Raw genomic sequence first — 112,514 nt, 5'->3', positions numbered from 1 at the left:
TGCCGCGCGCGCGCACGACGATGCGTGGGGCTACAGCACGCGTGCGCGACAGCGCTACCAGGTCAATTTCACCCAGCGGCTTGGCGCGCGCAGCTCGGTGTACCTCAGCGGCGGCCATGTGGCCTACTGGGACAGCACGCAGCGGCAGAACGACTTTCAGCTCGGCTTCCAGAGTACGTTGGGCCGCGCCAACTACAGCCTGTCAGCAATGCGTTATCGCCTCGGTGACGGTCGCCAGGACACCCGCTACACCTTCACCTTCGGCGTGCCATTGGGGCGAAGCCCGAGTGCGCCACGCGCGACCACCCAGGTGGGCCATTCCGGCCAGGGTGGCAAGCTTCAGCTGGGGGTCGCAGGTGCGCTGGGCGAATCCCGCGCACTGACCTACAGCGCCACGGCCAGCCGGTCGGCCGCCGAGTCGGGCAGCGTTGATACCTATGTTGCTTACCAGGGGGGCACCGTTGCGTTGAACGCGGGCTACAGCCAGGCCCAACGCTACCGCAGCCTCAACCTGGGGGCGGCTGGCAGCGTGGCGCTGCACGCGGGTGGCATCAACTTCGGTCCCGCGGTGGGCGAGGGCTTCGTGCTGGTCCAGGCCGAGGGCGCCGAAGGGGCGAAAGTGGGCTATGGCGACCCGATCCGTGTGGCCGGCAATGGCTACGCGTTGTTGCCGCATGTCAGCCCCTATCGCTGGAACCAGATCGACCTGGACCCGTCCGGCCTGCCGCTGGAAGTGGAGCTGCTGCAGACCTCCCAGCGCGTGGCGCCCACCGCGGGCAGCATCGTGCGGGTGGCGTTCACCGCCACGCGCGAGCGCACGCTGTTCATCGACGCCACCGATGCGCTCGGCCAGCCGTTGCCGTTCGCTGCGCGGGTCGTGGATGACAACGGCCAGCCGATGGGCGCGGTGGGCCAGGGCGGCGTGATCCAGCTGCGCGGCGCGAACGACAGCGGCGCGTTGATCGTGGACCCGGACGGCCCGCACCGCTGCCGCCTGGAATACACCACGCCTGCCGCCGCCGACGCGTACGGCCTGTCCTGGACCCAGGCGGTGTGCACGCCGTACCCCGCGTTATCGCCCGGCCTGCAGGCGGTCCTGCAGGCTGCCACCACCGACGCACCTTGAACCCTTTTCCGTCGTTCCATCACGAGGTCATCCCATGCACGCTTCCACTGCTTTCCCCACCCGTATCGCCATCGCTTTCCTGCTGGCCTGTATCGCCCCGGCCGCTTTCGCGGCCACGCTGACCATTACCGGTCGCGTACTGCCCGGCACCTGCACCTTGGCGGACGCGCAGATATCCCTGGACCCGGTCAAGGCCAACGAAATGACCGTCGGCGACAACGCGCTCAAGGCCGGTGCACTGAACTTCACTGGCTGCATCGGCGTTACCAAGGCCACCCTCACCTTCGACGGCACCGCCGCCGATGGCGACGCGCTGCGTTGGAAGAACACTGCGGCCGCCGATGCCGCCACCGGGGTAAGCGTTGCGCTGCTGGCAGCGGCCACCGGCACCACCTATCTGACGAAGGGCGACAGTGTGGATCTGGTGGTGAGTGGCGCCACGGCCACCTATCCGTTGCGTGCCGGCTACTACCTGCCGTCCACCAGTGGCATCAACGCCGGCGTGGTGCGGACCGAGGTGGTGGTGACGGCGGACTATCTGTGAGCGGGTGGCTGTTGCGGCACGCGCGACCTCGTGGTGCCGGTCACCGGTGCGACCGCCAGCTATGCGCTGCGCGCAGGCTACTACCTGCCGGTGCTGGGGGGGCTGACCGCCGGCGCGGTGCAGACCGAGATCACGGTGACGGCGGCCTACGACTGATGAGCGCTGCCAGTGTCCGTCAGCCGACAGCTTGTGCCAAGCGGCGCGTCCGCAACGGCGCCGCGCTGGTGGTGGCGCTGTTGTCACTCTCCCCGCTAGCCTCTGCCGGCTGCATCCGGCTTGCTCCCGGCGACCAGGACCTCACCGTCAGCCTCACGATGCCGAACCTGGATCTGCCGGACAGGCGATTGACGGTGGTCAGCAGCGGCGTTGTGAAGGGGGGGTATCAGTGCGACAGTGGGCAGAACGCGTTTCTCACTGAGCTGCCGTTCAGCGGATTGACGTACGAGCGAGAGATTACGGACGCCGGGAGGACCTACAGCGTGTATAGCCTTGGGCCGCGCTCGCCGCTGATCGGCTTCGTGCATTTGGTGGACGCAGTTGACCTTAGCGGTGGCCGCAGCCAAGACTCGGTGCCCGTGGGCAGGCGTCATCGCAATCCCGGCTTCGTGTCGCCCGCAACTGAAGGGGTCTCGGTCAACCTCGCCGTCGTGCTGTTCTTCCGCGGTGGGGCCATGGAGAGCATTCCGTTGACATCGCTGGGCACGGCGACCTCGTGGGACGAGAACGATCCTTCGCAGAGCATCCAGCACCACGTGAGCCTCGAGGTGAACGTGCCCACGCTGACCTGTACGCTGGCCGACAGTTCGCAATCGCTGGATCCGGTGTCGGCCGATCTTCTGGCGGCTGCGGGCAGTACGGCAGGGGAAAAGGCGGTGGCAGTGGCCATGACCTGCCCGAGTGCAAACGTGGATGTGGAGATGGTGCTGACCGATGCCAACGACGCCGGCAATGCTGGCAGCCTGCTGACGCCTGCGGGCGGGTCCGACGCAGGTGGCGTGCGGCTGGAGATGCTGCGCGCAGGCAACCCGGTGCAGTTCGGACAGCGTTGGCAGCACGGCTGGTCCAGCAAGGGCAGCCAGGACGTTCCCTTCACCGCGCGCTACAGGCGCACGGCCGATGCCCTGCAACCCGGGACGATCATTGGCGAGGCGGTGCTGACAGCGACCTACCGATGAAGGCGCGCCGCCGCGACATGGTGCTGCCATAGCGGGTAGGTGCGGGAGCCGCGCTGCGGTCGGCCGTGCAGGTTCACACCGGCGGCAGCACCTTGCCCGGGTTGAGGATGCCATCGGGGTCCAGCGCGTGCTTGATCGCCCGCATCGCTTCCAGCGTGGCCGGTGAAAAGGCCTGCGCCATGAAATCGCGCTTGGCCAACCCGATGCCGTGTTCGCCGGACAACGTGCCGCCGAGCGCCAAGGTCAGTTCAAAAATCTTCGGCAGCGCGGCATGCGCGCGTGCGTTTTCATCGGCGTCGTCGGGGTGGTACAGAATGTTGACGTGCAGGTTGCCGTTGCCGGCATGGCCGAAGGTGACGATGGTCAGTGTGTAGTCGCGCGCCAACGCCTGCACGCCGGCCACCAGGTCGGGAATGCGCGACACCGGCACCACCACGTCTTCATTGATCTTGCCCGGGGCGATGCTGCGCAGCGCAGGCGACAGCGCCTTGCGCGCGGCCCACAGTTTCTCGCGCGCGGCCCCTTCCATCGCCACATCCAGCGCGATCATGCCGTCACCCTCCGCGGCGGTGGCCAATGCCTGCAGCAGGTAGGGCAGGGTGTCGTGGTCGCCGTCGGCTTCCACCAGCAGCATCGCGCCCGCCTCGGGTACGTCGGCGCTGTTGAGCCGCAGCAGCTCCAGGCTGCGCGCGTCCATGAACTCCAATCGCGTGGGTACCACCGGCTGCGACATCAGCCGCGACACGGCAGCGGCGGCGGCATCTGCGTCGCGGTACAGCACGCGTAGGCCGGCCTGGCTGACCGGCAGCGGGGTCAGTTTCAGCGTGGCTTCCACGATCAGCGCCAGCGTGCCTTCGCTGCCCACCAACAGGTGGGTCAGGTCGTAGCCGGTAGCGTCCTTGGTGTAGGCGCCGCCGCAGCGGATCACCTCGCCGGTACCGGTCACCGCCACCAGGCCCAGCACGTTGTCGCGGCTGGTGCCGTACTTCACCGCGCGCGGACCGCCGGCATTGCAGGCCAGGTTGCCGCCGATGCTGCAGATCTCGGCGCTGGACGGGTCCGGTGCCCAGAACAGGCCGTGCGGTGCCAGTGCCTGCTGCAGCGTTCCGTTGAGCACGCCCGGCTGCACCACGGCGCAGCGGTCACCGGCGCGGATCTCGAGGATGCGGTCCATGCGGGTGAACGACAGCACGATGCTGCCGGGCACTGGCACGGCGGCGCCGGTGGTGCCGGTGCCCGCACCGCGTGCGACCAAGGCCACGCCATGCGCGCGGCAGGCACGCACCAGCGCCTGCACCTGTTCGATATCTGCCGGCAGTGCCACCGCAGCCGGGCGCTGGTGGCGCCACGAGTTGTCCTGCGCGTTCGCCTCCAGTGCGCCGTCATCCATGCGCCAGCCGTCGCTGCCCAGCAGGGCGGACAGTTCGGCAACCAATGCGGAGGGCAGGGCAGTACTCATGACAGATCTCGTGGGGCAGCGGGGGCGGGGTGAATCAGTTTCCAGGCAACAACGGCACCGGCCAGCGGCAGCCAGACCCAACGCAGTTCCGACAGCAAGGTGGCCACGCCGCGCGCGCTGAAGAACTGCGGGGCAAACGGTGAAACGCGGATCGGGCGCCAGGGCGCGAAGAAGCGGTGTTCGCTCCAGGGCCAGGCCAGGGCAACGCCAAGGCCGCCGGAGGTCAACGCATCCAGCAATGGATGGCTGGCGGCGCAGACGAACACGAACGCCGCCGCTTGTACGGTAGATGCCAAGGTTGGCTTTGCCGTGGTAGGTGCCAACCTTGGTTGGCACAGCACCGCCAACCAAGGTTGGCGACTACCGGAGCTGAGCGGCGCCGACCCAGGTCGGCGGCTACCAAAGAACGCCAACACCGCCGCCAACACGGCGAGCACCAGGGCGAACAGCAACGAGTGGCTGGCTCCGCGATGGCCGAACGCATCGGCGTAGGGAATGTGCAGGGCAAACGCGAGTACATCGGCGTCGGGCAGCATCGCCGCGATCACGCCGGCGCCCAGCAGGCGCGGTGGAATGCGGCCGCGATCAGCGGCGCACCACAACGCCAGTGGCACCGCCGCGTGGGTGATGATCGAGGGCATCAGGCATCGGCTCTGGTAGTGCCGTCCGCTGGCCGGCATAGGGTAGCCATCAGCAGTCGTCCAGCCGGAACGCATCACGCAGCCAATGCAGCTGCGGTGGTTCACCCGTGGCTTCAACCACATCGAAGCGGCAGGGCGCATTGGCCATGGCGGGATGGTCCTGGAGGTACAGCTGCGCAGCGTGGATCAGGCGGCGGCATTTGTGCGGATCGACCGAGGCCGCGCCGCCACCGAAGTCCTGTCGCGCGCGGTAGCGCACTTCCACGAACACCACGGTGCCGGCGTCATCCATCACCAGGTCCAGTTCACCGCCGCGATAACGCACGTTGCGCGCACGCGGCTGCAACCCGGCCTGCTGCAGATGCTGCTCGGCGGCGGCTTCCACCGCCGAGCCACGTTGCAGGTGCTCAGCGACCACCGGCGATCGGCATCGGCCGGCCACCGCTGAAGGTGGACCATGCCGGCTGGCGCAGGATGTTGCCGTTGCTGTCCAGGTACAGCGTGCCGGTGGCGCCGTCCAGGCCGCCTTCGGTGGCCAGCTTGTCCAGGTAGGCACTGATCTTCCACGCATCGGCACCGAAGGCGAACAGGCGGCTGGCGGCGCCGCGCGCGCTGGGCAGGGTCTGCGTGACCTGGGCAGCGGACGGCACGCCGGACACGCTGCGCACGTTCCAGGCTTCGTTCGGGTAGATGATGCCGTCCAGTGCCACGTCTTCTTCAACCTTGCCGCTGCCGGTGGTCAGCTGCGAGGTACCCACGCGGGTGGCACCACCGGCACCGGCCAGCGCCAGCTGCGGCGCCAGCAGGCGGGCCTGCGGTGCACGTACGGCCAGGAACACCGCATCGACCGCGCCGGCGTTGCGTACCTGCGCGCTGACATCACCCACCGTTTCGCTGACAGCGATGGTGGCGGCGACGCTACCACCGCGCTGGGCAAAGCGCTGGGCGAAGGCGGCTGCGGCGCGGCGGCCGGTGTCGTCGCTGCTGTTGATCACCAGCGCCTTGCTCCGCTCGCGGCCACGCATGTATTCGGCGGCGACGATGCCGTCGTCCTCCGGTGCCAGCGAGAACCCGGCGCTGCCGGCGGGCGGTGCATCCTTGCCGCGGTTCAGGCCGAGCACCGGCACCGGCAGCTGCTGCCGGCCGTACACGGCGTCCACTTCGTCGCGGCCGAGCGGGCCGACCACGAAGTCGGCACCGGACGCTACGGCCTTGTCATACGCGGCCAGCGCACCGGCCGGGGTACCGGCGGTATCGAAGAAATTAACCTCCGGACGACGGCGGGTTTCGCCGTAGTAAGCGCTGAGCAGGCCATCGCGCACCGGCTGCGCGGCGGTGGCCAGGCGGCCGCTGAGCGGCAGCAGCACCGCCAGCTTGGCCGGCGGGCGGTAGCCATCGCTCATCGCCGGCGGGCGCTTGTTGGTGTCGAACTGGGCGGCGCCATCGCGATCGAATGGGCGCGGCAGCGGCAGGCCACGGGCGATCAGCGCGCGGCCAGCGAAGTTGTACAGCGGGTCATTGGCCGGCAGCGCGGCGGCACGGCTGCGCAGGGTGGCATCGTCGAGGGTGCCGAGCAGGCCGGAGATGGCAGCCTGGTTCTCGTTGCGCGCAGCACCGGCCAGACCGGCGTGCGCACGGGCGCGTTCGGTGGCGGCGCCGAAGGCATCGCCGGTGGCCTGCAGGGCATTGGCGCGGGCCAGCGACCAGCGCGTGCGCAGGCTCGGGTGCACGCTGTCGCCATGATCCTTCAGCAGGGCCAGCGCCTGCGCCGGCTGTTTGTCGGCCAGCGCCAGCTCGGCACTGGCCAGCTGGTAGCGCTGCAGGCTGGCACCGTTCACCTGGCGGGCGGTCACCTGGCCCAGCAGGCTGCGCGCGCGTGCGCTGTCGCCGGCCAGATGCCAGGCCCAGGCCGCATCGGCCAGGGCGTTGCTACGGGCACCACCACGCAGGGTGGCGGCCAACGCTTCCAGTTGCAGGGCGGCGTCGCGCGGCTTGCCTTGTTCGATCAGCGCCAGCGCCTGGCTCTGGGCCGGCGATTCGGGCGCGCTGACGAGGCTGGTGGTGGCACAACCGGCCAGCAGCATCAACGACAGCGACAGGGCAGAGATGCGTGCGGCGGGCTTGTTCATGATCGGGTCCATGCGATGAGGGCAGCGGCCTTGGCCAGGTACACGCTAGGATTCTACCCTTGCCCCGTGAGTACCGCTGAAATGAGTGTCCCAACCCTGTATGTCGTCGCCACGCCGATCGGCAACCTGGCCGATCTGAGCCCGCGCGCGCAGGACGTGCTGCGTTCGGTGGCGGCCATCTGCGCCGAGGACACCCGCCGCAGCGGCCAGCTGCTGTCCCATTTCGGCATCCAACAGCCGCTGGTGGCGCTGCACGAGCACAACGAAGAGGCGCTGGCCCAGCGCCTGGTGGCCCGCCTGCAGGCAGGCGAATCGCTGGCGTTGGTCAGCGATGCCGGCACCCCGCTGGTCAGCGACCCCGGCTTCCGGCTGGTGCGTGCGGCGCGCGCGGCCGGCATCAAGGTCAGCCCGATTCCCGGCGCCTGCGCCGCCATCGCCGCGCTGAGCGTGGCCGGCTTGCCCAGCGACCGCTTTACGTTCGAGGGCTTCCTGCCGGCCAAGGCCAGCGGCCGCCGCGATCGCCTGCAGGCGCTGGCCGGCGAAGTGCGCACGATGGTGTTCTACGAATCCTCGCACCGCATTACCGAATCCCTGGCCGACATGGCGGCGATCTTTGGCGGCGAGCGCCCGGCCGTGCTGGCGCGCGAGCTGACCAAGCTGTTCGAGACCGTGCTGGACGGCGACCTGGCCGGGCTGCTGGCGCAGGTGGAAGCGGACGACAACCAGCGCAAGGGCGAGTTCGTGGTGATGGTGCAGGGCGCTGGCGATGATGCCGAGGCGCAGCTGGCCCATGGCCGTCAGGTCTACGCCAAGCTGAGCGAGCACCTGCCGCCGTCGACCGCCGCCAAGCTGGCGGCCGAATTGACCGGCGCACCGCGCAAGGCGTTGTACGGCAGTTGATGCGCGGGGTCGGACCCCTGCAGGGGCTCCGACCTCAGACACCCGAGGGTCGTTACGTGTGCAGCGTGCGGATGAAGGTGCTGATTTCACCTATCACTACGTCCAAGGGTGGGGCCAACAGGCGATTTCTGCGCAGGAAGGCTCTCCACTGCGCCTGTTTCTGCGCATCGTCGGCAAATGCCTTCGACAAGCCGAACGGCAGCGCTTGCGGCCAATGTGTACCGCGGCGTTCGAACGTCGCGCGAATCGCCTCGCTCAGTGAGGAGGTTGCCATTTCACCTTCGCGCGCCAGCGCCAGCAGATCGAAGTAGTCCTTCATCCTGCTGTTGGCGATGCCCAGTACTGTGACGGCTTCCCGCGGGTAGACCCGCAATCGGGGTGACGGGAACTCATCGAGCAGTACCGGGTAGTTGCATTCAGGCGGCGGCTGATGGACGGCATCGCCGAACCCGACATCCCATTGGACGTGGCAGCGGGCATTGCCCAACTGAGCGCACAGTCGCATGCGCAGTCCCTGGTAGTGGGAGCCTTCGCGTATCGATTCGATGGCAGCCGAGGCCGCATCGAACTGCAATCCATCGTCCAGTTCAATCGCGCACAGGTCATGCACGATGCGCATCAGCTGCTGGGGATCAGACGATCCGTGCCCCAGGAAGTCGGCATCACGGGTGGGCCTATGAGGAACGTCGAACCATATCGCGAAAAGCATCGCGCCCTTCAGCAGGAACTGCTGCCGGTAAGGGGACATCGACAGCCGGTACAGCATCCGCTCTACCGCGAAGCGATCCAGTACGAACTGGAAGTCTTCGTCGCGCTCCCGTGCGCGGTCACGCAGCCGCTGCCGTATGGAGCGGATGCGGTCTGAGGAGGGCGTGGAGGTCATGCCAGCGCTTCAAGATAGGGGCGCATCAGTCTGGCAACGCGGCAGAGGCGTGCATACCTCCAAAGCTCATCCACGGTGGTCGCGCCCTCGCGCAGCGCGTCCCGCAGCGCTTCGATGGCAACGTCCATACCCACCAGATTCCGGTACTTGAAGCAGTCGGCAACGGTTTTGGCCACGCAGGTCGTGCGCACGTGCCGGCGTCCGACCTGCAGTGGTTCCAGCCCCGCCTCCAGTGTCTTTTCCGACATGCGGACAACCCGCAGAGGCGGCCAGTCGATACGGGGCGCACGATCCTTGTTGCCAATGGCAATCCAGACTTCGAAGGGTGTCTGGGTGGTCAGGCCGTGCTGGCGCAGGGCGCTCAGCAGGCACAGTCGCGGCGAAGCAGTGCGCTCGGCGACAACCTGCAGTCCCTCCTGTCCTTCCGCCGAAGCCAGGCCGGGCAGCATGTACACGCCCCGGGACAGCCGTTGCAAGTTGCCAGCGGCGACAAGTCGCGACAGCTGCGCGCGGGCTACGCCGGCGCGGACCAGATCGCGCGAGCGTGCCGCGCCCGTGCGCTGGATCAAGGCCTTGGCAATGGCGAGTGGGTCGGTCATTGGGCGATTGTTCCATAGTGTCGGTATAAATGAAGTAAATACCGACAATTTGGAACAAGGGTTGAGATGTTAGTTTTGGGGCGTCGGGGGAAGTCCCGTAGTTCTTCATGGAGGAAAAAGATGCTGGCAAACGGACTGTCATTGCTGCTTGCCCTGGTTGGCGCGCCCGCCCCGGTCACCGCGGGCGACGACATCGAGGCCATGACCGAGGCCGATCTGGGCCGGGATTACATCGGCTACGCGCTGTTCGACCCCGGTCTGGTGAGCATCAAGCAGCTGGATCCGGCCCGGAACTACAGTCGCTACGTGATGTACCGCATGGCGCGCGATGTTCTGGAGTCGTACGACGCTTGCCTGCAGGTGGACGCCGACAACCGCGCAACGATCGAGGCGGCGTACCAGCAGGTAGTAAGTACCCAGCAGCGGTACGTCAGCGCGACGCAGTGGCGCGACCTGCAACTGGCGCTGCGCGCTGGTCGCATGCAGCTGCCCGAACGCGCGCAGTGGCAGTGCGGGGCCTTCGTGGATAACGCGCCCTATTTCGACGCAGCGTTGGACGACGCCTTGCTGGGCGCGGCCGAGCTTGCGCGCGACCGGGCCGGTGAGGGTGATCTGCGCAATGATGCGCTGCGCCCGGTGCTGGGGATTCAGATGAGTGGCCCTGCCGTGGTTGAAGCCGAGCCCGACGACGGTCCCGCGCGCCGGGCCGGCGTGCGCATGGGGGATGAAGTGCTGGCGGTGGATGGCACCCGGGTGAAGACGGTCTTCGGTATTGGGCAGGCGTTGAAATCCCGCAATCCAGGTGACCGGGTGGAGGTGAGGCTGCGCCGGGTTGAATGGGACGGCATGAAGCCGCAGTCGCGCGAATTGACGGTGACGGTGGAGCTGGAGTCGCGGGCGGCCTTGATGGGGCGTGCGAAGCCTCGGTAGATCCACGCCATGCGTGGATGGATGAATCGCGCGCCGCGATCAACCCGGCAGGGCAGGCCCGCGTGCGGTAGAATGCGCACGGCGGAGTCGGCCAGACAGTCGCGTCATCCCTTCGGGGGTGCCGAGGAAAGTCCGGGCTCCATAGGGCAAGGTGCCAGGTAACGCCTGGGCGGCGCAAGCCGACGGAAAGTGCAACAGAAAGATACCGCCTACGTCTTCTTCGGAAGGCCGGTAAGGGTGAAATGGTGCGGTAAGAGCGCACCGCGAGTCTGGCAACAGACCGGTACGGCAAACCCCACCTGGAGCAAGACCAAATAGGGATCCATTGGCGCGGCCCGCGTTGGATCCGGGTAGGTTGCTTGAGCGTTGCGGCGACGTAACGCCTAGAGGAATGACTGTCCACGACAGAACCCGGCTTATCGGCCGGCTCCGCCCCTTCATTCCATCCACGTGCATCCACGCATGGCGTGGATCCGGTAGTGCCGGCCGCTGGCCGGCAACCTCCGGATCTTCGGGCAGTTCACGCGGCTGCCGGCCAGCGGCCGGCACTACCCGGATGATGTCCAGCCTCAGCCCGGCTTCCGGTACTGCCCGGCTGAAATGAACTGCGAGAAGCGCTCGCACCACACCACGACGGTGGTGAATTCGTCCACGTCCACATCGGCCGGCACATCCACCAGGAAGCGGTTGAAGGTCTTGACCTCGCCGATACGCTTGGCCTTGGCCTTGATCTTCAGGAAGTCGGCCTTGTTGTCGACGAAGTCGTGGACCAGGTAGACCTTGTAGTCCGGGCCCGGGCCCATCTTGCCGTCGAAGGCGACCTGGCGGGCGCTGACGCTGACCTTGCCTTCGGCCCAATGCACCGCGTCACTGCCTTTGAGGTCGCGACGGAAGGTGGTGCGATAGGTGGCGTCGGCCATCGCGGTCTGTACCTGCTCGACCGGCGGATCGTCGGGCGCGATCAGGATGGGCAGGAAATACACGCCCAGACCGAAGCCGAGGCCGAGGGTGAGTACGTGGGTGGCGAGCAGGATGAGGATGCGGCGCATGGGGCCTCCTTGTGAGTGTGGATCGCGCGGCATGGCACCGGGCAGGACCACCTTGAGAGGCTGAGGGCGACATTTATAGACACAGTGCCGAAGGCGAAAAGGGCACAGTAGGGTGACTGCAGCGGCGCAGGCCCTGTGGCGCGGGCGGAAAGGCGCTGCGTCGGAAAGCTGAATGACCCCGTTGGCGGCCTTGTGTCGCGGCAACGCGGTGCGGGTAGTGCCGGCCGCTGGCCGGCAGCCGCGTGACCTGCCCGAAGATCCGGAGGTTGCCGGCCAGCGGCCGGCACTACCCCGCTGGCAAGGGGGTTCGGCCAACGTCGGGCATCACCAGGTCAGAAAATGACGTGACTCTGTCCACCGGGTACACCCTGCGGCCCAAATCGCCGCTCGTGGATTTCGCCCTGGCCGTTCGCGTCAATCAGCAGCACCGTGCTGGCGCGGGTGCCGTAATCGTCGCCCCGGATGAAGGCGGGGCTGAGCCAGCGTTCGCGCTCCAGGCCGATGCCGGTATCGGGCAGGTCGCTGTCGGCCGGGCGGTGTTCGTCGGCCAGGGCATCCCAGAGTGGGGTCAGGTCTGGGGTCAGCGCCCTTTCCCGTCGGGAGAGGGATCCGACCCCGTCTTGTTCCAGCCACGCCGACAGCGCATCCATCAGCCGCCGGGTCTTCGGCCAGGGCGCATCAAGCGCGCCGTTGGACATGCCATGCACGCCCGGGCCAAGCGTCTGCCGCTCGGCCGGGTGGTTGCCCAGATACTCCAGGCTGTGGCCATCGGCCAGCAGCAGGTTGAACGGGGCATAGGCAGCGGAGATCCCGGCCAGGCGTTCTATATGTATACCCGCCGGATCGCGGCCACGCAGGTAGTCGGCCACCAGGGCGCCACGTGACGGCCCGGTCTGGGACGCCTGCGGATCGCGGACATTGGTCACCACCGCCATGCGGCCGCCGGCACCGACGCCGGCCCAACCGCCGCCGGAGCGCAGGTCGCGTCCGCCGATGACGGACGTCTCATCCTGCCAGGGGGCCAGGGCCGCGGTGGGGCGGGCGTGGAACTCATCACGATTGCCAGCCATCACCAATCGCCAGCGCGGGTGGTGCAACCAGCCAAGAGCAAGCAGGCACATGGGGCCATTGTGCCCGGTTTGCGCAGAACGGCGTCGCTTTCGGCCCGTTCCGGATGAATGCGCAGCCCATGTTTCACGCGCCCTCCACACCCCTGAACTTCCGTTCAATCTCAAAAATTGAGACGGATCAGCAACTTGTGGATAAACCTTGAACAACTCTCTAAACATCGGCGCAAACCATTGATGCGGCTGGCGATTTCCCTGCTGAAAAGTTGTTGACAACCCTTGGGCCGCTGCTAAGGTGGGCATCAGAGGGAAATCCGGGTGTTTTGTGGATTTTCGTGGTTCAATGTTTCACCGGGCGAAGGATAAGGTGCAGGCGTCGTGTTCCAGGGCGAGACGGCCATCACAGTTGACGACAAAGGACGCATGGCGGTTCCCACCGCTCACCGCGACCTCGTTGCGCGCGTCAGCAACAACCGTCTCGTGTTGACCTACAACCCCTTCGAATCGGGCTGCCTGTGGCTGTATGCCGAGTCGGAATGGGAGCGGGTGCGCGACGACGTCATGTCCAAACCCAACACACAGCGCGTCGTACGTCTGCTGCAGCAGAAGCTGGTCGGTTCAGCCGCCCACCTGGAGCTGGACGGCAACGGTCGCATCAGCATTCCCGCCAGCCACCGCGGTGCGGTGGGCATTGAGAAGAAGGCGGTATTGCTCGGTATGGGCGACAAATTCGAATTGTGGAGCGAGCAGGCGCATCGGGCCCTGATCCAGCAGACGTTGTCTGATGAGGATCTGGGTGATGGGTTGCTCGACCTGAAGTTGTGAGCCGGGGTGCCCGGATGCGCCCAGAAGCGCAGACCGGTCACCTTCCGGTGTCGCAGTCGCCGGCGGTGCATCTGCCGGTCCTGTACACCCAGGTCCTGGAAGGCCTGAGGGTGATCGAAAACGGACGTTATCTGGATGGCACGTTCGGTCGTGGCGGTCATGCACGTGGCGTGCTCACCCAGCTCGGTCCCGAGGGACGCCTGCTGGTCATGGACAAGGATCCGGAAGCCATTGCCGTTGCCGAGCGCGATTTCGCGCCGGACCCGCGCGTGTCGATCTTCCGTGGCAGCTTCGCCCAGCTGCTGCAGTGGAACGAGACCGCCGAAGGCCTGGACGGCGTGCTGTTCGACCTTGGTGTGTCCTCGCCGCAGCTGGACGTGGCCGAGCGTGGTTTCAGCTTCGGCAAGGACGGCCCGCTGGACATGCGCATGGACCCGGACAGTGGCGAAAGTGCTGCGCAGTGGATCAACCGCGTGGAAGATCGTGAGATCGCCGACGTGCTGTGGACCTACGGCGAAGAGCGGCAGAGCCGGCGCATCGCCCGCGCCATCGTGGCCCGCCGCGAAAAGCAGCCGTTCACCCGTACCGCCGAACTGGCCGAGCTGATCGCCTCGGTGATGCCGCGCGGCAAGGACAAGATCCATCCGGCCACGCGCAGCTTCCAGGCCATCCGCATCCACATCAACCGCGAACTGGCCGATCTCGAAGCCGGGCTCGATGCGGCCGTGCAGCGGCTCAAGCCCGGTGGCCGGCTGGCGGTCATCAGCTTCCACTCGCTGGAAGACCGCATCGTCAAGCAGTACATGAACCGCCTGGCCAAGGCGCCGCCGGCCAACCGCCGGCTGCCCGAGGCGCAGGTGTTCGTGCCGACGCTGGACCTGATCGGTGGCGCCATCAAGGCCACCGACGAAGAGCTGGCGATGAACCCGCGCGCCCGCAGCGCGGTGCTGCGTGTCGCCCAGAAGCGGGAGGCCGATGCATGAGCCGGCTGCTGCTGATCATCCTGTTGGCCTGCACCGTGGCCTCGGCGATCGGCGTCGTGTTCGTGCGTCACCGTCACCGGCAGACGTTCATCGAGCTGTCGCGCGCCGAGCGTGCGCGTGATGACCTGAACATCGAATTCGGCCGCCTGCAGCTGGAGCAGGCGACCCTGGCCGAAGCCAACCGCGTGGACAGCATCGCCCGCGAAAAGCTCGGCATGAAGTTCCCCGAAGCCGCCGACGTGGTGGTGGTGCGCCCATGAGCAAGACCGGCCGCAACCGTCCCCGCAACGCCTTCAACCTGCGCCAGCGCCTGCGCTGGGTGGCCTTGGCACTCGGCCTGTGCTCGGTGTCGCTGGTCGGTCGTGCCGCCTACGTGCAGATCATCAACAGCGACTTCTACCAGCGCCAGGGTGAAGCACGTTACCTGCGCGAACTGCCGATCAAGACTTCGCGCGGCATGATCACCGACCGCAACGGCGAGCCGTTGGCGGTGTCCACGCCGGTCGCTTCGATCTGGGTGAACCCGCAGGACCTGCTGCGTTCGCCCGAGCGCATCCCCGAGCTGGCACAGGCGGTGGGCATGTCGGTGGACGAGCTGAGCAGCCGCCTGTCGCAGAAGTCGGACAAGGAATTCATGTACCTGCGTCGCCGGATCAATCCGGACGAGGCAGAGCGCGTGGTCGCACTGAAGATTCCGGGCGTGGCGGCACAGCGCGAGTTCCGCCGTTTCTACCCGCAGGGTGAAGCGATGGCGCACGTGCTCGGCTTCACCAACATCGATGACCGCGGCCAGGAAGGCCTGGAGCTGGCCTTCGACGAATGGCTGCGTGGCAAGCCCGGCGGCAAGCGGGTGATCCGCAACCGCAAGGGCGAAACGGTTGAAAGTGATCTGCTGCGCGCCGCCGAGCCGGGCAAGGACCTGACCCTCAGCATCGACCGCCGCATCCAGTACCTGGCCTTCAAGGAACTGCGCAACGCGCTGGTGGCCAACAAGGCGGCCGGCGGCTCGATGGTGATCATGGACGTGACCACCGGCGAGATCCTGGCCATGGTCAACCTGCCGACCTACAACCCCAATTCGCTGACCAACGCACAGCCGGACACGCGCCGCAACCGCGCGGTGACCGATCTGGTCGAGCCGGGCTCGACGATGAAGCCGCTGACCATCGCCACCGCGCTGCAGGCCGGTGCGGTGACCAAGGACACCGTCATCGATACCAACCCGGGTTACATGACCCTGGGGCGTTTCACCATCCGCGATGTGCCGCGCAACAACGGCGTGCTGAACGTCACCGGCGTGATCACCCGCAGCTCGAACGTGGGTGCGGCCAAGGTTGCGGCGAAGATGCCCGACCAGGTGTTCTACGACGGTGTGCGCCGTTTCGGCTACGGCTCGGTCCCGCACAGCGGTTTCCCGGGTGAGTCCGGTGGCGTGGTGCTGCGTCCGGCCCGCTGGTCGGGCACCACCAAGACGACCATGTCCTACGGCTATGGCCTGAATGTCACGCCGCTGCAGATCGCCACCGCGTACTCGGCGCTGGCCAACGGCGGCAAGCTGATCGCGCCGACGTTCGTGAAGGGCCAGCGCAACGAAGGCCAGCAGATCATCGACGAGAACGTCGCCAAGCAGGTGGTGGCGATGATGGAAACGGTGGTTACCCAGGGTGGCGCCAAGCAGGCGGCGGTACTGGGCTATCGCGTGGCCGGCAAGACCGGTACCGCGCGCAAGACCGGCCCCGGTGGTTACGAGCGCGGCCACTACAACGCGCTGTTCGCCGGCGTGGTGCCGGCCACCAATCCGCGTTTTGCCACCGTCATCGTCATCAACGATCCGCAGGGCGGCAAGTTCTACGGCGGCCTGGTGTCGGCGCCGGTCTATCACAACGTGATGGAAGGCACCCTGCGCCTGATGGACGTGCCGCTGGATGACCTGCAGTCGTGGCTGGCTGCCCAGCAGTCCGGAAAGATCGGGCATTCGGCCTCGGTGCTGCCGGTACCGCCGGCCGAAGCCGCACTGCCGGTGGATGCCGCCGCTGAATTCGATGCCGCGCTGCCCAGCGCGCAATCCCATGTGCCGCCCGCGACGGGAGGCACGCAATGAGCCCTTCGATGTTGCTTTCGCAGTTGCTTCCGGACGTGGCCCTGGCGGGCCATGATCCCGTTCTGACCGGCCTGGTGCTGGACAGCCGTGCCGTGCGCCCCGGTAATGCCTTCGTCGCCATCGCCGGTTTCGGCGCGCATGGCCTGGGCTTTGTCGAGCAGGCGCGCGCAGCCGGTGCCGGCGCGATCCTGTTTGAAGCGCCGGCGCCCGCTGAACTGCCTGCGCCGGCCGATGCCATCGCCGTGCCGGACCTGCGTGCGCGTCTGGGGGCGATGGCCGACCAGTTCCATGGCGCGCCTTCGCGGGCGATGACCATGGTTGGCGTGACCGGCACCAACGGCAAGACCTCCACCGTGCAGCTGCTGGCCCAGGCCTGGCACCTGCTCGGTACGCCCAGTGGCAGTATCGGCACGTTGGGCGCCGGACTTTATGGTGCGGTCGAGCCGACCGGTTTCACCACCCCGCTGGTGCTGCAGATGCATGCACTGCTGGCGCAGCTGCGCGACGATGGCGCGCGCGCGGTGGCGATGGAAGTCAGCTCGCATGCGCTGGACCAGGGCCGCGTGGATGCCGTGCACTACGACGTGGCGGTGTTCACCAATCTCACCCGCGATCACCTTGACTACCACGGCGACATGGCCAGCTACGGCGCGGCCAAGGCGCGGCTGTTCCATCGCCCGGGCCTGAAGGCGGCGGTCATCAATCTTGACGATGCGTTCGGTCGCCAGCTGTTCGCCGGCCTGCCGGCGGGCGTGCAGGCCATTGGCCTGAGCTCGCGTGGTGCCGACGGTGCCAGCGTGCGCGCCGAAGCGCTGCAGCTGGATGGCCGCGGCATCGGTTTCGAACTGGTCATCGACGGCCAGCGCGCTGCAGTGCAGTCGCCGCTGCTGGGCCGCTTCAACGTGGACAACCTGTTGGCCGTGGCCGGCAGCCTGCATGCGCTGGGGCATCCGCTGCCGCGCATCGCCGAGGTGCTGTCGGCACTGCAGCCGATCCGTGGCCGCATGAACCGCCTGGGCGGCGAAGATGGCCTGCCGACCGTGGTGGTTGATTACGCACATACGCCCGACGCGCTGGAACAGGCGCTGGACAGCCTGCACGGCCACCTGCAGGGCACGCTGTTCTGCGTGTTCGGCTGCGGTGGCGAGCGCGATACCGGCAAGCGCCCGCAGATGGCTGCCATTGCCGAGCGCCTGGCCAACCAGGTCATCGTCACCGACGACAACCCGCGTGGCGAAGACGGCGACGTGATCGTGGCCGACATCCTGGCCGGTTTCACCGATGCCTCGGCCGTGACCGTGCAGCGCAACCGCGCGCGTGCGATCGGCCTGGCGGTGAAGCGCGCCGGTGCCGGCGACATCATCCTGATCGCCGGCAAGGGCCACGAGCCCTATCAGGAAGTGAATGGCGTGCGGCATGACTTCGACGACACCGAAGTATCGGCCGCCGCGCTGGCTGCGAAGGCCGGTGTGTTGGCCGCTCAGGCCGGGGAGGGCGCCGCATGAAGCGCACCCTGCTTTCGCTGATCGCACACTGGGCCGGTGGCGAGATCCACGGCGACGACGTGGCCATCGACGCCATCAGCAACGATACCCGCAGCCTTGGCCCGGGCAGCCTTTACGTGGCGCTGCGTGGCGAACGCTTCGACGGCCATGACTTCGCCGCTGACGCGCAGGCACGTGGCGCCAGCGCGCTGCTGGTCGAGCGCCTGCTGCCGCTGGACCTGCCGCAGGTGCTGGTGGCCGACAGCGAGCGCGCGCTGGCGAAGATCGCCGCCGGCATGCAGCGCGACCGTACGACCGAACTATTCGCCATCACCGGCAGCAACGGCAAGACCAGCGTCAAGAGCCTGCTGCTGGCGATCCTGCAGCAGGTGGCCCAGCACGCGCACAAGGTGGTCTACGCCAACCCGGGTAACCGCAACAACGAGATCGGCCTGCCGCTGGCGGTGATCGACGCACCGGAAGATGCCGACTACGCCGTCTACGAGATGGGCGCTGGCAAGCCGGGCGACATCGCCTACCTGACCGACATCGCGCGCCCGCGCTATGCCCTGGTCAACAACATCGCCCCGGCCCACCTGGAGCGGATGGGCAGCCTGCTCGGCGTGGCGGTGACCAAGGGCGCTATCTACGCCGCACTGCCGGCCGATGGCGTGGCCGTGATCAACGCCGACGATGCCTACGGGCGCTGGTTCGAACAGCATTTCATCGGTACCCCGGCACGTTGCCGGGTGCTGCGCTATGGCCTGGAACACACCGCCGACGTCACCGCGCGCGACATCCGCGCCGGTGCGCAGGGCAGCCGCTTCACCCTGGTCACGCCGATGGGCGAGGCGGGCGTGGTGCTGGGCCTGCCGGGCCGCCACAACATCAGCAATGCGCTGGCCGCCGCCAGCCTGGCGCTTGCCGCCGGCATCGAGCTGTCACTGGTGGCCACCGGCCTGGCGGAAGCGCAGCCGGTGCCGGGCCGCCAGATCGCCCATCAGCTGCACAACGGCGCGGTGCTGGTGGACGACAGCTACAACGCCAACCCTGGTTCGCTGGCCGCCGCCATCGACGCACTGGCCGCCGCCCCGGAAGAGGGCTGGCTGGTGCTGGGTGACATGCGCGAGCTGGGCGCCGACGCCGAGGCGCTGCATGCACAGGCGGGCATCCGCGCGCGTGCCGCCGGCCTCAAGCGCCTGTATGCGCTGGGCCCGCTCAGCGCCGCTGCCGCCGCTGCGTTTGGCGAGGGCGGACATCATTTCACCACCCATGACGCGCTGTCGCAGGCGCTGAAGGAAGCGCTGCACGCCGGCGTGCGCTGCCTGGTCAAGGGTTCCCGTGGCAGCGCCATGGACACGATTGTCAAAGCGCTGCTGGCGCAAGGAGAGGAATCCCCGCATGTTGTATGAACTGGCTCGATGGTTGCAGCAGTTGGAGAGCCTGTTCGGGCTGTTCAACTACCAGACGTTCCGCGCCATCCTTGCCGCGTTGACGGCGCTGTTCCTGTCGCTGTGGCTCGGCCCGGCGATGATCCGCAAGCTTGCCCAGTTCAAGGGCGGCCAGCCGATCCGGACCGATGGTCCGCAGACCCATTTCTCCAAGGCCGGCACGCCGACCATGGGTGGTTCGCTGATCCTGCTCACCGTCACCCTGTCGGTGCTGATGTGGGCCGACCTGCGCAACCGCTACGTGTGGCTGGTGCTGGCGGTGATGCTGTGCTTCGGCGCCATCGGCTGGTACGACGACTGGATCAAGATCGTCCGTCGCGACCCGAACGGCCTGAAGTCGCGCTGGAAGTATCTGCTGCAGTCGATCTTCGGCCTGGCTGCGGGCATCTTCCTGTTCCAGACCGCCGACGTACCGGCGGCGCTGACCTTCTACATCCCGATGTTCAAGTCGGTGGCGCTGCCGCTGGCCGGCATAGGCTTCGTGGCCATCGCCTATTTCTGGATCGTCGGCTTCTCCAACGCGGTCAACCTGACCGACGGCCTGGACGGGCTGGCGATCATGCCGACGGTGCTGGTGGCCTGCGCGCTGGGCGTGTTCGCCTATGCGTCGGGCAACGCGGTGTTCGCCAACTACCTGCAGATCCCGCAGATTCCGGGCGCCGGTGAGCTGGTCATCATCTGTGCGGCGATCGCCGGCGCGGGGCTGGGCTTCCTGTGGTTCAACACCTATCCGGCCATGGTGTTCATGGGCGATATCGGCGCGCTGTCGCTGGGCGCGGTGCTGGGCACCATCGCGGTGATCACCCGCCAGGAACTGGTGCTGGTGATCATGGGCGGCGTGTTCGTCATCGAAACGCTGTCGGTGATGATCCAGGTCGCCTCGTTCAAGCTGACCGGCAAGCGCGTGTTCCGCATGGCGCCGATCCATCACCACTTCGAACTGAAGGGCTGGCCGGAGCCGCGCGTGATCGTGCGCTTCTGGATCATCTCCGTCGTGCTGGTGCTGATCGGCCTGGCCACGTTGAAGGTACGCTGATGAACGACCTGTCGCACCAGGCAACACGCCTTGAGGCCATCGGTGGCAGCTACGACAAGTGGCTGCTCGGCGCGATGATCGCGCTCACCGGGCTGGGCGTGGTGATGGTGGCGTCCAGCTCGATCGCGTTGATGAGCAGCCCGTTCTATTACCTCAACCGCCACCTGATCTTCCTGGCGGTCGGCATCGTGTTGGCCATCTTCGCCGCGCGTACCGAGCTGAAGACCATCGAGCAGTACAACCAGATGCTGCTGCTGGGCTGCTTCGCGCTGCTGGTGGTGGTGTTCGTGCCCGGTCTGGGCAGCAGCGTCAACGGTGCCCGCCGCTGGATCAACCTGGGCATCTCCAAGTTCCAGACGGTCGAAGCGGTGAAGGTGCTCTACATCGTCTGGCTGTCCAGCTACCTGGTGCGCTTCCGCGACGAGGTCAACGCGACCTGGCCGGCGATGCTCAAGCCGCTGGGCGTGGCCGGTGCGCTGGTGGTGCTGCTGCTGCTGCAGCCCGACTTCGGCTCGTCCACCCTGCTGCTGGCGATCACCGCCGGCATGCTGGTGCTGGGCGGGGTGAACATGCCGCGCATGTCGATGCCGGTGGTGATCGGTCTGGTCGGCATGAGCGCGCTGGCGATCATCGAGCCGTACCGCATGCGCCGCATCACCTCCTTCCTCGACCCGTGGGCCGACCAGCAGGGCGACGGCTACCAGCTGTCCAACGCGCTGATGGCGGTGGGCCGCGGCGAGTGGACCGGCGTTGGCCTGGGCAATTCGGTGCAGAAGCTGTACTACCTGCCCGAGGCGCACACCGACTTCATCTTCTCGGTCACCGCCGAGGAATTCGGTTTCCTGGGCACCTGCGTGATCGTGGCCCTGTACGCGCTGCTGGTCGGCCGAACCTTCTGGCTGGGCATGCGCTGCGTGGAAATGAAGCGCCACTTCTCCGGTTACATCGCCTTCGGCATCGGCCTGTGGATCAGCATGCAGACCTTCGTTTCGATCGGCGTGAACCTGGGCATCCTGCCGACCAAGGGCCTGACCCTGCCGCTGATTTCGTCGGGTGGTTCGTCGGTGCTGATGACCTGCGTTGCGATGGGCCTGCTGCTGCGCGTGTCCTATGAACTGAAGCGCGCCGAGCGCCGCCAGGCCGTGCGCATGGGCGCCGCCGACGATGTTGCCGGCCCTGCCGCCGCCGAGCCTTCTGCTGCACCGGTGGCGAAGAACGTGCCGATGGCTGCCGAACCGGCCGCGGCCGAGCCGGCCGCCGTGCGTGGCACCAGCCGCCTGCAGTCGCGCGTCGAACCCACCTTCGGGAGGCTCGGATGAGCGCGGCCCAGAACAACAACCGGCCGGTGATGATCCTGGCCGGTGGTACCGGCGGGCACATCTTCCCGGGCCTGGCCGTGGCCCGCGTGCTGCGCGCGCGTGGCGTGCCGGTCACCTGGATGGGCGCTGATGGCGCCATGGAAACCCGCCTGGTTCCGCAGCACGACATCCACATTGATACGCTGGCCATCACCGGTCTGCGCGGCAAGGGCAAGCTGGCTCTGCTGGCCGCGCCGTGGCGCCTGATGCGCGCGCTGCGTGCGGCCGGCCTGATCATCCGTGATCGCCAGCCGCGTGCGGTGGTCGCCTTCGGCGGCTTCGCTTCCGGCCCCGGTGGCATGGCCGCGCGCCTGCACGGCCTGCCACTGATCGTGCACGAACAGAACCGCGCGCCGGGCCTGACCAACCGCATCCTGTCGCGCTACGCGCGCCGCCTGCTGACCGGTTTCCCGGGCACCTTCGCTGCACGCGAGGAGTTCGTGGGCAATCCGGTGCGCGCCGAAATCGCCGCCGTCGCGCCGCCGCAGCAGCGGCTGGCCGATCGCAGCGGTCCGCTGCGCCTGCTGGTGCTGGGCGGCAGCCAGGGTGCCCGCGCGCTCAACAGTGGCGTGCCGCAGGCACTGGCCAGCCTGGGTGCGCAGGTGCCGGTGGTGGTGCGTCACCAGAGCGGCGAGAAGCTGCATGCCGAAGCGGTCGAGGCCTATGCCAAGGCCGGCGTGCAGGGCGAGGTCACACCGTTCATCGCCGACATGGCCGAAGCCTTCGCCTGGGCCGACCTGGTGGTATGCCGTTCCGGCGCGTCCACGCTGGCCGAACTCTGCGCGGTCGGCATCGGCAGCGTGCTGGTGCCATTCCCCGCTGCTGTCGACGATCACCAGACCCGCAATGCGGAGTACCTGGTCGAGCGCGATGCGGCCGTATTGCTGAAGCAGGACGAAACGTTGGCAGACGGCATTGCCGCGCTGCTGCGTGATCTGTCCGAAAATCCCGCCCGCCGCATGCAGATGGCGCAAGCCGCGCGTGCCCTGGCCAAGGTCGATGCCGCCGAGCGCATCGCCGATATCATTCTCGAGGAAGCTGTATGAAGAAGGCACGCTCCAGCGCCTGCCCTGCGCGAGGCCGCGCATGATCCGCCGCCTGCATGACACCAACGATCTGGTGCGCGCGTTCCCGCGCGTGCATTTCGTCGGCATCGGCGGCACCGGCATGAGCGGCATCGCCGAAGTGATGCTGACGCTGGGTTATGAAGTGTCCGGTTCGGACAACGCCGACAACGCTGCCACCCGTCGCCTGGCCGGCCTGGGCGCGCGCATCATGCGCGGCCATTCCGCTGCCAACGTGCTGGGCACCGATTGCGTGGTGGTCTCCAGCGCGATCCGCGAAGACAACCCGGAGCTGATGGAAGCGCGCAGCCAGCGCATTCCGATCATGCCGCGCGCGGCGATGCTGGCCGAACTGATGCGCTTCCGCCGCGGCATCGCCGTGGCCGGTACCCATGGCAAGACCACCACCACCAGCCTGACCGCTGCGGTGCTGAGCGAGGGTGGGCTGGACCCGACCTTCGTGATCGGTGGCCAGCTGCTGGCGGCGGGTGCCAACGCCAAGCTCGGCGGTGGCCAGTGGCTGGTGGCCGAGGCCGACGAAAGCGACGGCAGCTTCCTGCGCCTGAATCCGTTGATGTCGATCATCACCAACATCGATTCCGATCATCTGGAGAACTACGGCAACGACTTCGCCCGCGTGCAGGCGGCGTTCGCCGAGTTCCTGCAGCGCCTGCCGTTCTACGGCCTTGCGGTGCTGTGCATCGACGACCCGGAAGTGGCCGCACTGGCCGCCAAGACCCCGCGCCACGTGATGAGCTACGGCATGAGCCCGCAGGCCGACGTGCGCGCCGAGAACGTGGTGCAGGAAGGTTCGCGCATGCGCTTCACCCTGCGCCTGCCGCAGGGCACCAGCCAGGAAGTGGTGCTGGCGCTGCCGGGCAAGCACAACGTGCTCAATGCGCTGGCCGCTGCGGCGGTGGGTTGGCAGCTGGGGGTGTCTCCGGACACGATCGCGCGTGCGCTGGCCAGCTTTGCTGGCGTCGGTCGCCGCTTCAACGATCTGGGCGAAGTGACCACCGCCACTGGTGCAAAGGTCCGCATCATCGACGACTACGGTCACCATCCGAGCGAGCTGGAAGCCGTGTTCGCCGCTGCACGCGGCGGCTGGGCCGACAAGCGCCTGGTGGTGGCCTTCCAGCCGCACCGCTACAGCCGTACCCGCGATCAGTTCGACAAGTTCGCAGCGGTGCTGTCGAGCGTCGATGCGCTGGTGCTGAGCGAGGTCTATCCGGCCGGTGAAGAGCCGATCGCCGGTGCCGATTCGCATGCGCTGGCCCGCGCCATCCGTGCGCGTGGCCGCAGTGAGCCGGTGGTGGTCGGCAAGGCGTCCGAACTCGCCACCGTGCTGCCGGACGTGCTGCAGGACGGTGATCTGCTGCTGATGATGGGGGCCGGCGACATCGGCGCCGTTGCCAGCCACATTGCAGTGGAAGGCTTCAAGGCGGAGGGCGAGGCGTGAGCACGCTGACCTTCCCGCCGCTGCGCAGCACCGATCCGGCCGTGTTCGGCCGCGTCGCCGTGCTGCTCGGTGGCAGCTCCAGCGAACGCGAAGTGTCGCTGGATTCGGGCCGCAACGTACTCGAAGCGCTGCAGTCGCGCGGCGTCGACGCCGTCGCCATCGATGGCATTCCGGCGCTGGCCAAGGCGCTGGCGGCCGGCGGCATCGATCGCGTGTTCAACATCCTGCACGGCCACAATGGTGGTGGTGAGGACGGCATCGTGCAGGGCCTGATGGAGGCCTTCGGCGTGCCGTACACCGGCTCCAACGTACTGGGCTCGGCGTTGAGCATGGACAAGATCCGCACCAAGCAGGTGTGGCTGTCACTGGGCCTGCCGACCCCGCAGTACCGCGAAGTACACGGAGGTACGAGTGCCGCGGGAGGCAGGATGCCGGGAGCGGCCGAAAAGAATGTCCACACGCTGGCGGCCGAGCTCGGCCTGCCGGTGGTGGTCAAGCCGGCCAACGAAGGTTCCAGCGTGGGCATCAGCCGGGTCACCGACGACGCCGGCCTGGACGAAGCCGTGGCCCTGGCCGCGCGTTACGACGGCCAGCTGCTGATGGAACAGATGGTGGTCGGTGACGAACTGACCGTCGCCATCCTGGGCGATGTCGCGCTGCCGTCGATCCGCATCGTGCCCAAGGGCCAGTGGTATGACTACAACGCCAAGTACATCGCCGAAGACACCCAGTACCTGTGCCCGGGCCTGGACGGTGATGACGAAGACGAGATCCGCCGCATCGCGCTGGCTGCCTTCCGCGCGGCCGGTTGCCGTGGCTGGGGTCGCGTCGACGTGATGCGTGACCGCGTCAGCGGCCGCTTCTTCCTGCTGGAAGTGAACACCGCGCCGGGCATGACCAGCCATTCGCTGGTGCCCAAGGCGGCCGGGCAGGCCGGCATCAGCTTCGAGGAGCTGGTGTGGCGCGTGCTGGAACAGACCCTGGAGGCATCGCACGCATGAACGCGGTGCTGCGTATCTTTGTCTGGCTGTTGGCACTGTCGGTGGTTGCACTGCCGGTGGTGGCCGTGGTCAATGGCTGGGTCGGCGCCGAGCGCTGGCCGCTGGCGAAGCTGCGCGTGCACGGTGAGTTCAAGCGGGTGCCGCCGGAGCAGTTGCAGCAGGTGCTGCTGCCGTATGCACATGCCGGTTTCTTCGCGGTGAAGCTGCAGGACGCGCAGGACGCACTGGAAAAGCTGCCGTGGGTGGAAAGCGCGCAGGTGCGCAAGCAGTGGCCGGACGTGCTGGAAGTGACGCTGGTCGAGCACAAGCCGTTCGCGCGCTGGGGCGAAGATCGCCTGCTGTCCGAGCAGGGCAAGCTGTTCCCCACGCCGAAGAAGCTGGCCGACCTGCAGCTGCCCGAGCTGGATGGCCCGGATAGCCAGACCGAAGAAGTGGTCAAGCTCTACAACGATTCGCGCGCGCTGTTCGCGCCGGCTGGCGTCGACGTACGCCGGCTGACCATGGACGCCCGCGGCAGCTGGTCGCTGTTGCTGAGCAACGGCACTGAAGTGGTGGTCGGCCGCGACGACGCGCGTTCGCGCCTGCAGCGCTTCGTGCGCGTGCTGCCGCAGCTGGCCAACCAGGCTGCGCCGATCGAGCGCGCCGACCTCCGATATACCAATGGTTTCACGCTGAGCTGGGGCACTCCGGCCGCCCCGGCCAATGCACCGGGCACCCCGGCAAGAAGGACGCAGGAAAGAACATGAATCGCAAGGGTGACAAATCGCTGATCGTCGGCCTGGATATCGGCACCTCCAAGGTGGTGGCGCTGGTGGGCGAGTATTCGCCGGGCAACCCGATCGAAGTGATCGGCATCGGCTCGCACGAGTCGCGCGGCCTCAAGCGCGGCGTGGTGGTGGATATCGAATCGACCGTGCAATCGATCCAGCGCGCGGTCGAAGAAGCCGAGCTGATGGCCGGCTGCGAGATCCGCTCGGTGTATGCCTCCATCTCCGGCAACCACGTGCAGTGCAAGAACTCGCCCGGCATCGTGCCGATCCGCGACGGCGAAGTGACCTGGGGCGACCTGGATCGCGTGCTCGATGCGGCCAAGGCGGTGGCGATTCCGGCCGACCAGAAGATCCTGCATGCGATCCCGCGCGAGTACGTGCTGGACGACTCGCAGGAAGGTATCCGCAATCCCGTCGGCATGACCGGCGTGCGCCTGGAGGTGCATGCGCACCTGGTGGTGTGCGCGCAGTCGGCCGCCGCCAACATCAGCAAGTGCGTGCAGCGCTGCGGCCTGCAGGTGGACGACCTGGTGCTGTCCTCGCTGGCTTCCAGCGTGGCGGTGCTGACCGCCGACGAGCGCGAGCTGGGCGTGGTGCTGGTCGACATGGGCGCCGGCACCACCGACATCGCGGTGTTCGTGCAGGGTGCGATCTGCCACACCGCCTCGCTGCCGATCGCCGGCGACCACGTGACCAACGACATCGCGCACATGCTGCGCACGCCGACCCCGGAAGCGGAGCAGATCAAGGTGCGCTACGCGTGTGCCCTGGCCCAGCTGGCCACCGCCGAGGAGAGCATCCAGGTGCCGTCGGTCGGTGATCGTCCGCCGCGCCGCATGCCGCGCCACGCGCTGGCGCAGGCAGTGCAGGGCCGCTACGAAGAGATCTTCGAAATGGTGCAGGCCGAACTGCGCCGCTCCGGCTTCGAGGAACTGGTGCGCGCCGGCATGGTGCTGACCGGTGGTGCCTCGAAGATGGAAGGCGTGGTCGAACTGGCCGAGGAAATGCTGCAGATGCCGGTACGCGTGGGCATCCCGCAGCACGTCACCGGGCTGGGCGAAGTGGTGGGCAACCCGGTGCATGCCACCGGCGTGGGCCTGCTGCTGATGGGCAGCCAGATCGAACATCCGCGCCGGCCGTCTCTGCCGACTGGCCGCGCCGGAAGCATGTTCAAGAAGTTGAAGACCTGGTTCCGCGGCGAATTCTGACGCGGAACCTGCACTACCCGGGCTCGCCCGGCAGCAACACCGGCAACACGACGCAACACCGGCAACACATAACCCACACAGCCGCAACGACGGCATGCAGCACGAAGGCAGGACGCCCGAACGCCCATGCAATCGAAAGCGGATACAACGAGGACACGGACATGGCGCATTTTGAACTGATCGAAAAGATGGCACCCAATGCGGTGATCAAGGTGGTTGGCGTGGGTGGCGGCGGCGGCAATGCCGTGGCACACATGGTCAACTCGGCAGTGGATGGCGTGGAATTCATCACCGCCAACACCGACTCGCAGGCCATCAAGAATTGTGGTGCCAAGCTGCAGCTGCAGCTGGGTACCAATGTCACCAAGGGCCTGGGCGCAGGCGCGAATCCGGAAGTCGGCCGCCAGGCCGCGCTGGAAGACCGTGAGCGCATCATGGACGCGCTGCAGGGTGCGGACATGGTGTTCATCACCGCGGGCATGGGCGGTGGCACCGGTACCGGCGCTGCGCCGGTGGTGGCACAGCTGGCCAAGGAAATGGGCATCCTGACCGTGGCCGTGGTCACCAAGCCGTTCCCGTTCGAAGGCCGTCGCCGCATGCAGGTCGCGCTGAAGGGCATCGAAGAGCTGAGCCAGCACTGCGACTCGCTGATCACCATCCCCAACGAGAAGCTGATCACCGTGCTGGGTCGCAACGCGACCATGATCCAGGCCTTCCGTGCCGCCAACGACGTGCTGCAGGGCGCCGTGCAGGGCATCGCCGACCTGATCGTGCGTCCGGGCCTGATCAACGTCGACTTCGCCGACGTGCGCACCGTCATGTCCGAAATGGGCCTGGCGATGATGGGCACCGGTACCGCCCGCGGCGATGATCGCGCGCAGGCCGCAGCCGAGTCGGCCATCCAGAACCCGCTGCTGGACGATGTGAACCTGGCCGGTGCCAACGGCATCCTGGTCAACATCACCGCCGGTGCCGACTTCACCATGGCCGAGTTCGACGAGATCGGCCGCACCATCGACGGCTTCGCTTCGGAAGACGCGACCGTGGTGGTGGGTACCGTGCTCGATCCGGACATGCAGGACGAAGTGCGCGTGACCGTGGTTGCCACGGGTCTGAACCGCGTCTCGGCCAGCAAGACCCAGCGTCCGGGCGAGCGTGCACCGATCAAGCTGGTCCGCAACGCCACCACCGGCCAGCCGGAGTTCGGCGAGTTCGACAACGGCGGCGATGCGGTGTCCAAGGCTGTCGGCGGCATGGGCCTGGGCCTGCGTCGGGCCAGCAGCGACAGCGTTGCAGCTTCCACCCCGTCGGCTCCGGCCTCCTCGGCCCCGGCCGCGGCGGAACTGCCGAACGATTACCTGGACATCCCGGCGTTCCTGCGCCGCCAGGCGGACTGATCGACGCTGCCCGGGGCTTGTCCCCCCCGGGTTGCGCCACCATGTCCTGAAAACGCGGGCGCCGGGCCAGGATGGGCCCGGCCGCCCTGCTTCACGCGCGTCCTACCGGCGCGCCGGTGTGTCCTGCCGGCGTTTCAGCCGGGGTAGGGGACCCTGCGTGTTAATCTAATGTGTCACTTCCGGCCGTCCCCCCATGATCCAGCAACGCACCCTCAAGAACACGATCCGCGCCACCGGCGTAGGCCTGCACAGCGGCGACAAGGTCTACATGACCCTGCGCCCGGCGCCGGTCAACCATGGCATCGTGTTCCGGCGCGTGGACTTGGACCCGGTGGTGGAAGTGCCTGCGAAGGCTGAGCTGGTCACCGAAGTGACGCTGTGCACCGGCTTGACCTGCAACGACGCCAAGATCCAGACCGTCGAACACCTGATGTCGGCCCTGGCCGGCCTGGGTGTGGACAACATCATCGTCGAACTGTCCTCGGCCGAGCTGCCGATCATGGACGGTTCGTCCGGCCCGTTCGTGTTTCTGCTGCAGTCGGCAGGCATCGTGGAACAGGACGCGCCCAAGCGCTTCATCCGCGTACTGAAGACCGTGGAAGTGACCGAGGGCGACAAGATGGCCCGCTTCACGCCCTACGAGGGTTACAAGCTGGGCTTCACCATCCAGTTCGACCACCCGATGATCCCGGCCAAGCAGTCGCGCCAGGAAATCGAGTTCTCGACGATGGCCTACACCAAGGAAATTTCCCGTGCGCGCACCTTCGGGTTCATGCGCGACCTGGAATACATGCGCGAGCGCAACCTCGGCCTGGGTGGTTCGATGGACAACGCCATCGTGCTCGATGAGTTCCGCGTGCTCAACGAAGACGGCCTGCGCTACGCGGACGAATTCGTGCGCCACAAGATCCTCGACGCGATCGGCGACCTTTATCTGGCCGGCGGCCAGGTGTTGGGTGCCTACGAGGGCTTCAAGTCCGGTCACGCGCTCAACAACAAGCTGGTACGGGCATTGATGGCCGATGCTACCGCTTGGGAATGGGTCACTTACGACTCGCCGGCGGTTGCGGACCCCGTGGTGTATGCCACGCCGGCCTATGCTTGATTCCACAGGCTATTGATTTGAAAGACAAAAACGCCGCCTTCCAGGGCGGCGTTTGCGTTTCCGACCTTAGTTAAGGCGCTGGCGCAGTGGGTGACGCGACGGCCGGGCCGAGGTCACGGTTTTGTGAACCTGTTGGATCCGAAGCCTGAATTTAACGTTGTTTTAACAACAATCTAACGACTGGCCCACCGGGGCCAGCTAGGATGCGACCCGGCCCCCGAAATGTTTCACGCTGCGGTGACACGCGCGACGGGGAGTGGAGCAGGACGCTCCGCTGCTTTCAGGTTTCCCGCTTCGGTTTCGAAGGAAGGTCCTGCAGAGCTGCCAAGGCGTCGCGTAGCCCTTTGTGCGTGGCGGCTGAAACTGCGTGGGGTCCATTCCGGTTGTCGAGCGCTGGGGAGCGCGTGGGAGTGGGAGACGCAGTCTTGACGGTCACCTTGGTGGCCTTCAGCCCGATGGACCGGGCCGCGTCGAGCAACTGGGCTTCGGCAAGCCGCAACTTGGCATGCCAGACCGGGGACTCGACGAGAAAAACGAGGTGTTCCCCGTCCACATTGGCCAGCCGGCAACGGCTGCGCAGAGGTGGCGGCAACTGGGGGCGCAACTGACGGTCCAGCGCGTCGAGCCATAGGGCACGCCGCAGCGGGTTCCCGCTTTTGTCCGCCATCACTGCATCCAGGGCCGGTTTCGGTCTGGATGCGGGACGAACGCTGGATTTCGGCTCAGACATGAAAACTCACTGATGGCATTTAAAAAGATCGTAATCAAAACGCGTGAAGGACAGGCCAAATCGGCGCTCACGCGTTTGCGGTTCTATTTCGAGGACCGCCCCCGAGCCCTGCTGGGCAGCGTGCTCGGCGCAGGTTGCATTATCGGCCTTGCCGGCGGCATTGGCGCCAGTGCGCTCAATGATTCGCGCCTGCAGGCCAAGGTCGACCGCCAGGAGGCCGAGCTGGCCAAGGTCCAGCGCGATGCGCAGACCCAGGTCAACGCGCTGGCCGCCCGCCTCGGCGAGCTGCAGGCGCAGGCCACCCGCTTGAACGCCCTGGGTGAGCGACTGACCCAGATGGGCAAGCTGGAAGACGGCGAATTCGACTTCAACGAGACCCCCGGCCTCGGTGACGGCGATGCCGGCGGCCCGACCGCCGACATCCCGGTGAAGGACGTCAACGCCGACTTACAGGTGCTGGAGCAGCGCTTCGCTGCTTCAGGCCGCCAGTTGTCGGTGATGGAATCGCTGATGTTCGACCACCAGCTGCAGCAGAACGCCGTGCCCTCGCGCATGCCGATCCGCAACAGCTACGTCACGTCCGGCTTCGGTACCCGCGCCGACCCGTTCGGTCGCGGTGCCGCCACCCACAAGGGCATGGACTTCCACGCCCGCGTGGGTGACCCGGTGATGTCGGTGGCCGACGGCGTGGTCAGCTTCTCCGGGGTCAAGGGCGGCTACGGCAACGTGGTCGATGTCGACCACGGCAATGGTTACGTCACCCGCTACGCGCACAATTCGCGCCTGGTGGTGAAGGTCGGCGACCTCGTCCGTGCCGGCCAGGAAGTGGCCAAGGCCGGTTCCACCGGTCGTTCGACCGGCGCCCACGTGCACTTCGAGGTGTGGGAGAACGGCAACGTGGTCAACCCGCGCAAGTTCCTCGGCGATGGCGGCAATACCCCGGTCGGGCGCATCACCCGCGGCTGATTCCGCTTTGGGGTGCCGGCCGGCGGCCGGCACTACCGCCCCCGGAGTACGGGGGCAGCGCCGTAGGCGCGGGGGTGTGGAGACCAGGTAAGCGGGGCCCGCGGTTCGCGCAGCGAAGCGTGGGAGCGCCAGCGCGCATGCGCTGACGCGTACCCGGCCAGCGGCCGGCACTACCGGAATGTTCGGATGCCAATGCCGCCACAGGGTTGAAACCCCAGCGGCCCATCCCAAGCTACAATGGGTGTTGCCATCGACAGGGCGCCAAGCGCCCTGATTCGTTTGCGGCGGACGGATCCTTCCCGGAGCCGTGCGGCATTTCCATCCAACCCGGTTCCCTCAATGATCAACAGCCTGCTTACCCGCGTATTTGGCAGTCGTAATGAACGACAGCTGCGCCAGCTCAACCGCATCGTCGCCAAGATCAATGCGCTGGAGCCGGAGATCGAGAAGCTTTCCGACGAGCAGCTGCAGGCCAAGACGCCGGAATTCAAGCAGCGCATCGCCGGTGGTGAAGCCCTGGACAAGGTGTTGCCGGAAGCGTTCGCGGTCTGCCGCGAGGCCGGTCGCCGCGTGCTGGGCATGCGCCACTACGACGTGCAGCTGATCGGCGGCATGGTGCTTCACCTGGGCAAGATCGCAGAAATGCGCACCGGTGAAGGCAAGACCCTGGTGGCGACCCTGCCGGTGTACCTCAACGCGCTGGAAGGCAAGGGCGTGCACGTGGTCACCGTGAACGACTACCTGGCCCGCCGCGATGCCGCGCAGATGGGCAAGCTGTACAACTGGCTGGGCCTGAGCGTGGGCGTGGTCTACCCGGGCATGCCGCACAGCGACAAGCGTGAAGCCTACGGTTCGGACATCACCTACGGCACCAACAACGAATTCGGTTTCGACTACCTGCGCGACAACATGGCGCTGTCCAAGGCTGACCGCTACCAGCGCGGCCTGCACTACGCCATCGTCGACGAAGTCGACTCGATCCTGATCGACGAAGCGCGTACCCCGCTGATCATCTCCGGCCCGGCCGACGATTCCCCGGAGCTGTACATCCGCGTCAACCGCATCGTGCCGAACCTGGTCAAGCAGGAAGCGGAAGACGGCGAAGGCGACTTCTGGGTCGACGAGAAGGGCAAGCAGGTGCACCTGTCCGAAGCGGGCATGGAGCACGCCGAACAGCTGCTGGTGGAAGCGGGCATCCTCGATGCCGAGACCGAAGGCCTGTACGCGGCGCAGAACCTGACCGTGGTCCACCACCTCAACGCCGCCCTGCGCGCGCACGCCATCTACCAGCGTGATGTGGACTACATCGTGCGCGATGGCGAAGTGGTCATCGTCGACGAATTCACCGGCCGTACCCTGGCCGGCCGCCGCTGGTCCGATGGCCTGCACCAGGCGGTGGAAGCGAAGGAAGGCGTGCCGGTCCAGCGCGAGAACCAGACGCTGGCCAGCATCACCTTCCAGAACCTGTTCCGCATGTACAAGAAGCTGTCCGGCATGACCGGTACGGCCGATACCGAAGCGTTCGAGTTCCAGAGCATCTATGGCCTGGAAGTGGTGGTGATCCCGACCAACCGCCCGACCATCCGCAAGGACAGCCCGGACCAGGTGTTCCTCAACCGCAAGGGCAAGTTCAATGCGGTGCTGGCCGACATCGAAGAGTGCGCCAAGCGTGGGCAGCCGGTGCTGGTGGGTACCACCTCGATCGAAACCTCGGAAATGCTGTCCGAGCACCTGCGCAAGGCGGGTGTGAAGCACGAAGTGCTCAACGCCAAGCAGCACGACCGCGAAGCGACCATCGTTGCCAACGCCGGTCGTCCGGCCGCCGTGACCATCGCCACCAACATGGCCGGTCGTGGTACCGACATCGTGCTGGGTGGTTCGCTGGAAGCGGAAATCCACGAGCTGGGCGAAGGCGCGACCGACGAACAGAAGGCCGCGATCAAGGCCGAGTGGCAGAAGCGCCATGACGCGGTCAAGGCGGCCGGCGGCCTGCACATCGTCGGCACCGAACGCCACGAATCGCGTCGTATCGACAACCAGCTGCGTGGCCGTTCGGGCCGCCAGGGTGATCCGGGTTCGTCCCGTTTCTACCTGTCGCTGGAAGACAACCTGATGCGCATCTTCGCCTCCGACTGGGTGCAGAAGGCCATGCGCATGATGGGCATGAAGGAAGACGACGTCATCGAGGACCGCCTTGTCAGCCGCCAGATTGAAAAGGCACAGCGCAAGGTCGAGGCCCACAACTTCGACATCCGAAAGAACCTGCTGGATTTTGACGACGTCAACAACGACCAGCGCAAGGTGATCTACGCCCAGCGCGACGAACTGCTGGACGCCGAGTCGGTGAAGGACAACGTCGAAGGCATCCGCGACGACGTGATCTTCGACATCGTCGCCCGCTTCGTGCCGCCGAACTCGGTGGACGAGCAGTGGGACCTGCGTGGCCTGGAAGCCACCCTGCAGTCGGACTTCGGCGTGGACATGTCGCTGACCGATCTGGTCAAGTCGCACGAGGAACTGGACGCCGAAGGCATCACCGCCAAGGTGCAGGAACGCATCAACCAGCACTTCGCCGAGAAGGAAGCGGGTGTGGGCGAAGAGACCATGCGCGCACTGGAGAAGCACGTGATGCTGACCGTGCTCGACCAGAGCTGGAAGGAACACCTGGCGCGCATGGATTATCTGCGCCAGGGCATCTACCTGCGCGGTTATGCGCAGAAGCAGCCGAAGCAGGAATACAAGAAGGAAGCCTTCGAGCTGTTCTCGGACATGCTGGAGAACGTCAAGCGCGAAGTGGTGACCCTGCTGGCCCGCGTGCGCATCCGCAGCGACGAGGAAGTGCAGGCACTGGAAGCAGCCGAGCGCCAGCAGGTGGAGGCCCGCCTGAGCCAGTCGCAGTTCCAGCACCAGGACGCTGGCGGCTACGGTGCCGACGAAGAGGCGGCGCAGGTGGAGGCCGCCCAGCAGGGCGTGGCGCAGCTGCAGCGTGACGAGCCCAAGATCGGTCGCAACGATCCGTGCCCGTGCGGCAGCGGCAAGAAGTACAAGCACTGCCACGGCCAGCTGAGCTGACCCCCCGGAGAGCCCCGCGAAAGCGGGGCTTTCCTGTTCTGGGCCTTGAAGCGTTCGGCGATTGCGCCGGTGCCCCGGTTTTCGGCATGCTCCCCCCATGCCTTCCCCGAAACGATCGATCCACGTCGTTGCCGCCGTCATCACTGACGCCCGCGGTCGTATCCTGCTCAACCGCCGCACCGAAAGCCGCGACATGGCCGGCCTCTGGGAATTCCCGGGCGGCAAGCGCGAGCCCGGTGAGACCTCCGAACAGGCGCTGGTGCGCGAGCTGCACGAGGAGCTGGGCATCGAGGCCGAGGTGGGCGAGTGGATCATGGACGTGCCGCAGCGCTACCCGGACAAGGACCTGACCCTGGAAGTGCGCCACGTGCGCAGCTGGAAGGGCGCCCCGCGTGGACGCGAGGGCCAGGCCATCACCTGGGTGACGCCGGACAAGCTGGTCCGTTATTCAATGCCGCCGGCTGACCTGCCGGTGGTGGCCGCACTGCGCCAGCCGGACTGCTACCTGATCACCCCTGCGCCGGACATCGATGAGGGCGGCCTGCAGCGTTGGCACGGCCAGCTGCAGCAGGCGGTGGCTTCGGGGCAGCAACGCATCCAGCTGCGCTTGCCCGCCGAGCATCCGCAGCGTCAGGGCGTGATCGAGCAGGCCGTACGCGCACATCGGCGCGGTGTGCAGTGGCTGCTCAACCGCGATATCGAACTGGCGCGTACCCTGGGGGTTGGAGTGCACCTGGGCAGCGAGCAGCTGCAGTCGCTGCAGGAACGCCCGCTGCCGGCCGGGCAGCTGGTGGCGGCCTCCTGCCATGACCTTGAACAGCTGCTGGCCGCACAGCGGCTGGGCTGCGACTTCGCCGTGCTGGGGCCGGTGCAGGCCACTGCGAGCCATCCCGATGCAATGCCGTTGGGGTGGGAGGCCTTCGCCGCGCTACGCGCGCAGGTCTCGCTGCCGATCTATGCGCTCGGCGGCATGACACCGCAGCATGTGGCCGAGGCACGCCGGCATGGCGGGCAGGGTATCGCCGCCATCCGCGGACTATGGCCGGTGTAGCGCGATACACGGGGTCGCAAGCAAGTAGATCCACGCCATGCGTGGATGAGCAGACCCACGTCACGCAGCGACCAGTAGATCCACGCCATGCGTGGATGGCGGTTCAGCAGACCCCGCTCACAACGTAATCCAGAAACACCCATATTGCCGCCGCAGCCCAAGCACCGTCGCCGCTCGCGTCGCGCTGCCCGGCAGGGTCTGCTCCAACCGCAACCCGACCGGGCGCCTTGCAGTCGGTGCAGGTGCCGTATCCGATTCCAATTCCTGCGCGCCAGGGCCCGCGCCCTCGTCGACATCCTGCCGCGGATACACCGGCACCACGTCCACCAGCGGTCGTCGAACCACCGATTCCAGCTGGCCAAGGATGCGCTGCGCGCCGGCATCGGACACCGCGCCCCACAGGTACAGCGAAGAGAGCCGGTTCACATCACCGATGCTGACCGCCGTGTGCAGCGCCTGCACCAGTTCGCTCAGCCGACGTGGGCAGCTGCTGCCGAGGCCGTCGCGTTGCAGGGTATTGCCGGAAGGCGTTGGTGGCGGCCGCCGGGACTGCGCACCCAGGCTGTCGCAGGGGCGGTCGGTATAGACACTTTGTCCCTGCGGATCGGTGCATCGGTTCAAGCGCGTGGACTGCGCCTGCGCAACGGCGCAGACGCCGAGCAGCAACAGAACCAGCAGCAGGGACAGGACGAGCTTCATCGACGCAGCGTAGCGCCGATTGCGATAACACAGCGTACTTTTCAGCCCTGCAGCAGCTTCAGTACCGAGACCGTCGGCTTGGCCAGGTTCAAGGTATAGAAGTGCAGGCCCGGTGCGCCTCCTTCGACCAGGCGCTGGCACAGCTTGGCCACCACTTCGGCGCCGAAGGCGCGCACCGATTCGGCGTCGTCACCGTAGGCCTGCATCTTGCGGCTGATCCAGCGCGGAATTTCCGCACCGCACTGTTCGGAGAAGCGGCGCAGCTGGCTGAAGTTGGAGATCGGCATGATGCCCGGGGTGATCGGCACCTGCACGCCGAGCCGCTGCACTTCGTCGACGAAGTGGAAGTAGGCATCGGGATTGAAGAAGTACTGGGTGATGGCCGCATCGGCACCGGCGTCGATCTTGGCCTTGAAGTGCTTCAGGTCGAGCAGTGCGTCCTGCGCCTGCGGATGCGTTTCCGGATACGCGCCCACTTCGATGCGGAAGGCATCGCCGTGTTCGGCGCGGATGAAGGCGATCAGTTCGGAGGCGTAGCGCATGTCGCCGGGGAAGCCCATGCCCGACGGCAGGTCGCCGCGCAGCGCGACCAGGCGCCGGCAGCCGATGGCACGGTACAGCTTGAGCAGCTCGCGGATCTCCTGGCGGGTGCCACCCACGCAGGACAGATGCGGGGCCGCCTCGAAGCCGTGGTGCTGGTTGAGATGGCGCACGGTCTCGGAGGTGTAGCTGAGGGTCGAGCCGCCAGCGCCGAAGGTACAGGACACGTACTCCGGGGCATACGCCTTCAGCTTGTCCGCGGCACGGTCCAGCTGGCTACGCTGCTCATCGGTCTTGGGCGGATAGAACTCGAAGCTGATGGCGGTCATGGCACGGGCGGTGGCGTCGGGTTCGGATCAGTATATCGCTTCATCAAGATGGATGTGCGGTGAACGTGTAGGGTCAGGCCGTCCCGTGCTGGCGACCGTTCGCCCCGCTGAGGGGCCGTTGCTCCGTAATCGCAACCGGGGCACCGGAAGCCAAGCCAGGCTGGTCCCAATCCCGGCACCACCCACGCGATGAAGGAGCAGACGATGAAGATCTTCCAGGCACTCTGGTACGCGATGAAGGCCTTGGCCAGGCTGGCGATGATCGGCTTGGCGATGGCCGTGCTTGGCTCAGGCCCGGCCCATGCCACCGCCGTCGACAAGGCCGCCGTTCCAGGCACAGTGCAGGTCGAGGTGCTCGGCAAGGGCCGTCCCTTGCTGATGATTCCCGGGCTTAACAGCAGTGCGGAGGTCTGGCGTGAGACCTGCCTGGCCCTGAAGGACGTGCAGTGCCATCTGGTGCAACTGCCGGGTTTTGCCGGTGCGGCGCCTGCCGATCCGCGCCCGGCGGATTTCCTGCCGGCAATGCGCGACGAACTACTGGGCTATCTGCAGGCGCGGCACCTGTCGAAGGTTGCCGTGATCGGCCACAGCCTGGGGGGTGTGCTGGCGATGCAACTGGCACTGAAGGCACCCGATACCATCGGTCCGCTGGTGATCGTTGATTCGCTGCCGTTCTATGCGGCGGTGATGAATCCGCAGGCCACCGCGCAGAACGTGGGGATGATGGCCGGGCAGCTGCGTGAAGGCCTGCTGGCGGCCGATGAGGCCAGCTTCAATGCACGCAACGATGCGACTGCCAAAGCCCTGACCCGCAGCACCCAGCATCTGCCGGAGCTGCAGCGTTGGGGGCGCGACAGTGATCGCACGAGCATGGCCGATGCGATGTACTCCATGCTGGTGCGCGATCTGCGTGATGACATCGCCGGCATCCACACGCCGGTCCTGGTGCTGGGCAGCTGGGCCGCTTATCAGTCGATGGGGGGTACGGAAGCCAGTACCCGTGCGCAGTTCCAGGCGCAGTACGCGAAGCTGCCGGGTGTGCAGATCGAGATGAGCGCACAGGGTTACCACTTCCTGATGTGGGATGATCCGCGTTGGCTGCAGGCGCAGGTGCGCCGCTTCCTCGCCGCACATCCCTGACCGCCGTATGCCCTTTCCTCCACCGCCAAGGCTGCTCATGGACGCTACCACGCCATCCCGCCGCTTCTGGATCCTCAACGCGCTGGCGTGGGCAGGCTATGCGACGTACAGCCTGTGGCTGGGGGTGCGTATCGGCGGCGGTACGCTGTTCAGCGGCGTGGTGTTGATCTCCCTCAGCATTGCCGTTTCCCTGTGGTTGTGCAGCGGCGTGCTGCGTTCGGTCGCACTGCGGCAGCGCTGGTGGGATGGCAGTCTGGGCAGCCTGGTGTTGAAACTGGCAACTGGCGTGGTGGTCGGCGCCAGCATTGCACAGGCGCTGACGGCGGCATTGTTGTTGCCGGCGTTAGCCCTGGGCTGGGTGCAGTTGCCCGGTGGGCGTGCCGACTATCAGCTGTCGTCGGTCGTGCTGTACTGGATGAACACCGCCCTGTTCCTTTTGATGTGGACGGGACTGTGGGCGGGCCTGCATGGCTTGCGCCGCGCGCGCCACAGCGAGCTGGCGCGATTGCGGGTGGAGGCGGAGCGCAGCGCCCTGGAGCGCGATGCGTTGCGTGCGCGGCTGAATCCGCATTTCATGTTCAACGCATTGAACAACCTGCGAGCGCTGATTCTGGAAGACCCCGAGCGTGCCCGCGACATGGTCACCCGCCTGTCGCGCACGCTGCGCCACGCATTGGCCCACAATCGCAGCGAGCAGGTGACCCTGGCCGAGGAACTGGAAGTGGTCGACGACTATCTGGCTATCGAGGCGATCCACTTCGAACAGCGTCTGCAGGTGCGGCGGGAGATAGCCGCAGAGGCTGTGCAGGCACAACTGCCTGCGATGGCATTGCAGCTGTTGGTGGAGAACGCGATAAAACATGGTATTGCCAGCCGCGCGGGCGGCGGCGAGGTACATATCCGCGCGTCGCTGGAAGATGACCTGCTGCGCCTCCAGGTGGACAACCCGCTCTGCACTGGCGGCGAACCTGCGCAAGGGCATGGTGTGGGACTGGCCTACCTGCGCGCGCAGCTTGGCACGCGCGGCCGTTTCGCCCTGCAGCCGATCGGCGACCGCATGCAGGCGCTGCTGGAGATTCCACAATGACGGCCGCGCTGCGTGTGTTGATTGTCGATGATGCACGGCTGGCGCGGCAGGAGCTGCGAACGCTGCTGTCGTCGCTGCCATGGGTGCAGTGCGTGGGCGAGGCCGACGATGTGCCTGCTGCGCGCGAGGCGATCGCCACGCTGGCGCCGGACCTGGTGTTGCTGGATGTGCAGATGCCCTCCGGTACCGGCTTCGATGTACTGGACGGGTTGGAAAGGGTGCCCTCGGTGGTGTTCGTCACTGCCTACGACACCTACGCAGTGCGCGCGTTCCGGGCCAATGCACTGGATTACCTGGTGAAGCCGGTGGAAGCACCGCGACTGCTGGAAGCGCTGGAGCGTGCGCGTCATCATGCGGCGTTGGATACCGAACCTCCCACAGTGCACGGCACGCTGGGTGCGCAGGACCAGGTGTTCGTGCGCGAAGGCGAGCGCTGCTGGTTCGTGTCCATTGCCGAGATCCGTCGGCTGGTGGTGGACGGCAACTACACGCGGCTGTGGTTCCGCGACCAGAACGCATTGCTGGCCCGCAGCCTGAGCGCGTTGGAAGCACGCTTGCCATCGGACCTTTTCTTTCGTGCCAACCGCAACACGCTGGTCAACCTGCGGCGCATTCGCGCGGTCACGCCGAGCATTGGCGATGGTTACGATCTGGCACTGGATGATGGCAGTGAAGTGGAGGTGTCGCGGCGGCAGGCACGGGAGCTGCGCGAGCGGATGGCGCTGTAGCCGCCGATCCTACAGTTCCGCGCTGACCGGGCTGGTCACGAATCCCCACAGCAGCCGCGCCATCACCGCAGGTGAGCGTGCCTGCGCGCGGGAGTAGGCCAGCAGTGCATCCAGCCTTGGACGGTCGTAGAGGTGGCCGGCCAGCAGCACCGCATGCACGCGCCGGCTGTTGCCGATGTCCAGCAGAGGATTGCCGTCCAGCAGCACCAGGTCGGCCGCCTTGCCGACCTCGACACTGCCATGCCGGGCCTGCAGGCGAAGGTGCTGTGCGGCGTGCAACGTGGCTGCGCGCAGCACGTCGGCCTGGCTGAGTCCGGCCTGGTGCAGCAGTTGCAGTTCATCGTGATAGCGGAAGCCGCCAAGCCCGGTGTCGGTGCCCACCAGCACCGGAACACCGGCGCGGTGCGCAGCGCCGGTCAGTGCCAGGCCATGATTGAAATAGGCGTGCAGTGCGCGCTCGCCACGTTGGCCTGGATGGCGGGTGACCGTGGCCTGCAGGTCGTCGCGCCAGGCCCAGCGCGAAAGCGGATCGAGGTACGCCAGTCGCGGATCATCGATGAAGCCCGGATCGCGCGCGCGGGCATCCTCCTCGCGGGTGACATGAGTGGGCACGAAGGCGCTGCCGCTGGCCTGCATCAGCGCGAAGGCGGCCTTGCACCTTGCAGGCGCATAGCTGTCCACCAAGTGCTCGGCCAAGGCTGTCGGGTCTTCACCGTCCAGCGTCCCGCTGCGCCATGCAGCTGCGGAGCCGGAGCAGTGGCGAACGAACAGATGCGCGTGTTCAAAGCTGTGCTGTCCGGCCTGCAGTGCCTCTTCCAGCGCCACCGCCCTGGGCAGGTGGCCCACCAGCGGACGATGCAGTTGCCGCGCCTCGGCAGCCAGCCGTTGGTAGGTATCCGGGCGCAGCCGGTTGTAGACCTTCAGTGCATCCACGCCGCGCTCGGCGTACTCACGCGCGCGACGGACGGCGTCCTGTGGTGCCAGCGCAGGGTCTTCGAAGTAGAAGCTGGCCACCTGCACGAATCGCGGCGCGGTCAACGTGCCAGCGATGGCCTGTGCGCTCCAGCGACGCTTGTCAGCGACGCAGGCGATCAGCGGATCGGTCGGCTGCGGGCAGTCCATCATGTCGCGGGTGCCGGTGATGCCGTTGGCCAGCATCAACGGGAACTGCAGTTGCGGAGACAGCTGCAGTGCGTGGGTATGCATGTCCCAGAAGCCAGGCAGCAGCCAGCGGCCACCGGCGTCGAATACGTGCAAGGTGGCGTCGTGGGGGCCATTGCCGATGGCGATGATGGTGCCGTTGCGCACCGTTACAGTGGTGGGCGCGCTGGCAACGCCGTTCTGCACGTCCACCACCCGCGCATTGATGATCACCCGGCTGTTGCCGACATCGGGTGGCGGCGGCGCTGGCAACGGCCAGATCAGGGCGGCAGCGAACAGCAGGGGCGGAGCGAGAAGCACAGCCGCTACTGCCTTCAGCAGAGGCCGTTGGCGTGATCGAGGGGAAGGGGACAACGCGCGTGCTGCATCCATGAGCCTGCAATCCCTGCGGTAGGTCGAAGGTAGGGTGGGGCAAGTCCGCCGCGGACGCCAGTGACTCTCGGCCTGCTCCCCCTGCACCGCCGGGGGCGGTTACCCTGTGCAGCGGATTCTTCGATCACACCGCGCCATGTCCATCGTCCTCACCGATTTCGCCCGCCCCCGCCTGTTCCCGCGCGTACCGCGCGGCAACACCATCCAGGACTGCAGTGCCGAGCAGTTCCAGGCGCATCTCAACGCGCACCCGCCGCTGAAGGTGCTCGATGGCTATGCACCGTTCTGCAAGCTGTTCGTCTATGAAAACTGGACCAGCACGCGCTGCCTGACCGTGCCGATCACCGACGCCAACCGGCACCAGCTGCGCAGTGGCTACGAGGCGCGCAACCGCGACGAACTGCCGGTGCTGGTGCGCTGGTTCGAGGGCGTGGAATCGCCGCGGGCGAACTTCCTGGTGGTGATCCTGTACAGCGCCGAGCAGTTGGCCAAGGAGGGCTCGCCCATTGATGCGGACTGGGGCATCGTCGGCTGCATCTACACCGCCGAACCGGAAGAAGTACCGATGGCACCGATCACGATGATGCGCAATGCGCTGGGCGTGGAGGAGGGTGGCTCCGGCGTGCCGCTGGACCGTGCGGCGTACCAGCGTGCCGTGGCGTTCTGGGAGAACAACGCCAACTGGCGCCCATGATCGGGACGCTGTGAAACGGCCGCGCAACAACACGCTACGATGGCGGCAGATTGGCGCAGGAGGTGCAGAATGATGATGGGACGCATGAACCCACGGGGCGCTGTGCTGGGGACCGTGCTGCTTGCCGCTGGTGGTTGCTCGGCGGGATACGACGCCGACGCGTCCTGCGGAAGCTTGTCCGAGCCGGCGGCGGTCCGTGATGCCAGTGTCGACCAGTTGCAGGCATCCAGTATCGGAGGGCGCTGTACGTTCCGCGCAACCGGGAGCGATGCAGCAGCGCTGCAACGCCAGCAACGCATGCTGGAGGCGATCTCCCTCATCGCATGTGGCAAACCGGCAAACGCCCAGCCGACGCAGGGAACATCGGGCTTCGAACTGCAGATGCCTTCGCGCTGCGCGCTCTCCGCACGCACGTCGCAGGTTGTCCAGGATGCCGCTGGCTGGCGTCTTGACCGCGCTTCCATGCCGAGCTATCCGGCGGCTGCACGCGCTGACAACCTGCAGGGCAAAGTGAGCATGAGCGTGCTGTTGAATGACCAGGGGCACGCCGAAGCAGTCATCGTTGCGGGGTCCAGCGGTCATCCGCTGCTCGACGAAGCGGCAGTGAAGGCCGCGCTGGGATGGCGATGGAAACGGGAGGGAGGGACCTCCAGCACCCCACGTATGAGCATGGTGCCTGCCACAGCCACGTTTGCGAGCGATTAGCCGGCCGAAGTCCCCGCCATCGGTGTCCACTCCCACCACGGGTAGTGGTACTCGCGATCGATGGCATCCCAGTGCTGGCCGCAGCAGGTGCAGGCCACCCGATGACGGTCGCCCCAGCCGTCCTCGGCTACGCCGAGTTCCAGCAAGCGCACATGACCCTGTTCGATCAGACGGCGTGGGTCGAAGAACAGATAATCCGGATACAGCGCGCACAAGCAGCCGCTGCGTTCACGCCAATAGCGCAGGCGGCGCAGTGCGGCTTTCAGGTGCACATCGTTGCTGACCAGTGCCCCGCCAAGCTGCACGCCCTGGCAGGCCTGCTCGATCCGCTCCGTCTGCGGCGCCAGCGCATCCAGCGTCGTAGCGCTGAACAACCGTGCCACGCGGCTGCTGGCCGCATGGATACGACTGGCATCGCGCGACAGCAGATCCTGCAGCAGCACATCGGCCTGCGGATCGTCCAGCCGCGGTGGCGGCGATGTGGACCAGGGCCAGCGCATCAACGGGGCCTGCCGATCGCGGCGTAGTGGCCGCCGGTCAGGTGCAGCAGGTCGGCCGGGGCCAGTTCCACTTCCAGGCCGCGGCGTCCCGCGCTGACGTGCAGGGTGGGCAGTGCCTGCGCGCTGGCGTCGAGAAAACTGCGCAGGCGCTTCTTCTGCCCAAGCGGGCTGATGCCGCCGACCAGATAGCCGGTTGCGCGCTGCGCGGCATCGACGGCGGCCATCTCGCACTTCTTGCAGCCGGCCGCCTCGGCCAGTGCTTTCAGGTCGAGCTGGCCGGCCACCGGTACGATCGCTACCAGCAGTTCGTGTGTTTCGGTGTTGGCCAGCAGCGTCTTGAATACCTGTGCCGGGTCCAGGCCCAGCTTTTCGACGGCTTCGCCGCCATAGGATTCGGCATGGGCGTCGTGCACGTAGCTGTGCACGGTATGGGCGATCTTCTCGCGCTTGAGCAGGTTGATGGCCGGGGTCATGGGGGAATCGTAGCGCGGGGCGAAGGCGTTGCCTTGACTGAGACTACTGCGTGTGGCCAATGAACAGCATCCACGCGTGGCGTGGATCTACACCACCTTTGTGTCGGATGGATGCAGGGCGGATGACCGAACGCCAACGCAGAACGGGCGCCCGAAGGCGCCCGTCCGTGTGCATCCGTTGCTGGGGTCAGAGCCCTTTCCTGCGGAAAGGGATCCGACCCCGCGCACGGCATCAGTAGCGGTAATGATCCGGCTTGAACGGACCTTCCACCGGCACGCCGATGTAGTCGGCCTGTTCCTGGCTCAGGGTGGTCAACTTCACGCCGATCTTTTCCAGGTGCAGACGGGCCACTTCTTCGTCCAGCTTCTTCGGCAGCAGGTACACCTTGTTCTCGTAGGTGCCCTTGTTGGCCCACAGGTCGATCTGCGCCAGGGTCTGGTTGGCGAACGAGTTGGACATCACGAAGCTCGGGTGGCCGGTGGCGCAGCCCAGGTTGACCAGGCGGCCTTCGGCCAGCAGGAAGATCGCATTGCCGTTGGGGAAGATGTACTTGTCCACCTGCGGCTTGATGTTGACGTGCTTCACGCCCGGGAAGGCGACCAGCGCATCGACCTGGATCTCGTTGTCGAAGTGGCCGATGTTGCAGACGATGGCCTGGTCCTTCATCGCGCTCAGGTGCTCGATGCGGATGATGTCCTTGTTGCCGGTGGTGGTGACGTACAGGTCGGCACGGCCCAGGGTGGATTCGATGGTGTTGACCTCGAAGCCTTCCATCGCCGCCTGCAGGGCGCAGATCGGATCGATCTCGGTGACCACCACGCGCGCGCCGTAGGCACGCAGCGACGCGGCGCAGCCCTTGCCGACGTCACCGTAGCCGCAGACCACGGCGACCTTGCCGGCCAGCATCACGTCCATCGCGCGCTTGAGGCCATCGGCCAGCGACTCGCGGCAGCCGTACAGGTTGTCGAACTTGCTCTTGGTGACCGAGTCGTTGACGTTGATCGCCGGGATCAGCAGGGTGCCGGCCTGGGCCAGCTGGTACAGGCGGTGCACGCCGGTGGTGGTTTCTTCCGAAACGCCCTTCCAGTCCTTGACCACGCGGCCCCAGTAACCCGGGCGCTCCTTGGCCACGCGCTTGAGCAGGTTCTTGATGACCTGCTCTTCGTGCGAAGCAGCCTTTTCGTCGACCCAGGTGCTGCCGTTTTCCAGCTCGTAGCCCTTGTGGATCAGCAGGGTCACGTCACCGCCGTCGTCGACCACCAGCTCCGGGCCGGTCAGGGTGCCGTCGGGCAGGGTGAAGGTCAGCGCGTCCAGGGTGCAGTCCCAGTACTCTTCCAGCGACTCGCCCTTCCAGGCGAACACGGGGGTACCGGTGGCGGCGATCGCCGCAGCGGCGTGGTCCTGGGTCGAGAAGATGTTGCACGAAGCCCAGCGCACGTCGGCGCCGATGTCCTTCAGGGTCTCGATCAGCACCGCGGTCTGGATGGTCATGTGCAGCGAGCCGGTCACGCGCACGCCCTTCAGCGGCAGCTCGGCCTGGTACTTGCGGCGGATGGACATCAGGCCCGGCATTTCGTGCTCGGCGATGTCCAGTTCCTTGCGGCCCCAGTCGGCCAGGGTGATGTCGCGGATCTTGTAATCGCCTTCGGTGGAGAAGGTCTTGGCAACAGCATTCATGCAGTAGCTCCGGTTGTGGGCGAGCGGATGCTCGCATCTGGCCGGGCGCCGTTGTTGCAAAGCCACCTGGCCGAGCCTGGCCGGTCTCAAGGGATCCGGTCGCAGCGCCCCTCGGCAGGGGAGGATGCCCATTATATCGCGCCTCCGCTGTGACACGGCGATGACCCAACCATCGGCAGATGGGCGCAGGTGCATGGCCTGTTAAGGTCGAGGGCTTCACGCAGCGAACAGGTGGAACAATGATGAGCACGCACGCACGCCGCAACCGGCGCTTGACTGGCCTGGTCCTGTCGATGGCACTGCTGGCGGTGGTCCCGCAGGCCTGGGCTGCGGCACCGCAGGCGGCCGCAGCGCAGGCACAGGGCGTGGCCGGTTACGAGCTGCCCTCGGCCGCACTGCAGGCCGTGGTCGACGCGCCGCGGGCGCCGTCGCTGTTCCTGTCGCCGCGCCGGGATGTCGCCGCGCTGATGCAGATGCCGTCGCTGCCGTCGATCCAGGTGGTGGCGCAGCCGGAGCTGAAACTCGCGGGCCTGCGCATCAATCCGAAAACCTTCTCTGACAGCCGCTTCAGCTTCGGCCAGAAGCTGTGGTTGATGAATGTGGCTGACGGCAAGGAGCGGCAGATCAGCGGGTTGCCGGCCTCGCTGTCGATCGCCAGCCTGACGTGGTCGCCGGACCAGAAGTGGCTGGCCTTCAACCAGGTCGATGCCGCTACCGGGGCCAATGAGCTGTGGCTGGTGGACGTGGCTGGCGGCAGCGCCCGTCGCCTGGTCGCCGGCCTGAACACCGTTCTGGGCACTGGCTACCAGTGGTTGCCGGACAGCCGTGGCCTGGTGGTGTTCACCCGCCCGAGCAACCTTGGCGCCGCCCCGGCTGCAGATGGCATCCCGACCGGTCCGGCCGTGCAGCAGACCAGCCAGGGCGGTGGCGTGGTGTCCATCCGCACCTACCAGGACCTGCTGAAGAACGAGGCCGACGCGCGCCAGTTCGATTACTACGCCACCACCCAACCGATGGAAGTGGGCCTGGACGGGCAGAGCCGTGCCATCGGTGCGGCCGGCATCTTCATGGGTTTTGCGGTGTCGCCCGACGGCCGTTTCGTGCTCAGCCAGCCGGTGCAGCGTCCGTACTCCTACGTGGTGCCGCTGAGCAGCTTCCCGCGCCGCATCGAAGTGCTCGACCGCAGCACCGGCAAGCTGGTGCATACCGTGGCCGTACGGCCGCTGGTGGAAGGCCTGCCGACCGGCAACGATGCCGAAGTGACCGGCGTGCGTGACATCAGCTGGCGCGGCGATGCCGATGCCACCCTGGTCTGGGCCGAAGCGCAGGATGGTGGCGACCCGAACAGGGAAGCCAAGGTGCGCGATGCGGTGTTCATGCAGGCCGCACCATTCGACACGCCGCCGGTGACCCTGGCCCAGCTCGGCAGCCGCTATGCCGGCATCAGCTGGGGCCGCGGCGACCTGGCCCTGCTCAACGAATCGTGGTGGAAGACCCGCCGCAGCAAGACCTGGCTGATCGCACCGGACAACGCCAGCGCCGATGCCAGGCTGCTGTGGGATCGCGACGCGCAGGACCGCTACGCCGATCCGGGCCGCCCGCTGATGGCCAGTGATGATCGCGGCCGCTCGCTGCTGCAGACCACCGCTGATGGCGGCAGCCTGTACCTGGCCGGTGCCGGTGCATCGCCGGAAGGCGACCGTCCGTTCGTTGATCGCTTCGACGTGGCCAGCGGCAAGGCAACCCGCCTGTTCCATTCGCAGGCACCGACCTACGCCGCGCCGGTAACGCTGCTGGATGCGCAGGCCAGTTCGCTGCTGATCAGCCGCGAGAGCCCGGACGAGCCGACCAACTTCTACGTGCAGTCGCTGGCCGACACCAACGCCGCACCGCGTGCGCTGACTCATTTCGCCCATCCGCTGCCGCAGCTGAAGGGCGTGCAGAAGGAGCAGATCCGCTACAAGCGCAAGGACGGCGTGGACCTGACCGCGACCCTGCTGCTGCCGCCGGGCTACGACCCCAAGCGCGATGGTCCGCGGCCGCTGCTGATGTGGGCCTACCCGGGTGAGTTCAAGAGCGCGGCGGCCGCCAGCCAGGTGACCGATTCGCCGTACCGCTTCAACGCCATCAGCTACTGGGGCCCGCAGGCGTTCCTGGCCAAGGGCTATGTGGTGCTGGCCAGCCCGTCGATGCCGATCATCGGCGAAGGCGACAAGGAGCCCAACGACACCTACATCGAACAGCTGGTGGCCAATGCGCAGGCAGCGGTGGCCGAGGTGGTGCGGCGTGGCGTGACCGACCGCGAGCACATCGCCATCGGTGGCCACTCCTACGGTGCGTTCATGACCGCCAATCTGCTCGCGCACACCCGCCTGTTCAAGGCCGGTATCGCGCGCAGCGGCGCCTACAACCGCACGCTCACCCCGTTTGGTTTCCAGGCCGAAGAGCGCAACTACTGGCAGGCGCAGGACGTGTACCAGAAGATGGCGCCGTTCAATTACGCCGACAGGATCAAGGATCCGATCCTCTTCATCCACGGCGTGGACGACAACAACTCGGGCACCTTCCCGATGCAGAGCGAACGCATGTGACGGTGAGCAACAGGGACGACAGCAGCAGAACGCGCATGGGCAGGATCCTGGAAGGGAATGTCAGGAGTGTGCCTGAACCGTCTGAATCAGGGATAGCCGGTGAGCCCCCAACGTGAGGTTGCCGGCCAGCGGCCGGCACTACCAGATGAAACCATTTCTGCATCGCAGCATGGCACGCAATCTGGTTTAGGCTTGGGGTCTGGATCCGTTGACCGAGGCCTGTGCGTCGCCGATGAACGAGTACCGCAGCAGTATCGAGTTTGCTTCCCCCGATCTTCCCCTGCGTGACGATGTGCGCCGTCTCGGTGCACTGGTCGGCGACCTGCTGGTCGAGCAGGTGTCGGCCGCCTTCCTCGATGACGTCGAGGACGTGCGTACGCGTGCCATCGCCCGCCGCGAGAACCAGGCACCGCTGTCCGAACTGGCCGAAGGCCTGGCCGGGCGTGCGCCGCAGCAGGCCGAGACCATGGTGCGTGCGTTCAGCACCTACTTCCAGGTGGTCAACATCGCCGAGCGCGTGCATCGCATCCGCCGTCGTCGCGACTACCAGCGCGCCGTTTCCGCCGCACCGCAACCCGACGGTCTGCAGGACGCCCTGCAGCACCTGAAGGCACAGGGCGTCGGCCTGGACGAACTGGCGCAATGGCTGCCACACATCGATATCGAGCCGGTGTTCACCGCGCACCCGACCGAAGCGGTGCGCCGCGCGCTGCTGGAGAAAGAGCAGCTGATGGTGGCGAGCCTGGTCGACAACCTCGACGGTCAACGCACCCCCGGCGAAGCCGCCGCCGATGCCGCGCGCTTCCGCATGGCATTGACCGCCTCGTGGCAGACCACCGATTCCTCGCCGGTGCGCCCGACCGTGGACGACGAACGCGAGCACGTCGGCTTCTATCTGGTGCAGGTGCTGTACCGGGTGATCCCGGTGCTGTACGAATCGCTGCAACAGGCACTGCGCGATACCTATGGCGCGGAACTGCCGCTGCCGCGCCTGCTGCGTTTCGGCACATGGGTGGGCGGCGACATGGACGGCAATCCCAATGTGGATGCGCACACCATCCGCAATACGCTGGATGCACAGCGCGTTGCCGTGCTGGGCCGTTACCAGAAGGAACTGCTGCAGCTGGCCAGCCTGCTCAGCCAATCCACCGAGCGGGTGGGGGTAAGCGATGCACTGCAGGCGCGCGTCGCGCATTACCAGCAGTTGCTGCCGCAGGTGCAGTCGCGGCCACGCCATGCCGACATGCCATATCGGTTGCTCAACGACCGCATGCGCGCACGCCTGCAGGCCACGCTGGATGATGCCGACGGCGCCTATGCCGGCCCGAACGAGCTGATCGATGACCTGCAGCTGATCCTCGACAGCCTGCGCGCGAACCGGGGCGAGCATGCCGGCGGCTTCGCGGTGCAGCGCCTGTTGTGGCGGGTGAAGACCTTCGGCTTCCATCTGGCGCGGCTGGATGTGCGCCAGGAATCGAGCGTGCATGCGCGCGCGCTGGCGGCAGTGCTGGGTGGCGATGCTGCATGGGACGCATTGGATGCAGCGGGTCGCGCACGCCTGCTGGCACCGCATGCCAGTGGCGAGACACCCTTGCCCGTTGGCAATGATGAAGGCAACCAGCGCTTGGATGCGGTGTTCGTTGCATTGGCCGATGCACGTGCGCGGCATGGTGGCGACGCGCTGGGCAGCTACATCATCTCGATGGCGCACGACCGTGGCGATGTGCTGGCGGTGCTGGCGCTGGCGCGTCGTGGCGGCCTGGTCGATGACGCCGGCCACGTGCCACTGGATATCGCGCCGCTGTTCGAAACCGTGGACGACCTCAAGCGCGGCACCGCGACGCTGCGCGATCTGCTGGCCGATCCGGTGTACCGCGCGCATCTGCGTGCACGCGAGGACGTGCAGATGGTGATGCTCGGCTATTCGGACAGCAGCAAGGATGGTGGCATTGCCGCATCACGCTGGGGCCTGCAGCGCGCACAGGTGGAACTGCTGGAGGTGGCCGCCGAAGCGGGCCTGCGCCTGACCTTCTTCCATGGCCGCGGTGGCTCGATCAGCCGCGGTGGTGGCAAGACCACGCACGCGGTCGATGCCTCGCCACGCGGCAGCATCGATGGCCGCCTGCGGGTGACCGAACAGGGCGAGGTGATCCACCGCAAGTACGGCATCCGCGCGCTGGCGTTGCGTTCGCTGGAGCAGGCCACCGGTGCGGTGCTGCGCGCCAGCCTGCGCCCGCGAGCCGCCGAGCCGCGCGAGGACGATTGGCGGCCGGTGATGGACGTGGTCGCCGGTTCCAGCAGCGAGGTCTATCGGGCGTTCGTCGGCCAGCCACGCTTCATGGACTATTTCCGTACTGCCACGCCGATCGATGTGATCGAACGGATGACGCTGGGGTCGCGGCCGTCGCGCCGGCTCGGCCAGGATGCGGCCTTGACCAACCTGCGTGCGATTCCGTGGGTGTTTGCCTGGAGCCAGGCGCGCGCGGTGATTCCGGGCTGGTATGGGGTCGGCAGCGGCCTGCAGGCGGCGGTGGACGCCGGCCATGAAGCCACGCTGCGCGAAATGGCGCGGGACTGGCCGTTCTTCCGCACCTTCCTGGATGACATCGCGATGGTGCTGTCCAAGGGCGATATCACCATCGCCGAACAGTTCTCGCGCCTGTCCGGCGAGCTGCACGATGCGTTCTTCCCGCAGGTCGAGCGCGAACTGGAGCTGACCCGGCACTGGCTGCTGGCGCTGATGGAGCAGCAGACCCTGCTGGACCACGACGCGCGGCTGGCGCTGTCGATCCGCCTGCGCAATCCCTATGTGGACCCGATCAGCGTGCTGCAGGTGGACCTGCTGCAGCGCTGGCGCGAAAGCGGACGCGAGGACGACGACCTGCTGCGTGCGCTGGTGGCCTGCGTGAATGGTGTTTCGCAGGGCGTGCAGAACACGGGGTGATGCGAGAGGAGTAGTGCCGGCCGCCCCCGGCACTCCCATGCATGCCCGATGCACGGCTGCCCCGGCACCTTCCGGTATCCTCCCGCCCCATGAAGCATTCTTGGCGTATCACCAAATACTGGCAGCGGACGCCCGAAGGCTACCTGGGGTCACCGACCGAAGAGTGGACTGACTTCAGCGATGTCGGCAAGCGCGTGAGCATCGAGGATTACCTCGTTGTCGAGGATGCCTATCTGGATGCGATCAGGCGTTTCTGCATCGGCATAGGTGTCGAGTCACTGCGCATCCAGTCGCTTGAACGGCGTGATTCACGCGGCTACCACGAGGGCCAGTCGCTGGATTTGTACGGGATCGAGCGGGTGGTGCGTGACGTTCTGCGCAACGTCATCTGGTGCAAGTTGGTGAGCGATAGCGCCGAAGTGCACTTCGGATACGACTACTACATGTACGTGGTGTCGTCCGTGGATGCAGAGGCTGCACTGGCGGAGGCCGATCCGTTGTTGAACATCGAGCCGTTCCTTTCGCCCTATCTACCTGAGATGGACGAGTAGCGACGAGGAGGTTGCCGGCCAGCGGCCGGCACTACCGGTCTGCCAGGTGCCGAGCCCGGTCGGCCCGCGATCACTCTTCCGGCGACGGCGGATTGGACGCCAGCAGTTCCAGATGCCGTTGTTCCATTTCCTGGCGCAGCTGGCGGCGGATCAGCGCGGCGGCCTGGCGGCGCTTTTCGTCCGAACTGGCCGGCTGCAGCGATGGAACCGGCGTCGGCCGGCCTTCCTCGTCCACGGCCACCATGGTGAAGAAACAGCTGTTGGCGTGGCGCACGCTGCGCTTGAGGATGTCCTCGGCCACCACCTTGACGCCGATTTCCATCGACGAGGTGCCGGTGTAGTTCACCGAGGCCAGGAAGGTGACCAGTTCGCCGACCGCGATCGGCTGGCGGAACACCACCTGGTCCACCGACAGGGTGACCACGTAGCGGCCGGCATAGCGGCTGGCGCAGGCATAGGCGACCTGGTCGAGCAGGCGCAGGATCGCGCCACCGTGGACCTTGCCGGAGAAATTGGCCATTTCCGGCGACATCAGCACGGTCATGGACAGCTGGTGGGATTTGAGTTCGGTCGACATGGGGCGATTGTATCGGCAAGCGCCGGCACTACCATCTGCCGGCCAGCGGCCGGCACCCTCATGATGTGCGCAAACCGATGCATGGTTGCCGGCCAGCGGCCGGCACTACCGAAAGCAGAAGGGCCGCTTGCGCGGCCCTTCGTGTTTCTTATTTCAGCTTCGCATCGGCGCGCAGGGCGGCGGCGCGATCGGTCTTCTCCCAGGAGAAGGCCGTGGCGTTGACGGTCTCGCCTTCGCCGTTGAGGTAGCTGAACTCCTTCGGCTTGCGGCCGAAGTGGCCATAGGCCGCGGTCTGCTGGTACATCGGGTGGATCAGGTCCAGCATCTTGATGATGCCGTACGGGCGCAGGTCGAAGTGCTTGCGGATCAGCTTCTCGATCTTGTCGTCGCTGATCTTGCCGGTGCCGAAGGTGGTGACCGAGATCGAGGTCGGCTCAGCCACGCCGATGGCGTAGGAGACCTGCACTTCGCAACGGTCGGCCAGGCCGGCGGCCACGACGTTCTTGGCGACGTAGCGGGCAGCGTAGGCGGCCGAACGGTCGACCTTGGACGGATCCTTGCCGGAGAACGCGCCACCACCGTGACGGGCCCAGCCGCCGTAGGTGTCGACGATGATCTTGCGGCCGGTCAGGCCGCAGTCGCCCACCGGGCCGCCGATCTCGAACTTGCCGGTCGGGTTGATGTGGAACTTGGTGCCCTTGTGCAGCCACTTGGCCGGCAGCACCGGCTTGATGATTTCTTCGCGGACGGCCTCGATGAGGTCCTTCTGCTTGATGCCCGGGGCGTGCTGGGTCGACAGGACCACCGCGTCGATGGCCGAGACCACGCCGTTTTCATAGCGCAGGGTGACCTGGCTCTTGGCGTCCGGACGCAGCCACGACAGCGGCGAGTTGCGCTTCTTGCGGATCTTGGCCTGCTGCTCGACCAGACGGTGCGACAGGTGGATCGCCGCCGGCATGTAGCTGTCGGTTTCGTTGGTGGCATAGCCGAACATCAGGCCCTGGTCGCCAGCGCCCATTTCTTCCGGCTTCTTGCGGTCAACGCCCTGGGCGATGTGCGGGGACTGCTTGCCGATCAGGTTCAGCACGCCGCAGGTGGCGCCGTCGAAGCCGACTTCGGAGCTGTCATAGCCGATGTCCACGATGACCTTGCGGGTCAGCGCTTCCAGGTCGATCCAGGCGCTGGTGGTGATCTCGCCGGCAACGATGGCAACGCCGGTCTTGACCATGGTCTCGCAGGCCACACGGGCGCGCTGGTCCTGGGTCAGGATCGCGTCCAGCACCGCATCGGAGATCTGGTCGGCAACCTTGTCCGGATGGCCTTCAGAGACCGACTCGGAGGTGAAGAGGTAGCTGGACATCAGGCTTAATATCCTTTGATTCGGATGGAAAGATGGGCGCGAATGATACACGGGGTGCGCCGCCTGTGCATTGTGAACCCGTATGGGTTGCCGGTGGTTAAGGTGTTGTGCCCGGCAGGGCAAGGCCTGGCGGGCATTGCGGGGGCATCGTGCACAGGCAGTGTTCCACTGGCGTGACCATTGCCGCGCCCGCCGGGACCGGATGCGCCAGCGCCTGCGCCGTCATCATTCTGCCGCCAAACCGCCATCTGGCTGCCGCCTGCCGGGCGCAGGCTCTCGGCCAACCCGGCCGCCGGGCAGGAGGGGACACGCCATGCAGGAACTCGAACAGCGTCTGCAACAACGCTATCCCGACTGGTTCCATGGCCGTCGCGGCCAACTGGCCCGGCCCCTGCTGCGCAGCGTCGGGCGCTGGTCACGGCTGGACCGGATCGAGGCGTTCCTGCGCCGCAACGCCAACGTGCGCGGTTTCGACTTCGTCGCCGCCGGGCTGGAGTTCATCGAGGGCCGCTACCACGTGGACCCCGCCGCGCTGGCGCGGATCCCGGCCACCGGCCGCCTGCTGATCGTGGCCAACCACCCCTCCGGCGCGCTGGATGCGCTGGCACTGCTGGATGCGGTCGGCCGCATCCGCCGTGACGTGCGGATCGTGGCCAACGATCTGCTGGGCGCGATCGGTCCGCTGCAGGACCTGCTGCTGCCGGTACGCATCCTCGGTGGCAAGGTCCAGCGCACCAGCCTGCAGGCGGTGGAGCAGGCGCTGGCGGCCGAACAGTGCGTGATCGTGTTCCCGGCCGGCGAGGTCTCGCGGTTGTCGCTGCTTGGCATCCGCGATGGTCGCTGGCAGCGGGGGTTTGTCCGCTTTGCCCGTGCCGCCGCCGCTCCGGTACTACCGGTGCGGGTGGAAGCGCGCAATTCGGCGCTGTTCTACGGCGCCTCGACTCTGTTCAAGCCGGCCGGTACGGCACTGCTGGCGCGCGAGATGTTCGCCCGCCGCGGCCGGCCGCTGCGGCTGCGCATCGGCGAACCGATGCAGCTGGGGCAGGGGGATCCCGGCGCGCAGCTGCTGGCGGTGCGCCGCGCGGTATATGCGCTGGGGCGCGGCACAGCGATTGCCGAAGGCTGCCCGGCAGGGCCCGAGCCGCTGGCCGCGCCGGTGCCGCCTGCACAGGTCGCCGCTGGGATTGCCGCTGCCACCGTGCTGGGGCAGACCGCCGATGGCAAACAGATCCTGCTGGCCAGCTGCGCCGCTGATTCGCCGCTGCTGCACGAGCTGGGGCGGCTGCGCGAACTGACCTTCCGCCAGGTGGGCGAGGGCACGGGTCGCAGTCGCGACCTGGACGACTTCGACCTGCACTACCAGCACATCGTGATCTGGGATGGCACCGCTCAGCGCATCGCCGGTGCCTACCGGATCATGCGTGGCGCGCAGGCGTTGGCGCGCCGGGGCCTGGCCGGGCTCTACAGCGCTTCGCTGTTCCGCTATTCCGACGACGCCATTCCACGCATTGCCGAAGGCCTGGAATTGGGCCGCAGCTTCGTGGTGCCCGATTACTGGGGCAGCCGCAGCCTGGATTACCTGTGGCAGGGCATCGGCGCCTACCTGCAATGCCAGCCTGGCATCCGCTACCTGTTTGGTGCGGTGTCGATCAGCGCAGCACTGCCACGCGATGCGCGCGAGCAGCTGGTGGCCTACTACCAGCGGTATTACGGCGCGGCCGATGGGCGGGTGCAATCAAACCGGCCGTTCCAGTACTTCGCCGCGCCACCTTGCTTTGGTGAGATGGATGCGGCGGCGGCCTTCGACGTGCTCAAGGCCAATCTCGCCGCGCTCGGTACGGGTGTGCCCACCTTGTACCGGCAGTACACAGACCTGTGCGAACCCGGCGGTGCGCGGTTCCTGGCGTTCGGCGTCGACCCGGATTTCAGCGACTCGATCGACGGTCTGATCGAAGTCGACCTGCACGCGATCCGGCCACACAAGCGCAAACGCTATCTGCGCGATGCGGGGATGCCGGCATGAGCACGCTGGCGAACCTGGCACCGCATCGCCGCGCCGTGTTCGTCTCGGATGTGCATCTCGGGTCGCGGCATTGCCACGCCACCGAGCTGGCGCGTTTCCTCGGCACCCTGCGCTGCGAGCGCCTGTATCTGGTCGGCGACATCATCGATTTGTGGTGGATGGCGCACCGACGCGCCAACTGGCGGCAATCGCACAGCGAGGTCATCCTGGCCCTGCACGCGCTGCGCCGCGCCGGTACCGAGATCATCTACATCCCCGGCAACCACGACGCTTCGCTGCGCCAGGTGTGCGGCCTGATGCTGCCGGCGATGCAGGTTCGCCGCCGCGCGATCCACACCACGGCCGATGGCCGCCGGCTGCTGGTGGCGCATGGCGACGACTATGACGGTGTCACCCACTTCGGTGGCCTGCAGGAGCACTTTGGTGACTGGCTGTACTACCGCATCCTCACCGGCAACCACCTGTTGAACGCGGTGCGGCGTCGACTCGGGATGCGCTACTGGTCACTGTCCGAATTCCTGAAACGGCAGAGTGGCGCCGCTGAACGCTACATCGAGCGCTTCGTGCAGGCCGGCCTGGACGATGTTCGCCGGCGAGGCCTCGACGGCATCATCTGTGGGCACATCCACCGCGCCGCGCTGATCGAACGCGATGGTCTGGTCTACGCCAATGACGGCGACTGGGTGGAGAGCCTGACGGCATTGGCCGAGGACCACGACGGCGCCTTGCGGCTGCTGGACCACAACGGGCGGACGTTGGTGGAGCTGCCGGGAGCGCGGTTGTCGCAGGCGGCGTAGCGGGTGGACGCATCCTGGCGCCTTGCGATGCGCTCGACGTACTGGCGCCTGTCGAGCAATGGTGGCGCGGTTCGACGCTACCGAGACGGCGTCGACGCAACCCGCTAGCATCGGCCGATGGACTCATTGACCCAGATCGTTCTCGGCGGCGCCGTCGCTGCCGCCATCGCCCCGCCCGGACACCGCCGTGCCGCCCTGCTGGCCGGTGCTGCGCTCGGTACCCTGCCGGACCTGGATGCCCTGTGGCTGGGCTTTGCCGCCGCCGACCCGGTGGCGAACATGACCGACCATCGCAGCTTCAGTCATTCGCTGCTGGTGCTGCCGTGGGTGGCCGCGCTGATCTGGTGGCTGTTCAAGCGCTTCGGCAACGGCCGGGTGGCGCAATCACCGCTGCGCTGGTTCTGGGCGATCCAGCTGGCGCTGGTCACCCATCCGGTGCTGGATGCGTTCACCGTCTACGGCACGCAGCTGTGGTGGCCGTTGCAGCCACATCCCGCGATGGGCTCGAGTGTCTTCATCATCGATCCCGGCTACACGGTGTGGCTGCTGCTGGGCTGCGTGCTGGCCTGGTTCGGTCGCGCGCGACCGTGGGCGGGCAAGGTGCTCGGCGTTGCGCTGCTGCTCAGCAGTGCGTACCTGGGCTGGGGGGTGATCGCCAAGGCACAGGTCGACCGTGCCGCCCAGCAGAGCCTGGCCGCGATGGGCCTGGGCGACGCTCCGCGGTTCTCGGTGCCGATGCCGTTCAATACCCTGCTGTGGCGGGTCGTGGCGATGACCCCCAATGGCTACGTGGTGGGTGACCGCTCGCTGGTAGCCGACGAGGCGCCGATGCGTTTCGAAGGGCATCCGTCCAACGTGCAGGCATTGCGCGAAGCCGCGGAAATTCCGGCAGTACAGCGTCTGCAGTGGTTCAACCGTGGCTTCATGCGCGCGCAGGTGGTGCAGGGCAAGCTGGTGCTGAGCGACCTGCGCATGGGCCTGGAGCCGGACTACACCTTCAACTTCGCGGTGGCCGAGCAGGTTGACGGCCAGTGGCGCGCGATCGTGCCCGAGCAGCTGCGGGTGGACTACAGCAGCCCGGCCGCGCGTGCCGATGCCGGCCGCCGGTTGTCGGCGATGTGGCAGCGCATCTGGCACGAACCCGAGCAGTAGATCCACGCCATGCGTGGATGGGGTGTGCATCGGCGGCGGCAGCCACGCATGGCGTGGCTCTACTGCATCCGTGCACGCCGATCACATGGATGGCGTATACCGCAGGCCGCTCAATACACCGTTGCGCGGCCCTGCACGAACGAATAGAAGAACACCGCGTTCGGATCGTTCTGTACCAGCCGGAACTCGCGGCGCATGCCCTCCACGGTCTCTTCGTCCACCGTGCCTGCCTGCAGCAGCTGGTCGGCCGCCGACAGCAGCAGCTGTTCCCAGAACGCGATCATCGTCTTGCGGCGTGCCGGTTCGCGATTGTCCAGGTGGATGGTCTTGATCTCGGTGTGCACGTCGCGGAAGCCACCGGCCAGCAGCAGGTTGCCCAGCTTGGCGCCGACGAACGGATCACCGCCATGGTCATACTGGAAATCGTTGAAGGCCATCCAGTAGCGCCAGATGTGCGGCGAATACGGATCAAGCAGGAACGAGGCATTCATCACTTCGGTGATGTACACCGGCGAACCCGGGGCCAACACGCGACGTACTTCACTCAGCACGCGCGCCGGCGACGGCACGTGTTCCAGCACCCAGCACAGGAAGGCCGCATCGAAGGTGCGCGCATCGAAGGGCAGTTCGCCGGCATCGGCCTGCTGCAGGGTGTAACGGTCGCTGCACCACGGGGTGCGCGCCAGGTTCTCGCGTGCGGCTTCCAGCTGGGTCTCGCTCAGGTCCACGCCGGTCACGTGCAGCTCGGGGAAGCGACGCAGCAGGATCTCGGTCTGTGCACCCACGCCGCTGCCGACTTCCAGCAGGCGCTTTGCGCCGCTGTAATCGATCTGGCCGAAGATGCTCGATTCCAGCAGGCGCGCCTGGGTCATCAGGCGCTGCTGCTCGGTGCCGGAGAACCCGTGCAGGTAGGTCGGGGAAGAAATCGGCGGGGTCATGGGGGCGGGCTCAGGCAGCGGAAGACATCGCCGGTTCCCCGGCGATCAGGCGGTCGAAATAGTCGGTGGTCAGCGCGATCTGGCTGGCCGGATCTTCGGCGCGGTTGACCACCGCGCGGAACGCGGCATTCTCCGGCCGGTCCTTGGCGTACCAGCCAAGGTGCTTGCGCGCGATGCGCACGCCCTGCGGTTCGCCATAGAAATCGTGCAGCGCGTGCAGATGGCCGAGCAGGATGTCGCGGACTTCGGCCAGTGACGGCGGCGGCAGTTCTTCGCCGGTGGCCAGGTAATGCGCCACCTCGCGGAAGATCCACGGCCGGCCCTGTGCGGAGCGGCCGATCATCACCGCATCCACGCCGGTCTGCTGCAGTACGAAGGCGGCCTTCTGCGGCGAATCGATGTCGCCGTTGGCGATCACCGGGATGCGCAACGCAGCCTTGATCTCGCCGATCGTGGCGTACTCGGCCTGGCCGGTGTAGTGCTGGTCGCGGGTACGGCCGTGCACGGCCAGTGCGGCGATGCCACTATCTTCGGCAACGCGGGCGATGACTGGGCCATTGCGATGATCGCAGTCCCAGCCGGTGCGGATCTTCAGCGTCACCGGCACGTCCACCGCGTTCACCACTGCTTCCAGGATGCGCGCGACCAGCAGCTCGTCGCGCATCAGCGCCGAGCCCGCCCAGGCGTTGCACACCTTCTTGGCGGGGCAGCCCATGTTGATGTCGATGATCTGCGCGCCATGGTCGACGTTGTAGCGGGCGGCGTCGGCCAGCTGCTGCGGCTCTGTGCCGGCGATCTGCACGCTGATCGGCGCCGGCTCACCGGCATGGTCCATGCGGTGAATCGACTTGCGCGTATTCCAGAAACGCGGGTCGCTGATGGTCATTTCCGAGGCAGCCAGACCTGCGCCCAGCCGTTTGCACAGCAGGCGGAAGGGCTTGTCGGTGACGCCGGCCATGGGCGCGAGCACGACGTTGGGGGCAATGGAGTACGGGCCGATCTGCATGCGCCCATTGTAGGGCGCGGTTGGTGCCCCGGCTGGCTTGCCGGCCTGCCGTTTCAGACCCATCCGGACCGACCTCATGCCGGACGGGCATCAGCAGATGCTTGACGGTTGCTTCCGGCGCCCCCAAGGGCCGGTCATGGTGGGCGGCTCGGCGGGCCGGCAAGGCGCATCCACGCCACGCGTGGATGGGGCCATCGCACCCAGTACCCGGTAGATCCACGCCATGCGTGGATGGGGCCTTGCCCATGAACGTGAAAAGGCCCGGGCATCTGCATGCCCGGGCCCGATCATCATCCCCACGGGGATGTCGCGTTACTTCACTTCGGCATCGGCCGGGGTGAAGCGCGGCATTGCCGCGGCCGCGCCTTCCTTCTCGGTCGAGCGACCGGCGAACTGGTTGGCGAAGCGCACGTGGCGGGCGAACGGAGCGTCCGGCACCTGCGCCATCGAGGCCACCAGCGCACCGTTGAAGGCATCGCCGGCACCGGTAGTGTCGATTGCCTGCACCTGTTCGGCACCCACGCGGTAGTACGGCTGGGCGTCGCCACGCAGGTGCTCGTCGGCATGCGACACGAACACGCCCACCGAACCCAGGGTCACCACCACCGTGCCGTTGCCGACCAGCTTGCGGCACAGCGCGTGCAGGCTGGCGCCGTCCAGCGCGGCGACGTCGTTGGCATCCACGCGCTCGCCGACATGACGGCCGAGCAGGGCGGCGAACTCGGTTTCGTTCGGGGTGATCACATCGGCCAGCTTCAGCAGGCCGATGCTCGACGGGGCATCAGCCGGGGCGGCGTTGAGAACGGTGGTGACACCGGCCTCACGGGCCACGGCCAGGGCCGCTTCGATGGTCTGCACCGGCGATTCCAGCTGCACCAGCACCACTTTGGCGCCGGTCAGCAGGGCCTGCTGTTGCTGTACGAAGTCGGTGCTCAACGCCGCGTTGGCGCCCGGGCCGATGACGATGGTGTTGCGGCCACGGGCATCAACATAGATGCCCGCGGTGCCGGTCGGCTCGCTGCTGGCTTCGGCGATCAGCGCGAAACCATCCTGCGCGGCCAGGTCACGGGCGGTGGCACCACCCGCATCGTCGCCCAGTGCACACAGGAAGCTGGTGTCAGCGCCGGCACGGCAGGCGGCAACGGCCTGGTTGAAGCCCTTGCCACCGGGACCGGTGCTGTAGCGGCCGGCAATGGTCGCACCCGGTGCCGGCAGCGACTCGCACCGCCACACGTGATCGACATTGAAGGAACCGACGACAACGACACTGCTGCTCATAGGGAATCTTTTCTCGAACTAGGGTTCAGCTGAAATGCGTCAGCACGCCGGCGATGGTAGCCGTCATGAAGGTGGCGATGGTACCGCCCAGCACCGCGCGCAGGCCGAACTTGGCCAGATCGTGGCGTCGTTCCGGTGCCAACCCGCCGATACCGCCGATCTGGATCGCGATCGAACTGAAATTGGCGAAGCCGCACAGGGCGTAGGTGGCGATCAGGCGACCTTCTTCCGATAGGCTCATGCCCGGCACCTGGCCGTTCACGATCTTCGACAGTTCGGTGTAGGCGACGAACTCGTTGATCACGACCTTCTGGCCGATCAGCGAACCGACAGTGGTGGCGTCGGCCCACGGGGTGCCGATCACCCAGGCGATCGGCGCCAGCACGTAGCCGAAGATGGTCGACAGGTCGGTCGGCTTGCCGATCGCAGCAGCCAGGCCGGTCACTTCACCGATCCAGGTCAGCGGCGCATTGAGCAGGGCGATCAGGGCGATGAAGGCCAGCAGCATCGCACCGATGTTCAGTGCCAGCTTCAGGCCGTCACCGGCGCCGGCAGCGGCCGCGTCGATGATGTTGCTGGAGGTCTTCTCCACTTCCATCTTGACCGTGCCGCGGGTCAGCGGGGTGCCGGTTTCCGGAATCAGCAGCTTGGCCACGACCAGGGTGGCCGGGGCCGCCATGATGCTGGCCGCCAGCAGGTGCTTGGCGTAGAACGCCTGCTGCACCGGATCGCCACCGCCCAGCATGCCCACGTACGCGGCCAGCACGCCGCCGGCGATATGGGCCATGCCGCCGATCATCATCGTCAGCAGTTCGGACTGGGTCATCTTGGCGATGTACGGACGCACCGTCAGCGGCGCCTCGGTCTGGCCGATGAACACGCTGGCGCAGACGCTGGTGGTTTCCGCACCGGACACGCGCATCACCTTGGTGATCGACCAGGCCATCACCCGCACGATCGCCTGCATGACGTTGAGGTGGTACATGACCCCCATCAGCGCCGAGAAGAAGATGATCGTCGGCAGCACCTGGAAGGCGAAGATGAAACCGTAGTTCTTGACGTCCATCAACGAGCCGAAGATGAACTTCGAACCTTCGTTGACGAAGCTCAGCACCTTCACGAAGCCCTGGCCCAGCGCATCGAACACGTCGCGCCCGCCCGGTACCAGGATCACCAGGGCTGCAAAGGCGATCTGCAGGGTGATGCCGGTGGCGACCAGCTTCCAGTCCACCGCGCGCTTGTTGTTGGAAAACAGCCAGGTGATGCCGATCAGCACCGCCAAACCGAACAGGCCGAAGCCGATCCTGCCCAAACCTTCGACCATCTGAGTGACTCCCCTGGGGCGTCGCGAAAAACGGGAAGCCTAGTGCAGGGCAGGGGCCGGAGCAAGGAAAAGCCGTCTGCGCGCGGCCATCGGCTCCGATCAGGCCAGCAACAGCAAGGGGTTGCGCCTGCCGGGACAGGTAGAATGGTGGCTTGATCCCGGCCCGTATGCGGGCCCGCAGCAGGAGAATCGCATGCTCTACCGTCGCCTTGGCTCCACCGGCCTGCCGATTTCCGCCCTGTCCTTCGGCGCCTGGGTGACCTTCGGCGACCAGGTGCCACGCGATGAGGCGCGCAACCTGGTGGCGGCGGCCTGGGACCATGGCATCAACTTCTTCGACAACGCCGAGGGCTATGCCAACGGCCGCGCAGAGCAGGTGATGGGCGATGTGCTTGTCGACCTGCGCCTGCCGCGCGATGGTTTCTGCGTGTCCAGCAAGGTGTTCTTCGGCAGTGCCAAGGACCCCCGGCCCACCCAGCGCGGCCTGTCGCGCAAGCATGTGACCGACGCCTGCCACGCTGCGCTCAAGCGCCTGCGGGTGGACTACCTGGACCTTTATTACTGTCATCGTCCGGATCCGGACGCGCCGATCGCTGAGACGGTGCATGCCATGGACACCCTGGTCCGGCAGGGCAAGGTGCTGTACTGGGGTACGTCGGAATGGTCGGCCAACCAGATCCAGGAGGCGGTGGACATCGCCGCGCGCCACAACCTGCAGGCGCCGTCGATGGAGCAGCCGCAGTACAACCTGCTGCACCGTCAGCGCGTGGAAGTGGAGTACGCGCCGCTGTATGCCACTGCCGGACTGGGCACCACGATCTTCTCGCCGCTGGCCTCGGGCCTGCTGAGCGGCAAGTACGACGACGGCGTCCCGGCCGATGCGCGCCTGGGCCGCGAAGGCATGGGCTGGCTGCAGGACCTGGTGCTGGGCGACAACGCCGATGAGCGTTTGGCCCGGGTGCGCCGCTTCAGTGCGGTGGCCCGCGAGCTGGGTCACGCCCCGGCCAGCCTGGCCATCGCCTGGTGCCTGCGCAATCCCAACGTCTCCAGCGTGATCCTCGGCGCCAGCCGGGTCAGCCAGCTGTTGCAGAACCTGCAGGCGCTGGACGTGCTGGCGCAGGTGGACGACGCCGGCTGGGCGCAGGTGGAAGCCGTATTCGCCTGAGGAACGGGGACAGGGGGTAGGGCCGAACCCACGCTCGGTCGGCCCTCCCGCGCCCAGTTGCGCCGGTTTCAATAGATGGTGGCTATCGAATATTAGATTTCGATCATTAATTCCATCAATGAAGTTGAGAATGGTTGTTGATTGTCAACTGAGAATCATTATCATTTAACTCGTCCCTCGCACGAGTCCAGATGCTCATGAATGCTCAACCTGTACTGCTGCGCCCCGAAACGCTGACCCTCCGCGACCGCCCCGTTCGTGTCGTGCCGCCGGAAGAGGTCATCGACAGCGAAGCCCTGCTCAAGGGCCGTCGTGAAATCCTGATCCAGCACGGTGACCGCTTCTACCGTCTGCGTCATACCAGCAACGACAAGCTGATCCTGACCAAGTAACGCGGTCTGGTCGCCCGCCTCCCTCCCTCCTGTCGGCAGCGCCGGCAGGGTGGGCGACCCGTCCGCCCCTGCTCTCTCCCCCTCGGTCTACCTTTCATGCCTGTTTGGCGTGGCGGTGGCCGGGGGTTCCCCTGCCTGACCGAACGATGCCGATGACCCGCCCGACTGCCCTTTCCATTGCCCTGTGGATGGCCCTGCCGCTGTCCGCCCACGCTGCTGCCGATGCCGCGCCCGACGCGCGCGAGTTCGATCGCGTGCAGGTCACCGCCACCCGTACCGAACGTGCGGTCAGCGATGTCGCCGCCACCGTCGATGTGATCGACCGCGAGCAGATGGACCGGCAGCTGGTGCAGGACATCAAGGATCTTGTCCGCTACGAGCCGGGCCTGTCGGTCAGCCGCAGTGCCACCCGTTTCGGCCTCGGCAGCATCCGTATCCGTGGCCTGGACGGCAACCGCGTGCGCATCCAGACCGATGGCATCGCCATGCCGACCAGCTTCAACATCGGCTCGTTCTCCAACGCCAACCGCAACTTCACCGACCTGGACACGCTCAAGCGCGTGGAGATCGTGCGCGGGCCGGCCAGTTCGCTGTACGGCTCGGACGCACTTGGCGGCGTGGTTGCCTTCGTCACCAAGGATCCGGCTGATTACCTCAAGGATGGCAAGGACAGCTACGTCGGCCTGAAATTCGGCTACGACGGCGAGTGGAAAGGCCTGCTCGGTGGCGTCACCAGCGCCTTCGGTGGCGAACACTGGAGTGGCATGGTCAACATCAACCACCGCCAGGGCCAGGAAACCGACAACAAGGGCGATGTGCGCAGCAATGACAACACGCGCACCGCGGCCAACCCGCAGGACCGCGATGGTCGCAGCGGCCTGGCCAAGCTGGTCTATGCGCCCAACGAAGACCAGCGTTTCCGCCTGACCGTGGAAGGCAACGAAGACAACACCGATACCGACGTGCTGTCCTCGATCGACCGCACCACCACCACCGGCATGAAGGCGCGCGACAAGCAGAGCCGCACCCGCGTGTCCTTCGCCCACGAGATGGATGCGCTGGACAAGGGCTTTGCCGACAGCCTGCACTGGCAGGTCTACACGCAGGACAGCGAAACCACGCAGCGCACCGATGAGGCGCGCGCCAATGGCAGTCGCCGCCATCGCGAGTTCAGTTTCGATCAGCGCGTGTATGGCCTGCAGGCGGTGTTCAACAAGGCCTTCAGCACCGGCAGCGTCGAACACGCGCTGACCTATGGCTTCGATGGCGCCCGCACCGAGATCCGCCAGAAGCGCGATGGCTACCAGGTCAGCAACCGTGGCGTGGTCAGCACGACGATCCTGCCCGACGCGTTCCCCGTGCGCGATTTCCCCATCAGCAAGGCCACCGAGCTGGGCCTGTACGCGCAGGATGAAATGCGCCTGGCCGACGGCAAGCTGTCGCTGGTGCCGGGCGTGCGCGTGGACCGCTACGAACTGAAGCCGGACGTGGACAGCATCTTCGCCGAGGACAACCCCGGCGTGGCCGTGTCGGAACTGAAGAAGACCAGCGTGTCGCCGAAGTTCGGCCTGGTCTATCGCTTCACCGATGAGTGGTCGCTGTTTGCCGGTTACTCGCGTGGTTTCCGCTCGCCGCCGTACAACGACGTCAACCTCGGCTTCACCAATTTCGCTTTCGGCTACACCGCCATTCCCAATCCGGACCTGAAGCCGGAAACCAGCGACGGCGTCGAACTGGGCCTGCGCTTCCTGTCGCCGGCGGCGTACGTGAGCCTGAGCGGCTATTACAACGACTACAAGGACTTCATCGAGTCGCAGACGCTGGTGGGTACCAATCCGCAGGGCTTGATGGTGTTCCAGTCGCGCAACATCGCCGACGCACGCATCTACGGCGCCGAACTGAAGGCCGGCGTCGACTTCGGCCAGATCAGTCCCGCACTGCAGGGCTGGGCGCTGCGCAGTGCGGTGGCGTGGTCGCGCGGCGACAACAAGACCGAAGACACGCCGCTGGATTCGGTCGATCCGCTGCGCGGCACCGTCGGCCTGATGTACGACACCGATACCTGGGGTGTTGAACTGGCAGGCACCTTCGTCAAGCGCAAGGACCGGCTGGCCAGCACCACCGCCTATCGCCCGGCCGGTTATGGCGTGGCCGACCTGATGGCGCATTGGAACTTCGCCCCGGGCGCCACTTTCAACGTCGGTGTGTTCAACCTGGGTGACAAGCGTTACATCGACTGGTCCAACGTCGGCTCGACCCTGTCGGCCACCAGTACCGTTCTGGACCGCTATACCAGCCCCGGCCGCACTCTGTCGGCCAGCCTTGCCGTGTCCTGGTGATCCCATGAGCCGAGCCCTGTCCGCGCGTCGCCTGCCGTCCTCCCTGTCGCGTTCGTCGCTGCGGGCCTGGCCTGCGCCGGCACAGCTGGCAGCGCTCGGCACCGTGTTGTGCCTGTATCACGCCGATGGCAGCGAGCTGGGCGGTTGGCGCCAGGCGGTATCGGTGCATGCCTGCCAGGGCGTGGACAGCGAGGGCCTGCGCGAAAGCCTGTGCTTCCTCGATGCACGTGGCCGTTGCGTGTGGCGCCTGTACCTGTTGCCGGACAGCGATTTCCTGGCCTGGGACCGGCTGGTGGCGACGCTGCCGCCGGGCCCTTCGCACGATAGCGATGGCAGCGTCGGTGAACGCCTGTGGCGGCGCCTGGCCGGGCACCTGGGCGGACAACGCTGGCGTCTGTGCACGCTGCGCCTGCACGCCGCCGACGAGGGCCGGACCCTGGCCGCCAGCCTGTCCACGCTGTCTTCGCTCGGTGCCGCCACCGCGCGCCGCATCGCACGCATGGAAGGCGCCGAAGGCGAACTGGCGATCGACGACTGCTGCTGCGCCGACGCCGCACGCCGCCCTGCCGCGCGCGCTCCCGGCGACCTGCCGCTGGTCCGCCTGTGACCTGATTGCGATGGATTGCTTGTCGGCCAGGATGGCCTTTCCACGAAACCTGCAACCCCGAAGGAAGACCCGATGAAGTTCCAGACAGCCAGCGTGATGGTGCTGCTCGCCGCCAGTGGCGCCGCCAGCGCGCAGCCCTCCGACATCGCCCGCGACCATGACAGCATCCTTGCCATGCAGGGGGAGTACACGGTGGATTTCGCCTTCGATGAGACCGTGCTGCTGAAGCCGGGCTACGAGCGCGCGCCGGCCATGCGCAGCGGTGGCAACGAAGTGGTGATCGTGGTCGAGGACACGCCGAAGCGCATCGTGCTGCAGCACCTGCTGCTGGACGAGAAGAGCGGCCACGTGACCAAGCACTGGCGGCAGGACTGGGTGTATGAAGCGCCGAACCGCTTCGAGTTCAGCGCCGACCAGACCTGGCAGGTGCGCACGATCGCGGCCGCAACCAACCAGGGCGCCTGGACCCAGTGCGTGTACGAAGTCAGCGATGCACCGCGCTACTGCGGCACTGGCACGTGGACCTACCTCAACAACGTACCGACCTGGACCAGCGACATCAGCTGGCGGCCGCTGCCACGCCGCGAGTACACCAAGCGCAGCGATTACAACGCGCTGGCCGTGGTCAACCGCCACACCCTGACCCCGAACGGCTGGACCCACGAGCAGTTCAACACCAAGGTGCAGCGCAACGCGGATGGCAGCCAGGTGGAAATCGCCCGCGAATTCGGCTTCAACGACTACATCAGGACCACCGAGGTCGACTTCACCCCGGCGCGCGATTACTGGAAGGCCACCGCCGGTTACTGGAGCAAGGTGCGCCAGCGCTGGGACGGTTTCCTGACCCAGGCCCCGGGCGTGCACCTGAAGACCAAGCTCGACGGCATGGCGATGATCATCCCGTTGTTCACCCAGGCCGAGGACGTGCAGGCCGGCAAGAAGGTGAAGGACAAGCAGATCGACGAAGTCTTCGCCAAGTACGTAAAAAAGGCGCCGAAGGAAGGTTGATCGGCGCGCTGCGGTGCCGGCCTTGCCCGGCACCGTATCCACGCATGGCGTGGATCTACCGGGATCATCGGCACTGCATCCACGCATGACGTGGATCTACTGGGACCATCGGCGCTGCATCCACGCATGGCGTGGATCTACTGGGATCATCGGCGCTGCATCCACGCATGGCGTGGATCTACTGGGGCTCGTTAGTAGATCCACGCCATGCGTGGATGCCTTTGCTTTCACAACGGCGTCAGGCCTCGCGCAATGCCAATGCCGGTGGCGTGTGCAGGATCCGACGGGTGCCCAGCCAACCAGCCAGCAGGCTCAGGCCGATGCCGAGCAGGCCACCCAGCAGCAAGCCCGGCCACGGCGGCAGCAGCGGCAGTTCGAACACCTTCTGCGACACCGCCACGCCGATCACCGCTGCCGCGCCCACCGCCAGCAGCGCAGCCAGCGCGCCCAGCGCACCGAACTCGACCAGTACCGCGCCACGCAGCTGGCGCCGCGTCGCACCCAGCGTGCGCAGCACCGCGCTGTCATAGCGGCGCTCGCCAGCCGTCGCCTGCAGTGCCGCCAGCAGCACCAGCACGCCGGCCAGCAGGCTGAACACCATCACCAGCTGCACCGCCTGCGCTACCCGTTCCATCACATCGCGCACCTGCGAGATCACCGCATCCACGTCCAGCAGCGACAGGTTCGGTTGCGCGCGCACAAGGGCCCCGAGACCCGCAGCCTGTCCCGCCGGCAGGTGGAACGCCGACAGCAGATTGTGCGGCGTATCGCCCACCGCGTTCGGATTCAACAACACGAAGAAGTTCGGCCGGAAGGTATTCCAGTCGGCCTTGCGCACGCTGGTAACGCTGAACTCGCGCTGCTGCTCGCCCACCGCAATGGTGATGCGGTCACCCGGGTACACGCCGTAGCGCTTGGCCCAGCCGATCTCCACCGAGGCCTCGGCGGCGGTGCTGTCCGGCTTCCAGAAGGTGCCGTTGACCAGCGTATTGGCCGGCGGGAACGTGCTGCGCCAACTGAAGTTCAGCGGCCGGTTCTCGTCATCGTCGTCGCGCTGGCCTTCGCCCTGCGGTTGAGTGTCCTCGGCCGGCGTGCGGTCGACCCGCAGCGGCGGCTTGCCGTTGATCGCGATCAGGCGGCCGGTGGCCATCGGTTCGATGCTGGCATCGTGCGCACCCAGGCCCTGCAGTGCAGCCAGCACGCTGTCGCGCTGCTCGGGCTGGATGTTGATCAGGAAATAATTGGGCGTGTCCGCAGGCAGGCGCTCGCGCCACTGCTGCAGCAGGCCGGGGCCGATCACCGCCAGCAACAGCAGGGCGCACAGCGACAGTGACAGCCCCACCAGCTGCATCACCGCCAGCATCCGCCGCCGCGTCAGCGCCGCCAGGCCCAACCGCCAGTTGCCGTGCAGGCGGTGCTGCAGGCCGCGCAGCAGCTGCAGCAGCAGGAACCCGACCACGCCGGCGGCCACCGCCAGCCCGGCCAGGCCACCGAGCACCCACAGTGCCAGTTTCAGATCGCCGGTGACCTGCACCGCCAGTACCAGGCTGGCCGCCAGCGCAGCCACATAGGCCAGCAGCGAGGCCGGCGGCAAGGCAGCGAACGAGCGGTTGAGCACGCGCATCGGCGGCACGCCACGCAGGCGCAGCAGCGGCGGCAGTCCGAAGCCGAACAGCAGCAACAGGCCGATCCCCGCGCCGGTCAGCGCGGGCATGGCTTCGGGCAGCGGCAGGCGTTGCGGCACCAGGCTGCCCAGTACCTGCACCAGTCCTTCCTGTGCCGCCATGCCCAGGCCGATGCCGATCGCACACGCCGGCACCGCCAGCATCAGCAACTGCAGCGCCAGACCGGCCAGGATGTCGCGCTGGCGTGCGCCCAGGCAGCGCAGGATCGCCACCTGGTCGATGCGACGCAGCGCGAACCGGTTGGCCGCCAGTGCGGTCGCAACACCGGCCAACAGCACCGCCAGCAGCGCGCTCAGGCCGAGGAAACGACCGGCCAGGTCGAAGGCCTGGCGCACCCCGCGCTGGGTATCGTTCACGCTGAGCAGGCGCATGCCTTTTACCTGCGGCAGCAGCCATTGCCGGAATGATGCGATGTCGGCGGCAGGGCCGGCGAACATCACCCGGTAATTGATGCGGCTGCCGGGGCCGAGCAGGCCGGTGCCTTCCACGTCGGCGCGGTTGACCAGCAGGGTCGGCGACAGCGTCAGGAGGTCGCCACCGGCATCCGGTTCCGATTCGATGATGCCGGCGATGCGCAGCGTGCCCGCACCGAATTCCAGATCGTCGCCGGCCTTCAGGCCCAGTGCCTGCAGCAGGCGTGGGTCGGCATAGGCCTGGCCCTTGGCCGGCATTCCGGCATCGGCGATCAGCGCGCCGCCGGGCGTGGCACGCACGCGCAGCGCGCCGCGCAGGGGGTAGCCCGCTTCCACGGCCTTGATGCTGGCCATCTGGCTGGCATCGCCCTGGAACAGCACGCTGCCGAAGCTGGCCAGCCGCGTATGCGCCAGGCCGCGTCGCTGCGCCTCCTCAACGAACGCGGCGGGCGGGTCATCGCGGCCGGCAACACCGAGGTCGCCGCCGAGCATTTCCGCCGCGCTGCCGGTCAATGCCAGGTTGACCCGGTTCACCAGCGTGCCCACCGCCGTCATCACCGCCACGCCCAGTACCAGGGCGGCGAAGACGGTCAGCAGGTCACCGGCCAGGGCTTCGCGGCGCAGCGCGCGCCACGCATGCCGCAGCAGGTTCATGCGTCCACTCCATGTTCCACCGGCTGCAGGCGGCCGTTGTCGATGCGATGGATGTACTGGCAGCGCTGCGCCAGGCGCAGGTCGTGGGTGACCAGCACCAGGGTGGTACCGCTGCCGGCATTGAGTTCGAACAGCAGATCGCTGATGTGCTGGCCGGTGGCTTGGTCCAGCGAGCCGGTGGGCTCGTCAGCGAACAGGATGCGCGGGCGGCTGACGAAGGCGCGGGCGAGGGCGACCCGCTGCTGCTCGCCGCCGGACAACTGCCGCGGATAGTGGCGCGCGCGGTGCGAAAGCCCGACCGCAGCCAGAACCTCATCCACCCGCGTGCGGTCCTCGCGCCCGGCCAGTTCCAGCGGCAGCGCGATGTTCTCGGCCGCCGTCAGCGCCGGCAGCAGATGGAAGCTCTGGAAGACGAAGCCGACGTCGCGCGCGCGCAGCTGTGCACGCGCTTCTTCGTCCAGTGCCGTCAGATCCTGGCCCGCCAGCGCGATGCGGCCACGGCTGGGCAGGTCCAGCCCGGCCAGCAGGCCGAGCAGGGTGGTCTTGCCGGAACCGGAGGCGCCGACGATGGCCACGCTGGTGCCTTCATGGACGGTCAGGGTGATGTTGTCCAGTATGTGGACTTCACCCTCCGGACCATGCACGGATTTGCCGACCTGGTCGACGGCGATGGCGACGGGCGCGCTGCGGGGGGACAGGCTGTCGATGAGGAGACTCCAATGCACAAGACGGAATGGAGCCGGCAAGCCGGCGCAATGATGATGCTGTTGCTAGGGTTGCTGCTGTTGCCGGCACTGGCGTGTGCCAAAGGTCCGGGCGGCGGTACCGTGCTGGTGCTCGGTGACAGCCTCAGTGCCGCCCACAATATCCCGGCCGATGCCGGCTGGGTCAGCCTGCTCCAGCAGCGGGTCAGGCAGCAGTCGAAAACCCCGCCCCGCATCGTCAATGCCAGCATGAGCGGGGAAACCACCGCTGGCGCGCTGACCCGCCTGCCGGGCCTGCTTGGCCGCGAGAAGCCCACGGTGGTGGTGATCGCCCTCGGTGGCAACGATGCGCTGCGCGGGCTGACCCCGGCACAGGTGCAGGGCAACCTGGAAAAGATGGTGCAGGCCAGCCAGAAGGCCGGTGCCAAGGTGCTGCTGCTGGGCATAGACGTGCCGCCCAACTATGGACCGGGCTACCGCCAGCGCCTGGCTGCGGCGTACCGGGCACTGGCCACGCAGTACAAGGTGCCGTTGCTGCCGTTCCTGCTGGAAGGCGTGGCCCTGCAGCCCGGTTTGATGCAGGCCGACGGCCTGCATCCCACCGCCCAGGCGCAGCCGAAGGTGCTGGACAACGTCTGGCCGCTGCTGAAACCGCTGCTGTGAGCACGCCATCTTCTTTTCATTGACGCAACTTCACATCGCGTGCACCGTCGATCGGGCATGTTTCACAAAGCTGAAGAAAGAGGGATTCTCATGCGTCAGACGAAGGAGACTTCCGGCTTGGTGCTGGTGGTCGAAGACAACCGCAATATCTCCGAGATGATCGGTGAATACCTGGAAGGCCGTGGCTTCGAGGTCGACTATGCGCAGGATGGCCTGGACGGCTACCGTCTGGCTGCCGAGAACAGCTACGACGTCGTCGTGCTGGACCTCATGCTGCCGCGGCTGGATGGCATCGAAGTGTGCCGCCGGCTGCGCAACGATGCGCGCAAGTCGACCCCGGTGCTGATGCTGACCGCGCGCGACACGCTGGATGACAAGCTCACCGGTCTTGGCTTTGGTGCCGACGATTACCTGACCAAGCCGTTCGCGATCCAGGAACTGGAAGCCCGCCTGCGCGCGCTGATCCGCCGCGAACGTCGCCAAGTGGGTTCGGAAGTGCTCAAGGTCGCCGACCTGGTGCTCGATCCGGTCAGCATGCGTGCCACCCGTGCCGGCACCGAGCTGCAGCTGTCGCCGATCGGCCTGCGCCTGCTGACCATCCTGATGCGTGAATCGCCGCGTGTGGTCACCCGCCAGGAAATCGAGCGCGAGATCTGGGGCAACGGCCTGCCTGATTCGGACACGTTGCGCAGCCATCTGTACAACCTGCGCAAGATCATCGACAAGCCGTTTGATCGGCCGCTGCTGCACACCGTGCAGAGCGCGGGCTATCGCATCGCCGATATCGCCCAGCCGATGGCCTGATCGACGTCGTGCCGGTGTTGCAGCAGAACCGGCACGGCCGTGGTCGGCAGGGAAGGGGTGAACGTTCCGGATACCGGGTCGTCATCGTCCATGCACGATCACGGCACAGCGCGCTGCCTATAATCGCAGCGCTCTGACCGGGACACCGCAATGCCGCACGGCCTGCCGCGCAAGATCCGTATCGCTTTCATCCTGCAAGCCGTGCTGGCCAGCCTGGGTATCCTGCTGGGTGCTTGGCTGGTTTCGCTGGTGATCAAGCACAGCCTGGTGGGCGCTGCCCTGCGCGAAGAAGCGGCGTACTACTGGACACTGCACGAGGCCTCGCCCGTGCAGCCGCCGCCCAATACCCAGAACATCCGTGGCTACCTGCTGGAACGTGGGCAGTCCAGCCTGTCACTACCCGCCAACCTGCGCACGTTGGAACCGGGTTTCCACGAACTGCCCGACGACGATCAGCTGGTGCTGGTCGACGCCCGCGAAGAGGGGCGCCTGTACCTGGTGTTCCTGCGCTCGCGCGCGGAGATGCTGGCGTTCTGGTTCGGCATCGTGCCGGTGCTGCTGACCCTGCTGGCGGTATATGGCGCCTCCTGGATCACCTACCGCGCCTCCAAACGCCTGGTATCGCCGGTGAACTGGCTGGCGCGCCGTGTCTCGCGCTGGGATCCAGGCCATCCGGAAGCGGCCGATCTGGAGCCGAACAAGCTGCCGGCGGACATGCAGGGCGAGACCCGGCAACTGGCGGCGGCGCTGCATTCGCTGGCCAACCGGGTCACCGCGCACGTGGCGCGCGAGCGCAACTTCACCCGTGATGCCAGCCATGAACTGCGCACGCCGCTGACGGTGATCCGCGTGGCCAGCGACATGGCGCTGGGCGATGAAAGCCTGGAGCCACGCCTGCGCCGCAGCCTGCAGCGGATCCAGCGTGCCGGGCGGGACATGGAAGCGGTGATCGATGCCTTCCTGATCCTGGCCCGTGAGGCCGACGTCGAGCCGCAGGTGGAACTGTTCGACGTCAACGACATCGTCCGTTACGAAGTGGACAACGCCAACGAGCTGCTGGTGGGACGGCCGCTGGCGGTGCACCTGCACAGCGACGCGGCCGTGCAGCTGCACGCACCGCCGCGGGTGCTGCAGGTGGTGGTCAGCAACCTGGTGCGCAACGCCTGCAGCTATACCGATGAAGGCCGCATCGACGTGCACGTGCACAACGACCGGGTGGTGGTGAGCGATACCGGCATCGGCATGTCCGCCGATGCGCTGTCGCGTGCGTTCGAGCCGTTCTATCGTGCCGATCCCAGCCGACCGCAGGGTACCGGCCTGGGGCTGTCGATCGTGCGTCGCCTGTGTGACCGCTTCGGCTGGAAGGTCAGCCTGGCCAGCGAGCTGGGCAAGGGCACCGAGGCGACGGTGATTTTCCGCTGAGGGCCGGGCGGCGCCCGGCACCCGCGGTAGTGCCGGCCGCTGGCCGGCAACCTCAACAGCAACAGCAACAGCAACAGCGGACATTCCGTGGGATGGCGGGGCGCTGTGGGTGTGCGGGGACGCCCACAGCGCCCCGCCTTCGACAGGTTACCGGCTGCTGATTTCGCCACTCAGTAGATCCACGCCATGCGTGGATGGGCATTTCCGGTAGTGCCGGCCGCTGGCCGGCAACCTCGGGATCAATCAGTTGCAGTTGACCTTCGGCGCCAGCGCCTTGGTCCAGATCGCATAGCCGGCCGGGGTCATGTGCAGCATGTCCTCGCGGAACAACGACGCATCGGGCTGGCCGTCGGCCCCGAGCATCGGGGTGTAGATGTCGGTGTAGCCGGTGTTGGGCAGCTTCGCCAACGCGGCCTTGATCTTCGCGTTGGCGTCGTTGATCGCCGGCAGCAGGTGCGCCCGCGATGGGCTGGGCTTGATCGAGACGTATTCCACCTTCGTCTTCGGCAGGTCGCGATGCACGCGCTGCACGAAGGCCACCACGTCATCGCGTACCTGGGTCGCGCTGCGGCCGCTGTTGAGGTCGTTGTCGCCGGCGTAGAAGAACACCTTGCACGGCGCGTACGGCACGATGGCCTGGCCGGCGTACCAGGTGCTGTCGCGTACTTCCGAACCCCCGAAGCCACGGTTGAACACCGGTTGCCCCGGGAAATCCCGGGCCAGGCTGTCCCACATGCGGAAGGACGAGCTGCCGATGAACTCGATGCCGCCGCGCGGCGGCGGAGTGGTCCGGTCGGCGCTGACGAAGGCAGCGATGTCGGCCTCCCAGGCCACGTTGGAGACCTGCGCAGGGATCTGCGGCGGCGCCGGCGGGCTCAGGGCCTGGGCCAGCGGCGCGGCCAGCAGGCCGAGCAGGATCAGGTAGGTGCGGGGACGGGTCATCAGGCACTCCGGCAGGGCAGGGGGTATCCATCATAGAAGCTGGGCTGGCCCCGCGCTTGGCCGTGCTGGGCCGTTTGCGGGGTCGTTCGCAGGGCCTCGCGGCGGGGCGTGCGGGGTGCCGCTGCCGCCCTTGTGGCAAAATGGGGGCTGTCTGCCTATCCCTGTGCACCCATGATTTCCTGCCGTGCGTCTGAGCGGTCGCTGCGCCGCGCCCCTGTTGCTGGATCCATCACCCGTGGCTGATCAGTTTGGCCACATGCCCCGCGGCCCGCGCCGCATCTTCCAGGCCGCCCGCTGGTCCTGGCAGGGCCTGCGTGCTGCCTGGCTGCACGAGTCCTCGTTCCGGCTGGAGGTCTACCTGCTGGTGCTGCTGACCCCGCTGGCGATCTGGCTGGGCCAGACCCCGGTGGAGCGCGCGCTGATGATCGGCTCGATGCTGCTGGTGCTGGCGATGGAGCTGGCCAACTCGGCCATCGAGGCGGTGATCGAACGCTATGGCGCGGAAATCCATGAACTGGCCGGCCGCGCCAAGGACATGGGCTCGGCGGCGGTGTTCGTGCTGATGATGAACGTGCTGCTGTGCTGGGCCCTGGTGCTGGTGCCGCGGTTGTTCCCGGCCAGCGTCGGCTGATCCTTCTTCCTCCCCCTTGTTGAAGACTTCCCATGTCCCTTGAGCTTCTCGCCGATCCGAACGTCTGGTTGACCCTGTTCACCTTGAGCGCGCTGGAAATCGTGCTCGGCATCGACAATCTGGTGTTCATCTCCATCGCCGTCAGCAAGCTGCCCGAAGAGCGCCGCCCGTTCGCGCGCCGCCTCGGCATCGCGGTGGCCTGCATTACCCGTATCGGCCTGCTGGTCTCGCTGGCGTACCTGGCGCACATGCAGGCAAACCTGTTCACCGTGGCCGGCATGGGCATCTCCATCCGCGACCTGGTGCTGATCGTCGGTGGCCTGTTCCTGATCATCAAGGGCTGGATGGAGATCAAGGAGATGATCACCGGTGGCGAGGACGAGGACCCGACCACCACCAAGACCTCGGCCGTGTTCGGCTACGTGATCGCGCAGATCGCGATCATCGACATCGTGTTCTCGCTGGACTCGGTGATCACCGCTGTCGGCATCGCCGACCACGTGCCGGTGATGGTGGCTGCGATCCTGTTGTCGGTGGCGGTGATGCTGCTGGCGGCCAACCCGCTGGGCCGCTTCATCGATGCCAACCCGACCGTGAAGATGCTGGCCCTGGCCTTCATCCTGCTGATCGGCGCGGTGTTGATCCTGGACGGCCTGGACGTGCACGTTCCCAAGCCCTACATCTACGCCGCGATGGGCTTCTCGGTGCTGGTGGAGTGGCTGAACCTGCTGATGCGCCGCCGCGCACGCGAACACCACGTGCCGGGCGCCGGCGACTGGTAAGCAATTCCCGAACCCCCGGCCAGCGCCGGGGGTTCTGCGTTCCAGGCGCCGCCGCGCTCGCCGGGCATGGCCCGGCGCCACCGAAGCGTGGGCCATGCCTGGCGGGGCTTCTTCCCGCAATGCCGGCTTGCACCTTCCACTTGTGAATCGGGATCAACAGTGTTTTCCCGTGCCGAGGCTTACTCCCGGCCGGCAAAGCGCGCAGGCTACGCGCTCATTTTCCACAGGGCCTGCCCCACGCAGGCAATCCCCATGAATTCCAGAGCCGCATTGCTGGCACTCGCCGTCGGCGCCTTCGCCATTGGCACCACCGAGTTCACCCCGATGGGCCTGCTGCCGGTCATCGCCAGCGGAGTGGGCGTCAGCATCCCCACCGCCGGCATGCTGATCACCGCCTATGCGGTGGGCGTGATGCTGGGCGCACCGGTGATGACCCTGCTGATGGGACGCTTCGGCAAGCGCACCGCGCTGATGCTGCTGATGTCGATCTTCGTGGTCGGCAACCTGCTGTCGGCGCTGGCCCCGAACTACGGCCTGCTGCTGCTGTCACGGTTGGTGACCAGCCTCAATCACGGTGCGTTCTTCGGCATCGGCGCGGTGGTCGCCGCCAGCCTGGTGCCGAAGGAGAAGCAGGCCGCGGCGGTGGCGACGATGTTCATGGGCCTGACCATCGCCAACATCGGCGGCGTGCCGCTGGCGACCTGGGTCGGCCAGCAGCTGGGCTGGCGCCTGGCCTTTGCCGGCACCGCCGTACTCGGTGTGGTTGCGATCACCGCGTTGGCCATGGCACTGCCGCCGTCGGCCGCGGGCGCGCGCCCGGATGTCCGGCGTGAACTGAAATCGATCATGCAGCCGCAGGTGCTGCTGGCGATGGCCACTACGGTGCTGGGTGCAGGTGCGATGTTCACCCTCTACACCTACGTGGCGCCGGTGCTGACTGAACTGACCGGTGCGTCGAATGCCTTCATCGCGTTGTCGCTGGCATTGATCGGCATCGGCTTTACCTTCGGTAACGGTATTGGCGGGCGCCTGGCCGACTGGTCGCTGGACGGCGCCACCCGGATCCTGCTGGCAGTACTTGCGGTGCTGATGTTCGTGCTGCCGCTGGCTTTCATGAGCCACGCGACTGCGGCGCTGGGTGTACTGCTGTTCGGTGCGGCGACCTTCGCCATCGTGCCGCCGTTGCAGATCCGGGTGATGCAGGCGGCCAGCGAGGCGCCGGGTCTGGCGTCGTCGATCAACGTCGGTGCATTCAACCTCGGCAATGCACTGGGCGCGGCGCTGGGTGGTGCGGTGATCAGCCTGGGGCTGGGGTACGCGGCGATTCCGGTGGCCGGTGGGCTGCTGGCAGCGTCGGCGCTGCTGCTGGCGTGGCTGGGGCGGGCACGCGTGCCGGTTGCTGAGGCTTGCTGAGAGGTGTGTTCCGGCAGGGCTGCGCCCTGCACCCGCAGAGGCGGTAGTGCCGGCCGCTGGCCGGCAACCTCAACAGCAACGGCGGGCATTCCGTGGGATGGCGGGGTGAGTCCGGTGGCAGGGGACGGCGCAAGTACGTCCCTGTAGCCTCGGTCGCGCCTTGCTCGTCTGCGCTGTCCTGCGCACACGGCAAGACCCGGGTTGGGCGTCCTGCCCAACCCGCCCGAGGCATGCCTCGGGCCCATCGCGCTCACGCCCCCGCAAACTGACCCACCCCGCCTTCGACAGTCTCCCGCGATCTGTCGGAACCTGCTGCTGATGGTGGGTGCCGACCGTTGGTCGGCACGAATGCCTGGAGCATGGGCTTTCGCTTTTGCTCTTTTTGATCTTTCCCGCGGTGCGCAGGAAACCGTCCGTGGCCGGGAGGGTGGGTTGGCTGGGGGCGTGAGCCGCATGGATGCGGCGACCGAGCTTACATGGACGTACTTGCAGCGTCCCCCAGCCAACCCACCCTCCCGGCCCACCCGAGCTGGCTGGACCACACCGCGGAGGGGGCGGCGCCCGATGGCCGACACTCTCCACACGTCCGTTAACACCGACCATGGCATGCTCGGCGCTCAGTCCACCCGGAGCCTTGGCCATGCGCCTGCTGACCCGCCTCATTCCCCTGTTGCTGCTGGCCTCCCTGCTGTCCGGCTGCGGCTACAACGCCATCCAGCAGAAGGACGAAGCGGTCAAGGCCAGCTGGTCCGAAGTGCTCAACCAGTACAAGCGTCGCGCCGACCTGGTGCCCAACCTGGTGCAGACCGTGAAAGGTTTCGCCAGCCAGGAAGAACGCGTGCTGACCGAAGTCACCAACGCCCGTTCGCGCGTTGGCCAGATCAACGTCAACGCCGACGATGAAGCCTCGCTCAAGCAGTTCCAGCAGGCCCAGGGCGAACTGGGCAGTGCGCTGTCGCGCCTGCTGGTGGTTACCGAGAACTACCCGGTGCTGAAGTCCGACCAGAACTTCCGCGATCTGCAGGCGCAGCTGGAAGGTACCGAGAACCGCATCACCGTCGCCCGGGGCCGCTACATCCAGCAGGTGCAGGACTACAACACCTACATCCGCTCGTTCCCGCAGCTGATCACCGCGAAGATCTTCGGCTACCAGCCCAAACCGAACTTCACCGTGGAAAACGAGGCGCAGATCTCCAACGCGCCGGCGGTTGATTTCGGCAACGCGCCGCAGCAGCCCGCCCCGGCGCCGGGCCACTGACCGATGCGCTTGGCTGCCACACTGCTGGCCCTGCTGTTGTGGCTGCCGCTGGGCGTGCAGGCGCAGACGCTGGCGCCGATCCCGGCGCTGGATTCGCCGGTGGTCGATGCCACCGGCACCCTGGATGCCGCGCAGAAGCAGGCGCTGGTGCAGCAGGCGTTGGACCTGCAGCAACGCAAGGGCAGCCAGATGCAGGTGCTGGTGGTGCCGACCACGCAGCCGGAAGACATCGCCCAGTACACCACCCGCGTGTTCGACCAGTGGCAGATCGGCCGCAAGGGCGTGGATGACGGCGTGCTGCTGGTGGTGGCCAAGGACGATCGGCGGGTGCGCATCGAACCGGGCTATGGCCTGGAGGGCGCGATTCCCGATGCGATCGCCAACCGGGTGATCCAGGAGTACCTGGTGCCACGCTTCCGCGCCAATGACTATGCCGGTGGCATCACCGACGCCACGGCGATGCTGGTGAAGATCATCGACGGCGAGCCGCTGCCGGCGCCGGTCAGCAGCCAGCAGGGACGCGCGCCCGAGGGCGGCGGTGATACCTGGTTCCTGGCGTTGTTCATCGGCGTGTTCGCCGGCAGCATCCTGCGTGGCGTGTTCTCACGCGTACCGCGCCCGCTGCGCGGCCTGCTCGGTGGCGCCGGTGCGGCCGTTGCTGCCTTCCTGTTCACCTCCACACTGCTGGCCAGTGGCCTGGCCGGCGTGGTTGGCCTGGTGGTGGCGATGTTGTCCGGCCATCCGGGGCGTTTCGCCGGCGGTGGCGGTTGGGGCGGAGGCAGTTGGGGTGGTGGCGGCTTCGGCGGTGGGGGTGGATTTGGCGGCGGCGGCGGCTGGGGCGGCGGTGGTGGCCGTTCCGGCGGCGGCGGTGCATCGGGGGGCTGGTGATGATTCAACGTCTCTGCAGGCATCTGTTTTCGCCATCGGTACGCCGGGCGTTTCCGCCGGCCACGCTGCAGGCGATCACCGAGGCGATCGCCGCAGGCGAGCAGCGCCATGGCGGCCAGGTGATGTTCGCAGTCGAGGCCGACCTGCCGCTGCACGCGCTGTGGCACAAGGTGACCCCGCGGCAGGCGGCCGAGCATGCCTTCGCCCGCCTGCGCACCTGGGATACCGCCCACAACAACGGCGTGCTGATCTACCTCTTGCTGGCCGACCATGCCATCGAGATCGTGGCCGACCGCGGCCTGCAGGGGCGGGTCGCGCCCGAGCAATGGCAGCGGGTCTGCACCCACCTGCGCGAGGGCCTGCGCGGTTCGCAGCCGGTGGCGGCGCTGCGTGATGCCATCGATGAGGTTTCCACCCTGCTGGAAGGGCACTTTCCGGCCTCGGCGCGGTCCGATCAGGACGGCCTGCCGGACACGCCGCAGATCCTGGGCTGAAGCCCGGCAATCGCGTGACCGGGGCCGCCGCGAGGCCGCTCCCGGGCGGCGCTAGAATATCGGCATCCCTGCAAGGCGCCCTTCATGATCTATTTCCACGACATCGACCCCATCGCCCTCTCGCTGGGACCGATCAAGGTGCACTGGTACGGCATCATGTACCTGCTCGGCTTCACCGCCGCCTGGCTGTTGGGGCGCAAGCGCATCGCCGACGGGCGCCTGCCGGGCGTCGATGCCAACGGCTTCTCCGACCTGCTGTTCTACGCCATGCTCGGCGTGGTGCTGGGCGGCCGCATCGGCTACATGCTGTTCTACGCGCTGGGCGATTTCCTGCACAACCCGCTGCTGCTGTTCAAGGTGTGGGACGGCGGCATGAGCTTCCACGGCGGCCTGCTGGGCGTGATCGCCGCCTGCTGGTGGTGGTCGCGCAAGCACGCGCTGCACTTCTTCGACACCATGGATTTCATGGCGCCGCTGGTGCCGTTGGGCCTGGGTTTTGGCCGCGTCGGCAACTTCATCGGCGCCGAGCTGTGGGGCAAGTACACAGACGGCAGCTGGGGCGTGGTGTTCCCGTCCGGCCTGCCGGCGCCGCTGAACCAGCTCGACCACGCCACCCTGCAGTCGCAGTTCGCCAGCGGCGCGCTGAATCAGTTCGCCCGTCATCCGTCGCAGTTGTATGAAGCGCTGCTGGAAGGCCTGGTGATGTTCGTGGTGTTGTGGACGGTGTCGGCCAAGCCGCGCCATCGCTATCTCATCGGCGGCCTGTTCGCGCTGCTGTACGGCATCTTCCGCTTCGCCGTGGAGTTCGTGCGCATGCCCGACAACGGCGTCTATGTGGCGTTCGGCTGGCTGACCAAGGGCCAGATCCTGTGCGTGCCGCTGATCGCCTTCGGCCTGGTGTTGCTGGTGATGTCGCGCCGCGCGCCGGTGCTGCAGCCGCAGCCGCTGGTGGTCGCCGAGGGCAAGGCATGAAGGCTTACCTGGACCTGCTCTCGCACGTGCTCGAACATGGCGCGGAGAAGAGCGACCGTACCGGCACCGGCACCCGCAGCGTGTTCGGCTGGCAGATGCGCTTCAACCTCAACGACGGTTTTCCGCTGGTCACCACCAAGAAGCTGCACCTGCGCTCGATCATCCACGAGCTGCTGTGGTTCCTGAAGGGCGATACCAACATCGGTTACCTCAAGGACAACCAGGTGCGGATCTGGGACGAGTGGGCCGACGACAACGGCGACCTCGGCCCGGTGTACGGCAAGCAGTGGCGCAGCTGGGCCACGGCCGACGGCGGCAGCATCGACCAGATGCAGTGGCTGGTGGACGAGATCAAGCGCAATCCGGATTCACGGCGGTTGGTGGTCAGTGCCTGGAACGTGGGCGAGCTCTCGCAGATGGCGCTGATGCCGTGCCACAACCTGTTCCAGTTCTACGTGGTCGACGGCAAGCTCAGCTGCCAGCTGTACCAGCGCAGTGGCGACATCTTCCTCGGTGTGCCATTCAACATCGCCAGCTACGCACTGCTGACGCACATGGTGGCGCAGGCCACCGGCCTGGGCGTCGGCGATTTCGTGCACACGCTGGGCGATGCGCACCTGTATTCGAACCACTTCGAGCAGGCCCGCGAGCAGCTGTCGCGTGCGCCGCGCGCGTTGCCGACGCTGTGGTTGAACCCGGAGGTGACCGATCTGTTCGGCTTCCAGTTCGATGACATCCGCATCGACGGCTACGATCCGCATCCGGCGATCAAGGCGCCGGTGGCGGTGTGAGTGCGCGCCCACGCGTTGCGGCGCTGCTGGCATTGGCTGGCCTGGCGCCGCTGAGCCTGGTCCAGGCGGCGCCTGCAGACACCCTCGCATTGGCCCGGCAGGTCAACGAGCAGATCGTGCACAAGCACATGCGCGGGGAATTGCAGTCCTTCGTCCGGACGCTCGATAGCGGCGCCCTGCTGCCCAGCGACATACCGGCCGGCTGCCAGGCGCAGGTGCGCGAGGCGGTGACCGGCATGTACGCGGCGATGGCCGAGCACCTGAAGGCTGGCATCGAAGAGCCCGCCTACCAGCATGAGCTCGAGCAGCGCCTGGCGGTCGTCTATTCCAGCAAGGATCTGCAGGAATTCCTGGCGCGCAGCGGCGGTACGGACGTTGCCACGCTGTCCAGCGACATCCTGTCGGGACCGGGGCTGAAGGAGATCGAGGACGCGCAGATGCAGAGGATCCTCGAAGGCCTGGACGAGAATTCCACGTCGAACCCCGCGCTGGCTGCGGCGCTGCGCGCGGCCAGTACCGCCAACGAGGCCTGTACACGCCTGCAGATCGACGCCGGCTGAGGAGGCCGCACCATGAAACTTTCGATGATCGTTGCGCTGGACCGCAATCGTGGCATCGGCCAGGGCAATGCCATGCCCTGGCACCTGCCGGACGACTTCAAGCACTTCAAGGCGTTGACCCTGGGCAAACCGATCCTGATGGGGCGCAAGACCGCCGAATCGATCGGCCGCGTGCTGCCGGGTCGGACCAACCTGGTGCTGACCCGCAGCGGCCAGGTGCCGTTCGAGGGGATGCGTGCGGTGGCCGCGCTGGACGAGGCGAAAGCGATTGCAGAAGGTGAGGGCGCCAGTGAGCTGTGCATCATTGGTGGTGGCGAGATCTTCCGCCAGCTGCTGGACCAGGCCAGTGATCTGTACCTGACCTGGGTGGATGCCGAAGTACCGGCCGACACCCACTTCCCCGAGCTGGACCCGGGTGACTGGCAGGAGGTGAGCAGTGAGCCGCATCCCGCTGACGAACGCCATGCCTACGCCTTCCGCTTCATGCACTACGTCCGCCGCTGAGCGCGACGTCCTGTAGAGCCCGGCCTTGCTCGGCTCTACAGGATCGTTTTACGGCATCCGGTAGTGGCCGATGATGGCGTGCTGGAACAGCAGGTTCTCTTCCCGCGTACCACGCGCGATGTTGTGCAGCACCAGCGGCGTGCCGTCGGCCAGGCGCCGGTCGGAGACGATGCCCACGTGCAGCAGGCCGTTGCCGTTGAGCTTCCAGGCCACGATGTCGCCGGCAGCGAAGTCGCTGGGAAGGGCACTGATCGGCTGCTGCCAACCCTGGCGGTCGAACCAGCGCATCAGGTTGGGCACGCGCCGATGGTCGATGTTCCGATCCGGTCGGGACAGGCCCCAAAGGGCCGGATAGGCGCTGAAATCAGCACGCATGTCTTCGTTCACGCGGACCTGCAGGTCCAGCCCTTGCGTACGCAGTGCGCGGACCACTACGTCGGTGCATACGCCGCGATCAGCGGGCACGTCGCCACCGGGGTAGGCGAGCACCTGATAGGCAGGGTCGTAGCGGGTGGTGACGCCGATCTGCGCGCGGGCGGCAGCGACCAGCGGTGGTGAGGGTGCCGTTGCTGAAGCCGGGGCGGCGGCCTTGTTGGCGCCGGAGGTCGCTGGCGACGACGTGGGCTGGCAGCCGCTGGCCAGGGCCAGCGTCAGCAGCAGCACCGTCCATGGTGCGCGGTTGCCTGGCTTCATGCCGAAGGGGGCGTGCCGTTGTTGTTGTTGCCACCCCCACCACGGCGGCGGCGCCGACGCGGACCACGGTTGCCGGGGGCGCCGGCCGTTGCTGCGTTGCCGTTGCCCTGGCTGTTGTCCTTGCCTTGCCCTGCCGCGCGCTCATGTGCAGGCCGTGCAGGCGGCCGCGCGTTGGCGACCGGTGCCGGCACGTCACGTCCCGGAACCTGCACCACACGCAGCTCATCGGTGTCGAGCTGGATTGCGGTGAGCTTGCCGCCCCACACTGCACCGGTGTCGATCGCGTGGATGCCCTGGGTGATGGTCAGGCCCAGCGCGGACCAGTGGCCGCAGACCACCTTCAGGTCGCGCTCGACCCGGCCCGGCACTTCGAACCAGGGATACAGCCCCTGTTCCTGGGTGCCCGGCGTACCCTTGTCCTCGATGCCGATACGGCCGCGCGAGGTGCAGTAACGCATGCGCGTCAGCACGTTGATGATCGCCCGCGAGCGCTCGTAGCCGGTCAGGTTCGGCGCCCAGCTGGGCTTGTCGCCGTACATGTTGCGGAACAGCTTGCGGTAGCCGGCGCCGTGCAGCTGCACTTCCACTTCGGCCGCATGCTTCTCGGCCATCTGCGTGGTCCACTTCGGCGCCAGGCCGGCATGCACCATCATCCAGCCCAGTTCGCGGTCCACGTGCACCAGCTTCTGCAGGCGCAGCCAGTCCAGCAGCACATCACGGTCTTCGGCCTGGACGATGCGCAGCAGGTCCGGGTTGACCTTGCGCTGCTCTTCCTCGGTGCGCGCACCGACGGCCAGCAGGGAAAGGTCGTGGTTGCCGAGCACCACCACGCTGTGTTCGCGCAGCGAATGCACCAGCCGCAGCGTTTCCAGTGACTGTCCACCGCGGTTGACCAGGTCGCCGCAGAACCACAGGGTGTCCTGCGCCGGATCGAACCGGATCTTCTCCAGCAGGCGCTGGGTTACGTCATAGCAGCCTTGCAGGTCGCCGATCGCCCATACACTCATCGTTCGGCCTCCGTGTCAGTGCAGGGTGCGCGGGATGGCCAGCACGAAGGGTGCGACCGGCGCGGCGAATTCGGTGCCATCGTCGGCCACCATGTCGTAATGGCCCTGCATCGTGCCGTGCTCGGTGCCGAGCATGACACCTGAGGTGTAATGGAAGTCTTCACCCGGACGCAGTCGCGGCTGTTCGCCGATCACGCCATCGCCATCGACATGCTCGACGCGGCCATTGGCATCGGTGATGCGCCAATGGCGTGCGACCAGGCGCGCGGCAACGCGGCCCTGGTTGTGGATGCGGATCGTATAGGCGAACGCATAGCGACCGTCTTCCGGTGCGGATTGGTCGTCGAGGAAGCGCGGCGCGACTTCGACGGAGATGGCGTAAACGTCAGCGTCTTCCATACCGGCAGTGTAATCAGGTGGCATTGGCCAAAGCGATGAATTCAGCCACGTCCAGCTGTTCGGCGCGGGCGTCGGGACGCACGCCGGCGGCCACGAACTGCTCGGCGCTGACCACGTTGTTCAGGGCGTTGCGCAGGGTCTTGCGGCGTTGGCCGAAGGCGGCCCTGACCACGTCGGCGAAGCGCTTGTGGTCCTTGATGTTGATGGTGGCCGGGTCGCGCGGTATCAGACGCACCACGGCCGAATCGACCTTCGGCGGCGGCCTGAACGCACCCGGCGGCACCACGAACAGCGAGGTCACCTCGCAGTAGGCCTGCAGCATCACGCTGAGGCGGCCGAACACCTTGCTGCCGGGACCGGCGGCCATGCGATCGACCACTTCCTTCTGCAGCATGAAGTGCATGTCGGAAATCACCGCAGCGTGTTCCAGCGCATGGAACAGGATCGGCGAGGAAATGTTGTAGGGCAGGTTGCCGACCAGGCGGATCGGCTGTCCATCGGCCAGCTCGGTGAAGTCCACCCGCAGCACATCGCGGTTGACGATGGTCAGCTGGCCCAGCGGTTCGGCGGCAGCGGTCAACGGCGCAATCAGGTCACGGTCGAACTCGATCACCGTCATCTTCGGGTGCACGCGCAGCAGCGGCAGGGTGATCGCACCCTGGCCCGGGCCGATCTCGACCAGGCGGTCGCCGTCCCGGGGATTGACCGCCATCACGATCTTGTCGATGTAGTAGCGGTCGGCAAGGAAGTGCTGGCCGAGCTGCTTCTTGGCCGGGGCGGAAAACACCGGGCCGGAGGGGGAATGCGGGGAAGTCATGTGCTCAGTGTACGTTGCCGCGCCAGCCGCGCACACAGCGCTGTGGCGGCCTGCAGGCTGGAAGGATCGGCAATGCCGCGGCCGGCAAGATCCAGCGCGGTGCCATGGTCCACCGCCACGCGCGGATAGGGCAGGCCCAGGGTCAGGTTCACCGCCTGCTCGAAGCCGGAGTACTTCAGTACCGGCAGGCCCTGGTCGTGGTACATCGCCAGCACAGTGTCGAAGCCGGCCAGCTTGGTCGGCAGGAACGCGGTATCGGCCGGCAGCGGACCGATCAGGTCCATGCCCTCGCTGCGCAGGCGCTGCAACAGCGGGATGACCAGATCCAGTTCCTCGCGACCGAGGTGACCGTCTTCGCCGGCATGCGGGTTCAGGCCCAGCACGGCGATGCGCGGTGCGGCCAGCCCGAACTCGCGGCGCAGCGCGGCATGCACGGTGCGCAGGGTGTGTTCCAGGCCGGGGGCGGTGATCGCATCGGCGACCTCACGCAGCGGCAGGTGGGTTGTGGCCAGGGCAACGCGGACGATGTCGTTGGCCAGCATCATCACCACCTTTACCCCGGCCTGGTCGGCCAGCAGTTCGGTGGTGCCGCTGTAGGCGATGCCGCCCTGGTTGATCACCGCCTTGTGCACCGGGCCGGTCACCACGCCGTGCAGTTCACCGGACAGGCAGGCCTGGCCGGCACCCAGCAGGGCAGCGATCACCGCGCCTGCGTTGGCAGGGTCGGTATGGCCGAAACGGCTGGGGGTGCTGTTGGAGACGGCGCGCAGGCACAGGTCGCCGGGGACGCGGGCGTGCGCGTCTTCGGGCAGCAGTTGCAGGGGCAGGTTCAGCGCGGCAGCGGCCGCGCGCAGGGTGTCCGGATCGGCGAACGCCAGCAGCCGGCAATCATCGCGCGGCTGCTGGACCAGTCGGACACACAGTTCCGGGCCGATCCCGGCGGGCTCGCCCGGTACCAGAGCGAGCTCGGGGAGCATGGCTCAGGACTGCGGAGGCGTGGCGGTATTTTCCGCCCGGTCACCGCTGCGGAAGCTGACAAAGGCTTCGCCACGCAGCTCCTGCAGGAAGCGGTTGTACTCGTCTTCCAGCTTGCGGCGACCGATGGTCTCGCGGACCTGGGCGCGCTGGTTGTCACTGCCGACGTCGGTCTGGCGGGTGCCCACGCGCTGCACGATGTGCCAGCCCGCATCGGTGCGGAACGGCTGGCTGACGCCGCCGTCCTGGATGCCTGCCACCTGCTGGCCGAAGGCCGGGCCGAACGCGTCGGCCGGGAACCAGCCCAGATCGCCGCCCTGGCCCTTGCTGTTGGTGTCCTCGGACGATTCCTTGGCCACCTGCTGGAAGTCGGCACCGCCGACAACACGGGCGCGCAGGGTATCGATCTTGGCCTTGGCGGCCGCGTCGGACTGTGCATCGTCCACGCGCACCAGGATGTGGCGGCCGTGGTACTCGGTGACGGTGTGGGTGCCTGCCGCCGCACTGGCGTCGCGCACTTCCACCAGCTTCAGCAGCTGGAAGCCGCTCGGGCCGCGGATCGGGCCGACCACTTCGCCAGCCTTCATCTGCTGCATCGTCTGTGCGAACGCCGCCGGGATTTCATCCAGGGTGCGCCAGCCGAGATCGCCGCCTTCCAGTGCATTGGGGCTGTCGGAATAGCGCACGGCCGCCGCATTGAAGTCCAGTTCGCCCTTGTCCAGCAGCGCCTTCACGCCGTCGGCCTTCTTCTGGCCGGTGGCGATCTGCTCGGCGGTGGCACCGTCGGGCAGGGCGACCAGGATGTGTGCCAGATGGAACTGGTTGCCGGCATCGGCCTGCTGCTTCAGGGCAGCATCGACCTCGCCTTCGCTGACGCTGATGCGGCTCTGCGCGAAGCTCTGGCGCAGGCGCTGCACGGTGATCTCGTCACGCACCGAGGCGCGGAAATCGTTGAAGTCGATGCCGTCATGGGCCAAGCGCTGGCGCAGAGCATCCAGGGTCGAACCGTTCTGCTGCGCGATGGCATTCATCGCCTGGGTCAGCTCCTGGTCGCTGACACGGATACCGCTGCCCTGTGCACGGGCCACCTGCAGCTTGACCAGCACCAGGCGCTCGAGCACCTGACGGCTGAGCACGTCATCGGGCGGCAGCTGGGCCTCGCGGCCGGCGTACTGCGCCTTGATGTTGGCGATCGCACGCTGGAGCTCGCTCTGCAGGATCACGTCCTCATCGACGACAGCAGCGATGCGGTCCAACGGCTGGGCCTCCTGCGCAAGAACCTGCAGGGGGGCGGACACGCTGGACACCGCCAGAAGCGATGCGAGGAGAACGGGGAAGCTCTTGGTCATGGGATCTGATTCGGATCGTAGTCATCGCGGGTCGCTCCGGTGTTGCTGGGCGGCACGAGATAGAGGTCGTCGCGGTTGTAGCCGAGGATAGCACGGCGCAAAGTGCGGTCCGTGTCCTGGCCGAGGGAGCTCAAGCCCTTGAGCACGAACTCGAGCTGGATGGAGTTGTTCATTTCACCTTCGCGGTTGCGCACGTAGCGGCGGGCCACGGCGCGCACGGCCAGGCAGCAGCTGTCCCACTGTACGCCACCGATGATCTCCAGCGGTTCCTTGTCCTGCAGCGAGTAGTAATAACGGCCCACCAGGCTCCAGCGCTCGTTCAGCGGGTACAGGAACGACAGGTCGGCCTGTTCCAGCAGGGTGCGGTCGTGCTTGTTGGCATTGGCCGGGGCACCGGAATTGATGCGGTAGCGGTAGCTCAGGTTGACCACGCCGTCGTTGGACATCAGGTAGCGGGCGCGCACGCTGGCCAGATCCTCGCGCTTGTACTTGGGATCCCACTGATAGGTGGCACCCAGCGTCCAGCGGTCGTTGATCATGTAGTTGCCGTCGGCGATCCAGGCCGACTTGCCCTTTTCCACCGGCGCGCCGCCGGGGGCCACGGTCACCCGCGATTCGTCAAAGTACTGGATCTGGCCGATGGAGGCCGAGAAGCGCTCCTTGCCGGTGGTCTGGTCGATGAAGCGGGTGCTCAGCGCCAGGGTCAGCTGGTTGGCGTCGTTCTGGCGATCGGCGCCGGTATAGCGCGAATCGCGGAACAGCTGGCCCCAGCTGAAGGTGAAGTCGCGGGTATCGAAGATCGGCAGGTCATCCTGGTTGCGATAGGGCGTGCGCAGGTAGAACAGGCGCGGCTCCAGGGTCTGCAGGAACGACTTGCCACCGAGGGTGGTCTCGCGATCGAAGAACAGGCCGGCATCGAGACTGGCGATCGGCAGGCTGCGGCTGGGCGAGGTATTGCCGCGCAGCTGTTCTGGCGTGGCCGTGTTCGGATCGATGCCCTGCGAGACCAGGATGCTCCTGCGGGTGGCATCGGCCAGCCCGCGGTCCAGCTCGTAGCCGGTGTAGCGATAGGCCAGCGTCGGGGTGATGTACCAGGCCGCGCCGCTGATCGGGAACGACACGTAGGGCTTCACATCCAGGCGCGAGCCGCCGTACATGCGCTGGGTCTGGCCGTTGCGCGTGTACTGCAGGTCGGGACCGGCACTGGCGTCGTACTTGAAGTTGATATCGTCGTGGGTGAAGCGCACGGCCTCGGCGTAGACACCGGTCTCCAGCCACGGCAGCAGCGGCTTGTCCCAGTTGACGTACAGGCGCGGCTGGCGGTTGTAGGCCAGCGCGCGCTCGTCGAGGGTGTAGTCGGTCAGCTGCCAGCGGTCGGCCATGATGCCGGCCGTCCAGTTCTTGCCGGTGCCGTACAGGCCGACGGTGCTCTGCAGGTTCGACGCGGTGACGCCCACCAGGCGGTTGGCGAAGTCTTCCACGTAGCGCTCGTCGCTGACCCAGGCCAGGTTGGCGCGCGCCTGCCAATGGTCGTCGAGGTTGTGGTAGCCGCCGAACATCACCCGACCGCGGTCGCGGTCGCGCAGTTTGTCGTTGGGCATGAACGCGGTCAGCAGTTCGCCGCGGCCGCCTTCGTAGAGGTAGCGGAACTCGTTGTCGAGCATCAGACCGCGCCGGCTCATGTAGCGCGGGGTCAACGTGTCGTCGTAGTTCGGCGCCAGATTGAAGTAGATCGGCTGCGCGTAATCGAAACCGTTGCGGCCGGACATGCCCAGCTGCGGGAACAGCAGGCCGGTCTTGCGCCGGTCATCGATCGGGAACTTGAAGTAGGGCGCCCACAGGATCGGCACCTTGCCGATCCGCAGCACCGCGTTGCGGGCGGTACCGAAGCCTTCGTCGTTGTCGACTTCGATTTCCGGCGCCGTCAGCCGCCATACCGGCTGCGACGGGTCGCAGGTGGTGTAGGTGGAGCGGTGCATCTGCCCGACCGCGCCCTGCAGGTCGACCGATTCGGCTTCGCCATTGCCGCGGCGGGACACCAGCTGGTACTGGATGTCGGTGATCTTGTGGGTGTCGCTTTCCTGGTTGCCCTCGGCGCGCTTGGCGACCATCCGGATCGAGGCATCCTGGTAACGGACGTTGCCATCGGCGACGTAGTTGCCGCTTTCGGTATCGAAGCTGAGCTTGTCGGTGCCGACGAACTGGTCACCCCGGCGCAGCGCCACATTGCCCTGGTACTGCGGCACGGTGGTGGTGCCCAGCAGCTGGTCGCCCTCGATGTCGGTGGGCTGCTTTTCGCGCGCAGCGCTGGCGGCAGCCTTGTCCTGGCCGGGAACGGGTGTCGGCGCGTCGGTGAACGCAGGGATCACGTCTGTGGCCGGACAAAGGCCCCAGTTGAGCGGCTTGTCATCGGCCCATGCCGGAAGGCAGACGGCGATGCTCAGGGGCAAGGGAAGCAGGCGGAGGGCTCGGCGCACGCGGTTCGGATTCGGGCGAAAACGGACGGTAGCTTGCCCCATCCCTTGCATAGGGGCAATGAAGGCCTCCCCGGATTGCCGGTTCGGGTTCATCCAGCCCCGTTGCCGGAGGGGGCTGCGATCAGCGCCTGCAGGTGGGCCACGCTGCACTCGGCCAAGGCCTGCAGGTCGTATCCACCCTCCAGCATCGACACCATACGGCCGGCGGCATGGCGGCGTGCCAGCGCGTGCAGTTCGCGGGTGATCCAGGCGAAATCGTCGGTCTCCAGCATCAGGTCGGCCTGCGGATCGCGCAGGTGGGCATCGAAGCCGGCCGAGATCAGCAGCAGCTGAGGGCGGAAGTCGTCGATCGCCGGCAGCATCTCGTCGGCCCAGACATTGCGGAAGCGGAAGCCACCACTGCCCGGCGGCAGCAGGATGTTCATCAGGTTGCCGGCACCGCGGTCACGGCGCAGGCCGGACTCGGGGAACAGGCCGGCCTGGTGGGTGCTGTAGTAGGACACCCGGGCGTCGTGCTGGAAGATGTCCTGGGTGCCGTTGCCATGGTGGACATCGAAGTCGACCACCGCGATCCGCTCCAGACCGTGGCGGTCGCGGGCGTAGGCGGCGGCGATGGCGATGTTGTTGAGCAGGCAGAAGCCCATCGCGGTGCTGCTGGTGGCATGGTGGCCGGGCGGGCGCACCGCGCAGAAGGCCAGCGGATCTTCACCCAGCATCACCGCATCGACGGCGGCGACACCTGCGCCGGCGGCATGTACTGCGGCACTGGCCGAGCCCGGCGAGGTCCAGGTGTCCATGTCCAACTGGCGCAGCGGTGCGGTCTGCGGTTGCAGCACCAGATCCAGCAACGCGCTGTCGTGGACCCGGGTCAGTTCACCGAACTTGGCTGGCGGCGCTTCGCGCCACTCCAGTTGGCCGGGGAAGGCCTCATGCAGCGCGTCGAGCACCACCTGCAGGCGTTGCGGGCATTCAGGATGGCCAGGGCCCGGATCGTGCAGCAGGCAGGCGGGGTGGGTGAAGACCAGCATGGCGACTCAGCGCTGGCGATGCTGTGGCTGCCACAGCGCTTCGCCGTGGCCATCGGCCCGTGCCAGCACCCGGGCCAGCACGAACAGCAGGTCTGACAATCGGTTGAGGTACTGCAGCGCTTCGCTGCGTACCGGCTCCACCCGGGCCAAGGCCACTGTGTCGCGCTCGGCGCGGCGGACCACGGTACGCGCCAGGTGGCAGCGCGCGGCGGCCTCGCCACCGGCCGGCAGGATGAACTCCTTCAGCATCGGCAGGTCGGCGTTGTAGTGGTCCAGCTGCTGTTCGAGGGCGGATACGTCGGCGGCGTGGATCGCTGCATGGCCGGGAACGCACAGTTCGGCACCCAGATCGAACAACTGGTGCTGCAGGTGTACGACCAGCGCGCGGACGTCCTCCGGCAGCGGAACGGCCAGCAACAGGCCGAGCGTGGCATTGGCTTCGTCGACGGTGCCATAGGAGGCAACGCGCAGATCATCCTTGCCGACCCGGCTGCCGTCACCCAGGCCGGTGCTGCCGTCGTCACCGGTGCGGGTGTAGATGCGCGAGAGACGATGACCCATGGCGTGCTTCAGTGGTGGATGTCGCGGCGGGCCTGCAGGAGCTTGAGCACCTGCTCCACGGCAAGCTGCAGTGCGGCGGCCAGGGCCACGTAGATCGCGGTGGTGCGCAGGTACGGGCCGAACCACTGCACGTAGTTCTGTGCCCAGCCGGCCACGGTCGGCTCGGCCACGTTCTGGCTGGTCCAGTAGAAACCACCCTGCGCCAGCAGATGGCACAGCGCCACCGACGCCACCAGCAGCAACGCACCCTTGCCCAGCACCGACCACTGCGCGCTGCGGTAGTTGCGGCCCAGCAGCATGCCGCCGGCCCACATGGCGAAGTACGCCGGCAACAGCAGCCAATAGCCTGGCGACACGCAGTAGTGCTGCCAGAAATCGATACCGCTGCTGCGGATCACGATCCAGTCGACCAGCACCGCGAACACCATCAGCAGCGGGAACGCCCAGCGGGTCCAGCGGGCGAGGTAGAAGCCGCCGATGAAGAACACGGCCCAGGAGGCGTCCGGGATTGCCGCGAAGTGATTGACGCGGGTCGCCGCCAGCAACAGCACGAGCACTGACAGGACGAAGGCGCGGGGAGCGGAGTCGGACATGGCGGTGGGGCCGGAGCGGATTCAGGTTTCATTCTAGCCCGGAGCGGCGCTTGGCGCAGGCGGGGCCATGTCGGGCATGGCGGCGCGGCGAGCGCGTATCATGCGCCCATGAGTGAACGACATGACGTGCTGATCGTCGGTGGCGGTCTGGTGGGGGCCAGCCTGGCCATCGCCCTGGACCGGCTGGGCCGCGACGTGGGCCTGCTCGAAGCCAGCCCGGCCGGCGAACTGCCCGCGGTGTTCGACCAGCGCAACCTCAGTTTTGCTGCGGCCACCATCAATGCGCTGACCGCGCTGGGGGTCATGCAGAAGCTGTCGATGGCGCCTGGCCCGATCCGCCGCATCCATGTCAGCCGCGCCGGTGATTTCGGCCGCGTGCAGCTCGATGCAGCGGATTACGACCGGCCGTGGTTCGGCCAGGTGGTGGTCGCGCGCGATTTCGGCCAAGCGCTGGAAAGCCGGCTGCAGGAACTGCCACGCCTGCACCGCTACCGGCCGATGCGTTTCCTGGGTCTGGGCGAAGTGATTGACGGTTACCGCCAGGTGCGGGTGGCCGATGACAGCGGCGAGCGCGTGCTGTTGGCGCGGTTGGTGGTTGGTGCCGACGGCACCAGCAGCGGCGTGCGCGATGCGTTGGGCATCGAAGTCGATCGCCACGATTTCCAGCAGACGCTGTTCGTGGCCCGCGTGCGCAGCCAGCGCGCGCCCGACGGCACCGCCTGGGAGCGCTTCACCGATACCGGTCCGACGGCGTTGCTGCCGCGCGGCGACCGCCATTTCGGCACCGTGCACGGCGTTGCCCGTGACCAGGCCGAGGCGGTGATGGCGCTGGACGACACCGCTTGGCTGCAGCGCCTGCAGCAGGCCATCGGTTGGCGTGCGGGTCGCCTGCTCGACTCCGGTCCGCGCAGCGCCTATCCGCTGATCCAGGTACTGGCGCGCGCGCTGGTGGGGGAGCGCACGGTGCTGCTTGGCAACGCCGCGCAGACCATCCACCCGCTGGGTGCGCAGGGCTTCAATCTCGGCCTGCGCGATGCCTTGACGTTGGCCGAGCTGCTGGAAGTGGAGGGCGACGCCGGCAGTGATGCGCTGCTGCGGTCCTATGTTGCCCGCCGCGAAGAAGATCGACGGCAGACGGTGGCGTTCTCCGGCGGTCTGGCCCGGCTGACCAGCAATCCGGCACCGCTGTTACGCCCCCTGCGCAGCCTGGGCCTGGTGGCCGCACAGCGCGCCTCGGTGCAGTCGATGCTGGTAGGTGGTGCGATGGGCTTCCGTGGCGACGTGCCGCGCCTGTGTCGTGGAGAAGCCGCATGAACCGGCGCGCACGCCTGGACGTGGCGATTGTTGGCGGCGGTGTGGTCGGCGCCGCTTGTGCGCTGGCTTTGGCCGATGCTGGCCTCGCAGTGGCGCTGGTGGAAGGTCGTGAACCTGCGCCGTGGCAGGCCACTCAGCCGGATCTGCGGGTGTTCGCCTTCGCCGCCGACAACGTGCAGTTGCTGCAGCGTCTCGGCGTGTGGCCGACGATCGCGCAGGCGCGCGCCTGGCCGTACCGGCGCATGCAGGTGTGGGACGCGGCCGGAGGCGATGACCTGCTGTTCGACGCGGATCGCTTTGGCCGTCGCGAGCTGGGTTTCATCGTCGAGAACGGCTTGCTGCAGGATCGCCTGTGGGCGGCGTTGCCGGCCGCAGGCGTGGAACTGCATTGCCCGGCACGCGTGGAAGCGCTTGAGCAGGACGAGCACGGTGTGCGCCTGCGTCTGGATGACGGCCGTCGCATCGAAGCCGCACTGGCCGTTGCTGCCGACGGTGCGGAATCGACCCTGCGCGAACTGGCAGGGATCGACGTCGAGCGCCACGACTACCAGCAGCGCGGTGTGGTCGCCTATGTGGACAGCGAGTTGCCCAATCAGGCGACGGCCTGGCAGCGCTTCCTGCCGACCGGTCCGCTGGCGCTGTTGCCGGTGGCCGAGCGCCGCAGCTCCATCGTCTGGACATTGCCCGACGACGAGGCGGCACGCGTACTGGCGCTGGACGAAGACGCATTCAATCGTGAACTGACCCGCGCCTTCGCCGCGCGCCTGGGTGAACTGCGGCTGGCCTCGCCGCGCGCGGCGTTCCCGTTGCGCCGGCAGTTGGCCCGCCACTACGTGGCCGGTCGCGTGTTGGCGCTGGGCGATGCCGCCCATGTGGTGCACCCGCTGGCCGGGCAGGGCGTCAACCTCGGCCTGCGCGACGTCGCCGCCCTGCAGCACTGGCTGGCGCCATCGGCCGAACGGCGTGGACAACCCCGGTTGTCGCCGCAGCGCGTGCAGCGCTGGGCGCGTGAGCGTCGCAGCGACAACCAGATCGCCGCCTACAGCTTCGACGCGATCAACGGGCTGTTCTCCAACGACGAGATGCACCTGACCCTGGCGCGTGGCCGCGCGCTGGGCTGCGTAGGCAAGTGGCCGCCGCTGGTGCAGGCCTTCTGGAAGCGCGCCGCAGGGGTGTGACGGCGATGCCCTGGTAGATGCCAACCTTGGTTGGCGCGTCGATCGGGCACCCTCGGCCCGGCTGGAGTGAGGGCCTTCCGACCTTGTACCAACCAAGGTTGGCACCTACCAAAAGCGGGTCATGCCGGTCTGCAGCGAATCGCTTCTGTAGACGCCAACCTTGGTTGGCGCGCGAGCCCCGGATCATCCGCCGGTAGCGCCGTCGTTTCAGTAGATCCACGCCATGCGTGGATACCATTACCTACCGCAGCGACCTCAATCGATCAGCCAGCCGGCCAGATCGGCGCGGTCCAGCTTGCCGCGGCGCTTGCTGTCCAAGGCGTTGAACTCATCGGAAAGCGCCGGATTGGCCAGTGCTTCGTCACGGCTGATGAAACCATCAGCGTTCACGTCCAGCTCGGCGAAATGGATGCGGTACTGACCGACCACGCTGGCCGGCGCCACCGAGCGCACGGTTACCGGGGTTTCGCCCAGCGGTACCACGATGTCGACGCTGCCGGTCACACGGCCGGCCGACAGTGACTGCTGGCGGACCACGCCACTGTCATCGCGCAGCGGAGCGCTCTGTGCCGGTTGCGGGCGCGCCGGCTGTGACAGTGCCGGCAATGCCAGCACCGCGGTACACAGCAGCAGGGAAATGCGCGGGACGTTCATCAGCGCAGCGGCGACGCCAGCACCGTGATTTCCTCACGGTCGTGGTACAGCTGCTTGGCACGTACCACCAGCGGCTTGCCGGCCTGCTCCTGGAACAGGTCCAGGCACAGGCGCGTCTCGTCCCAGCGCTTCTTCATCGGCAGCTTCAGGTTGAAGATCGCGTGCCTGCACCAGCCCTCGCGGAACCAGGTGGCCATGCGTTCGGCGACGCGACGCGGCTGCTCGACCATATCGCAGACCATCCAGTCCAGCGGCTGCTCCGGATGCCAATGGAAACCATCGGCGCGCAGGTGTTCGACCAGGCCGGTGTCCAGCACGTGCTGGCGCAGCGGGCCGTTGTCGATGCTCAGCACATGCACGTGCTGGCGGGTCAGTACCCACGTCCAGCCGCCCGGTGCCGCGCCCAGATCAGCCGCGCGCATGCCCGGGCGAACCAGCGCTTCGCGTTCTTCCGGGGCAAGCAGGGTCAGCAGTGCCTCGTCCAGCTTCAATGCCGAGCGCGAGGGTGCGTCGGGCAACAGCTTCAAGCGCGGAATGCCCAACGCCCAGGGTGCGCTGTCGTCCGGGTTGGCCACGCAGATGAAGGCGTGCGTGCCATCGACAAACACCACGTGCAGGCGCGGCAGGCGTGCGTTCGGTTTGTCGCTGAGTTTGCCGGCCTTGCGCAGCGCCGGGCGCAGGGCGTTGCCGAAGGCACGCGCGAGCCCGGACAGCGGTTTGCCGGCGTCCGAATCGGGATGTTCCACCCACAGATCACCGAAACGCGGCGCATCGGCCAGCACGTCCAGCATCGGCGTGATGCGGTCGGCCGGGTCCAGCTGCGGCAGCTCGGCCAGTACCACCAGCTTCTGGCGGGCGAAGATCAGCTCGCGCCACGGCAGTCGCGGTGCGAGCGCCGCCGCTTCATCGCACATGAAGAGCACGTAGCCATCATTGCGCTGGGTACGGGCGTAACCGGCAAAACCGGCGGCGCCTGCGCGGAACTGCAGTTCGCCGGCCAGCTCGGGCTCGAAGCCCTGCCGGCACAGGCACAGCAGGCCGATGCCGGCCTCAGTAACGGGCGCCATCGCTTTCCCCATAGGCACGCAGCACGCTGCGCGCCGCATCACGGTTCAGACCCTGCACCACTTCGATGCCACGCTTGTTGAGCTCACCCACCCAGTCAGCCGGCAGCGGGCCTTCATCGAACGGGGTCAGCTCTTCCACGTCGGCCGAGCTGGCGCCGATCAGCAGGCGGTCGATGCCGGCCCACACGGTGGCGCCGTAGCACTGGCAGCACGGCTGCGAGCTGGTGGCCAGGGTGATCGGCGACAGCGCCGCGTTCAGGCGCGGGGTCTGCAGGCGCTGCTGGGCCAGCATGTAGGCCATGTTCTCGGCGTGCGCCAGCGAGGTCGAGTGCGGCATCACCCGGTTCACGCCGGCGGCGATCACCTTGTCATCCGGCCCGAATACCACGGCGCCGAACGGGCCGCCGCTGGCGTGGTCGACATTCAGCCGCGACAGCTCGATCGCCAGCGCGACCTTGGCCTCGTCGCCCGGATATCGCCGATCCAGGTCGATCTGGTCGTGGATCCAGGCAGGAAGGGTCAGGTGGACTTGCGCGTACAGCATCGCGGGGGTGCCTCGTTGGGAGTGAAAGGAACAGGTGCAACAGATATCGGCGCGCAGTGTAGCGGCAGTGGCATGTACCGGGCGTGCGCGCTGGGTTCAGGCCTGCGAGGGTGAGCCGGTGCGGATCACCACGTACTGCTTGCGGAACTCCAGTCCCGCCTGCGGCCAGCGCGCGGCATAGGCGCGCAGCAGCGGCAGGGCGGGGGCGAAGTCATGGCCGTTGACCCGGCAGTCGGCTTCGCACTGGCCCTGCTCGTCGCGCGAAGCGAACAGGCGGATGGCCAGGAAGTGGTGGGCTTTCAACAGGTCGTCGAAGGCGTCGATGCTCTTGGTGAACAGGCAGCAGGGGCAGGAACCGTGATCGTCCTCGCTGCACGCGGCAGCGTCGTCCAGTTCGCGGGCGCGGTAATGGGCCAGCGGCCCCAGCACCACGGTGCGCTCGTGTTCTTCGCCTTCGTCGCCGGTCGGGTAGGTCAGCCCCATCATCGGCAGATCCGGTGCGTCTTCGGCGCCGATGGCCGCCTGCAGGGTCGCCAGATCCACCCGCACCCAGGTGTCGAAGCCGGACAGCAAGGACTCCTGTTCGGTCGCGCCATTGGCGTGCTGGTATTCGAACAGGCCATCGGCGAACAGGCCGGCGTGGCGGGTCTCGATGACCGTGGACGTCTGCCAGCCGCCGTTGTCGCGTTCGTTGCTGGAGACGCTGTGTGGCGTCAGCTGCAGGCCGCTGTCGAGCAGCAGGTCGTCACCCTCGACGGTGCAGGCGATGTCACGGCCCAGCAGGACCTGTTGCAGCAGCGGGAGAAGCGCACTCGGGGCAGCGGACATGGCAGGGCCTGACAGGGCAAGAGGAGGGGATGATGACGCAGGTAGCGGCTGCGCGATGGCACGTGCCTGCGCTCGCGCAGCAAGACCCGCCGTTACCGAGGGTCGGCTACGCAGGCTTCAGCAGAGGATGAGGCAGGTGCAGGATGACGCGGGCGCCTTTGCGGCGCCCGCGCAGGTGATCAGGCCGACCAGGTGTCGCGCAGGGTCACACTGCGGTTGAACACCGGCTTGGCTTCGGTGTGGTCGCGGCGGTCGGCAACGAAGTAGCCGGTGCGCTCGAACTGGAACGACTGTTCCGGCGCAGCGGTGGCAGCCGCCGGCTCGACATAGCCGATGACGGTGCGACGTGATTCCGGATTGAGGTAATCGCGGTAGGTCTTGCCTTCCGATTCATCGTCCGGGTTCGGCACCGAGAACAGGCGGTCATACAGGCGGATCTCGGCCGGCACGCCGTGCACCGCGCTGACCCAGTGGATGGTGCCCTTGACCTTGCGGTTGGCGCCTTCCATGCCCGGACGCGATTCCGGGTCCAGCCAGCCGCGCAGTTCGGTGATGGTGCCGTCGGCATCCTTGATCACTTCATCGCAGCGGATGATGCCGGCGCCGCGCAGACGCACTTCGCCACCGGGAACCAGACGCTTCCATCCCTTCGGCGGCACTTCGGCGAAGTCCTCGCGATCGATCCACACTTCACGTGCGAACGGCACTTCGCGGGTACCGAAGCTTTCGTCCTTCGGGTGGTTGCTGAAGGTCAGCTGCTCTTCGTGGCCTTCAGCCAGGTTGGTCAGTACCAGCTTGACCGGGTCGACCACGGCCATGCGGCGCGGTGCAGCGCTGTCCAGGTCTTCGCGCAGCGCGCCTTCCAGCACGCTGAAATCGATCAGCGAATTCTGCTTGCTGATGCCCACGCGCTCGGCGAACAGGCGCATCGCCGCCGGGGTGTAGCCACGGCGACGCAGGCCCTGCAGGGTCGGCATGCGCGGGTCTTCCCAGCCGTCCACCAGCTGTTCGGTGACCAGCGCCATCAGCTTGCGCTTGCTCATCACCGTGTAGTTGATGTTCAAGCGCGAGAACTCGATCTGGCGCGGCTTGGCCGCTTCGCGCGGCAGGCCGGCGTCGACCAGCGGCTGGGTCAGCGCGTCATCGTGGGCGAAGTCGACGTTGTCCACGCACCAGTCGTACAGCGGGCGGTGGTCTTCGAACTCCAGCGTGCACAGCGAGTGGGTGATGCCTTCGATCGAATCGCCCAGTGCATGGGCGAAGTCGTACATCGGGTAGATCGGCCAGGCGTTGCCGGTGTTCTGGTGCTCGACGTGCTTGATGCGGTACAGCGCCGGATCGCGCAGGTTGATGTTGCCGCTGGCCATGTCGATCTTGGCGCGCACGGTGCGCGCGCCATCGGGGAATTCACCGGCGCGCATGCGGCGGAACAGGTCCAGGTTTTCCTCGACACTGCGGTCGCGCCACGGCGAGGGCCGGCCCGGTTCGGTCAGGGTGCCGCGGTAGGCGCGCACTTCCTCGGCCGACAGGTCACAGACGTAGGCCTTGCCGTCGGCGATCAGCTTCTCGGCGGCCAGGTAGTAGGCGTCGAAGTAATCCGACGCATGGCGCAGCTCGTTCCACTCGAAGCCCAGCCAGCGCACGTCGTCCTGGATCGCGGCCACGTATTCCGGATCTTCCTTGGCCGGGTTGGTGTCGTCGAAGCGCAGGTTGCAGACGCCGCTGAACTCGCCGGCGATGCCGAAGTTCAGGCAGATCGACTTGGCATGGCCGATGTGCAGGTAGCCGTTCGGCTCGGGCGGGAAGCGGGTCTTGATCGCCTGGTGCTTACCGCTGGCCAGGTCCTCGCGCACGATCTGGCGGATGAAATCGCGCTTCTCGTGGCTGTCGGCGGGGGTCTCGGGGCTGGCGGGGGTGTGCTCTGACATGAGTCGGCGAAAGTAAGGCAGAAAGATTGCCAGTCTAACGCTTACCGGGAAGGGCTGCCCGGGGGGCAGGCAGGGATGGCTGGGGTTGCCGGCCAGCGGCCGGCACTACAGACGACACGGGTAGTGCCGGCCGCTGGCCGGCAACCCCCGGATGCCGCCCTCGGCACCATTCAGCCCCCGGGCGTATGCTGGAATCCTGTCCCACGGAGCTGCCGCATGCACATCGTGTACAAGGCCGACAATCTGTTCGACGCCCACCTGGTCAAGCACGCGCTGGAAGACGCCGGCATCCCGGCGTTCGTGTTCGGCGAGTCGCTGCTGGGCGGCATGGGCGAGCTGCCGCTGTTCGGCGTGCTGCGGGTCGGTATCCCCGACGCCGCGCGGCCACAGGCCGAAGACATCGTGGCGGCGCTGGACTTGGGCCACGCCACAGATGCCCCCATTTCAGATGCCGACGACATTGCCGGGCTTCCGGCGTAGGAGCGCATCATGTTGGGAATCGGACAGGGCATCCTCGGCATCGGGGCCTTCAAGCAGCGCCTGCCGCGCCCGGAAGAGGCATTGCCGGGCCGCGACCAGCCGCTGCCGCTGCACAGCAACCAGCACTTCGTGAACAGCCATCCGCTGAAGGACCGTTTCGCCGGCCTGCAGCAGATCCGCTTCGCGCTGGGCTGCTTCTGGGGTGCCGAGCGCAAATTCTGGAACGAGCCGGGGGTGTACAGCACCTCGGTGGGCTATGCCGGTGGAATCACCCCGAACCCCACCTATGAAGAGGTCTGCTCGGGCCTGACCGGCCACACCGAGGTGGTGCAGGTGGTGTTCGACCCGGCGGTTGTCAGCCTGGAGCGCCTGCTGCAGCTGTTCTGGGAGAGCCACGACCCGACCCAGGGCATGCGCCAGGGCAACGACACCGGCACCCAGTACCGTTCGGCGATCCACGCCACCGACGAGGCCCAGTACGCCGCGGCGCTGGCCAGTGGCGAGGCCTACCAGGCGCAGCTGGCTGCAGCGGGGTATGGCCCGATCACCACCGAGATCGTGTATCCGGCACCGACGTACTACTACGCCGAGGACTATCACCAGCAGTACCTGGCCAAGAACCCGAACGGCTACTGCGGCATTGGCGGTACCGGCGTGAGCTGCCCGATCGGGCTGGATGTGGAGGTGCCGCGCTGACGCGCGGTGGTCCGCCTGCGGCGAGCAGAAGCTGAAAGCAACGGCCAAAGCCAAAGCCAAAGCCAAAGCCAAAGCGGCTCTGGGTTGCTGTGGGTTTGGCGGGACGGGTACAGATGGCGGGACACGCCGTAAACCCATCCCTGGGGGCTCGGCCACGGCATCCATGCCGTGGACGGTCCCGCCATCTGCACCCGTCCCGCCTTCGACAGTTTCCCGGTGACGGTAAGCAAGAGGGTTGGGTTACTGACGACCTGATAGAAAACAAAAAGGACGCGGCATTCGCCGCGTCCTTTTTGTTTGTTTGTGAGCAAGCGCAGCGCGCGACCCGCTTTTGCTCTTCTTTTCTTTCTTCCGTGGCGGACCACCGCAGGAAACTGTCAGAGGTCGGGCGGGTTGGGTACGCGGGAGTGTCCGCCGCATGGATGCGGCGGCCAAGCCTCCAGGGACGGATTCACGGCGTCTCCCGCGTACCCAACCCGCCCGGCCAAGCATGGCTTTTGCTCTGAGCGATCCGCCACGAGGGGCTCAGCCGTTGGCCGGAATCACAGTGCCTCGCGAATCCGCTGACGCAGTGCTTCCAGATCCTTGGCAAACGCATCGATACCCGTCGCCAGCTTCTCGGTCGCCATCGGATCGGCGGCCAGGTCGGCTGCGAACTTTGCCGCGTCGATCGGCGTCACCTGCACCGCTTCAGCGGCACCGGCCACCAGCTTGCGCGGCAGCGCGCCGTGGTCGGCGTCGAGCTTCTCCAGCAGGTCCGGCGAAATGGTCAGGCGGTCGCAGCCGGCCAGCGCTTCGATCTGCGCGGTCGAACGGAACGAGGCACCCATCACCACGGTCGGCGAACCGCGGCGCTTGAATTCGGCATACACGCCACGCACGAACACCACGCCCGGGTCCTCGTCGATGTTCGCCGGGGTCTGGCCGTTGGCCACGTACCAGTCGAGGATGCGGCCGACGAACGGCGAGATCAGGAACGCACCTGCTTCGCTGCAGGCCAGCGCCTGGGTGGGGTTGAAGATCAGGGTCAGGTTGCAGTCGATGCCTTCGGCCTGCAGCACGCGCGCGGCTTCCACGCCTTCCCAGGTCGCAGCGATCTTGATCAGGATCTTCTCGCGCGGCACGCCGGCATCGGCGTACATCTGGATGAACTGACGGGCCTTGGCCACGGTCGCGGCGGTGTCGTGGGCCTGGTCGGCATCCACTTCCGTGGAGACGCGGCCCGGCACCAGCGTGCTCAGCAGCGCACCGACGCCGATGGTCAGGCGGTCGGCCACGGCGTGCACCACGGCCTCGCGGTCGCCGCCCTGCTGGCGGCCCCAGGCCAGTTCGCGTTCGATCAGTTCCGCATAGACCGGCAGGTCCAGCGCCTTCTTCACCAGGGTCGGATTGGTGGTGCAGTCCACCGGCTGCAGGCGCTTGATCGCCTCGTAGTCACCGGTATCGGCAACGACCACGGACAGTTCGCGCAGCTGGGACAGTTTGGACGGGGTACTCATTACGGCTCCTGGTGCGGGGATTGCAGGGAAACTGATCGCGCGCGGTACGCAGCGCAGGTCAGGGACGGTCGTTGTGGACCGCGCTCACGCGCAGCCGCAGCTTGCGGCCGCCCGGGGCGGTCCAGTCGATGCTCTGGCCAACGGCCAGGCCAAGCAGGGCGCTGCCGACGGGCGCCAGCACGGACACCTTGCCTTCATCGACATTGGCTTCGCGGGGGAAGACCAGGGTCAGGACATGCTTCTCGCCCGACACTTCATCTTCGCACTCCACGCGCGAATGCATCATGACGATGCCTTCGGGAATCTGGTCTGGCGGCAACACGGTTGCCCGGTTGAGCTCATCGGCAAGCGCACGCGCGGCCGGCGTCTGGCTGTGTGCCGGGGATTCGAGCATGGCGTCCAGGCGGTCCATGTCGAGGGTGGAAACAGTGATCGACGGCGGCAGGCCGCTGGCGGTGTTCATGGTGACGCTCCTTGGTTGAAAACCATGCAAAAGGCGGCGCCTGCTGGCGCCGCCTGACTGTATTGTGGGGACAAATGCGGCCGGAATCGACTCCCGGCGGTTTCGATGCCCGGCTGCGGTGTCTCAGCCGTTCAGCACCGGCGTGGGCGGGGTAGCAGTATCGCCGTTTGCCGGGACCAACGCCTCCAGCGTAAACAGCGCATCGGGCAGGCGCTTGAACTGCTCGGCCAGCTCCATCAGGAACTCGTTCATCGCCGAGCTGCGCCGCCAGATCATGGCGATGCGACGGCTGGGACGGCCCTCGCCGACGAAGTCGATCAGGCGGATGTTGTTCGAGCGTGGCACCGGCGGCTGTACCGACAGGCTGGGCAGCAGGGTGATGCCAACGTCGGCGGCGACCATCTGTCGCAGCGTTTCCAGGCTGGTGGCGCGGAATTCCGACTTTTCATTGGCGCCGAACAGGCGACAGACTTCCAGCGCCTGGTCACGCAGGCAGTGGCCGTCTTCCAGCAGCAGCAGCTTCTGCGTGGCCAGTTCCTGTACGTCCAGATGCTCGCGCGTGGCCAGCGGGTGGCGGCCGGAAACGGCCAGCAGGAACGGTTCCTCGAACAGGAATTCGGCGTGCAGCTGGTCGTCGATCACCGGCAGTGCCAACAGTGCAGCGTCCAGTTTGCCCTCGCGCAGGCGCTCCAGCAGCACATCGCTCTTTTCTTCCACCAGCAGCAGTTCCAGCTCGGGGAAGCGCGTGCGGATGCGCGGAATCACGTGCGGCAACAGGTACGGGCCCAAGGTCGGGAAGATCCCCAGGCGCACGGTACCCGCTTCGGGATCGCGGCTGCGTCGAGCCGCTTCCTTCAACTGCTCCACTTCGGCCACGATCACCCGTGCCCGCGCGGCTGCTTCGTGGCCAGCGGGGGTCAGCATCACCTTGCGCGGCGCGCGTTCCACCAACGGCAGGCCCAGCTCCTCTTCCAGCTTGCGGATCTGGGTCGACAGCGTGGGCTGGCTGACGAAGCAGGAGGCGGCGGCCCGGCCGAAGTGCTTGTGATCGGCCAGGGCCACCAGGTATTTCAGGTCACGCAGGTTCATCCTCAGACCTCTCGGGGTACTGCACCGGCAGGGCGTGCCCTGCCGGCTGATGGTGCTCCCGATGGCCTGGGAACATTGGATCAGGCCGCTTCGGCCACCGCGCCGCTGCTCTTGGGAACCGAGGAGCGGATCAGGTGATCGAAAGCGCTCAGTGCGGCGGTCGAACCGGCGCCCATCGCGATGATGATCTGCTTGTAGGGTACCGTCGTGCAATCGCCCGCGGCGAACACGCCCGGCAGATTGGTCTGCCCACGGTCATCGATGACGATCTCGCCACGCGGCGAAAGGGCCACGGTGTCCTTCAGCCATTCGGTGTTCGGCAGCAGGCCGATCTGCACGAAGATGCCTTCCAGTTCGACGCGATGGGAATCACCGCCGACACGGTCCTTGTAGACCAGGCCGGTGACGCGGCTGCCGTCGCCCAGCACTTCGGTGGTCTGCGCGCTGGTCAGCACGGTGACATTGGCCAGGCTGCGCAGCTTCTTCTGCAGCACTTCGTCGGCACGCAGGCTGGAATCGAATTCCAGCAGGGTCACATGCGACACGATACCGGCCAGATCAATGGCCGCTTCAACGCCGGAATTGCCACCGCCGATCACCGCCACGCGCTTGCCCTTGAACAGCGGGCCATCGCAGTGCGGGCAGTACGCCACGCCCTTGTTGCGGTACTGGTCTTCGCCGGGCACGTTCATCTGCCGCCAGCGCGCGCCGGTGGACAGGATCACCGAGCGCGACTTCAACACGGCGCCGTTTTCCAGCTGCACCTGCACCAGGCCGTCTTCGCCGGCCGGCACCAGCGCACTGGCGCGCTGCAGGTCCATGATGTCGACCTCGTATTCGCGCACGTGCTGTTCCAGCGCCGTGGCCAGCTTCGGGCCCTCGGTCTCCTTCACCGAAATGAAGTTCTCGATCGCCATGGTGTCCAGCACCTGGCCACCGAAACGCTCGGCGGCGATGCCGGTACGGATGCCCTTGCGCGCGGCATAGATCGCCGCAGCGGCACCGGCCGGGCCACCACCGACCACCAGCACGTCGAAGACGTCCTTGGCGGCGATCTTCTCGGCATCGCGCTTGCTGGCGTTGGTGTCCAGCTTGGCCACGATCTGCTCCAGGGTCATGCGGCCCTGGTCGAACACCGCGCCGTTGAGGTAGACGGTCGGCACCGACATGATCTCGCGCTGCTCGACTTCCTCCTGGAACAGCGCGCCGTCGATGGCCACGTGCTGGATGCGCGGGTTGAGCACCGCGGCCAGGTTCAGCGCCTGCACCACGTCCGGGCAGTTCTGGCAGGACAGCGAGAAATAGGTTTCAAACCGGTAGTCGCCTTCCAGGTTCTGCACCTGCTCGATCAGCTCGGCAGTGGCCTTGGACGGATGCCCGCCGACCTGCAGCAGGGCCAGCACCAGCGAGGTGAATTCGTGGCCCATCGGCAGGCCGGCGAAGGTCAGGTGGATGTCCTGGCCCGGCGTGCCCAGGTCGAAGGACGGCACGCGACCCTGACCGTCGCGCAGCACCTGCAGCGAGATCTTGTCCGACAGGCTTTCCAGGGTCTGCAGCAGGTCCAGCATCTCCCGCGACTTGGCACCGTCGTCGGCATGCGCGGTGATCTGGATCGGGCGGGTCACGCGCTCCAGATAGGTCTTCAGCTGCGACTGCAGGTTGGCGTCCAACATGGTCTTCTCCTGGCTTCAGGCAAAACGGGGGCGTGGCACCGCTGTAGAAGGTAGCGGACCAGCAGGGGGTAGGGGTGAACCCAAGGCAGCAGAGACAGCTGTGGAAGGGGCTGGCGAGCGGCGGCTTGCGAGCTCGGCTGTCTTGGGTTCACCCCCACGCCGGCGATGTGGCCGGCACGGGGATGGGCGCGCCGCAGCGTGGGGCTGCGGCAGGCCGGTACTGCTTTAGATCTTGCCGACCAGGTCCAGCGACGGGGTCAGGGTCTTCTCGCCTTCCTTCCACTTGGCCGGGCAGACCTGGTTCGGGTTGGCGGCGGTGAACTGGGCAGCCTTCAGCTTGCGCAGGGTCTCGGAGACGTCACGGGCGATCTCGTTGGAGTGGATCTCCAGGGTCTTGATCACGCCTTCCGGGTTGATGATGAAGGTGCCGCGCAGGGCCAGGCCTTCTTCCTCGATGTGCACGCCGAAGGCGCGGGTCAGCTGGTGGGTCGGGTCGCCGACCAGCGGGAACTGGGCCTTGCCCACGGCCGGCGAGGTTTCGTGCCAGACCTTGTGCGAGAAGTGGGTGTCGGTGGTGACGATGTAGACCTCGGCGCCAGCCTTCTTGAACTCGGCGTAATGGTCAGCGGCGTCTTCGATCTCGGTCGGGCAGTTGAAGGTGAAGGCTGCCGGCATGAAGATCAGGACCGACCACTGGCCCTTCAGGGTGCTGTCGGAGACCTTGATGAACTCGCCATTCAGGTAAGCGTTGGCTTCGAACGGCTGGATCTGGGTGTTGATCAGGGACATCGTTTTTCCTCTGGGTGAAGGGGAGTGGGTGAATCGACAGGACCTAGGTTACTGGTTCCATTTCGATAAGGACAATGCATTGATTACATCCATTTGATAGATGCAGTCTATTGATGTGCGCTGAGCCGGCAATGAATCAGGCCACCTGCATCCTGCAACCCGCTGTATGACAAGGGAAATCATCAGCGGCTGCGGAAACCGGTCGATAGGTCTCTCATATCCCACCGCAGCGAATCCCGCCCCAGCGAACCTGAACGGTTTCCAGACTCTACAATTGCGGGCCCACCGCCCGCGCCAGTGCCTGCCATGCCCGCCGATTCCGAACCGTCCCTGCGCCAGGTCGTGGCCGACGCCAGCGGCCGCCTGGGTGGCGCCGAGGCCCGTCATGAAGCGGAGCTGCTGCTGCTGCATGTGCTGCAGCGACCGCGCAGCTGGTTGTTCGCGCACGCTACCGATCCACTGCCCGCCGCCGAGCAGGCCGCGTTCGAGGCCTTGCTGGACCGGCGCCTGGCTGGCGAACCGGTGGCCTACCTGACCGGCCGCCGTGGTTTCTGGACCCTCGATCTGGAAGTCGACCCGGCCACCCTGATTCCGCGGCCGGAAACCGAACTGCTGGTGGAGCTGGCGCTGGATCGCCTTCCGCCGGACCGCACGCTGCAGCTGGCCGACCTCGGTACCGGCAGCGGCGCCATCGCCCTGGCCCTGGCCAGCGAGCGGCCGCAAGCGCAGGTGCTGGCCACCGACGCCAGTGTCGCTGCACTGGCGGTGGCGGCCCGCAACGCCGCGCGCCACGAGCTGGGCAACGTGCGTTTTGCCGAAGGTGGTCACGACTGGTACGCGCCGCTGCACGGTGAACGCTTCGACCTGATCGCCAGCAATCCTCCCTATATCGCCAGCGACGACCCGCACCTGGAGCAGGGCGACCTGCGCTTCGAGCCGGCCACGGCACTGGCCTCGGGCGTTGATGGGCTGGATGACATCCGTCGCATCGTCGCCGGCGGCGGCGACTACCTGCAGCCCGGCGGCTGGCTGCTGATCGAGCACGGCTGGGACCAGGGCGATGCCATCGGCGCGCTGTTCGAGCAGGCCGGCTACATCGACGTGCAGACCGTGCAGGACCTGGAGCAGCGCGACCGGGTCACCCTGGGCCGGCGACCGGCCTAGAATGGGGGTTCTCCTGCCAAGGGCAGGGCACCACCACGGAGCTGCAAGCATGCGTACGCTGTACCCCGCCATCACCCCTTACGACGTCGGCACCCTGAAGGTCGACGACCGCCACACGCTGTACTTCGAACAGTGCGGCAACCCGGACGGCAAGCCGGTGGTGATGCTGCATGGTGGGCCCGGCGGCGGCTGCAGCGACAAGATGCGCCAGTTCCACGACCCGGCCAAGTACCGCATCATCCTGTTCGATCAGCGCGGTGCCGGTCGTTCCACCCCGCACGCCGATCTGGTGGACAACACCACCTGGGACCTGGTGGCCGACATCGAGACGCTGCGCGAGCACCTCAAGGTCGATCGCTGGCAGGTGTTCGGTGGCAGCTGGGGCTCGACCCTGGCGCTGGCCTATGCGCAGACCCATCCGCAGCGCGTGACCGAACTGGTGCTGCGCGGCATCTTCATGCTGCGCCGCTGGGAGCTGGAATGGTTCTACCAGGAAGGCGCCAACCGCCTGTTCCCGGATGCGTGGGAGCACTACCTCAAGCCGATTCCGGCAGTAGAACGCCATGATCTGATCTCCGCTTTCCATCGCCGCCTGACCAGCGAAGACGAAGCAACGCGCCTGGACGCAGCCAAGGCCTGGGCAGTGTGGGAGGGCGCGACCAGCTTCCTGCACGTGGACGACGACTTCATCAACAGCCATGAAGACCCGCACTTCGCGCTGGCGTTTGCCCGCATCGAAAACCACTACTTCGTCAACGGCGGTTTCTTCGAAGTGGAAGACCAGCTGCTGCGCGACGCGCACCGCATCGCCGACATCCCGGGCGTGATCGTGCACGGCCGCTACGACGTGGTCTGTCCGCTGGCCAATGCCTGGGACCTGACCAAGGTGTGGCCGAAGGCGAAGCTGGAGATCACCCCGGCCTCGGGGCATTCGGCGTTCGAAGCAGAGAACGTCGACGCGCTGGTGCGTGCCACCGATAGTTTCGCCTGATCGGGCCGTGGTAGTGCCGGCCGCTGGTCGGCAACGCCTTACCGGTAGAGCCAGGCCATGCCTGGCTGCTTTTGCGTTGAAACGTTCATCCACGCATGGCGTGGATCTACTACGACCCAGTAGAGCCGGGCCATGCCCGGCTGCCTTTGCATCCGCGCATGGCTTGGATCTACTACGGCCCAGTAGGGCCAGGCCATGCCTGGCTGCTTTTGCATTGAAACGCTCATCCACGCATGGCGTGGATCTACCAATCCCCGGCCAACAACGCGTTGGCCAGCACCTGCAGTTTCGGTGAGTGCTGGCGCGACGGCGGGTAGATCAACGACAGCGCGCGGCTGCGGCCTTCGAACGGCTGCAGCACGCGCTGCAGGCGGCCATCGGCCAGCGCGTCGGCCACCGCGAAATCCATCACCTGCACGATGCCGATGCCCGCAATCGCTGCCTCCACCAGCGGGTCGCCGCAGTCGAACACCATCCGCGTCGGCGGCGTGACCTCGCGCAGCTGCCCGTCCTGCAGGAACTGCCAGTCCACCAGCCGGCCGCTGCGCAGGTTGCGCACCGCCAGGCAGGCATGGTTCTGCAATGCCGCCACATCGGCCGGCTCACCCTGCGCGGCCAGGTAGGCCGGGCTGGCCACGGTCACCCAGCGCAGTGGCTTCAACGGCCGCGCCACCATGCGCTGGTCAGCGATGGTGCCGGTGCGCAGGGCGGCGTCGAAGCCTTCCTCCACCAGATCCACCAGCCGGTCGCTGAGCACCGCTTCCACTTGCAGTTGCGGGTGCCGCTCCAGCAACGGCCCCAGCAACGGCACCAGCACCCTGCGCCCGAACATCGAGGGCGCGCTGATCTTCAGCACGCCCGAGGGCGTGCAGGGGCGGTCGGCCAGCAGCCGCTCGGCGTCTTCCATCCCGCACAGCAACGGTCCCACCTGCTCGACGAACTGCTGGCCATCCGGGGTCAGCGCGACATTGCGCGTATTCCGCTGCAGCAGCTTCACCCCCAGCGAGGCTTCCAGCCGGCCGATCGCGCGTGACAGCCCGGACTGGCTCAAGCCGAGCTGGCCGGCGGCGACGGTGAAGCTGCGCGCCTCAGCCACCTGCACCAGCATGCGCACTGCATTGAGGTCCATCGAGGATCCATTCATGCGGAAAATCATGACAGAAATCGCGCTGAGGGGGTTTATTGATTCAGCTGCATCAATGAGACTGCCGTCCCCCCTCCGAACCGGGCGCCGCATGCCTCCCCTGAAATACCCGCGCTGGGCGCTGACCCTGCTGGCCACCGCGCAGCTGATCATCGCTCTGGACGCCACCATCATCTTCGTCGCCCTGCACGACATGGGCCGCGCGCTGCAGATCAATGCGCAGCAGCTGCAGTGGGTGGTCAGCGCCTATACGGTGGCCTTTGGCGGCAGCCTGCTGCTGGGCGGGCGTGCGGCCGATCTGCTGGGACGCCGCCGCTTCTACCGGCTGGGCATGCTGCTGTTCGCCCTGGCTTCGCTGCTGGGTGCGCTGGCGCCCAATGCCACACTGCTGATCGTGGCACGTGCGGCGCAGGGCATCGGTGCGGCGCTGCTGTTTCCGGCCACCCTGGCCCTGATCAATACGCTGTATGCAGAAGGCCCGGTGCGCAACCGCGCGCTGGCAATCTGGAGCATGGCCAGCGCGGCGGGCCTCGCGCTGGGGACGCTGCTGGGCGGTGTACTGACCCAAGCCTTCGGTTGGCCGGCGGTGCTGGCGGTGATCGTGCCGTTGGCCACGGCCTGTGCCGTCGCCGCGGGCGCGTGGCTGCCGGCCGATGGCCCGCGCGTGCGCGGCCGTTCCTTCGATCTGGCCGGTTGCCTCACCGTCACCGCCGGCGGCAGCCTGCTGGTCACCACCCTGGTGCAGGGGCCGGAATGGGGCTGGACCGCGCCGGCCACGCTCATCTGCCTGTTGCTGTCAGCCGTGCTGCTGACGGTGTTCGTGCAGATCGAAAAGCGCAGCCGCGACCCGCTGATGCAGTTCGCGCTGCTGCGCCTGCCGGGCCTGCGTGCAGCACTCGGCCTGACCTTCGCGTTCATGAGCAGCTATGGCGTGCAGTACTACTTCCTGGCGCTGTACTTCCAGGATGGCTATGGCTGGAGCCCGCTGCAGGCCGGCATGGCCTTCCTGCTGCCGACGCTGGTATGCACCTTCGGCATCCGCATTGCCGAGCGCATGCTGCAGCGCCGCTCGCCACGGCAGGTGCTGGCGTGGGGCTTCGCCGCCGGTGCCATCGGCATCACTGCGGTGGCGCTGGCGATGCCGCACGGCGCCAGCTACTGGCCGCTGCTGCCGGGCATCGTGGTGCTCAGCGTGGGCCAGGGCATGAGCTGGACGGCGATGTGGATCGTGGCCGGGCAGGGCGTACCGGGTCCGCAGCAGGGTGTGGCGTCCGGCATGGCCGCTACCGCACAGCAGATCGGCGGCGCGTTGGGCCTGGCAGTACTGGTGATGGTGGCAAACGCCGCACGCGGCACGCAGGCGGCAACCAGTCCTGATGCCCTGCAGGGCATGGTCAATGCGCAGTACGGTGCCGCGCTGTTCGCCGCGCTCGGCGTGGTCATCGCGCTGGGCCTGCGTCCGGCACGGATAGACTGCAGCTCTCCCGACGCGCTGCCCAACGACGCATGATTGCACTGCTTGATCTTCGCCAGACGCTGGACGCGTTTGCCGCCTGCAATGACGACCACGACGTATGGGAATCGTTCGGCTGGGTGCATGCCATCAAGGGCGATCTGCTGGCGGCGCGTTTCTGGTTGCCGGCAGATGAAGACGCCGCGTTCGATGATGACGGTGAGGTGCCCGAGGTCGTGCAGGCGTTCCCGTGGATGGATGTGCCGCTGCTGCGGTAGTGCCGGCCGCTGGCCGGCAACCACAGGGTAGCTGGATCAATTCAGTTGCCGGCCACCGGCCCGCACAAACCCAGCAGCGGCA

The 112,514-nt window shown here is 67.0% G+C and carries 104 protein-coding genes, 1 other RNA gene, 2 pseudogenes and 1 riboswitch (1 of these 108 running past the window's edge); of the genes and pseudogenes, 62 read left to right on the top strand and 45 right to left on the bottom strand.

The features are described from left to right. The 4 genes in view from AB4Y98_RS15770 to AB4Y98_RS15755 are tightly spaced (at most 34 nt apart) and all read left to right on the top strand, a layout consistent with a single transcriptional unit that may run on beyond the window. Positions 1-1,126 carry the final stretch of a fimbria/pilus outer membrane usher protein gene (locus tag AB4Y98_RS15770; RefSeq protein ID WP_363729799.1) on the top strand. It extends 1,382 nt beyond the left edge of the window, so the window shows 1,126 of its 2,508 coding nt (coding positions 1,383-2,508); its start codon lies off the left edge, out of view; the stop codon is at positions 1,124-1,126. A 34-nt stretch (positions 1,127-1,160) separates the two neighbouring features. Next, positions 1,161-1,670, top strand: coding sequence for a fimbrial protein (locus tag AB4Y98_RS15765; protein WP_108264791.1), 510 nt, complete (start codon positions 1,161-1,163; stop codon positions 1,668-1,670). Between the two features lie 30 nt (positions 1,671-1,700). Then, entirely contained in the window at positions 1,701-1,826 is a 126-nt protein-coding gene (locus AB4Y98_RS15760) for a hypothetical protein (RefSeq protein ID WP_394197877.1), read from the top strand. Next, complete coding sequence (locus AB4Y98_RS15755) at positions 1,826-2,845, top strand: fimbrial protein (protein WP_442244662.1); 1,020 nt, start codon at positions 1,826-1,828, stop codon at positions 2,843-2,845. Before AB4Y98_RS15760 ends, AB4Y98_RS15755 begins: the two co-directional genes overlap by 1 nt. Before the next feature lie 73 nt (positions 2,846-2,918). Here AB4Y98_RS15755 and AB4Y98_RS15750 read toward each other — a convergent pair whose 3' ends face one another. Genes AB4Y98_RS15750 through AB4Y98_RS15735 form a run of 4 tightly spaced genes read right to left on the bottom strand, consistent with a single transcriptional unit; the run spans position 2,919 to position 7,074 of the window. Further along, on the bottom strand, positions 2,919-4,304 hold the full coding sequence (locus AB4Y98_RS15750) for an FAD-binding oxidoreductase (protein WP_442244661.1): 1,386 nt from the start codon (positions 4,302-4,304) through the stop codon (positions 2,919-2,921). Continuing rightward, a complete protein-coding gene (locus AB4Y98_RS15745; RefSeq protein ID WP_442244660.1) occupies positions 4,301-4,945 on the bottom strand; it encodes a metal-dependent hydrolase in 645 nt (214 codons plus the stop codon). Before AB4Y98_RS15745 ends, AB4Y98_RS15750 begins: the two co-directional genes overlap by 4 nt. A 49-nt stretch (positions 4,946-4,994) precedes the next feature. Then, complete coding sequence (locus tag AB4Y98_RS15740) at positions 4,995-5,363, bottom strand: YraN family protein (protein WP_363729811.1); 369 nt, start codon at positions 5,361-5,363, stop codon at positions 4,995-4,997. Then, complete coding sequence (locus AB4Y98_RS15735) at positions 5,353-7,074, bottom strand: penicillin-binding protein activator (RefSeq protein ID WP_442244659.1); 1,722 nt, start codon at positions 7,072-7,074, stop codon at positions 5,353-5,355. The genes AB4Y98_RS15740 and AB4Y98_RS15735 overlap by 11 nt, the downstream gene beginning before the upstream one ends. Positions 7,075-7,155: 81 nt before the next feature. Here AB4Y98_RS15735 and rsmI point away from each other — a divergent pair, with 81 nt between their 5' ends. After that, entirely contained in the window at positions 7,156-7,974 is an 819-nt protein-coding gene (gene rsmI / locus AB4Y98_RS15730) for a 16S rRNA (cytidine(1402)-2'-O)-methyltransferase (protein WP_108267214.1), read from the top strand. A 52-nt stretch (positions 7,975-8,026) separates the two neighbouring features. Here rsmI and AB4Y98_RS15725 read toward each other — a convergent pair whose 3' ends face one another. Both AB4Y98_RS15725 and AB4Y98_RS15720 read right to left on the bottom strand, forming a co-directional pair. Further along, the gene (locus AB4Y98_RS15725) at positions 8,027-8,857 is read right to left on the bottom strand and encodes a nucleotidyl transferase AbiEii/AbiGii toxin family protein (protein WP_442244658.1); all 831 of its coding nucleotides are present in this window, start codon (positions 8,855-8,857) and stop codon (positions 8,027-8,029) included. Then, positions 8,854-9,456, bottom strand: coding sequence for a type IV toxin-antitoxin system AbiEi family antitoxin domain-containing protein (locus AB4Y98_RS15720; protein WP_108267210.1), 603 nt, complete (start codon positions 9,454-9,456; stop codon positions 8,854-8,856). The genes AB4Y98_RS15725 and AB4Y98_RS15720 overlap by 4 nt, the downstream gene beginning before the upstream one ends. A gap of 120 nt (positions 9,457-9,576) precedes the next feature. Between AB4Y98_RS15720 and AB4Y98_RS15715 the strand changes: the two genes are divergently transcribed. Further along, on the top strand, positions 9,577-10,386 hold the full coding sequence (locus AB4Y98_RS15715) for a PDZ domain-containing protein (protein WP_181393114.1): 810 nt from the start codon (positions 9,577-9,579) through the stop codon (positions 10,384-10,386). An 83-nt stretch (positions 10,387-10,469) separates the two neighbouring features. Beyond that, positions 10,470-10,821, top strand: an RNA gene (rnpB, locus tag AB4Y98_RS15710) — RNase P RNA component class A. A 134-nt stretch (positions 10,822-10,955) separates the two neighbouring features. Here the strand turns inward: rnpB and AB4Y98_RS15705 are convergent. Both AB4Y98_RS15705 and AB4Y98_RS15700 read right to left on the bottom strand, forming a co-directional pair. Beyond that, positions 10,956-11,435 (bottom strand): DM13 domain-containing protein, encoded by a 480-nt coding sequence (locus AB4Y98_RS15705; protein ID WP_312786598.1) that lies wholly within the window; start codon positions 11,433-11,435, stop codon positions 10,956-10,958. A gap of 332 nt (positions 11,436-11,767) precedes the next feature. Then, a complete protein-coding gene (locus tag AB4Y98_RS15700) occupies positions 11,768-12,556 on the bottom strand; it encodes an NRDE family protein (RefSeq protein ID WP_442244657.1) in 789 nt (262 codons plus the stop codon). A 324-nt stretch (positions 12,557-12,880) separates the two neighbouring features. On the opposite strand from AB4Y98_RS15700, the gene mraZ reads away from it, so the two are divergent. The 15 genes and pseudogenes from mraZ (at position 12,881) to lpxC (ending at position 29,744) form a co-directional block, all read left to right on the top strand. Beyond that, a complete protein-coding gene (gene mraZ, locus AB4Y98_RS15695) occupies positions 12,881-13,327 on the top strand; it encodes a division/cell wall cluster transcriptional repressor MraZ (protein WP_025876601.1) in 447 nt (148 codons plus the stop codon). Between the two features lie 14 nt (positions 13,328-13,341). Next, positions 13,342-14,310, top strand: coding sequence for a 16S rRNA (cytosine(1402)-N(4))-methyltransferase RsmH (gene rsmH / locus AB4Y98_RS15690; protein ID WP_442244656.1), 969 nt, complete (start codon positions 13,342-13,344; stop codon positions 14,308-14,310). Further along, positions 14,307-14,570, top strand: a complete 264-nt coding sequence (gene ftsL / locus AB4Y98_RS15685; RefSeq protein ID WP_025876599.1) for a cell division protein FtsL — start codon at positions 14,307-14,309, stop codon at positions 14,568-14,570. Before rsmH ends, ftsL begins: the two co-directional genes overlap by 4 nt. Next, entirely contained in the window at positions 14,567-16,411 is a 1,845-nt protein-coding gene (locus AB4Y98_RS15680) for a peptidoglycan D,D-transpeptidase FtsI family protein (protein ID WP_313251870.1), read from the top strand. Before ftsL ends, AB4Y98_RS15680 begins: the two co-directional genes overlap by 4 nt. Continuing rightward, positions 16,408-17,916 (top strand): UDP-N-acetylmuramoyl-L-alanyl-D-glutamate--2,6-diaminopimelate ligase, encoded by a 1,509-nt coding sequence (locus AB4Y98_RS15675; RefSeq protein WP_025876596.1) that lies wholly within the window; start codon positions 16,408-16,410, stop codon positions 17,914-17,916. Before AB4Y98_RS15680 ends, AB4Y98_RS15675 begins: the two co-directional genes overlap by 4 nt. Beyond that, positions 17,913-19,307: a UDP-N-acetylmuramoyl-tripeptide--D-alanyl-D-alanine ligase gene (locus tag AB4Y98_RS15670; protein WP_442244655.1), complete on the top strand. Its 1,395-nt coding sequence runs from the start codon at positions 17,913-17,915 to the stop codon at positions 19,305-19,307. The genes AB4Y98_RS15675 and AB4Y98_RS15670 overlap by 4 nt, the downstream gene beginning before the upstream one ends. After that, entirely contained in the window at positions 19,297-20,382 is a 1,086-nt protein-coding gene (gene mraY / locus AB4Y98_RS15665) for a phospho-N-acetylmuramoyl-pentapeptide-transferase (RefSeq protein ID WP_025876592.1), read from the top strand. The genes AB4Y98_RS15670 and mraY overlap by 11 nt, the downstream gene beginning before the upstream one ends. Then, on the top strand, positions 20,382-21,701 hold the full coding sequence (gene ftsW, locus AB4Y98_RS15660; RefSeq protein ID WP_025876590.1) for a putative lipid II flippase FtsW: 1,320 nt from the start codon (positions 20,382-20,384) through the stop codon (positions 21,699-21,701). Before mraY ends, ftsW begins: the two co-directional genes overlap by 1 nt. Next, complete coding sequence (gene murG / locus AB4Y98_RS15655; RefSeq protein WP_134832010.1) at positions 21,698-22,786, top strand: undecaprenyldiphospho-muramoylpentapeptide beta-N-acetylglucosaminyltransferase; 1,089 nt, start codon at positions 21,698-21,700, stop codon at positions 22,784-22,786. Before ftsW ends, murG begins: the two co-directional genes overlap by 4 nt. Positions 22,787-22,826: 40 nt before the next feature. Continuing rightward, positions 22,827-24,263, top strand: coding sequence for a UDP-N-acetylmuramate--L-alanine ligase (murC, locus tag AB4Y98_RS15650; RefSeq protein WP_089238777.1), 1,437 nt, complete (start codon positions 22,827-22,829; stop codon positions 24,261-24,263). Then, the gene (locus AB4Y98_RS15645; RefSeq protein ID WP_442244654.1) at positions 24,260-25,264 is read left to right on the top strand and encodes a D-alanine--D-alanine ligase; all 1,005 of its coding nucleotides are present in this window, start codon (positions 24,260-24,262) and stop codon (positions 25,262-25,264) included. The genes murC and AB4Y98_RS15645 overlap by 4 nt, the downstream gene beginning before the upstream one ends. Continuing rightward, positions 25,261-25,938, top strand: a pseudogene (locus AB4Y98_RS15640) (cell division protein FtsQ/DivIB); the annotation flags it as partial. The gene AB4Y98_RS15645 and the pseudogene AB4Y98_RS15640, both read left to right, overlap by 4 nt. Before the next feature lie 68 nt (positions 25,939-26,006). Further along, positions 26,007-27,242, top strand: a complete 1,236-nt coding sequence (ftsA, locus tag AB4Y98_RS15635; RefSeq protein WP_025876580.1) for a cell division protein FtsA — start codon at positions 26,007-26,009, stop codon at positions 27,240-27,242. Between the two features lie 161 nt (positions 27,243-27,403). Beyond that, entirely contained in the window at positions 27,404-28,639 is a 1,236-nt protein-coding gene (ftsZ, locus tag AB4Y98_RS15630) for a cell division protein FtsZ (protein ID WP_025876577.1), read from the top strand. A gap of 193 nt (positions 28,640-28,832) precedes the next feature. Further along, positions 28,833-29,744 carry a UDP-3-O-acyl-N-acetylglucosamine deacetylase gene (lpxC, locus tag AB4Y98_RS15625; RefSeq protein ID WP_223494239.1) on the top strand — a complete coding sequence of 304 codons (912 nt, stop codon included), beginning with the start codon at positions 28,833-28,835 and terminating at the stop codon, positions 29,742-29,744. 280 nt (positions 29,745-30,024) lie between these two features. Here lpxC and AB4Y98_RS15620 read toward each other — a convergent pair whose 3' ends face one another. After that, positions 30,025-30,474, bottom strand: a complete 450-nt coding sequence (locus tag AB4Y98_RS15620) for a DUF721 domain-containing protein (protein WP_025876573.1) — start codon at positions 30,472-30,474, stop codon at positions 30,025-30,027. A 12-nt stretch (positions 30,475-30,486) separates the two neighbouring features. Here AB4Y98_RS15620 and AB4Y98_RS15615 point away from each other — a divergent pair, with 12 nt between their 5' ends. From AB4Y98_RS15615 to AB4Y98_RS15605, 3 genes are all read left to right on the top strand, one after another. Beyond that, positions 30,487-31,440 carry a M23 family metallopeptidase gene (locus tag AB4Y98_RS15615; protein WP_108267187.1) on the top strand — a complete coding sequence of 318 codons (954 nt, stop codon included), beginning with the start codon at positions 30,487-30,489 and terminating at the stop codon, positions 31,438-31,440. 339 nt (positions 31,441-31,779) lie between these two features. Then, positions 31,780-34,512 (top strand): preprotein translocase subunit SecA, encoded by a 2,733-nt coding sequence (secA, locus tag AB4Y98_RS15610; protein ID WP_442244653.1) that lies wholly within the window; start codon positions 31,780-31,782, stop codon positions 34,510-34,512. Positions 34,513-34,609: 97 nt separating this feature from the next. Beyond that, positions 34,610-35,563 (top strand): Nudix family hydrolase, encoded by a 954-nt coding sequence (locus AB4Y98_RS15605; RefSeq protein WP_442244652.1) that lies wholly within the window; start codon positions 34,610-34,612, stop codon positions 35,561-35,563. A gap of 117 nt (positions 35,564-35,680) precedes the next feature. Here the strand turns inward: AB4Y98_RS15605 and AB4Y98_RS15600 are convergent, their stop codons facing one another. Both AB4Y98_RS15600 and metF read right to left on the bottom strand, forming a co-directional pair. Next, the gene (locus tag AB4Y98_RS15600) at positions 35,681-36,262 is read right to left on the bottom strand and encodes a DUF4124 domain-containing protein (RefSeq protein ID WP_442244651.1); all 582 of its coding nucleotides are present in this window, start codon (positions 36,260-36,262) and stop codon (positions 35,681-35,683) included. 41 nt (positions 36,263-36,303) lie between these two features. Further along, complete coding sequence (gene metF / locus AB4Y98_RS15595; protein WP_363729848.1) at positions 36,304-37,131, bottom strand: methylenetetrahydrofolate reductase [NAD(P)H]; 828 nt, start codon at positions 37,129-37,131, stop codon at positions 36,304-36,306. Between the two features lie 204 nt (positions 37,132-37,335). Between metF and AB4Y98_RS15590 the strand changes: the two genes are divergently transcribed. The 3 genes from AB4Y98_RS15590 to AB4Y98_RS15580 are packed head-to-tail and all read left to right on the top strand — an operon-like array spanning position 37,336 to position 40,086. Continuing rightward, on the top strand, positions 37,336-38,271 hold the full coding sequence (locus AB4Y98_RS15590) for an alpha/beta fold hydrolase (protein ID WP_442244650.1): 936 nt from the start codon (positions 37,336-37,338) through the stop codon (positions 38,269-38,271). 37 nt (positions 38,272-38,308) lie between these two features. Then, a complete protein-coding gene (locus tag AB4Y98_RS15585; RefSeq protein WP_442244649.1) occupies positions 38,309-39,358 on the top strand; it encodes a sensor histidine kinase in 1,050 nt (349 codons plus the stop codon). Continuing rightward, a complete protein-coding gene (locus AB4Y98_RS15580; RefSeq protein WP_223494245.1) occupies positions 39,355-40,086 on the top strand; it encodes a LytR/AlgR family response regulator transcription factor in 732 nt (243 codons plus the stop codon). Before AB4Y98_RS15585 ends, AB4Y98_RS15580 begins: the two co-directional genes overlap by 4 nt. Positions 40,087-40,095: 9 nt before the next feature. Here AB4Y98_RS15580 and AB4Y98_RS15575 read toward each other — a convergent pair whose 3' ends face one another. Continuing rightward, entirely contained in the window at positions 40,096-41,619 is a 1,524-nt protein-coding gene (locus AB4Y98_RS15575; RefSeq protein WP_033830365.1) for an amidohydrolase family protein, read from the bottom strand. Positions 41,620-41,755: 136 nt separating this feature from the next. Between AB4Y98_RS15575 and AB4Y98_RS15570 the strand changes: the two genes are divergently transcribed. Both AB4Y98_RS15570 and AB4Y98_RS15565 read left to right on the top strand, forming a co-directional pair. Beyond that, positions 41,756-42,313, top strand: coding sequence for a DUF3228 family protein (locus AB4Y98_RS15570; RefSeq protein ID WP_100462950.1), 558 nt, complete (start codon positions 41,756-41,758; stop codon positions 42,311-42,313). Between the two features lie 69 nt (positions 42,314-42,382). After that, positions 42,383-43,018, top strand: a complete 636-nt coding sequence (locus AB4Y98_RS15565) for an energy transducer TonB (RefSeq protein ID WP_363729859.1) — start codon at positions 42,383-42,385, stop codon at positions 43,016-43,018. On the opposite strand, the gene AB4Y98_RS15560 is transcribed toward AB4Y98_RS15565, so the two are convergent. From AB4Y98_RS15560 to ahcY, 3 genes are all read right to left on the bottom strand, one after another. Continuing rightward, complete coding sequence (locus AB4Y98_RS15560) at positions 43,015-43,518, bottom strand: hypothetical protein (protein ID WP_100462955.1); 504 nt, start codon at positions 43,516-43,518, stop codon at positions 43,015-43,017. The genes AB4Y98_RS15565 and AB4Y98_RS15560 overlap by 4 nt on opposite strands. Then, the gene (gene ybaK / locus AB4Y98_RS15555; protein WP_100462958.1) at positions 43,518-43,991 is read right to left on the bottom strand and encodes a Cys-tRNA(Pro) deacylase; all 474 of its coding nucleotides are present in this window, start codon (positions 43,989-43,991) and stop codon (positions 43,518-43,520) included. The genes AB4Y98_RS15560 and ybaK overlap by 1 nt, the downstream gene beginning before the upstream one ends. A 232-nt stretch (positions 43,992-44,223) precedes the next feature. Further along, positions 44,224-45,669 (bottom strand): adenosylhomocysteinase, encoded by a 1,446-nt coding sequence (gene ahcY / locus AB4Y98_RS15550; protein ID WP_025876541.1) that lies wholly within the window; start codon positions 45,667-45,669, stop codon positions 44,224-44,226. 36 nt (positions 45,670-45,705) lie between these two features. Next, positions 45,706-45,788: riboswitch (S-adenosyl-L-homocysteine riboswitch) on the bottom strand. A 123-nt stretch (positions 45,789-45,911) separates the two neighbouring features. Here ahcY and AB4Y98_RS15545 point away from each other — a divergent pair. The 3 genes and pseudogenes from AB4Y98_RS15545 to AB4Y98_RS15535 form a co-directional block, all read left to right on the top strand. Next, positions 45,912-48,257, top strand: a pseudogene (locus AB4Y98_RS15545) (S9 family peptidase); the annotation flags it as partial. Positions 48,258-48,492: 235 nt separating this feature from the next. Continuing rightward, positions 48,493-51,204, top strand: a complete 2,712-nt coding sequence (gene ppc / locus AB4Y98_RS15540; protein WP_442244689.1) for a phosphoenolpyruvate carboxylase — start codon at positions 48,493-48,495, stop codon at positions 51,202-51,204. Positions 51,205-51,293: 89 nt separating this feature from the next. Then, positions 51,294-51,755, top strand: a complete 462-nt coding sequence (locus AB4Y98_RS15535) for a hypothetical protein (protein ID WP_080149995.1) — start codon at positions 51,294-51,296, stop codon at positions 51,753-51,755. 70 nt (positions 51,756-51,825) lie between these two features. Here AB4Y98_RS15535 and AB4Y98_RS15530 read toward each other — a convergent pair whose 3' ends face one another. Together AB4Y98_RS15530 and metK are read right to left on the bottom strand one after the other, a co-directional pair. After that, positions 51,826-52,332, bottom strand: coding sequence for an acyl-CoA thioesterase (locus tag AB4Y98_RS15530; protein WP_089238821.1), 507 nt, complete (start codon positions 52,330-52,332; stop codon positions 51,826-51,828). A gap of 148 nt (positions 52,333-52,480) precedes the next feature. Beyond that, on the bottom strand, positions 52,481-53,692 hold the full coding sequence (gene metK, locus AB4Y98_RS15525) for a methionine adenosyltransferase (protein ID WP_312111984.1): 1,212 nt from the start codon (positions 53,690-53,692) through the stop codon (positions 52,481-52,483). A gap of 313 nt (positions 53,693-54,005) precedes the next feature. On the opposite strand from metK, the gene AB4Y98_RS15520 reads away from it, so the two are divergent. The 3 genes from AB4Y98_RS15520 to AB4Y98_RS15510 all read left to right on the top strand — a co-directional run bounded on the left by AB4Y98_RS15520 (position 54,006) and on the right by AB4Y98_RS15510 (position 57,664). Beyond that, positions 54,006-55,715, top strand: coding sequence for a lysophospholipid acyltransferase family protein (locus tag AB4Y98_RS15520; protein ID WP_442244648.1), 1,710 nt, complete (start codon positions 54,006-54,008; stop codon positions 55,713-55,715). Continuing rightward, positions 55,712-56,512, top strand: coding sequence for a UDP-2,3-diacylglucosamine diphosphatase (locus AB4Y98_RS15515; protein WP_442244647.1), 801 nt, complete (start codon positions 55,712-55,714; stop codon positions 56,510-56,512). The genes AB4Y98_RS15520 and AB4Y98_RS15515 overlap by 4 nt, the downstream gene beginning before the upstream one ends. A 117-nt stretch (positions 56,513-56,629) precedes the next feature. Next, positions 56,630-57,664 carry a metal-dependent hydrolase gene (locus tag AB4Y98_RS15510; protein ID WP_442244646.1) on the top strand — a complete coding sequence of 345 codons (1,035 nt, stop codon included), beginning with the start codon at positions 56,630-56,632 and terminating at the stop codon, positions 57,662-57,664. Positions 57,665-57,774: 110 nt separating this feature from the next. Here AB4Y98_RS15510 and AB4Y98_RS15505 read toward each other — a convergent pair whose 3' ends face one another. The 4 genes from AB4Y98_RS15505 to AB4Y98_RS15490 form a co-directional block, all read right to left on the bottom strand. Then, positions 57,775-58,602, bottom strand: coding sequence for a class I SAM-dependent methyltransferase (locus AB4Y98_RS15505; protein ID WP_442244645.1), 828 nt, complete (start codon positions 58,600-58,602; stop codon positions 57,775-57,777). 10 nt (positions 58,603-58,612) lie between these two features. Next, positions 58,613-59,608 (bottom strand): tRNA dihydrouridine synthase DusB, encoded by a 996-nt coding sequence (gene dusB, locus AB4Y98_RS15500; RefSeq protein WP_312108319.1) that lies wholly within the window; start codon positions 59,606-59,608, stop codon positions 58,613-58,615. A gap of 312 nt (positions 59,609-59,920) precedes the next feature. Further along, positions 59,921-60,886 (bottom strand): ribokinase, encoded by a 966-nt coding sequence (locus AB4Y98_RS15495; RefSeq protein ID WP_312108318.1) that lies wholly within the window; start codon positions 60,884-60,886, stop codon positions 59,921-59,923. Positions 60,887-60,911: 25 nt separating this feature from the next. After that, positions 60,912-62,210 carry a NupC/NupG family nucleoside CNT transporter gene (locus AB4Y98_RS15490; RefSeq protein ID WP_205406074.1) on the bottom strand — a complete coding sequence of 433 codons (1,299 nt, stop codon included), beginning with the start codon at positions 62,208-62,210 and terminating at the stop codon, positions 60,912-60,914. Between the two features lie 193 nt (positions 62,211-62,403). Between AB4Y98_RS15490 and AB4Y98_RS15485 the strand changes: the two genes are divergently transcribed. The 5 genes from AB4Y98_RS15485 to AB4Y98_RS15465 all read left to right on the top strand — a co-directional run bounded on the left by AB4Y98_RS15485 (position 62,404) and on the right by AB4Y98_RS15465 (position 67,721). Continuing rightward, a complete protein-coding gene (locus tag AB4Y98_RS15485) occupies positions 62,404-63,375 on the top strand; it encodes a potassium channel beta subunit family protein (RefSeq protein WP_033830379.1) in 972 nt (323 codons plus the stop codon). 197 nt (positions 63,376-63,572) lie between these two features. Continuing rightward, on the top strand, positions 63,573-63,767 hold the full coding sequence (hemP, locus tag AB4Y98_RS15480; protein WP_005412278.1) for a hemin uptake protein HemP: 195 nt from the start codon (positions 63,573-63,575) through the stop codon (positions 63,765-63,767). 152 nt (positions 63,768-63,919) lie between these two features. After that, positions 63,920-66,106 (top strand): TonB-dependent hemoglobin/transferrin/lactoferrin family receptor, encoded by a 2,187-nt coding sequence (locus tag AB4Y98_RS15475; RefSeq protein WP_442244644.1) that lies wholly within the window; start codon positions 63,920-63,922, stop codon positions 66,104-66,106. A gap of 4 nt (positions 66,107-66,110) precedes the next feature. Further along, complete coding sequence (locus AB4Y98_RS15470) at positions 66,111-66,713, top strand: Hemin transport protein (RefSeq protein WP_312108311.1); 603 nt, start codon at positions 66,111-66,113, stop codon at positions 66,711-66,713. Between the two features lie 72 nt (positions 66,714-66,785). Beyond that, a complete protein-coding gene (locus tag AB4Y98_RS15465) occupies positions 66,786-67,721 on the top strand; it encodes a DUF6607 family protein (protein ID WP_442244643.1) in 936 nt (311 codons plus the stop codon). A 238-nt stretch (positions 67,722-67,959) separates the two neighbouring features. Here the strand turns inward: AB4Y98_RS15465 and AB4Y98_RS15460 are convergent, their stop codons facing one another. Together AB4Y98_RS15460 and AB4Y98_RS15455 are read right to left on the bottom strand one after the other, a co-directional pair. Next, the gene (locus AB4Y98_RS15460) at positions 67,960-70,473 is read right to left on the bottom strand and encodes an ABC transporter permease (RefSeq protein ID WP_033830380.1); all 2,514 of its coding nucleotides are present in this window, start codon (positions 70,471-70,473) and stop codon (positions 67,960-67,962) included. Continuing rightward, the gene (locus AB4Y98_RS15455) at positions 70,470-71,117 is read right to left on the bottom strand and encodes an ABC transporter ATP-binding protein (protein WP_059066070.1); all 648 of its coding nucleotides are present in this window, start codon (positions 71,115-71,117) and stop codon (positions 70,470-70,472) included. Before AB4Y98_RS15455 ends, AB4Y98_RS15460 begins: the two co-directional genes overlap by 4 nt. Before the next feature lie 75 nt (positions 71,118-71,192). Here AB4Y98_RS15455 and AB4Y98_RS15450 point away from each other — a divergent pair, with 75 nt between their 5' ends. From AB4Y98_RS15450 to AB4Y98_RS15440, 3 genes are all read left to right on the top strand, one after another. Then, the gene (locus AB4Y98_RS15450) at positions 71,193-71,840 is read left to right on the top strand and encodes an arylesterase (protein WP_059066041.1); all 648 of its coding nucleotides are present in this window, start codon (positions 71,193-71,195) and stop codon (positions 71,838-71,840) included. Positions 71,841-71,930: 90 nt separating this feature from the next. Then, positions 71,931-72,644, top strand: coding sequence for a response regulator transcription factor (locus tag AB4Y98_RS15445; RefSeq protein ID WP_002811889.1), 714 nt, complete (start codon positions 71,931-71,933; stop codon positions 72,642-72,644). Between the two features lie 150 nt (positions 72,645-72,794). Beyond that, the gene (locus AB4Y98_RS15440; RefSeq protein ID WP_032974932.1) at positions 72,795-74,066 is read left to right on the top strand and encodes a sensor histidine kinase; all 1,272 of its coding nucleotides are present in this window, start codon (positions 72,795-72,797) and stop codon (positions 74,064-74,066) included. A 243-nt stretch (positions 74,067-74,309) separates the two neighbouring features. Here the strand turns inward: AB4Y98_RS15440 and AB4Y98_RS15435 are convergent, their stop codons facing one another. Continuing rightward, complete coding sequence (locus tag AB4Y98_RS15435; RefSeq protein ID WP_442244642.1) at positions 74,310-75,008, bottom strand: SGNH/GDSL hydrolase family protein; 699 nt, start codon at positions 75,006-75,008, stop codon at positions 74,310-74,312. A gap of 235 nt (positions 75,009-75,243) precedes the next feature. Between AB4Y98_RS15435 and AB4Y98_RS15430 the strand changes: the two genes are divergently transcribed. From AB4Y98_RS15430 to AB4Y98_RS15385, 10 genes are all read left to right on the top strand, one after another. Beyond that, the gene (locus AB4Y98_RS15430; RefSeq protein ID WP_025877898.1) at positions 75,244-75,639 is read left to right on the top strand and encodes a diacylglycerol kinase; all 396 of its coding nucleotides are present in this window, start codon (positions 75,244-75,246) and stop codon (positions 75,637-75,639) included. Between the two features lie 32 nt (positions 75,640-75,671). After that, positions 75,672-76,421: a TerC family protein gene (locus AB4Y98_RS15425; RefSeq protein WP_223494262.1), complete on the top strand. Its 750-nt coding sequence runs from the start codon at positions 75,672-75,674 to the stop codon at positions 76,419-76,421. A gap of 252 nt (positions 76,422-76,673) precedes the next feature. Continuing rightward, the gene (locus tag AB4Y98_RS15420) at positions 76,674-77,834 is read left to right on the top strand and encodes an MFS transporter (protein WP_442244641.1); all 1,161 of its coding nucleotides are present in this window, start codon (positions 76,674-76,676) and stop codon (positions 77,832-77,834) included. Positions 77,835-78,474: 640 nt separating this feature from the next. Continuing rightward, complete coding sequence (locus AB4Y98_RS15415) at positions 78,475-79,092, top strand: LemA family protein (RefSeq protein ID WP_100463009.1); 618 nt, start codon at positions 78,475-78,477, stop codon at positions 79,090-79,092. A 3-nt stretch (positions 79,093-79,095) separates the two neighbouring features. Further along, entirely contained in the window at positions 79,096-79,980 is an 885-nt protein-coding gene (locus AB4Y98_RS15410) for a TPM domain-containing protein (RefSeq protein ID WP_100463013.1), read from the top strand. Continuing rightward, positions 79,980-80,474, top strand: a complete 495-nt coding sequence (locus tag AB4Y98_RS15405) for a TPM domain-containing protein (RefSeq protein WP_180166788.1) — start codon at positions 79,980-79,982, stop codon at positions 80,472-80,474. The genes AB4Y98_RS15410 and AB4Y98_RS15405 overlap by 1 nt, the downstream gene beginning before the upstream one ends. An 84-nt stretch (positions 80,475-80,558) precedes the next feature. Next, on the top strand, positions 80,559-81,446 hold the full coding sequence (lgt, locus tag AB4Y98_RS15400; RefSeq protein ID WP_089238861.1) for a prolipoprotein diacylglyceryl transferase: 888 nt from the start codon (positions 80,559-80,561) through the stop codon (positions 81,444-81,446). Further along, on the top strand, positions 81,443-82,237 hold the full coding sequence (locus AB4Y98_RS15395) for a thymidylate synthase (protein WP_230113097.1): 795 nt from the start codon (positions 81,443-81,445) through the stop codon (positions 82,235-82,237). Before lgt ends, AB4Y98_RS15395 begins: the two co-directional genes overlap by 4 nt. Then, positions 82,234-82,797 carry a hypothetical protein gene (locus tag AB4Y98_RS15390; protein ID WP_442244640.1) on the top strand — a complete coding sequence of 188 codons (564 nt, stop codon included), beginning with the start codon at positions 82,234-82,236 and terminating at the stop codon, positions 82,795-82,797. The genes AB4Y98_RS15395 and AB4Y98_RS15390 overlap by 4 nt, the downstream gene beginning before the upstream one ends. 12 nt (positions 82,798-82,809) lie before the next feature. Then, complete coding sequence (locus AB4Y98_RS15385; RefSeq protein ID WP_442244639.1) at positions 82,810-83,301, top strand: dihydrofolate reductase; 492 nt, start codon at positions 82,810-82,812, stop codon at positions 83,299-83,301. Between the two features lie 48 nt (positions 83,302-83,349). On the opposite strand, the gene AB4Y98_RS15380 is transcribed toward AB4Y98_RS15385, so the two are convergent. From AB4Y98_RS15380 to AB4Y98_RS15335, 10 genes are all read right to left on the bottom strand, one after another. Beyond that, complete coding sequence (locus tag AB4Y98_RS15380; protein ID WP_442244638.1) at positions 83,350-83,994, bottom strand: DUF1287 domain-containing protein; 645 nt, start codon at positions 83,992-83,994, stop codon at positions 83,350-83,352. Then, on the bottom strand, positions 83,991-85,001 hold the full coding sequence (locus AB4Y98_RS15375) for a symmetrical bis(5'-nucleosyl)-tetraphosphatase (RefSeq protein WP_442244637.1): 1,011 nt from the start codon (positions 84,999-85,001) through the stop codon (positions 83,991-83,993). Before AB4Y98_RS15375 ends, AB4Y98_RS15380 begins: the two co-directional genes overlap by 4 nt. A 15-nt stretch (positions 85,002-85,016) precedes the next feature. Then, positions 85,017-85,400, bottom strand: a complete 384-nt coding sequence (gene apaG / locus AB4Y98_RS15370; RefSeq protein ID WP_025877914.1) for a Co2+/Mg2+ efflux protein ApaG — start codon at positions 85,398-85,400, stop codon at positions 85,017-85,019. Between the two features lie 13 nt (positions 85,401-85,413). After that, the gene (rsmA, locus tag AB4Y98_RS15365; RefSeq protein ID WP_312786639.1) at positions 85,414-86,217 is read right to left on the bottom strand and encodes a 16S rRNA (adenine(1518)-N(6)/adenine(1519)-N(6))-dimethyltransferase RsmA; all 804 of its coding nucleotides are present in this window, start codon (positions 86,215-86,217) and stop codon (positions 85,414-85,416) included. Continuing rightward, positions 86,214-87,194 (bottom strand): 4-hydroxythreonine-4-phosphate dehydrogenase PdxA, encoded by a 981-nt coding sequence (pdxA, locus tag AB4Y98_RS15360; protein ID WP_442244636.1) that lies wholly within the window; start codon positions 87,192-87,194, stop codon positions 86,214-86,216. The genes rsmA and pdxA overlap by 4 nt, the downstream gene beginning before the upstream one ends. A 3-nt stretch (positions 87,195-87,197) precedes the next feature. Further along, positions 87,198-88,541, bottom strand: coding sequence for a peptidylprolyl isomerase (locus AB4Y98_RS15355; RefSeq protein ID WP_394198698.1), 1,344 nt, complete (start codon positions 88,539-88,541; stop codon positions 87,198-87,200). Beyond that, positions 88,538-91,018 (bottom strand): LPS-assembly protein LptD, encoded by a 2,481-nt coding sequence (gene lptD / locus AB4Y98_RS15350; protein WP_442244635.1) that lies wholly within the window; start codon positions 91,016-91,018, stop codon positions 88,538-88,540. The genes AB4Y98_RS15355 and lptD overlap by 4 nt, the downstream gene beginning before the upstream one ends. Positions 91,019-91,107: 89 nt before the next feature. Continuing rightward, positions 91,108-92,046, bottom strand: a complete 939-nt coding sequence (locus AB4Y98_RS15345; RefSeq protein WP_442244634.1) for a histone deacetylase family protein — start codon at positions 92,044-92,046, stop codon at positions 91,108-91,110. A gap of 6 nt (positions 92,047-92,052) precedes the next feature. After that, a complete protein-coding gene (locus AB4Y98_RS15340) occupies positions 92,053-92,607 on the bottom strand; it encodes a cob(I)yrinic acid a,c-diamide adenosyltransferase (protein WP_089238883.1) in 555 nt (184 codons plus the stop codon). Between the two features lie 8 nt (positions 92,608-92,615). Continuing rightward, positions 92,616-93,200, bottom strand: a complete 585-nt coding sequence (locus AB4Y98_RS15335; protein ID WP_312110178.1) for a hypothetical protein — start codon at positions 93,198-93,200, stop codon at positions 92,616-92,618. Between the two features lie 108 nt (positions 93,201-93,308). On the opposite strand from AB4Y98_RS15335, the gene ubiH reads away from it, so the two are divergent. Together ubiH and AB4Y98_RS15325 are read left to right on the top strand one after the other, a co-directional pair. Next, on the top strand, positions 93,309-94,514 hold the full coding sequence (ubiH, locus tag AB4Y98_RS15330; protein ID WP_394198691.1) for a 2-octaprenyl-6-methoxyphenyl hydroxylase: 1,206 nt from the start codon (positions 93,309-93,311) through the stop codon (positions 94,512-94,514). Next, positions 94,511-95,692 (top strand): UbiH/UbiF family hydroxylase, encoded by a 1,182-nt coding sequence (locus AB4Y98_RS15325; RefSeq protein ID WP_394198689.1) that lies wholly within the window; start codon positions 94,511-94,513, stop codon positions 95,690-95,692. Before ubiH ends, AB4Y98_RS15325 begins: the two co-directional genes overlap by 4 nt. A 255-nt stretch (positions 95,693-95,947) precedes the next feature. Here the strand turns inward: AB4Y98_RS15325 and AB4Y98_RS15320 are convergent, their stop codons facing one another. The 5 genes from AB4Y98_RS15320 to AB4Y98_RS15300 form a co-directional block, all read right to left on the bottom strand. Beyond that, the gene (locus AB4Y98_RS15320; RefSeq protein WP_428703561.1) at positions 95,948-96,346 is read right to left on the bottom strand and encodes an EF-hand domain-containing protein; all 399 of its coding nucleotides are present in this window, start codon (positions 96,344-96,346) and stop codon (positions 95,948-95,950) included. Then, complete coding sequence (gene rlmM, locus AB4Y98_RS15315; RefSeq protein ID WP_025877934.1) at positions 96,346-97,413, bottom strand: 23S rRNA (cytidine(2498)-2'-O)-methyltransferase RlmM; 1,068 nt, start codon at positions 97,411-97,413, stop codon at positions 96,346-96,348. The genes AB4Y98_RS15320 and rlmM overlap by 1 nt, the downstream gene beginning before the upstream one ends. Further along, positions 97,397-97,957, bottom strand: coding sequence for a nucleoside deaminase (locus AB4Y98_RS15310; RefSeq protein WP_442244633.1), 561 nt, complete (start codon positions 97,955-97,957; stop codon positions 97,397-97,399). Before AB4Y98_RS15310 ends, rlmM begins: the two co-directional genes overlap by 17 nt. A gap of 96 nt (positions 97,958-98,053) precedes the next feature. Beyond that, a complete protein-coding gene (locus AB4Y98_RS15305; protein ID WP_442244632.1) occupies positions 98,054-98,785 on the bottom strand; it encodes a DUF6348 family protein in 732 nt (243 codons plus the stop codon). A 179-nt stretch (positions 98,786-98,964) separates the two neighbouring features. Next, positions 98,965-100,713 (bottom strand): glutamine--tRNA ligase/YqeY domain fusion protein, encoded by a 1,749-nt coding sequence (locus AB4Y98_RS15300; protein ID WP_442244631.1) that lies wholly within the window; start codon positions 100,711-100,713, stop codon positions 98,965-98,967. 216 nt (positions 100,714-100,929) lie between these two features. Here AB4Y98_RS15300 and AB4Y98_RS15295 point away from each other — a divergent pair, with 216 nt between their 5' ends. Next, the gene (locus AB4Y98_RS15295; protein ID WP_117309590.1) at positions 100,930-101,193 is read left to right on the top strand and encodes a putative signal transducing protein; all 264 of its coding nucleotides are present in this window, start codon (positions 100,930-100,932) and stop codon (positions 101,191-101,193) included. Between the two features lie 30 nt (positions 101,194-101,223). Then, positions 101,224-101,889: a peptide-methionine (S)-S-oxide reductase MsrA gene (gene msrA, locus AB4Y98_RS15290; protein WP_059066071.1), complete on the top strand. Its 666-nt coding sequence runs from the start codon at positions 101,224-101,226 to the stop codon at positions 101,887-101,889. Positions 101,890-102,431: 542 nt separating this feature from the next. Here msrA and AB4Y98_RS15285 read toward each other — a convergent pair. From AB4Y98_RS15285 to ahpC, 5 genes are all read right to left on the bottom strand, one after another. Beyond that, entirely contained in the window at positions 102,432-103,388 is a 957-nt protein-coding gene (locus tag AB4Y98_RS15285) for a transaldolase (RefSeq protein ID WP_049468994.1), read from the bottom strand. 58 nt (positions 103,389-103,446) lie between these two features. After that, on the bottom strand, positions 103,447-103,851 hold the full coding sequence (gene rnk, locus AB4Y98_RS15280) for a nucleoside diphosphate kinase regulator (RefSeq protein ID WP_049468992.1): 405 nt from the start codon (positions 103,849-103,851) through the stop codon (positions 103,447-103,449). 123 nt (positions 103,852-103,974) lie between these two features. After that, entirely contained in the window at positions 103,975-104,940 is a 966-nt protein-coding gene (locus AB4Y98_RS15275) for a LysR substrate-binding domain-containing protein (RefSeq protein WP_312111546.1), read from the bottom strand. A gap of 80 nt (positions 104,941-105,020) precedes the next feature. After that, positions 105,021-106,613, bottom strand: a complete 1,593-nt coding sequence (gene ahpF, locus AB4Y98_RS15270) for an alkyl hydroperoxide reductase subunit F (protein WP_442244630.1) — start codon at positions 106,611-106,613, stop codon at positions 105,021-105,023. 225 nt (positions 106,614-106,838) lie between these two features. Further along, a complete protein-coding gene (gene ahpC, locus AB4Y98_RS15265) occupies positions 106,839-107,402 on the bottom strand; it encodes an alkyl hydroperoxide reductase subunit C (RefSeq protein WP_025877950.1) in 564 nt (187 codons plus the stop codon). A 306-nt stretch (positions 107,403-107,708) separates the two neighbouring features. Here ahpC and prmC point away from each other — a divergent pair, with 306 nt between their 5' ends. Further along, positions 107,709-108,566, top strand: coding sequence for a HemK/PrmC family methyltransferase (gene prmC, locus AB4Y98_RS15260; protein WP_442244629.1), 858 nt, complete (start codon positions 107,709-107,711; stop codon positions 108,564-108,566). A 49-nt stretch (positions 108,567-108,615) separates the two neighbouring features. Next, positions 108,616-109,557: a prolyl aminopeptidase gene (gene pip / locus AB4Y98_RS15255; RefSeq protein WP_127564589.1), complete on the top strand. Its 942-nt coding sequence runs from the start codon at positions 108,616-108,618 to the stop codon at positions 109,555-109,557. A 244-nt stretch (positions 109,558-109,801) separates the two neighbouring features. Here pip and AB4Y98_RS15250 read toward each other — a convergent pair whose 3' ends face one another. Beyond that, positions 109,802-110,686 (bottom strand): LysR family transcriptional regulator, encoded by an 885-nt coding sequence (locus tag AB4Y98_RS15250; protein WP_363731327.1) that lies wholly within the window; start codon positions 110,684-110,686, stop codon positions 109,802-109,804. Between the two features lie 106 nt (positions 110,687-110,792). On the opposite strand from AB4Y98_RS15250, the gene AB4Y98_RS15245 reads away from it, so the two are divergent. Together AB4Y98_RS15245 and AB4Y98_RS15240 are read left to right on the top strand one after the other, a co-directional pair. Further along, positions 110,793-112,211: an MFS transporter gene (locus AB4Y98_RS15245; protein ID WP_363729942.1), complete on the top strand. Its 1,419-nt coding sequence runs from the start codon at positions 110,793-110,795 to the stop codon at positions 112,209-112,211. Continuing rightward, a complete protein-coding gene (locus tag AB4Y98_RS15240; protein ID WP_312786933.1) occupies positions 112,208-112,432 on the top strand; it encodes a hypothetical protein in 225 nt (74 codons plus the stop codon). The genes AB4Y98_RS15245 and AB4Y98_RS15240 overlap by 4 nt, the downstream gene beginning before the upstream one ends. Positions 112,433-112,514 lie beyond the last annotated feature (82 nt).

Origin of the sequence: Stenotrophomonas sp. 2YAF26 (assembly GCF_052114625.1) — a bacterium.
In the GTDB taxonomy this organism is placed as follows: domain Bacteria; phylum Pseudomonadota; class Gammaproteobacteria; order Xanthomonadales; family Xanthomonadaceae; genus Stenotrophomonas; species Stenotrophomonas indicatrix.
Note: the sequence above shows the minus strand (reverse complement) of the source record. Positions and strands in the feature narration are given on the sequence as shown.

Coding starts and splice junctions, on each gene's coding strand:
- AB4Y98_RS15765 (WP_108264791.1), top strand. CDS start 1,161: ATGCACGCTTCCACTGCTTTCCCCACCCGTATCGCCATCGCTTTCCTG.
- AB4Y98_RS15755 (WP_442244662.1), top strand. CDS start 1,826: ATGAGCGCTGCCAGTGTCCGTCAGCCGACAGCTTGTGCCAAGCGGCGC.
- AB4Y98_RS15750 (WP_442244661.1), bottom strand. CDS start 4,304: ATGAGTACTGCCCTGCCCTCCGCATTGGTTGCCGAACTGTCCGCCCTG.
- AB4Y98_RS15745 (WP_442244660.1), bottom strand. CDS start 4,945: ATGCCCTCGATCATCACCCACGCGGCGGTGCCACTGGCGTTGTGGTGC.
- AB4Y98_RS15735 (WP_442244659.1), bottom strand. CDS start 7,074: ATGAACAAGCCCGCCGCACGCATCTCTGCCCTGTCGCTGTCGTTGATG.
- rsmI (WP_108267214.1), top strand. CDS start 7,156: ATGAGTGTCCCAACCCTGTATGTCGTCGCCACGCCGATCGGCAACCTG.
- AB4Y98_RS15725 (WP_442244658.1), bottom strand. CDS start 8,857: ATGACCTCCACGCCCTCCTCAGACCGCATCCGCTCCATACGGCAGCGG.
- AB4Y98_RS15720 (WP_108267210.1), bottom strand. CDS start 9,456: ATGACCGACCCACTCGCCATTGCCAAGGCCTTGATCCAGCGCACGGGC.
- AB4Y98_RS15715 (WP_181393114.1), top strand. CDS start 9,577: ATGCTGGCAAACGGACTGTCATTGCTGCTTGCCCTGGTTGGCGCGCCC.
- AB4Y98_RS15705 (WP_312786598.1), bottom strand. CDS start 11,435: ATGCGCCGCATCCTCATCCTGCTCGCCACCCACGTACTCACCCTCGGC.
- AB4Y98_RS15700 (WP_442244657.1), bottom strand. CDS start 12,556: ATGTGCCTGCTTGCTCTTGGCTGGTTGCACCACCCGCGCTGGCGATTG.
- rsmH (WP_442244656.1), top strand. CDS start 13,342: ATGCGCCCAGAAGCGCAGACCGGTCACCTTCCGGTGTCGCAGTCGCCG.
- ftsL (WP_025876599.1), top strand. CDS start 14,307: ATGAGCCGGCTGCTGCTGATCATCCTGTTGGCCTGCACCGTGGCCTCG.
- AB4Y98_RS15680 (WP_313251870.1), top strand. CDS start 14,567: ATGAGCAAGACCGGCCGCAACCGTCCCCGCAACGCCTTCAACCTGCGC.
- AB4Y98_RS15675 (WP_025876596.1), top strand. CDS start 16,408: ATGAGCCCTTCGATGTTGCTTTCGCAGTTGCTTCCGGACGTGGCCCTG.
- AB4Y98_RS15670 (WP_442244655.1), top strand. CDS start 17,913: ATGAAGCGCACCCTGCTTTCGCTGATCGCACACTGGGCCGGTGGCGAG.
- mraY (WP_025876592.1), top strand. CDS start 19,297: ATGTTGTATGAACTGGCTCGATGGTTGCAGCAGTTGGAGAGCCTGTTC.
- ftsW (WP_025876590.1), top strand. CDS start 20,382: ATGAACGACCTGTCGCACCAGGCAACACGCCTTGAGGCCATCGGTGGC.
- murG (WP_134832010.1), top strand. CDS start 21,698: ATGAGCGCGGCCCAGAACAACAACCGGCCGGTGATGATCCTGGCCGGT.
- murC (WP_089238777.1), top strand. CDS start 22,827: ATGATCCGCCGCCTGCATGACACCAACGATCTGGTGCGCGCGTTCCCG.
- ftsA (WP_025876580.1), top strand. CDS start 26,007: ATGAATCGCAAGGGTGACAAATCGCTGATCGTCGGCCTGGATATCGGC.
- ftsZ (WP_025876577.1), top strand. CDS start 27,404: ATGGCGCATTTTGAACTGATCGAAAAGATGGCACCCAATGCGGTGATC.
- lpxC (WP_223494239.1), top strand. CDS start 28,833: ATGATCCAGCAACGCACCCTCAAGAACACGATCCGCGCCACCGGCGTA.
- AB4Y98_RS15620 (WP_025876573.1), bottom strand. CDS start 30,474: ATGTCTGAGCCGAAATCCAGCGTTCGTCCCGCATCCAGACCGAAACCG.
- AB4Y98_RS15615 (WP_108267187.1), top strand. CDS start 30,487: ATGGCATTTAAAAAGATCGTAATCAAAACGCGTGAAGGACAGGCCAAA.
- secA (WP_442244653.1), top strand. CDS start 31,780: ATGATCAACAGCCTGCTTACCCGCGTATTTGGCAGTCGTAATGAACGA.
- AB4Y98_RS15605 (WP_442244652.1), top strand. CDS start 34,610: ATGCCTTCCCCGAAACGATCGATCCACGTCGTTGCCGCCGTCATCACT.
- AB4Y98_RS15600 (WP_442244651.1), bottom strand. CDS start 36,262: ATGAAGCTCGTCCTGTCCCTGCTGCTGGTTCTGTTGCTGCTCGGCGTC.
- metF (WP_363729848.1), bottom strand. CDS start 37,131: ATGACCGCCATCAGCTTCGAGTTCTATCCGCCCAAGACCGATGAGCAG.
- AB4Y98_RS15590 (WP_442244650.1), top strand. CDS start 37,336: ATGAAGATCTTCCAGGCACTCTGGTACGCGATGAAGGCCTTGGCCAGG.
- AB4Y98_RS15585 (WP_442244649.1), top strand. CDS start 38,309: ATGGACGCTACCACGCCATCCCGCCGCTTCTGGATCCTCAACGCGCTG.
- AB4Y98_RS15580 (WP_223494245.1), top strand. CDS start 39,355: ATGACGGCCGCGCTGCGTGTGTTGATTGTCGATGATGCACGGCTGGCG.
- AB4Y98_RS15575 (WP_033830365.1), bottom strand. CDS start 41,619: ATGGATGCAGCACGCGCGTTGTCCCCTTCCCCTCGATCACGCCAACGG.
- AB4Y98_RS15570 (WP_100462950.1), top strand. CDS start 41,756: ATGTCCATCGTCCTCACCGATTTCGCCCGCCCCCGCCTGTTCCCGCGC.
- AB4Y98_RS15565 (WP_363729859.1), top strand. CDS start 42,383: ATGATGATGGGACGCATGAACCCACGGGGCGCTGTGCTGGGGACCGTG.
- AB4Y98_RS15560 (WP_100462955.1), bottom strand. CDS start 43,518: ATGCGCTGGCCCTGGTCCACATCGCCGCCACCGCGGCTGGACGATCCG.
- ybaK (WP_100462958.1), bottom strand. CDS start 43,991: ATGACCCCGGCCATCAACCTGCTCAAGCGCGAGAAGATCGCCCATACC.
- ahcY (WP_025876541.1), bottom strand. CDS start 45,669: ATGAATGCTGTTGCCAAGACCTTCTCCACCGAAGGCGATTACAAGATC.
- ppc (WP_442244689.1), top strand. CDS start 48,493: ATGAACGAGTACCGCAGCAGTATCGAGTTTGCTTCCCCCGATCTTCCC.
- AB4Y98_RS15535 (WP_080149995.1), top strand. CDS start 51,294: ATGAAGCATTCTTGGCGTATCACCAAATACTGGCAGCGGACGCCCGAA.
- AB4Y98_RS15530 (WP_089238821.1), bottom strand. CDS start 52,332: ATGTCGACCGAACTCAAATCCCACCAGCTGTCCATGACCGTGCTGATG.
- metK (WP_312111984.1), bottom strand. CDS start 53,692: ATGTCCAGCTACCTCTTCACCTCCGAGTCGGTCTCTGAAGGCCATCCG.
- AB4Y98_RS15520 (WP_442244648.1), top strand. CDS start 54,006: ATGCAGGAACTCGAACAGCGTCTGCAACAACGCTATCCCGACTGGTTC.
- AB4Y98_RS15515 (WP_442244647.1), top strand. CDS start 55,712: ATGAGCACGCTGGCGAACCTGGCACCGCATCGCCGCGCCGTGTTCGTC.
- AB4Y98_RS15510 (WP_442244646.1), top strand. CDS start 56,630: ATGGACTCATTGACCCAGATCGTTCTCGGCGGCGCCGTCGCTGCCGCC.
- AB4Y98_RS15505 (WP_442244645.1), bottom strand. CDS start 58,602: ATGACCCCGCCGATTTCTTCCCCGACCTACCTGCACGGGTTCTCCGGC.
- dusB (WP_312108319.1), bottom strand. CDS start 59,608: ATGCAGATCGGCCCGTACTCCATTGCCCCCAACGTCGTGCTCGCGCCC.
- AB4Y98_RS15495 (WP_312108318.1), bottom strand. CDS start 60,886: ATGAGCAGCAGTGTCGTTGTCGTCGGTTCCTTCAATGTCGATCACGTG.
- AB4Y98_RS15490 (WP_205406074.1), bottom strand. CDS start 62,210: ATGGTCGAAGGTTTGGGCAGGATCGGCTTCGGCCTGTTCGGTTTGGCG.
- AB4Y98_RS15485 (WP_033830379.1), top strand. CDS start 62,404: ATGCTCTACCGTCGCCTTGGCTCCACCGGCCTGCCGATTTCCGCCCTG.
- hemP (WP_005412278.1), top strand. CDS start 63,573: ATGAATGCTCAACCTGTACTGCTGCGCCCCGAAACGCTGACCCTCCGC.
- AB4Y98_RS15475 (WP_442244644.1), top strand. CDS start 63,920: ATGACCCGCCCGACTGCCCTTTCCATTGCCCTGTGGATGGCCCTGCCG.
- AB4Y98_RS15470 (WP_312108311.1), top strand. CDS start 66,111: ATGAGCCGAGCCCTGTCCGCGCGTCGCCTGCCGTCCTCCCTGTCGCGT.
- AB4Y98_RS15465 (WP_442244643.1), top strand. CDS start 66,786: ATGAAGTTCCAGACAGCCAGCGTGATGGTGCTGCTCGCCGCCAGTGGC.
- AB4Y98_RS15460 (WP_033830380.1), bottom strand. CDS start 70,473: ATGAACCTGCTGCGGCATGCGTGGCGCGCGCTGCGCCGCGAAGCCCTG.
- AB4Y98_RS15450 (WP_059066041.1), top strand. CDS start 71,193: ATGCACAAGACGGAATGGAGCCGGCAAGCCGGCGCAATGATGATGCTG.
- AB4Y98_RS15445 (WP_002811889.1), top strand. CDS start 71,931: ATGCGTCAGACGAAGGAGACTTCCGGCTTGGTGCTGGTGGTCGAAGAC.
- AB4Y98_RS15440 (WP_032974932.1), top strand. CDS start 72,795: ATGCCGCACGGCCTGCCGCGCAAGATCCGTATCGCTTTCATCCTGCAA.
- AB4Y98_RS15435 (WP_442244642.1), bottom strand. CDS start 75,008: ATGACCCGTCCCCGCACCTACCTGATCCTGCTCGGCCTGCTGGCCGCG.
- AB4Y98_RS15425 (WP_223494262.1), top strand. CDS start 75,672: ATGTCCCTTGAGCTTCTCGCCGATCCGAACGTCTGGTTGACCCTGTTC.
- AB4Y98_RS15420 (WP_442244641.1), top strand. CDS start 76,674: ATGAATTCCAGAGCCGCATTGCTGGCACTCGCCGTCGGCGCCTTCGCC.
- AB4Y98_RS15415 (WP_100463009.1), top strand. CDS start 78,475: ATGCGCCTGCTGACCCGCCTCATTCCCCTGTTGCTGCTGGCCTCCCTG.
- AB4Y98_RS15410 (WP_100463013.1), top strand. CDS start 79,096: ATGCGCTTGGCTGCCACACTGCTGGCCCTGCTGTTGTGGCTGCCGCTG.
- AB4Y98_RS15405 (WP_180166788.1), top strand. CDS start 79,980: ATGATTCAACGTCTCTGCAGGCATCTGTTTTCGCCATCGGTACGCCGG.
- lgt (WP_089238861.1), top strand. CDS start 80,559: ATGATCTATTTCCACGACATCGACCCCATCGCCCTCTCGCTGGGACCG.
- AB4Y98_RS15395 (WP_230113097.1), top strand. CDS start 81,443: ATGAAGGCTTACCTGGACCTGCTCTCGCACGTGCTCGAACATGGCGCG.
- AB4Y98_RS15385 (WP_442244639.1), top strand. CDS start 82,810: ATGAAACTTTCGATGATCGTTGCGCTGGACCGCAATCGTGGCATCGGC.
- AB4Y98_RS15380 (WP_442244638.1), bottom strand. CDS start 83,994: ATGAAGCCAGGCAACCGCGCACCATGGACGGTGCTGCTGCTGACGCTG.
- AB4Y98_RS15375 (WP_442244637.1), bottom strand. CDS start 85,001: ATGAGTGTATGGGCGATCGGCGACCTGCAAGGCTGCTATGACGTAACC.
- apaG (WP_025877914.1), bottom strand. CDS start 85,400: ATGGAAGACGCTGACGTTTACGCCATCTCCGTCGAAGTCGCGCCGCGC.
- rsmA (WP_312786639.1), bottom strand. CDS start 86,217: ATGACTTCCCCGCATTCCCCCTCCGGCCCGGTGTTTTCCGCCCCGGCC.
- pdxA (WP_442244636.1), bottom strand. CDS start 87,194: ATGCTCCCCGAGCTCGCTCTGGTACCGGGCGAGCCCGCCGGGATCGGC.
- AB4Y98_RS15355 (WP_394198698.1), bottom strand. CDS start 88,541: ATGACCAAGAGCTTCCCCGTTCTCCTCGCATCGCTTCTGGCGGTGTCC.
- AB4Y98_RS15345 (WP_442244634.1), bottom strand. CDS start 92,046: ATGCTGGTCTTCACCCACCCCGCCTGCCTGCTGCACGATCCGGGCCCT.
- AB4Y98_RS15340 (WP_089238883.1), bottom strand. CDS start 92,607: ATGGGTCATCGTCTCTCGCGCATCTACACCCGCACCGGTGACGACGGC.
- AB4Y98_RS15335 (WP_312110178.1), bottom strand. CDS start 93,200: ATGTCCGACTCCGCTCCCCGCGCCTTCGTCCTGTCAGTGCTCGTGCTG.
- ubiH (WP_394198691.1), top strand. CDS start 93,309: ATGAGTGAACGACATGACGTGCTGATCGTCGGTGGCGGTCTGGTGGGG.
- AB4Y98_RS15325 (WP_394198689.1), top strand. CDS start 94,511: ATGAACCGGCGCGCACGCCTGGACGTGGCGATTGTTGGCGGCGGTGTG.
- AB4Y98_RS15320 (WP_428703561.1), bottom strand. CDS start 96,346: ATGAACGTCCCGCGCATTTCCCTGCTGCTGTGTACCGCGGTGCTGGCA.
- rlmM (WP_025877934.1), bottom strand. CDS start 97,413: ATGGCGCCCGTTACTGAGGCCGGCATCGGCCTGCTGTGCCTGTGCCGG.
- AB4Y98_RS15310 (WP_442244633.1), bottom strand. CDS start 97,957: ATGCTGTACGCGCAAGTCCACCTGACCCTTCCTGCCTGGATCCACGAC.
- AB4Y98_RS15305 (WP_442244632.1), bottom strand. CDS start 98,785: ATGTCCGCTGCCCCGAGTGCGCTTCTCCCGCTGCTGCAACAGGTCCTG.
- AB4Y98_RS15300 (WP_442244631.1), bottom strand. CDS start 100,713: ATGTCAGAGCACACCCCCGCCAGCCCCGAGACCCCCGCCGACAGCCAC.
- AB4Y98_RS15295 (WP_117309590.1), top strand. CDS start 100,930: ATGCACATCGTGTACAAGGCCGACAATCTGTTCGACGCCCACCTGGTC.
- AB4Y98_RS15285 (WP_049468994.1), bottom strand. CDS start 103,388: ATGAGTACCCCGTCCAAACTGTCCCAGCTGCGCGAACTGTCCGTGGTC.
- rnk (WP_049468992.1), bottom strand. CDS start 103,851: ATGAACACCGCCAGCGGCCTGCCGCCGTCGATCACTGTTTCCACCCTC.
- AB4Y98_RS15275 (WP_312111546.1), bottom strand. CDS start 104,940: ATGAACCTGCGTGACCTGAAATACCTGGTGGCCCTGGCCGATCACAAG.
- ahpF (WP_442244630.1), bottom strand. CDS start 106,613: ATGTTGGACGCCAACCTGCAGTCGCAGCTGAAGACCTATCTGGAGCGC.
- ahpC (WP_025877950.1), bottom strand. CDS start 107,402: ATGTCCCTGATCAACACCCAGATCCAGCCGTTCGAAGCCAACGCTTAC.
- prmC (WP_442244629.1), top strand. CDS start 107,709: ATGCCCGCCGATTCCGAACCGTCCCTGCGCCAGGTCGTGGCCGACGCC.
- pip (WP_127564589.1), top strand. CDS start 108,616: ATGCGTACGCTGTACCCCGCCATCACCCCTTACGACGTCGGCACCCTG.
- AB4Y98_RS15250 (WP_363731327.1), bottom strand. CDS start 110,686: ATGGACCTCAATGCAGTGCGCATGCTGGTGCAGGTGGCTGAGGCGCGC.
- AB4Y98_RS15245 (WP_363729942.1), top strand. CDS start 110,793: ATGCCTCCCCTGAAATACCCGCGCTGGGCGCTGACCCTGCTGGCCACC.
- AB4Y98_RS15240 (WP_312786933.1), top strand. CDS start 112,208: ATGATTGCACTGCTTGATCTTCGCCAGACGCTGGACGCGTTTGCCGCC.